This window comes from Klebsiella sp. WP4-W18-ESBL-05, from assembly GCF_014169075.1.
Classification (GTDB): domain Bacteria; phylum Pseudomonadota; class Gammaproteobacteria; order Enterobacterales; family Enterobacteriaceae; genus Kluyvera; species Kluyvera ascorbata_B.
In genome coordinates, this window is sequence record NZ_AP022057.1 from 3,714,956 (window position 1) to 3,830,298 (window position 115,343).

The 115,343-nt window shown below is 53.0% G+C and carries 105 protein-coding genes and 2 pseudogenes (2 of these 107 running past the window's edge); 49 read left to right on the forward strand and 58 right to left on the reverse strand.

What is annotated here, in order from left to right; all coding sequences use genetic code 11:
- The 6 genes from H7R58_RS17700 to hycA all read right to left on the reverse strand — a co-directional run.
- Positions 1-321: the 5' portion of a formate hydrogenlyase complex iron-sulfur subunit gene (locus H7R58_RS17700; RefSeq protein WP_106928267.1), read on the reverse strand. The gene continues 222 nt to the left of window position 1, outside the view; the window shows 321 of its 543 coding nt (coding positions 1-321); the start codon lies at positions 319-321; its stop codon lies off the left edge, out of view.
- A gap of 164 nt (positions 322-485) precedes the next feature.
- Complete coding sequence (gene hycE, locus H7R58_RS17705) at positions 486-2,195, reverse strand: formate hydrogenlyase subunit HycE (protein WP_182930134.1); 1,710 nt, start codon at positions 2,193-2,195, stop codon at positions 486-488.
- Positions 2,196-2,211: 16 nt separating this feature from the next.
- A complete protein-coding gene (locus tag H7R58_RS17710; RefSeq protein ID WP_106928263.1) occupies positions 2,212-3,135 on the reverse strand; it encodes a respiratory chain complex I subunit 1 family protein in 924 nt (307 codons plus the stop codon).
- Positions 3,136-3,137: 2 nt separating this feature from the next.
- Positions 3,138-4,964 carry a formate hydrogenlyase subunit 3 gene (gene hycC, locus H7R58_RS17715; RefSeq protein ID WP_182930133.1) on the reverse strand — a complete coding sequence of 609 codons (1,827 nt, stop codon included), beginning with the start codon at positions 4,962-4,964 and terminating at the stop codon, positions 3,138-3,140.
- On the reverse strand, positions 4,961-5,569 hold the full coding sequence (locus H7R58_RS17720) for a 4Fe-4S dicluster domain-containing protein (RefSeq protein ID WP_106928259.1): 609 nt from the start codon (positions 5,567-5,569) through the stop codon (positions 4,961-4,963). Before H7R58_RS17720 ends, hycC begins: the two co-directional genes overlap by 4 nt.
- A gap of 83 nt (positions 5,570-5,652) precedes the next feature.
- Positions 5,653-6,120, reverse strand: a complete 468-nt coding sequence (gene hycA / locus H7R58_RS17725; RefSeq protein WP_106928257.1) for a formate hydrogenlyase regulator HycA — start codon at positions 6,118-6,120, stop codon at positions 5,653-5,655.
- Between the two features lie 215 nt (positions 6,121-6,335).
- Between hycA and hypA the strand changes: the two genes are divergently transcribed.
- The 10 genes from hypA (at position 6,336) to H7R58_RS17775 (ending at position 17,083) form a co-directional block, all read left to right on the forward strand.
- The gene (gene hypA / locus H7R58_RS17730; RefSeq protein WP_106928255.1) at positions 6,336-6,686 is read left to right on the forward strand and encodes a hydrogenase maturation nickel metallochaperone HypA; all 351 of its coding nucleotides are present in this window, start codon (positions 6,336-6,338) and stop codon (positions 6,684-6,686) included.
- 3 nt (positions 6,687-6,689) lie between these two features.
- On the forward strand, positions 6,690-7,562 hold the full coding sequence (gene hypB, locus H7R58_RS17735) for a hydrogenase nickel incorporation protein HypB (RefSeq protein WP_182934442.1): 873 nt from the start codon (positions 6,690-6,692) through the stop codon (positions 7,560-7,562).
- Entirely contained in the window at positions 7,553-7,825 is a 273-nt protein-coding gene (locus tag H7R58_RS17740; RefSeq protein WP_106928251.1) for a HypC/HybG/HupF family hydrogenase formation chaperone, read from the forward strand. The genes hypB and H7R58_RS17740 overlap by 10 nt, the downstream gene beginning before the upstream one ends.
- Positions 7,825-8,946: a hydrogenase formation protein HypD gene (hypD, locus tag H7R58_RS17745; protein WP_182930132.1), complete on the forward strand. Its 1,122-nt coding sequence runs from the start codon at positions 7,825-7,827 to the stop codon at positions 8,944-8,946. The genes H7R58_RS17740 and hypD overlap by 1 nt, the downstream gene beginning before the upstream one ends.
- Entirely contained in the window at positions 8,943-9,953 is a 1,011-nt protein-coding gene (gene hypE / locus H7R58_RS17750) for a hydrogenase expression/formation protein HypE (protein ID WP_182930131.1), read from the forward strand. The genes hypD and hypE overlap by 4 nt, the downstream gene beginning before the upstream one ends.
- Before the next feature lie 76 nt (positions 9,954-10,029).
- Positions 10,030-12,111, forward strand: a complete 2,082-nt coding sequence (gene flhA, locus H7R58_RS17755) for a formate hydrogenlyase transcriptional activator FlhA (protein ID WP_182934443.1) — start codon at positions 10,030-10,032, stop codon at positions 12,109-12,111.
- Positions 12,112-12,167: 56 nt separating this feature from the next.
- Entirely contained in the window at positions 12,168-12,596 is a 429-nt protein-coding gene (locus H7R58_RS17760) for a TOBE domain-containing protein (protein WP_106928242.1), read from the forward strand.
- Positions 12,597-12,763: 167 nt separating this feature from the next.
- Positions 12,764-13,696 (forward strand): alpha/beta hydrolase, encoded by a 933-nt coding sequence (locus tag H7R58_RS17765; protein WP_182930129.1) that lies wholly within the window; start codon positions 12,764-12,766, stop codon positions 13,694-13,696.
- Between the two features lie 248 nt (positions 13,697-13,944).
- Entirely contained in the window at positions 13,945-16,242 is a 2,298-nt protein-coding gene (locus tag H7R58_RS17770) for a formate C-acetyltransferase (RefSeq protein WP_182930128.1), read from the forward strand.
- The gene (locus tag H7R58_RS17775) at positions 16,208-17,083 is read left to right on the forward strand and encodes a [formate-C-acetyltransferase]-activating enzyme (protein WP_182930127.1); all 876 of its coding nucleotides are present in this window, start codon (positions 16,208-16,210) and stop codon (positions 17,081-17,083) included. Before H7R58_RS17770 ends, H7R58_RS17775 begins: the two co-directional genes overlap by 35 nt.
- A gap of 116 nt (positions 17,084-17,199) precedes the next feature.
- On the opposite strand, the gene H7R58_RS17780 is transcribed toward H7R58_RS17775, so the two are convergent.
- The gene (locus tag H7R58_RS17780) at positions 17,200-17,967 is read right to left on the reverse strand and encodes a phytanoyl-CoA dioxygenase family protein (RefSeq protein ID WP_106928234.1); all 768 of its coding nucleotides are present in this window, start codon (positions 17,965-17,967) and stop codon (positions 17,200-17,202) included.
- A gap of 160 nt (positions 17,968-18,127) precedes the next feature.
- On the opposite strand from H7R58_RS17780, the gene H7R58_RS17785 reads away from it, so the two are divergent.
- The gene (locus H7R58_RS17785) at positions 18,128-18,949 is read left to right on the forward strand and encodes a helix-turn-helix transcriptional regulator (protein ID WP_182930126.1); all 822 of its coding nucleotides are present in this window, start codon (positions 18,128-18,130) and stop codon (positions 18,947-18,949) included.
- 3 nt (positions 18,950-18,952) lie between these two features.
- Here the strand turns inward: H7R58_RS17785 and H7R58_RS17790 are convergent, their stop codons facing one another.
- Entirely contained in the window at positions 18,953-19,297 is a 345-nt protein-coding gene (locus H7R58_RS17790) for a nitrous oxide-stimulated promoter family protein (protein WP_106928230.1), read from the reverse strand.
- Positions 19,298-19,361: 64 nt separating this feature from the next.
- On the reverse strand, positions 19,362-19,649 hold the full coding sequence (locus H7R58_RS17795; protein ID WP_106928228.1) for an Rdx family protein: 288 nt from the start codon (positions 19,647-19,649) through the stop codon (positions 19,362-19,364).
- 205 nt (positions 19,650-19,854) lie between these two features.
- Between H7R58_RS17795 and H7R58_RS17800 the strand changes: the two genes are divergently transcribed.
- The 9 genes from H7R58_RS17800 (at position 19,855) to H7R58_RS17840 (ending at position 30,141) form a co-directional block, all read left to right on the forward strand.
- A complete protein-coding gene (locus tag H7R58_RS17800) occupies positions 19,855-22,212 on the forward strand; it encodes a TonB-dependent receptor domain-containing protein (protein WP_182934444.1) in 2,358 nt (785 codons plus the stop codon).
- Positions 22,213-22,274: 62 nt separating this feature from the next.
- The gene (locus tag H7R58_RS17805) at positions 22,275-23,306 is read left to right on the forward strand and encodes a hemin-degrading factor (RefSeq protein WP_106928224.1); all 1,032 of its coding nucleotides are present in this window, start codon (positions 22,275-22,277) and stop codon (positions 23,304-23,306) included.
- Positions 23,303-24,118 (forward strand): heme/hemin ABC transporter substrate-binding protein, encoded by an 816-nt coding sequence (locus H7R58_RS17810; RefSeq protein WP_106928222.1) that lies wholly within the window; start codon positions 23,303-23,305, stop codon positions 24,116-24,118. Before H7R58_RS17805 ends, H7R58_RS17810 begins: the two co-directional genes overlap by 4 nt.
- Positions 24,118-25,113 carry a FecCD family ABC transporter permease gene (locus H7R58_RS17815; RefSeq protein WP_182930124.1) on the forward strand — a complete coding sequence of 332 codons (996 nt, stop codon included), beginning with the start codon at positions 24,118-24,120 and terminating at the stop codon, positions 25,111-25,113. The genes H7R58_RS17810 and H7R58_RS17815 overlap by 1 nt, the downstream gene beginning before the upstream one ends.
- The gene (locus H7R58_RS17820; protein WP_182930123.1) at positions 25,106-25,885 is read left to right on the forward strand and encodes a heme ABC transporter ATP-binding protein; all 780 of its coding nucleotides are present in this window, start codon (positions 25,106-25,108) and stop codon (positions 25,883-25,885) included. Before H7R58_RS17815 ends, H7R58_RS17820 begins: the two co-directional genes overlap by 8 nt.
- A 119-nt stretch (positions 25,886-26,004) precedes the next feature.
- Entirely contained in the window at positions 26,005-26,082 is a 78-nt protein-coding gene (gene tnaC, locus H7R58_RS25635; protein WP_106928434.1) for a tryptophanase leader peptide, read from the forward strand.
- A gap of 248 nt (positions 26,083-26,330) precedes the next feature.
- Entirely contained in the window at positions 26,331-27,746 is a 1,416-nt protein-coding gene (gene tnaA, locus H7R58_RS17830; RefSeq protein WP_182930122.1) for a tryptophanase, read from the forward strand.
- Positions 27,747-27,863: 117 nt separating this feature from the next.
- Positions 27,864-29,111, forward strand: a complete 1,248-nt coding sequence (gene tnaB / locus H7R58_RS17835) for a low affinity tryptophan permease TnaB (protein ID WP_182934445.1) — start codon at positions 27,864-27,866, stop codon at positions 29,109-29,111.
- Positions 29,112-29,523: 412 nt separating this feature from the next.
- Positions 29,524-30,141: a Fic/DOC family protein gene (locus H7R58_RS17840; protein ID WP_160955477.1), complete on the forward strand. Its 618-nt coding sequence runs from the start codon at positions 29,524-29,526 to the stop codon at positions 30,139-30,141.
- Here the strand turns inward: H7R58_RS17840 and H7R58_RS17845 are convergent.
- A complete protein-coding gene (locus H7R58_RS17845; protein WP_162865967.1) occupies positions 30,138-30,308 on the reverse strand; it encodes a hypothetical protein in 171 nt (56 codons plus the stop codon). The two genes, H7R58_RS17840 and H7R58_RS17845, sit on opposite strands and share 4 nt — an antisense overlap.
- A 533-nt stretch (positions 30,309-30,841) precedes the next feature.
- Between H7R58_RS17845 and H7R58_RS17850 the strand changes: the two genes are divergently transcribed.
- Positions 30,842-31,087, forward strand: coding sequence for a hypothetical protein (locus tag H7R58_RS17850; RefSeq protein WP_182934446.1), 246 nt, complete (start codon positions 30,842-30,844; stop codon positions 31,085-31,087).
- Between the two features lie 5 nt (positions 31,088-31,092).
- Here the strand turns inward: H7R58_RS17850 and H7R58_RS17855 are convergent, their stop codons facing one another.
- A complete protein-coding gene (locus H7R58_RS17855; RefSeq protein WP_001395480.1) occupies positions 31,093-32,124 on the reverse strand; it encodes an IS630-like element ISEc33 family transposase in 1,032 nt (343 codons plus the stop codon).
- A gap of 163 nt (positions 32,125-32,287) precedes the next feature.
- Here H7R58_RS17855 and H7R58_RS17860 point away from each other — a divergent pair, with 163 nt between their 5' ends.
- The 4 genes from H7R58_RS17860 to H7R58_RS17875 all read left to right on the forward strand — a co-directional run bounded on the left by H7R58_RS17860 (position 32,288) and on the right by H7R58_RS17875 (position 40,294).
- On the forward strand, positions 32,288-35,656 hold the full coding sequence (locus H7R58_RS17860) for an AAA domain-containing protein (RefSeq protein WP_227674925.1): 3,369 nt from the start codon (positions 32,288-32,290) through the stop codon (positions 35,654-35,656).
- Between the two features lie 4 nt (positions 35,657-35,660).
- On the forward strand, positions 35,661-37,478 hold the full coding sequence (locus tag H7R58_RS17865; RefSeq protein WP_182934447.1) for a phospholipase D-like domain-containing protein: 1,818 nt from the start codon (positions 35,661-35,663) through the stop codon (positions 37,476-37,478).
- Positions 37,479-37,659: 181 nt separating this feature from the next.
- Positions 37,660-38,694, forward strand: a complete 1,035-nt coding sequence (locus H7R58_RS17870) for a hypothetical protein (RefSeq protein ID WP_182934448.1) — start codon at positions 37,660-37,662, stop codon at positions 38,692-38,694.
- A 631-nt stretch (positions 38,695-39,325) separates the two neighbouring features.
- Positions 39,326-40,294: an IS5-like element IS903B family transposase gene (locus H7R58_RS17875; protein WP_077255787.1), complete on the forward strand. Its 969-nt coding sequence runs from the start codon at positions 39,326-39,328 to the stop codon at positions 40,292-40,294.
- A gap of 41 nt (positions 40,295-40,335) precedes the next feature.
- Here the strand turns inward: H7R58_RS17875 and H7R58_RS17880 are convergent, their stop codons facing one another.
- Positions 40,336-41,595 (reverse strand): hypothetical protein, encoded by a 1,260-nt coding sequence (locus H7R58_RS17880; protein ID WP_182934449.1) that lies wholly within the window; start codon positions 41,593-41,595, stop codon positions 40,336-40,338.
- Positions 41,596-42,540: 945 nt separating this feature from the next.
- Between H7R58_RS17880 and H7R58_RS17885 the strand changes: the two genes are divergently transcribed.
- Complete coding sequence (locus H7R58_RS17885; protein WP_160956564.1) at positions 42,541-43,098, forward strand: hypothetical protein; 558 nt, start codon at positions 42,541-42,543, stop codon at positions 43,096-43,098.
- A 142-nt stretch (positions 43,099-43,240) separates the two neighbouring features.
- Here H7R58_RS17885 and H7R58_RS17890 read toward each other — a convergent pair whose 3' ends face one another.
- From H7R58_RS17890 to H7R58_RS17905, 4 genes are all read right to left on the reverse strand, one after another.
- Positions 43,241-43,819 (reverse strand): hypothetical protein, encoded by a 579-nt coding sequence (locus tag H7R58_RS17890; RefSeq protein ID WP_227674926.1) that lies wholly within the window; start codon positions 43,817-43,819, stop codon positions 43,241-43,243.
- An 84-nt stretch (positions 43,820-43,903) separates the two neighbouring features.
- A protein-coding gene (locus H7R58_RS17895; protein WP_094333936.1) for an IS3 family transposase occupies positions 43,904-45,132 on the reverse strand; the annotation gives its coding sequence in 2 pieces (ribosomal slippage) (positions 43,904-44,817 and positions 44,817-45,132; 1,230 coding nt in all).
- 43 nt (positions 45,133-45,175) lie between these two features.
- On the reverse strand, positions 45,176-45,787 hold the full coding sequence (locus H7R58_RS17900; protein WP_227674927.1) for a hypothetical protein: 612 nt from the start codon (positions 45,785-45,787) through the stop codon (positions 45,176-45,178).
- 178 nt (positions 45,788-45,965) lie between these two features.
- Positions 45,966-46,151 carry a helix-turn-helix transcriptional regulator gene (locus H7R58_RS17905; RefSeq protein WP_032160635.1) on the reverse strand — a complete coding sequence of 62 codons (186 nt, stop codon included), beginning with the start codon at positions 46,149-46,151 and terminating at the stop codon, positions 45,966-45,968.
- 263 nt (positions 46,152-46,414) lie between these two features.
- On the opposite strand from H7R58_RS17905, the gene H7R58_RS17910 reads away from it, so the two are divergent.
- Positions 46,415-46,915: a hypothetical protein gene (locus H7R58_RS17910; RefSeq protein ID WP_182934450.1), complete on the forward strand. Its 501-nt coding sequence runs from the start codon at positions 46,415-46,417 to the stop codon at positions 46,913-46,915.
- A 46-nt stretch (positions 46,916-46,961) separates the two neighbouring features.
- Here the strand turns inward: H7R58_RS17910 and H7R58_RS17915 are convergent, their stop codons facing one another.
- The 5 genes from H7R58_RS17915 to H7R58_RS17935 all read right to left on the reverse strand — a co-directional run bounded on the left by H7R58_RS17915 (position 46,962) and on the right by H7R58_RS17935 (position 50,208).
- Complete coding sequence (locus tag H7R58_RS17915; RefSeq protein ID WP_182934451.1) at positions 46,962-47,891, reverse strand: tyrosine-type recombinase/integrase; 930 nt, start codon at positions 47,889-47,891, stop codon at positions 46,962-46,964.
- A 46-nt stretch (positions 47,892-47,937) separates the two neighbouring features.
- On the reverse strand, positions 47,938-48,390 hold the full coding sequence (gene radC / locus H7R58_RS17920) for a RadC family protein (protein ID WP_079937436.1): 453 nt from the start codon (positions 48,388-48,390) through the stop codon (positions 47,938-47,940).
- Position 48,391: 1 nt separating this feature from the next.
- Positions 48,392-48,853, reverse strand: a complete 462-nt coding sequence (locus H7R58_RS17925) for a hypothetical protein (protein WP_182934807.1) — start codon at positions 48,851-48,853, stop codon at positions 48,392-48,394.
- A gap of 119 nt (positions 48,854-48,972) precedes the next feature.
- The gene (locus tag H7R58_RS17930) at positions 48,973-49,365 is read right to left on the reverse strand and encodes a DUF2787 family protein (protein ID WP_182934808.1); all 393 of its coding nucleotides are present in this window, start codon (positions 49,363-49,365) and stop codon (positions 48,973-48,975) included.
- Between the two features lie 354 nt (positions 49,366-49,719).
- Positions 49,720-50,208 carry a hypothetical protein gene (locus tag H7R58_RS17935; protein ID WP_045911233.1) on the reverse strand — a complete coding sequence of 163 codons (489 nt, stop codon included), beginning with the start codon at positions 50,206-50,208 and terminating at the stop codon, positions 49,720-49,722.
- Positions 50,209-50,329: 121 nt separating this feature from the next.
- On the opposite strand from H7R58_RS17935, the gene H7R58_RS17940 reads away from it, so the two are divergent.
- The 6 genes and pseudogenes from H7R58_RS17940 to H7R58_RS17965 all read left to right on the forward strand — a co-directional run.
- Positions 50,330-50,599, forward strand: coding sequence for a helix-turn-helix domain-containing protein (locus H7R58_RS17940; RefSeq protein ID WP_024154144.1), 270 nt, complete (start codon positions 50,330-50,332; stop codon positions 50,597-50,599).
- 11 nt (positions 50,600-50,610) lie between these two features.
- On the forward strand, positions 50,611-51,138 hold the full coding sequence (locus tag H7R58_RS17945; protein WP_045911232.1) for a hypothetical protein: 528 nt from the start codon (positions 50,611-50,613) through the stop codon (positions 51,136-51,138).
- A 14-nt stretch (positions 51,139-51,152) separates the two neighbouring features.
- Positions 51,153-51,512 carry an acyl-CoA dehydrogenase gene (locus H7R58_RS17950; RefSeq protein ID WP_182934452.1) on the forward strand — a complete coding sequence of 120 codons (360 nt, stop codon included), beginning with the start codon at positions 51,153-51,155 and terminating at the stop codon, positions 51,510-51,512.
- A gap of 112 nt (positions 51,513-51,624) precedes the next feature.
- A protein-coding gene (locus tag H7R58_RS17955) for an IS3 family transposase (protein WP_089617520.1) occupies positions 51,625-52,832 on the forward strand; the annotation gives its coding sequence in 2 pieces (ribosomal slippage) (positions 51,625-51,946 and positions 51,946-52,832; 1,209 coding nt in all).
- 61 nt (positions 52,833-52,893) lie between these two features.
- Entirely contained in the window at positions 52,894-53,229 is a 336-nt protein-coding gene (locus H7R58_RS17960; protein ID WP_182934453.1) for a lipoprotein, read from the forward strand.
- Positions 53,230-53,912: 683 nt separating this feature from the next.
- Positions 53,913-54,224, forward strand: a pseudogene (locus tag H7R58_RS17965) (TA system toxin CbtA family protein); the annotation flags it as partial.
- 107 nt (positions 54,225-54,331) lie between these two features.
- Here the strand turns inward: H7R58_RS17965 and H7R58_RS17970 are convergent.
- Positions 54,332-54,754 (reverse strand): hypothetical protein, encoded by a 423-nt coding sequence (locus H7R58_RS17970; protein WP_182934454.1) that lies wholly within the window; start codon positions 54,752-54,754, stop codon positions 54,332-54,334.
- Here H7R58_RS17970 and H7R58_RS17975 point away from each other — a divergent pair.
- Entirely contained in the window at positions 54,734-58,744 is a 4,011-nt protein-coding gene (locus tag H7R58_RS17975; RefSeq protein WP_182930119.1) for a tetratricopeptide repeat protein, read from the forward strand. The genes H7R58_RS17970 and H7R58_RS17975 overlap by 21 nt on opposite strands.
- A gap of 166 nt (positions 58,745-58,910) precedes the next feature.
- Positions 58,911-59,240: pseudogene (locus tag H7R58_RS17980) on the forward strand (integrase core domain-containing protein); the annotation flags it as partial.
- A gap of 239 nt (positions 59,241-59,479) precedes the next feature.
- Here the strand turns inward: H7R58_RS17980 and H7R58_RS17985 are convergent.
- The gene (locus H7R58_RS17985) at positions 59,480-59,998 is read right to left on the reverse strand and encodes a hypothetical protein (RefSeq protein WP_182930118.1); all 519 of its coding nucleotides are present in this window, start codon (positions 59,996-59,998) and stop codon (positions 59,480-59,482) included.
- Positions 59,999-60,049: 51 nt separating this feature from the next.
- Positions 60,050-61,333: a tyrosine-type recombinase/integrase gene (locus H7R58_RS17990; protein WP_182930117.1), complete on the reverse strand. Its 1,284-nt coding sequence runs from the start codon at positions 61,331-61,333 to the stop codon at positions 60,050-60,052.
- 217 nt (positions 61,334-61,550) lie between these two features.
- Here H7R58_RS17990 and mutS point away from each other — a divergent pair, with 217 nt between their 5' ends.
- The gene (mutS, locus tag H7R58_RS17995) at positions 61,551-64,112 is read left to right on the forward strand and encodes a DNA mismatch repair protein MutS (protein WP_182930116.1); all 2,562 of its coding nucleotides are present in this window, start codon (positions 61,551-61,553) and stop codon (positions 64,110-64,112) included.
- A 119-nt stretch (positions 64,113-64,231) separates the two neighbouring features.
- Here the strand turns inward: mutS and H7R58_RS18000 are convergent, their stop codons facing one another.
- The 4 genes from H7R58_RS18000 to H7R58_RS18015 form a co-directional block, all read right to left on the reverse strand.
- Complete coding sequence (locus H7R58_RS18000) at positions 64,232-64,384, reverse strand: Hok/Gef family protein (RefSeq protein ID WP_106926090.1); 153 nt, start codon at positions 64,382-64,384, stop codon at positions 64,232-64,234.
- A 307-nt stretch (positions 64,385-64,691) separates the two neighbouring features.
- Positions 64,692-64,928 carry a non-oxidative hydroxyarylic acid decarboxylases subunit D gene (locus H7R58_RS18005; RefSeq protein WP_106926088.1) on the reverse strand — a complete coding sequence of 79 codons (237 nt, stop codon included), beginning with the start codon at positions 64,926-64,928 and terminating at the stop codon, positions 64,692-64,694.
- 10 nt (positions 64,929-64,938) lie between these two features.
- A complete protein-coding gene (locus tag H7R58_RS18010; protein WP_106926086.1) occupies positions 64,939-66,366 on the reverse strand; it encodes a non-oxidative hydroxyarylic acid decarboxylases subunit C in 1,428 nt (475 codons plus the stop codon).
- The gene (locus H7R58_RS18015) at positions 66,366-66,959 is read right to left on the reverse strand and encodes a non-oxidative hydroxyarylic acid decarboxylases subunit B (RefSeq protein WP_106926084.1); all 594 of its coding nucleotides are present in this window, start codon (positions 66,957-66,959) and stop codon (positions 66,366-66,368) included. Before H7R58_RS18015 ends, H7R58_RS18010 begins: the two co-directional genes overlap by 1 nt.
- 141 nt (positions 66,960-67,100) lie before the next feature.
- On the opposite strand from H7R58_RS18015, the gene H7R58_RS18020 reads away from it, so the two are divergent.
- Positions 67,101-67,505 carry a MarR family winged helix-turn-helix transcriptional regulator gene (locus tag H7R58_RS18020; RefSeq protein WP_106926082.1) on the forward strand — a complete coding sequence of 135 codons (405 nt, stop codon included), beginning with the start codon at positions 67,101-67,103 and terminating at the stop codon, positions 67,503-67,505.
- Positions 67,506-67,566: 61 nt separating this feature from the next.
- On the opposite strand, the gene rpoS is transcribed toward H7R58_RS18020, so the two are convergent.
- The 12 genes from rpoS to cysD form a co-directional block, all read right to left on the reverse strand.
- Positions 67,567-68,559 carry an RNA polymerase sigma factor RpoS gene (gene rpoS, locus H7R58_RS18025; protein ID WP_106926080.1) on the reverse strand — a complete coding sequence of 331 codons (993 nt, stop codon included), beginning with the start codon at positions 68,557-68,559 and terminating at the stop codon, positions 67,567-67,569.
- Positions 68,560-68,676: 117 nt separating this feature from the next.
- Complete coding sequence (nlpD, locus tag H7R58_RS18030; RefSeq protein WP_106926078.1) at positions 68,677-69,822, reverse strand: murein hydrolase activator NlpD; 1,146 nt, start codon at positions 69,820-69,822, stop codon at positions 68,677-68,679.
- Between the two features lie 122 nt (positions 69,823-69,944).
- Positions 69,945-70,574, reverse strand: a complete 630-nt coding sequence (locus H7R58_RS18035) for a protein-L-isoaspartate(D-aspartate) O-methyltransferase (protein WP_106926076.1) — start codon at positions 70,572-70,574, stop codon at positions 69,945-69,947.
- Positions 70,568-71,329, reverse strand: coding sequence for a 5'/3'-nucleotidase SurE (gene surE, locus H7R58_RS18040; protein WP_182930115.1), 762 nt, complete (start codon positions 71,327-71,329; stop codon positions 70,568-70,570). The genes H7R58_RS18035 and surE overlap by 7 nt, the downstream gene beginning before the upstream one ends.
- Positions 71,310-72,359 (reverse strand): tRNA pseudouridine(13) synthase TruD, encoded by a 1,050-nt coding sequence (gene truD / locus H7R58_RS18045; RefSeq protein ID WP_182930114.1) that lies wholly within the window; start codon positions 72,357-72,359, stop codon positions 71,310-71,312. Before truD ends, surE begins: the two co-directional genes overlap by 20 nt.
- Complete coding sequence (ispF, locus tag H7R58_RS18050; protein WP_106926070.1) at positions 72,356-72,835, reverse strand: 2-C-methyl-D-erythritol 2,4-cyclodiphosphate synthase; 480 nt, start codon at positions 72,833-72,835, stop codon at positions 72,356-72,358. Before ispF ends, truD begins: the two co-directional genes overlap by 4 nt.
- Positions 72,835-73,545 carry a 2-C-methyl-D-erythritol 4-phosphate cytidylyltransferase gene (ispD, locus tag H7R58_RS18055; RefSeq protein ID WP_106926068.1) on the reverse strand — a complete coding sequence of 237 codons (711 nt, stop codon included), beginning with the start codon at positions 73,543-73,545 and terminating at the stop codon, positions 72,835-72,837. Before ispD ends, ispF begins: the two co-directional genes overlap by 1 nt.
- Before the next feature lie 19 nt (positions 73,546-73,564).
- Positions 73,565-73,882, reverse strand: coding sequence for a cell division protein FtsB (gene ftsB / locus H7R58_RS18060; protein ID WP_106926066.1), 318 nt, complete (start codon positions 73,880-73,882; stop codon positions 73,565-73,567).
- A 151-nt stretch (positions 73,883-74,033) separates the two neighbouring features.
- A complete protein-coding gene (locus H7R58_RS18065; protein WP_106926064.1) occupies positions 74,034-74,360 on the reverse strand; it encodes a DUF3561 family protein in 327 nt (108 codons plus the stop codon).
- Positions 74,361-74,403: 43 nt separating this feature from the next.
- Entirely contained in the window at positions 74,404-75,009 is a 606-nt protein-coding gene (gene cysC / locus H7R58_RS18070; protein WP_106926062.1) for an adenylyl-sulfate kinase, read from the reverse strand.
- Complete coding sequence (gene cysN, locus H7R58_RS18075; RefSeq protein WP_106926059.1) at positions 75,009-76,436, reverse strand: sulfate adenylyltransferase subunit CysN; 1,428 nt, start codon at positions 76,434-76,436, stop codon at positions 75,009-75,011. The genes cysC and cysN overlap by 1 nt, the downstream gene beginning before the upstream one ends.
- Positions 76,437-76,445: 9 nt before the next feature.
- Positions 76,446-77,354, reverse strand: a complete 909-nt coding sequence (gene cysD / locus H7R58_RS18080) for a sulfate adenylyltransferase subunit CysD (RefSeq protein ID WP_106926057.1) — start codon at positions 77,352-77,354, stop codon at positions 76,446-76,448.
- A 312-nt stretch (positions 77,355-77,666) separates the two neighbouring features.
- Here cysD and H7R58_RS18085 point away from each other — a divergent pair, with 312 nt between their 5' ends.
- A complete protein-coding gene (locus H7R58_RS18085; RefSeq protein ID WP_182930113.1) occupies positions 77,667-78,713 on the forward strand; it encodes an aminopeptidase in 1,047 nt (348 codons plus the stop codon).
- Between the two features lie 63 nt (positions 78,714-78,776).
- Here the strand turns inward: H7R58_RS18085 and cysH are convergent, their stop codons facing one another.
- The 3 genes from cysH to cysJ form a co-directional block, all read right to left on the reverse strand.
- The gene (gene cysH / locus H7R58_RS18090) at positions 78,777-79,511 is read right to left on the reverse strand and encodes a phosphoadenosine phosphosulfate reductase (RefSeq protein ID WP_106926053.1); all 735 of its coding nucleotides are present in this window, start codon (positions 79,509-79,511) and stop codon (positions 78,777-78,779) included.
- Between the two features lie 101 nt (positions 79,512-79,612).
- On the reverse strand, positions 79,613-81,325 hold the full coding sequence (gene cysI / locus H7R58_RS18095; protein WP_106926051.1) for an assimilatory sulfite reductase (NADPH) hemoprotein subunit: 1,713 nt from the start codon (positions 81,323-81,325) through the stop codon (positions 79,613-79,615).
- The gene (gene cysJ / locus H7R58_RS18100) at positions 81,325-83,127 is read right to left on the reverse strand and encodes an NADPH-dependent assimilatory sulfite reductase flavoprotein subunit (RefSeq protein WP_182930112.1); all 1,803 of its coding nucleotides are present in this window, start codon (positions 83,125-83,127) and stop codon (positions 81,325-81,327) included. Before cysJ ends, cysI begins: the two co-directional genes overlap by 1 nt.
- Positions 83,128-83,432: 305 nt before the next feature.
- Between cysJ and queD the strand changes: the two genes are divergently transcribed.
- Both queD and agp read left to right on the forward strand, forming a co-directional pair.
- A complete protein-coding gene (gene queD / locus H7R58_RS18105) occupies positions 83,433-83,798 on the forward strand; it encodes a 6-carboxytetrahydropterin synthase QueD (RefSeq protein WP_181357981.1) in 366 nt (121 codons plus the stop codon).
- Between the two features lie 165 nt (positions 83,799-83,963).
- Complete coding sequence (gene agp / locus H7R58_RS18110) at positions 83,964-85,205, forward strand: bifunctional glucose-1-phosphatase/inositol phosphatase (protein ID WP_182930111.1); 1,242 nt, start codon at positions 83,964-83,966, stop codon at positions 85,203-85,205.
- A 137-nt stretch (positions 85,206-85,342) separates the two neighbouring features.
- Here agp and queE read toward each other — a convergent pair whose 3' ends face one another.
- The gene (gene queE / locus H7R58_RS18115) at positions 85,343-86,014 is read right to left on the reverse strand and encodes a 7-carboxy-7-deazaguanine synthase QueE (RefSeq protein ID WP_106926045.1); all 672 of its coding nucleotides are present in this window, start codon (positions 86,012-86,014) and stop codon (positions 85,343-85,345) included.
- A gap of 528 nt (positions 86,015-86,542) precedes the next feature.
- Between queE and H7R58_RS18120 the strand changes: the two genes are divergently transcribed.
- Complete coding sequence (locus tag H7R58_RS18120; RefSeq protein WP_106926043.1) at positions 86,543-87,652, forward strand: SDR family oxidoreductase; 1,110 nt, start codon at positions 86,543-86,545, stop codon at positions 87,650-87,652.
- 50 nt (positions 87,653-87,702) lie between these two features.
- Here the strand turns inward: H7R58_RS18120 and eno are convergent, their stop codons facing one another.
- The 5 genes from eno to rlmD form a co-directional block, all read right to left on the reverse strand.
- Positions 87,703-89,001 carry a phosphopyruvate hydratase gene (gene eno / locus H7R58_RS18125; RefSeq protein WP_106926041.1) on the reverse strand — a complete coding sequence of 433 codons (1,299 nt, stop codon included), beginning with the start codon at positions 88,999-89,001 and terminating at the stop codon, positions 87,703-87,705.
- A gap of 79 nt (positions 89,002-89,080) precedes the next feature.
- Entirely contained in the window at positions 89,081-90,718 is a 1,638-nt protein-coding gene (gene pyrG / locus H7R58_RS18130) for a glutamine hydrolyzing CTP synthase (RefSeq protein ID WP_106926039.1), read from the reverse strand.
- A gap of 223 nt (positions 90,719-90,941) precedes the next feature.
- Positions 90,942-91,733 carry a nucleoside triphosphate pyrophosphohydrolase gene (gene mazG / locus H7R58_RS18135; RefSeq protein WP_182930110.1) on the reverse strand — a complete coding sequence of 264 codons (792 nt, stop codon included), beginning with the start codon at positions 91,731-91,733 and terminating at the stop codon, positions 90,942-90,944.
- Positions 91,734-91,844: 111 nt separating this feature from the next.
- Positions 91,845-94,076, reverse strand: a complete 2,232-nt coding sequence (gene relA, locus H7R58_RS18140) for a GTP diphosphokinase (protein WP_106926035.1) — start codon at positions 94,074-94,076, stop codon at positions 91,845-91,847.
- A gap of 50 nt (positions 94,077-94,126) precedes the next feature.
- The gene (gene rlmD / locus H7R58_RS18145; protein WP_182930109.1) at positions 94,127-95,425 is read right to left on the reverse strand and encodes a 23S rRNA (uracil(1939)-C(5))-methyltransferase RlmD; all 1,299 of its coding nucleotides are present in this window, start codon (positions 95,423-95,425) and stop codon (positions 94,127-94,129) included.
- A gap of 56 nt (positions 95,426-95,481) precedes the next feature.
- Here rlmD and barA point away from each other — a divergent pair, with 56 nt between their 5' ends.
- The gene (barA, locus tag H7R58_RS18150) at positions 95,482-98,235 is read left to right on the forward strand and encodes a two-component sensor histidine kinase BarA (protein ID WP_182930108.1); all 2,754 of its coding nucleotides are present in this window, start codon (positions 95,482-95,484) and stop codon (positions 98,233-98,235) included.
- 82 nt (positions 98,236-98,317) lie between these two features.
- On the opposite strand, the gene H7R58_RS18155 is transcribed toward barA, so the two are convergent.
- The 6 genes from H7R58_RS18155 to syd all read right to left on the reverse strand — a co-directional run bounded on the left by H7R58_RS18155 (position 98,318) and on the right by syd (position 103,819).
- A complete protein-coding gene (locus tag H7R58_RS18155; RefSeq protein ID WP_182930107.1) occupies positions 98,318-99,457 on the reverse strand; it encodes a glycerate kinase in 1,140 nt (379 codons plus the stop codon).
- A gap of 33 nt (positions 99,458-99,490) precedes the next feature.
- A complete protein-coding gene (gene gudD / locus H7R58_RS18160; RefSeq protein ID WP_182934455.1) occupies positions 99,491-100,831 on the reverse strand; it encodes a glucarate dehydratase in 1,341 nt (446 codons plus the stop codon).
- Between the two features lie 237 nt (positions 100,832-101,068).
- The gene (locus H7R58_RS18165) at positions 101,069-101,512 is read right to left on the reverse strand and encodes a flavodoxin (protein WP_106926025.1); all 444 of its coding nucleotides are present in this window, start codon (positions 101,510-101,512) and stop codon (positions 101,069-101,071) included.
- 15 nt (positions 101,513-101,527) lie between these two features.
- Positions 101,528-102,310, reverse strand: coding sequence for a tRNA pseudouridine(65) synthase TruC (truC, locus tag H7R58_RS18170; RefSeq protein ID WP_106926023.1), 783 nt, complete (start codon positions 102,308-102,310; stop codon positions 101,528-101,530).
- Entirely contained in the window at positions 102,310-102,639 is a 330-nt protein-coding gene (locus H7R58_RS18175) for a YqcC family protein (protein WP_182934456.1), read from the reverse strand. The genes truC and H7R58_RS18175 overlap by 1 nt, the downstream gene beginning before the upstream one ends.
- A 634-nt stretch (positions 102,640-103,273) precedes the next feature.
- Positions 103,274-103,819: a SecY-interacting protein gene (gene syd / locus H7R58_RS18180; RefSeq protein WP_106926019.1), complete on the reverse strand. Its 546-nt coding sequence runs from the start codon at positions 103,817-103,819 to the stop codon at positions 103,274-103,276.
- Between the two features lie 69 nt (positions 103,820-103,888).
- On the opposite strand from syd, the gene queF reads away from it, so the two are divergent.
- The 5 genes from queF to xni all read left to right on the forward strand — a co-directional run bounded on the left by queF (position 103,889) and on the right by xni (position 110,302).
- Entirely contained in the window at positions 103,889-104,734 is an 846-nt protein-coding gene (gene queF / locus H7R58_RS18185; RefSeq protein WP_182930105.1) for an NADPH-dependent 7-cyano-7-deazaguanine reductase QueF, read from the forward strand.
- Positions 104,735-104,851: 117 nt separating this feature from the next.
- Positions 104,852-106,216, forward strand: a complete 1,365-nt coding sequence (ppnN, locus tag H7R58_RS18190) for a nucleotide 5'-monophosphate nucleosidase PpnN (protein WP_106926014.1) — start codon at positions 104,852-104,854, stop codon at positions 106,214-106,216.
- A gap of 501 nt (positions 106,217-106,717) precedes the next feature.
- On the forward strand, positions 106,718-108,007 hold the full coding sequence (locus H7R58_RS18195) for an HAAAP family serine/threonine permease (RefSeq protein ID WP_106926012.1): 1,290 nt from the start codon (positions 106,718-106,720) through the stop codon (positions 108,005-108,007).
- Between the two features lie 53 nt (positions 108,008-108,060).
- Positions 108,061-109,428 carry an L-serine ammonia-lyase gene (locus tag H7R58_RS18200; RefSeq protein WP_106926010.1) on the forward strand — a complete coding sequence of 456 codons (1,368 nt, stop codon included), beginning with the start codon at positions 108,061-108,063 and terminating at the stop codon, positions 109,426-109,428.
- Between the two features lie 118 nt (positions 109,429-109,546).
- Complete coding sequence (xni, locus tag H7R58_RS18205; RefSeq protein ID WP_106926008.1) at positions 109,547-110,302, forward strand: flap endonuclease Xni; 756 nt, start codon at positions 109,547-109,549, stop codon at positions 110,300-110,302.
- A gap of 91 nt (positions 110,303-110,393) precedes the next feature.
- Here the strand turns inward: xni and fucO are convergent, their stop codons facing one another.
- From fucO to H7R58_RS18220, 3 genes are all read right to left on the reverse strand, one after another.
- Positions 110,394-111,542: a lactaldehyde reductase gene (fucO, locus tag H7R58_RS18210; protein WP_182930104.1), complete on the reverse strand. Its 1,149-nt coding sequence runs from the start codon at positions 111,540-111,542 to the stop codon at positions 110,394-110,396.
- Between the two features lie 27 nt (positions 111,543-111,569).
- The gene (fucA, locus tag H7R58_RS18215; protein ID WP_106926004.1) at positions 111,570-112,217 is read right to left on the reverse strand and encodes an L-fuculose-phosphate aldolase; all 648 of its coding nucleotides are present in this window, start codon (positions 112,215-112,217) and stop codon (positions 111,570-111,572) included.
- Positions 112,218-112,603: 386 nt separating this feature from the next.
- A protein-coding gene (locus H7R58_RS18220) for an IS1 family transposase (RefSeq protein WP_223335778.1) occupies positions 112,604-113,301 on the reverse strand; the annotation gives its coding sequence in 2 pieces (ribosomal slippage) (positions 112,604-113,052 and positions 113,052-113,301; 699 coding nt in all).
- Between the two features lie 239 nt (positions 113,302-113,540).
- Between H7R58_RS18220 and fucP the strand changes: the two genes are divergently transcribed.
- Positions 113,541-114,851, forward strand: a complete 1,311-nt coding sequence (fucP, locus tag H7R58_RS18225) for an L-fucose:H+ symporter permease (RefSeq protein WP_182930103.1) — start codon at positions 113,541-113,543, stop codon at positions 114,849-114,851.
- A 31-nt stretch (positions 114,852-114,882) separates the two neighbouring features.
- A protein-coding gene (fucI, locus tag H7R58_RS18230) for an L-fucose isomerase (RefSeq protein ID WP_182930102.1) crosses the window boundary here: on the forward strand, positions 114,883-115,343 show its start. 1,315 nt of this gene lie beyond the right edge of the window; 461 of the gene's 1,776 nt are visible here — the first part of the coding sequence; its start codon is at positions 114,883-114,885; the stop codon falls past the right edge of the window.

Consider the following 115,343-nt stretch of genomic DNA (forward strand, 5'->3'; position numbering starts at 1 on the left):
GAGGAAATCTTCTTTTTTCCACACCGCCAGCTCATATTCCTGAGACAGCTTGATCGCCGCGGTCGGGCACACTTCTTCACAGCGACCGCAGAAAATGCAGCGACCGAGGTTGAACTGCCACGCCAGCTGATTGGCGGCGAGATCGGTTTCCACCGTCAGCGCGTTCGACGGGCAGGCGTTGACGCATGCCGCGCAGCCGACGCACTGCTGCGGGTTGTGTTCCGGTTTGCCGCGGAAGTTTTTATCCACCGGCATCGCTTCCAGCGGATAAGACGAGGTGGTCACGCCGGTTTTAATGGCTTTTTTAATAAAGGTAAACATAGTTGCTCCCGGATGCGTGCGGGGTTTTACCCTCACCCTAGCCCTCTCCCTGAAAGGGAGAGGGAACAGATCGGCGTTGTCAGTGAATACGCACGCGATCTGCCCTTCCCCCTCGCCCCTTTGGGGAGAGGGTCGGGGTGAGGGACCCCCACGCAATGCCCCAATTATTTCAGCGGCGAGTTCTTACGCTCGATGCTGTAGCGCTCAAGCTCTTTATACGGCACGACCTTGCTTTTCTTCTTACGCACGTCGACCACGGTCATGCGGTCGGTACAGGAGTAGCAAGGATCGAGGCTACCGATAATCAGCGGCGCATCGGAAACGGTGTTACCACGCAGCATATAGCGCAGGGTCGGCCAGTTGGCGTAGGTCGCCGCACGGCAGCGCCAGCGGTACAGCTTCTGGTTGTCGCCGGTCATGCTCCAGTGGATATCATCGCCGCGCGGCGCTTCCGAGAAGCCCAGCGCAAAGCGATGCGGAATGTAGGTGAAACCTTCCACCGCCAGCGGGCCGCCCGGCAGGTTATCAAGGCCGTAGTCAATCATGTTCAGCGCGGTGAACACTTCGTTGATACGCACTTTCAGACGGGAAATCACGTCGCAGCCCTGTTCGCTGTGCACTTCCATCGGCAGCAGACCGTAACCGACAAACGGGTGATCGGCGCGGGTGTCGCGGGCGTGGCCGCTGGCGCGGACCATCGGGCCGACGTTACTGAAGTCACGGGCGATTTCCGGGTCCAGACGACCGATACCGACGGTACGCTGTTCCATGTTCGGCGTGCTCAGCAGAATATCCACCAGATCCTGCACGTCGCGGCGCATCTGCTGCGCCAGCTGACGGGTCTGGATCATGTCGTCTTTCAGGAAGTCACGACGAATACCGCCAATCAGGTTCAGGCCGTAGGTTTTACGCGCGCCGGTGAGGATTTCTGCCATTTTCATAGAGGCTTCACGCACGCGGAAGAACTGCATAAAGCCAGAGTCAAAGCCGGTGAAGTGACACGCCAGGCCGAGGTTCAGCAGGTGCGAGTGCAGGCGCTCAACTTCCAGCAGGATGGCGCGAATCATCTGTGCGCGTTCCGGTACCACGATGCCCATCGCATTCTCGACGGAGGTGGTGTAGGCGGTGCTGTGGGCAAAGCCACAGATGCCGCACACGCGGTCAGACAAGAAGGTGACTTCGTTGTAGCCCATACGGGTTTCCGCCAGTTTCTCCATGCCGCGGTGGACATAGAACAGACGGTAGTCGGCGTCGATAATGTTCTCGCCGTCAACGAACAGACGGAAGTGTCCCGGTTCGTCGGACGTCACGTGCAGCGGGCCAATCGGCACCACGTTGTTTTTCTTGGTGCCCAGCTCGTTGATGAACTCGTAGGTTTCCGCATCGGTGGTCGGTGCCGGGCGCTGGCGGTAGTCCATGCTGTCTTTACGCAACGGGTACAGCTCGTCCGGCCAATCGTCCGGCAGCACCAGACGACGCTCGTCCGGCAGGCCGACCGGGCGCAGACCGTACATGTCACGCACTTCGCGTTCGCCCCATACGGCGGCAGGTACGCGCGGCGTAACGGACGGATACTCCAGGGTGTTGGCGTCCACTTCGACGCGCACGGTGATCCAGCACTTAGTGCCCTTCTCCATCGACAACACGTAGTAAACGGCGTAATGACCGTTCAGCTTACGTTCATCGTTGCCAAACAGCACCGACAGCCAGCCGCCCTGCTGGTAGTAAAGAAACTCGACGACTTCCGGCAGGTAGTTCACCTTCACGGTAATCGTTAACTGGTCTTTGGTCTGCCAGGCTTCGTCCAGCACCACGCCCGGGTAGGCCTGGTGCAGCGCGGCGAGGTAGTGTTGACCCACTTTTTCTTCAGACATGCTCACAACTCTCTTATCACGCCACCAGCAAGGAGACGAAGGCTAAAAAGGCTAAACCGAACCCGGTCCAGGTAATGCGGCCGGTGATATCCAGACGCAGACGCGCCATGCTGTTTTCGAACAGGGCAATAATCAGCACCCCGACCACCAGCTTGACGATGGCGGCAATCACCGCAAGAACCAGGCCGCCGACGCTAAAGCTGGTCATCTGTCCCCACGGGATGAAGACGCCAACAAACATCTGCAGCACCACCAGCTGTTTGAGGCTGATGCCCCACTTCAGCACGCCAAAGCCGCTACCGCTGTACTCGGACAGCGGGCCTTCCTGCAACTCTTGCTCTGCTTCCGCGAGATCGAACGGCAGTTTGCCCATTTCGATAAAGGTGGCGAAGGCGCAGGCGCAGAAGGCCAGCACCAGCGGAATGCTGCGGCTGACCGGCCAGTGGTACAGGGTGTTGGTGATATTGCTGATATGAGTAGAGCCCGCAACCAGCGCGGCGACCCACAGTCCGAGCAGCAGGATAGGTTCCACCAGCACGCCGAGCATCGCTTCACGGCTGGCGCCGATGGCGGTGAACGGGCTACCGGTGTCCAGACCGGCAATGGCGAAGAAGAAACGCGCCACGGCGAACAGGTAAATAAGGGTGATAAGGTCGCCCAGACCCGGCATCGGGGAAGCTACCGTCACCACCGGCAGCGCGGTCGCGATCGTCAGCATCACGCCGACCATCACAAACGGCGTCAGGCGGAACACCCAGCCGGAGGCATCCGGGCCAACGCTCTGACGGCCCAGCAGTTTGATGATGTCGCGATACTCCTGCATCACGCCCGGGCCGCGACGGTTATGCAACCGTGCGCGCAGCACGCGGGTGATACCGGAAAGCAGCGGCGCGACGGCGAATAGCACCAGCGCCTGCAGTACAGCAAATAGGAACGTCATGTTCAGGCTCCTCGAGAGATGACAATCACGACCAGCACCGCCAGTTCAACCAGCGCCAGACGTTGCAGCAGCAGCGGCGCCGCCGCGTTCTGCCAGCCCGGAACCCACGACACCGGATTCAGCCATTGACGCAGCTTCAGCACCGGTGCAAACGCCTGTTTCACCGGCATCGCGAAGCCGTGTGCGGTAATGACCATTGATTTTTCATGGTCGTAGCCGCACACCCACGCCGCGCCGCGCGAACGGCTCGGCAGACGGTTGCCTTTAAACAGCGCCAGAATAATGAACGGCAGCAGTGGGCAAGCAATCAGCAGCAGGGTAATCATCGGCTGGGAGACCACGGTATGTGCGGTTGCCATCGGCAGCGGCACGGCGGTACTCAGCATGGGCAACAGCCACGGTGCAGCAACACCGCCGACGATACACAGCAGCGCCATCGCGACGGTGCTCGCCGACATCAGCAGCGGCGCGCAGCAGGCGTTTTCCGCTTCTTGCGTCCGCGGCGCGCCCAGGAAGGTGACGCCGTAGACTTTCGCCATACACATCACCGCCAGCGCACCGGTGATCGCCAGGCCAACCGCCAGCAGCGGGCCAAGCAGACGGCCGATAAACGCGCCGCTGGTGCTCAGTTTGAAGAACGACTGATAGATAACCCACTCACCGGCAAAACCGTTCAGCGGCGGCAGCGCGGCCATCGCCATCAGCCCTACCAGCATCGCCAGCGAAATCATCGGCATACGCTTGCCGATGCCGCCCAGTTTTTCGATATCGCGGTGGCCGGTACGGAACCAGACCGCACCCGCGCCGAGGAACAGCGTGGTTTTAAACAGACTGTGATTGAGCAGATGGTACAGGCCACCGACCAGCCCCAGCGCCACCATCACCGGCTGTTGCAGCGCCAGGCCGGTGATGCCCACACCTAAACCGAGCAGAATAATGCCGATATTTTCCAGCGTGTGGTACGCCAGCAGACGCTGGATATTGTGTTCCATTAACGCGTACAGGCCGCCCACGAAGGCGGTGATCATCCCCAGCACCAGCAGGGCTATCCCCCACCACAACGGCTGTGCGTTACCCAGCAAAGACACGGTGAGAATGCCGAGCAGTCCCACTTTCATCACCACGGTAGAGAACAGCGCGGCGGCCGGTGCGCTGGCGTTGGCATGCGCCTGTGGCACCCAGCCGTGCAGCGGGATAATCCCGGCCAGCAGGCCAAAGCCGATAACGCACAGCAGCCAGATGTCGGAGCCAATGGGCAGCTGCTGCGCGCGTTCATTCAGCAACAGCAGGTCCAGCGTGCCGTAGCGCTGCCACAGCAGCAGGCAGGCAATCGCCAGCAGAATCGTGCCCAGTCGACCTAGCGCGAACCACAGCTTGCCGGATGAAGCACAGCCGGTAAGAAATGCGCCGCACAGCGCCATAATTTCGGCCATCACCACCAGTGAGCCTACGCTGCTGGCGACAATCGCGCACACGGCGGCGGCCAGCAGGACGTTAATCAGCAGGCCGTTATTACGCACCTTCGGATGACGATGCCAGTCAATGTTGTACAGGCTGACAAACAGACCACACAGGCCCAGCGCTATCAGCCAGACCGCATTCAGCGGGGTGACCAGTACGCTGTAGTGCACCAGCCGTAGGCTGCCCATCGCCGGGAAGCCACGAACCAGCACCTGCACGCCAGCCAGCAGCGCGCACAGGCTACCCAGTGCGCCACCGATACCGGCAATCACACCGCTCAGCGATTTTTTCAGCGACAGTAAAAAGGCGAATACCGCGGCAAAAGCAAACCACGCCACCGCGCTATTAATTAAGGTCATCACGCTCATTTCACCTCTCCTTGTTGCGCCTGAAACAGCGAAAGATCGCCCAAATCAGTGTGGAAGGTCAGCTCACGCTTGCGTTTGCTGGCGCGGGCGATGTCCATGTTATTGACCAGATGCAGCGCTTTCGTTGGGCAGGTGCGTACGCAGGCCGGGCCCTGTTCATCGAACTGGCACAGATCGCACTTCACCGCGATGGCGCGAACGCCCGGCACCCAGTCCAGTAACGTACTGACGCGAGCCGGCGCCGGCGGAGCCGGTAGCGCTTTTGGCGTATTGGCGTTGGCCGGGATATCCAGCGGACGGCTGCCGGAAAATTCAATGGCGCCAAACGGGCAGGCAATACCACACAGTTTGCAGCTCACGCAGAGGCTTTCATTCAGCTGAACGGCTCCGTCTACGCGGGTAATAGCATTCACCGGACAAACGCCAGCGCACGGCGCGTCTTCGCAGTGGTGACACATCTGCGGCGCGGATTCTTTTTCATTGAGCATGACTCTGAGCCGCGGCATGGATTGCAGGCCGTGCTGGCGGTGCGTTTCCGCACAGGCCGCTTCACAGGTGCGGCAACCAATACAAACGGTAGAGTCAGCAATTACAAAACGATTCACCAGGTCTTCCTCAGGTGACAGTCATTTTTGACGAAATCATGCAGAGCAGGTGTCATTTCGACACCCGTCGACACACCAAATATTCAGGCGATGGATGCCCGATGAGGGTCCTGCGCCAGTTTGTCGAAACTCACCGGGCTGTCGCTCTCCAGCGCGGCATACAGGGTGTCGTATACCGGCGAGATTTTGTCCAGATAGTGTTCCAGCACCTGCTCGCGATCGCGGATGTTGACCGTACCGTCGATAAAGCCGCTGTCGCTCAGCTCAGCGCGCGCAACGCATTCTTTATTCAGGCCATCTCGCGTTTCCACGTAGTACTCAACGGTGTGGCTGTTAAAGTTGTCAGCCAGCGTAACGGAGACGATGAAATGCTCGAACAGCACGAAGCTCAGCTCTTTATCCGGTGCGCAGTTCATTGCATGATGCAGACGCGCTTTTGACAACGTGATCCCTTGAACCAGAGCGTTACAGTACACACGCCATTGATCCTGATGGCGGCGGTGACGATCGGCGATGTAATCGGCCTTCTCGCTAATTTCCCAAATAGTCATGTCGGTTACCCGGTTAATAGAAACAAGCCTCCTAAGCAGATTTCATGCCATGTTTTTAACCAATTGATTTTTATTATATTTATATAAATGACATGCCGTAGACGACATGTCATTTCGTCAGCATGACATCGTCATCGACAGTCTTTTACGACGCCATTCCATCTCTGGCATCGTTATTGCATTACATCTGCGAGTCATCAAAAACGAGAGGCGATATGCACGAAATCACGCTCTGCCAGCGCGCGCTGGAAATTGTCGAACAGCAGGCGAGACAGAACGGCGCTAAGCGCGTGACTGGCGTTTGGATCAAGGTCGGGGCGTTTTCTTGCGTAGAGACCAGCGCGATGACCTTTTGTTTTGATCTGGTGTGCCGCGGCACGCTGGCTGAAGGCTGTACACTCCACGTCGAAGAGCAGGAGGCAGAATGCTGGTGTGAAGCCTGCCAGCAGTATGTCCAGCTCGTGTCGGTACACGTCCGCCGCTGCCCACAGTGCAACAGCGACAACCTGCGTATCGTCGCCGACGACGGTTTACAGATTCAGCGAATTGAAATTGATCAGGAGTAATGTATGTGTAGCACCTGTGGTTGTGCTGAAGGCAACCTCTATATAGAGGGCGATGAACGTAACCCGCATTCGCTGTTCCGCAGCGCCCCCTTCGCACCGGCGGGCCGTCCGGCTCTGTCGATTACCGGCGTCAGAACACAAGAATTTCAGCCGCAGTCCGCGGACAACGGCGACCTGCACTATGGCCACGGCGAGGCGGGCACCCACGCGCCGGGCATGAGCCAGCGCCGGATGCTGGAAGTGGAAATTGACGTGCTGGATAAAAACAATCAGATTGCCGCACGTAACCGCGCGCGTTTTGCCGCCCGCGAACAGCTGGTGCTGAATCTGGTTTCCAGCCCGGGATCCGGTAAAACCACCCTGCTCACCGAAACCCTGATGCGCCTGAAAGACCGCGTCTCCTGCGCCGTCATCGAAGGCGACCAGCAAACGGTTAACGATGCCGCGCGCATTCGCGCAACCGGTACGCCGGCCATTCAGGTCAACACCGGTAAAGGCTGTCACCTTGATGCGCAGATGATTGCCGATGCCGCCCCGCGCCTGCCGCTCGAGAGCAACGGGATTCTGTTTATCGAAAACGTCGGCAACCTGGTTTGCCCGGCGAGCTTTGATTTAGGCGAACGACACAAAGTCGCCGTGCTGTCGGTCACCGAAGGTGAAGACAAGCCCCTCAAGTACCCGCATATGTTTGCCGCCGCGTCGGTCATGCTGCTCAACAAAGTTGACCTGCTGCCGTACCTCAATTTCGACGTTGAGAAGTGCCTCGCCTGCGCGCGTGAAGTGAACCCGAATATTGAAATCATCCTGCTCTCCGCTACCAGCGGTGAAGGCATGGAGACCTGGTTAAACTGGCTGGAGGCGCAGCGATGTGCATAGGCATTCCAGGACAAATTGCCGCCATTGACGGCGTGCAGGCGAAGGTTGACGTTTGTGGTATCAAGCGTGATGTCGACCTGACGCTGGTCGGCGCAACCGATGAACACGGCCAGCCGCGTATCGGTCAGTGGGTACTGGTGCACGTAGGCTTTGCTATGAGCATTATTAACGAAGACGAGGCTCGCGATACCCTCGCGGCGCTGGAAAACATGTTTGAAGTCGAGCCGGACGTCGGCGCCCTGCTCTTTGGCGAGGAACGGTAATGCGCTTTGTTGATGAGTACCGTGCGCCGGAACAGGTGATGCAGCTCATCGCCCACCTGAAAAACCGGGCACAGCGTCTGGCCTACACCGCCGAACGCCCGCTGCGTATTATGGAAGTGTGCGGCGGCCACACGCACGCGATTTTTAAATTCGGTCTCGACCAACTCCTGCCAGAGAATATCGAATTTATTCACGGACCAGGCTGCCCGGTATGCGTGCTGCCTATGGGGCGAATTGACGCCTGCATCGAGATTGCCAGCCACCCCGACGTCATTTTCTGTACCTTCGGCGATGCCATGCGCGTGCCGGGGAAAAACGGCTCGCTGATGCAGGCGAAATCACGCGGCGCGGATATCCGCATCGTGTATTCGCCAATGGACGCCCTCAAACTGGCGCAGCACAATCCGGATCGTAAAGTGGTGTTTTTCGGCCTCGGTTTTGAAACCACCATGCCGACAACGGCAATTACCCTCCAGCAGGCCAAAGCGCAGAACGTGGGTAACTTCTTCTTTTTCTGTCAGCACATTACGCTGATTCCAACCCTGCGCAGCCTGCTCGATCAGCCGGACAACGGCATCGATGCTTTTCTCGCACCGGGCCACGTCAGCATGGTGATAGGCACTCACGCCTACGGTTTTATCGCCAGCGACTACCATCGCCCGCTGGTGGTCGCCGGGTTTGAACCGGTCGATCTGCTCCAGGGGGTGAACATGCTGGTGGAGCAGAAGATTGCCGAAGCGCCTTGCGTGGAAAATCAGTATCGCCGCGTGGTGCCGGACGACGGTAATCGGCTTGCGCAAGAGGCCATTGCTGCCGTGTTTGCCGTGAAAGGCGACAGCGAATGGCGCGGCCTGGGGTTAATTAACGACTCTGGCGTGCAGCTGACGCCCGACTATCAGCGCTTCGACGCCGAAGCCCACTTTAAGCCACAGCCGCAGCGCGTCTGCGACGACCCGCGCGCCCGCTGTGGCGACGTATTGACCGGCCGCTGTAAGCCGCATCAATGCCCGCTGTTCGGTGCCACCTGTAACCCACAGAGCGCGTTCGGCGCGCTGATGGTGTCATCCGAAGGGGCGTGTGCCGCCTGGTATCAATATCGCAGTCAGGAGTCCGAAGCATGAAGACAATCCAGTTAGCCCACGGCAGCGGCGGCCTGGCGATGCAGCAGCTGATCGACAGTCTGTTTATGAAGGCGTTCGCCAACCCCTGGCTGGCGGAGCAGGAGGACCAGGCGCGTCTGTCGCTGGCTTCTCTGACCGCCCACGGTGACCGTCTGGCCTTTTCTACCGACAGCTACGTGATAGACCCCCTGTTCTTCCCCGGAGGCAATATCGGCAAGCTGGCGGTCTGCGGCACGGCGAACGACGTGGCGGTCAGCGGTGCGGTACCGCGCTATCTTTCCTGCGGTTTTATTATTGAGGAAGGGCTAGCGATGGAGACGCTGGAGGCCGTGGTCAACAGCATGGCGGCGACCGCCCAGGCGGCGGAAATCGCCATCGTCACCGGCGACACCAAAGTGGTCGGTCGCGGCGCGGCGGACAAGCTTTTTATCAACACCGCCGGAATGGGCGCCATTCCGGCGGATATCCACTGGGGCGCGGCAACGCTGGCGCCAGGTGACGTGCTCATCGTCAGCGGTACGCTAGGCGATCACGGTGCGACCATTCTCAACCTGCGTGAACAGCTCGGCCTCGACGGTGAACTGCAAAGCGACTGCGCGGTATTAACGCCGCTGATTCAAAGCCTGCGGCCCATCGACGGCGTCAAAGCGCTGCGTGATGCCACTCGCGGCGGGGTCAATGCGGTCGCCCACGAGTTTGCCGCGACCTGCGGCTACGGCGTTGAAATCCAGGAACAATACCTGCCGTTAAAAGATGCCGTACGCGGCGTGTGCGAATTATTGGGGCTGGACGCGCTTAACTTTGCTAATGAAGGTAAACTGGTTATCGGCGTCAGCCGGGAGGCCGCCGATACGGTACTCGCCGCACTGCGCGCGCACCCACTGGGCGCGGATGCCGCCATCATCGGCGAAGTGACCGAACGTCGAGGCGTTCGCGTGGCCGGGCTCTACGGCGTGAAGCGCACGCTGGATCTCCCCCACGCCGAACCGCTGCCGCGAATTTGTTAACCGGCCGCTCAAGGTCAGCATTTTATTATTATTATTATTTATCGCACCCAACGCGGTGCATTTATGGGCAAGTTACATGTCGTATACACCGATGGGCGATCTCGGGCAGCAAGGGCTGTTCGATATTACCCGGACTCTTCTTCAACAGCCGGATCTGGCTGCGCTAAGCGAAACGCTGGCGCATCTGGCTAAACAGGCGGCGCTGGCCGACAGCGCAGCAATTATCCTGCTCCAGCCGGGCAACCTGCGTGCGGGCTATCATACCTCGCGCGGCGCGGGCCAACCGCTGGCCTACGAGGACGATAATATCCTGGCCAACGGCCCGGTCAGACGTCTGCTCTCGCGCCCCGACGCGCTGCACTGCAGCTACAGCGAGTTCAACGAAGCCTGGCCACAGCTGGCCGCCAGCGAGCTGTATTCGCCTTTCGGTCACTACTGCCTGCTGCCGCTGGCGGCGGAAGGGCGCATTTTCGGCGGCTGCGAGTTTATCCGTAAAGACGATAGCCCGTGGACGGAAAAAGAGTACCAGCGTCTGCATACCTTTACGCAGATCGTCGCCGTGGTCACCGAGCAGATCCAAAGCCGGGTCACCAACAACGTTGATTACGATCTGCTGTGCCGCGAGCGCGATAACTTCCGTATTCTGGTGGCTATCACCAACGCCGTGCTATCGCGTCTGGATATGGATGAGTTAGTCAGCGCGGTCGCCAAAGAGATCCACTACTACTTCAATATTGACGCCATTAGCGTGGTGCTGCGCGGCAACCGCAAAGGCAAACTGAATATCTATTCGACGCACTACATCGACGTTAACGATCCGGTGCACGATCAAAGCGAAGTTAACGAGTCCGGCACGCTGACGGAGCAGGTATTTAAGAGCAAGGAGATGCTCAAGCTCAACCTCGACGAGCGCGATAAGCTGGCGCCGTACGAGCGCCATCTGTTTGAAATGTGGGACGACAAAATCCAGACGCTGTGCCTGCTGCCGCTGATGTCGGGCGACAAAATGCTCGGCGTGCTTAAGCTTGCCCAGTGCGACGAAAAGGTCTTTTGTGCCGCCAACCTGAAGCTGCTCAAGCAGATAGCGGAGCGCGTCTCCATCGCCGTTGATAACGCCCTCGCCTATCAGGAAATCCACCGTCTGAAAGAGCGCCTGGTGGATGAAAACCTGGCGTTGACCGAACAGCTGAACAACGTCGACGGCGAATTTGGCGAAATCATCGGCCGCAGCGAAGCGATGTTCAACGTGCTTAAGCAGGTTGAGATGGTTGCCCCAAGCGACAGCACGGTGCTGATCCTCGGGGAAACCGGCACCGGGAAAGAGCTGATCGCCCGCGCCATCCATAATCTCAGCGGCCGCAACACCCGCCGAATGGTGAAAATGAACTGTGCCGCGATGCCAGCCGGCCTGCTGGAAAGCGACCTGTTTGGCCACGAGCGCGGCGCGTTTACCGGCGCCAGCACCCAGCGAATCGGCCGCTTTGAGCTGGCGGATAAAAGCTCGCTGTTCCTCGACGAAGTGGGCGATATGCCGCTGGAGCTACAGCCTAAGCTGCTGCGCGTACTACAAGAACAGGAGTTTGAACGCCTGGGCAGCAATAAGCTGATCCAGACCGACGTACGCCTGATCGCCGCCACCAACCGCGATCTCAAGCAAATGGTGCTCGATCGCGAGTTCCGTAGCGATCTTTACTATCGTCTTAATGTGTTCCCGATCCACCTGCCACCGCTGCGCGAACGCCCGGAAGATATTCCGCTACTGGTGAAGGCGTTTACCTTCAAAATCGCCCGTCGGCTGGGCCGCAATATCGACAGTATTCCAGCGGAAACGCTGCGCATCCTTAGCCAGATGGAAGGGCCAGGCAACGTGCGCGAGCTGGAAAACGTGATTGAACGCGCGGTGCTGCTGACGCGCGGCAGCGTGCTGCAGCTGTCCATGCCGGAGCTGGCGTTTGCCTCAGATGACGCGGAGCCCGTTCCGGCCGCCGAAGCGCCGAAAGAAGGCGAAGACGAATATCAGCTGATCGTTCGGGTACTGAAAGAGACTAACGGCGTGGTCGCCGGGGCGAAAGGCGCGGCGCAGCGTCTGGGGCTTAAGCGCACCACATTGCTCTCAAGAATGAAACGTCTGGGTATTGATAAAGATTCGTTAATGTAAAAACTGTGGCTATACTGACCTCTGATTCGATAACAAGTGAATGGAGGCAGTATCGTATGGCAGTTTCAGCACGTAACCAATTAACAGGCACCATCAGCGCAGTCTCAACCGGCGCGGTCAACGACGAAATCGAACTGACCCTGCCGGGCGGCGCAAAGCTGGTGGCTATCGTCACCCACAGCAGCAAAGAAGCGCTGGGCCTGGTCAATGGGAAGGAAGCCATTGCCCTGATTAAAGCCCCGTGGGTAACGCTGGCAACCGAAGACTGCGGTCTGAAGTTCTCTGCCCGCAACCAGTTTGCCGGTGAAGTGACCCAGGTCACCGAAGGCGCGGTAAACGCGACCGTGCATATCAAAACCGACGCAGGCTTTGAGATTGTTGCGGTCATCACCAACGAAAGTCAGAGCGAGATGAAGCTGGCGAAAGGCAGCCGCGCTATTGCGCTGATCAAGGCTTCTGCAATCCTTATCGCCACACGCGCGTAAGTTTTCCCCGGCGTCGCGCTGCTCAGTTGGGCTACGCGACGCCGGGAATAACACCCACCTCACACCTTCTTGTTTCTCTATTTATGAAACACCATTTTGTGAATGCATTCCCGTTCTCACAATTTAATGGATGATAAATAAGCGTTTTCCCCGTGGAGACGTTTACGATGCGCTTACCTCTGTCTGCTGCTCTTGTTCTGGCATTTTCCGCGCAGGCGGCTTTTGCCGCCCTGCCTGTCCTTTCCGTCTGGCCCAATGGCGAAGCGCCGGGGGCTAAAAACAGCCCGGTAACCTACGCGCTGGTGGAACGTAGCAAAGATCCCAAACTGCCGGATCGCGCCGTGACCGGCATCCGCGCGCCACAAATCACCGTCTACGCTCCGGCACATCCGAACGGCGTGGCGCTGCTGGTGACGCCGGGGGGCTCCTATCAGCGGGTGGTGCTGGATAAAGAAGGCAGCGATTTAGCCGCGCCGTTTAACGCCAAAGGCTACACGCTGTTTGTGATGACCTACCGCATGCCCGCCGACGGTCATGCCGAAGGGGCCAATGCGCCACTGGCTGACGCCCAGCGAGCGCTGCGCACCGTGCGCGCTAATGCCACAAAGTGGCATATTAACCCGCAAAAAATCGGCGTGATGGGCTTCTCTGCGGGCGGGCACGTGGCGGCAAGCCTTGAGACGCGCTACGACGAAGCGGTTTACTCGCCGCTCGACGATGTCGATAAACAGAGCGCACGTCCTGATTTTGTGGTGCTCGGCTACCCGGTTATTTCGATGGATAAAGCCATTGCTCACCCCGGTTCACGCACCGCATTAATTGGCGACACGCCATCCGCCGAGCAGATTAAGCGCTACTCTCCTGAGCTGAATATCACCGCTCAAACACCGCCAACCTTCCTGATGCACGCGGTGGATGACCCGTCAGTACCAGTCGAAAATTCGCTGGTGATGTTCAACGCCCTGCGCGCGCATAACGTGCCGACGGAGTTGCATCTGTTTGCCGAAGGTAAACACGGGTTTGGCATTCGCGGAACCAAAGGCCTGCCCGCCGCCGCATGGCCGGAGCTGGCGATGAATTGGGTTGCTTCGCTGCATTAGTCGCGCCTGATGGCGCTGCGCTTATCAGGCCTACAAACCCAATAACGGCACGGATCTGTAGGCCGGATAAGGCGAAGCCGCCATCCGGCAATCTGGTTTACCACCCAGACAAAATTGAGATCTCATTTTTCCCTTTCGATCACAATAATCCAGTAAATCACCTCATTCTCTTCTGTCTCCCAGCCCTGCATTTGCCTAACGTAGAAGCCATAAGAAACGTCAGGTTAATCTCCCGAGGAGCCCGCAAAATGACTAATCGTATCCAGCGCCTGAAAGACGCCCTCTTTGCCAACCCGCGCGAAATCTCCCTTGAGCGCGCCGTCCTCTACACTGAAAGTCACCGTCAGACCGACGGCGAGCCGGTCATCATTCGCCGCGCCAAAGCCACCGCTCATATTCTCGATAACGTCGCCATCAGCATTCGCGACGATGAACTGATTGCCGGCAACCGCACCATCAAACCGCGCGCCGGGATTATGTCGCCGGAGATGGACCCGTACTGGCTGCTAAAAGAGCTGGACCAGTTCCCAACCCGCCCGCAGGACCGTTTCAATATCAGCGACGACGACAAGCGCCTGTACCGCGACGAGCTGTTCCCGTACTGGGAAAAGCGCTCGATGAAGGACTTCATCAACGCGCAGATGACCGACGAAGTGAAAGCTGCCGTCAGCACGCAGATATTCAGCGTCAACCAGACCGACAAAGGCCAGGGCCATATCATCATCGACTATCCGCGCCTGCTGAATAACGGCCTGGACGCGCTGGTTAATGAGATGCACGCCCATCTGCGCGAACAGCCGGATAACGCCTTTTACCAGGCGGTGCTGATTCTGCTGGAAGCCTCCCAGCGCCACATCCTGCGCTACGCCGCGCTGGCCAATGAGATGGCGAGCCGTTGCCCTGACCCGCAGCGTCGTCAGGAACTGGAGACCATCGCTAGCGTCTCGCGCCATAACGCCGGGCAGAAGCCGGAAAACTTCTGGCAGGCCTGCCAGCTGTTCTGGTACATGAACATCATTTTGCAGTATGAGTCGAACGCCAGCTCCATCTCGCTCGGCCGCTTTGACCAGTACATGCTGCCGTTCTGGCAGGCATCGCTGAACCACGGCGAGGACCCGGCGTTCATGCAGGAGCTGCTGGAGTCATTGTGGGTGAAATGCAACGACATCGTGCTGCTGCGATCCACCAGCAGTGCCCGCTATTTCGCCGGTTTCCCGACCGGCTACACCGCCCTGCTCGGCGGCCTGACCGAAAACGGCCGCAGCGCGGTGAATATCCTCTCCTTTACCTGCCTGGATGCCTACCAGAACGTGCGTCTGCCGCAGCCGAACCTCGGCGTGCGGGTCAACGAACTGATCGACCGCCCGTTCCTGCGCAAAACCGCCGAAACCGTGCGCCTCGGCACCGGCATTCCGCAAATCTTCAACGATGAGGTCGTGGTGCCCGCGTTCCTCAACCGTGGCGTGTCGCTGGAAGATGCCCGCGACTACGCGGTGGTGGGCTGCGTCGAGCTATCGATTCCTGGTCGCACCTACGGTTTGCACGACATCGCGATGTTCAACCTGCTGAAGGTCATGGAGATCGTTATGCTGGAGCACGAAGGCGATGAGCACCTTACCTACGACGGCCTGCTGGCCAGCATTCGCGATAAAATTCGCCACTACATCAAGCTGATGGTGGAAGGGAGCAATATTTGCGATATCGGCCACCGCGACTGGGCGCCGGTGCCGCTGCTCTCTTCGTTTGTTGAAGACTGTATCGCCAACGGCAAAGACATTACCGACGGTGGCGCGCGCTATAACTTCTCCGGCGTGCAGGGCATCGGTATCGCCAATCTGAGCGACTCGCTGCATGCGTTGAAAGGCATGGTGTTCGATCAGCAGCGCATGAGCTTCGATGAGCTGCTGACGGTGCTGAAGGCCAACTTCGCCACGCCGGAGGGGGAAAAAGTCCGCGCGCGGCTGATTAACCGCTTTGAGAAGTACGGTAACGACATCGATGATGTTGATAACATCAGCGCCGATTTGCTGCGTTTTTACTGTAAAGAGGTCGAAAAATACCGTAACCCGCGCGGCGGTCAGTTTACCCCTGGATCTTATACCGTTTCCGCGCACGTGCCGCTTGGTTCGGTCGTCGGCGCGACGCCAGATGGTCGTCTGGCCGGCGAACAGTTGGCGGACGGCGGGCTGTCACCAATGGTCGGCCAGGACGGTCAGGGACCCACGGCGGTGCTGAAGTCGGTGAGCAAGCTGGATAACTATCTGCTTTCAAACGGTACGCTGCTGAACGTTAAGTTCACCCCGGCGACGCTGGAAGGGGAAAGCGGGCTCAACAAGCTGGCGGATTTCCTGCACGCCTTTACCAAGCTCAAGCTCCAGCATATTCAGTTCAACGTGGTAAACGCCGAGACCCTGCGCGAAGCCCAGCAACGACCGCAGGATTTCGCCGGTCTGGTGGTGCGCGTCGCGGGCTACAGCGCCTTCTTTGTTGAGCTGTCGAAGGAGATTCAGGATGACATTATCCGCCGCACCGCGCATCAGCTGTGAGGTGATTGAGCCGCGCGCCGACACGGCGCGCATTTTCAATATCCAGCGCTATTCGTTAAACGATGGTCAGGGCATCCGCACCGTGGTGTTCTTCAAAGGCTGCCCACATACCTGCCCGTGGTGCGCCAACCCGGAGTCGATGTCGCCAAAAATTGAGACCGTCCGCCGGGAAAGCAAGTGTCTGCACTGCGCCACCTGTTTGCAGGATGCCGACGAATGTCCGTCGGGCGCGTGGGAGCATATTGGCCGCGACGTGACGCTGGAGTCTCTCGAACGGGAAGTGCTCAAAGATGAGGTGTTCTTCCGCGCGTCCGGCGGCGGGGTGACACTCTCCGGCGGCGAAGTGCTGATGCAGGCCGAGTTCGCCACCCGCTTTTTGCAGCGCCTCAAACAGTGGGGTATTCGCACCGCCATTGAAACTGCGGGCGATACCTCCCCTCGCCGCCTGCTGCCGCTGGCACAGGCCTGCGATGAAGTGCTGTTTGATCTCAAAATCATGGACTGCGCGCAGGCGCGCCAGGTGCTGAGCATGAACCAGCCGCGGGTGCTGGAGAACTTTCGCCTGCTGGTCGCGGAAGGTATTAAGGTGATTCCACGGCTGCCGCTGATCCCCGGTTACACCCTCAGCACCGATAACGTCGCACAGATTCTGGCGTTTCTGGCACCGCTACCGGTTGAGGAAGTGCATCTTCTGCCGTTCCATCAGTACGGCGAGCCGAAGTATTCCCTGCTGGCGCGTGAGTGGGCAATGGCGGGGATAAAAGCGCCGCAGGCCGACGAGATTGCGCCAATTCGGGCGAGGGTGGAACAGGCGGGGTATCGGGTGGTGATGGGGGGCTAGTCCTGCACAAAACCTGGAGGCCGGATACGGCGTTTACGCCGCCATCCGGCACGGCACAACAAATTGCCCGATGGCGCTACGCTTATCGGGCCTATAAAAAACGCTAATGCATGGCGTTATTCCACATCCAACAGCCACTTCTGCGCCGGGGTTAACCGGCTCGCCGTTTCCGGCGTTAACCAGCGGCGCTGATCCTGCTGCGCGGTATCCGCCCGGTCGATATACAGCCCGTGCAGCACGCGGCGGCGCGAGCCTTCGCGGTTCGTGGTGCCACCGTGCCACGCGTGGGCGTTGTAAATCATCACGCTGCCCGCTGGCGCAGCAAAAATCACCTCATCCGGATGCGGTGCTCCTACGTCTTTCAATACATCTTCCGGCAGCTCCGGGCGCAGGTGCGTAGCGGGGATGATACGCGGCGCGCCGTTGGCGGCGTACAGGTCATCAATCGCCCAGATAGTATTCACCAGATGCACCTTCGGGAAGTCGGGACGCGGTTTTTTCCAGTCGGCATGCAGCGGCTGATGACCGCCGTTATACAGCGCCTCACGGGCGTTGAGGCTGGACACTTTAAATCCTCCGTCAAAGATATAGCGACACGCTGACAGAATCAGCGGATGCGACCAGACCTTTTCCCAAACCACGCCCTTGTTAATCAGATTCGCCACGCGCGTCGCCGTCTCTTCCTGATGGTGTTCCACCGCCAGGTTCTCGCCTTCCAGCTCCACCAGATAATCAATACGCTCGCGCATCGCATGTAGCCAGTCGGCATCCGCCACGCCGTGCACAATCGTATAGCCCTGGGTATCCAGCTCATGTTTCATCGTGGCCGACAGTTCGCCGTTGGCGCCCAGTGCGTCCAGCCAGAATGCCGCTTGCTTGTCCATATCGCCTCTCTTTTGTTAACCATTTCACAACATGTATGAAAAGTTACTGCACGAGCGGTCGGCATTCTGTATGAGATAGCTACACAACGCTGGATTTTTGTGTACAGCAAAATAAAGTGTGATGAGATTCAAAATCCAGAATAATAACCAGGACATGAGCATGTCAGAGCAATCCCTCGTCCCCGTGCTGGAGCAGCTGCTTGCCCGCCAGGGTGAACTGGTCGTGCGTTTTCCGCAAACGTTGCAGCCCGCACCGGAGCTGGCCATGAGCGTATCATTCCCGCGGCTGGAGATCGTATTGGACGGTGAACTGGTAGACGGCTGCCTACAGGAACCGCTTGGCCCGATGCAGGCACTGTATATACCAGGCAATCGCTGGAATGCCCCGCGGTGGCACGGCCCTGCCACCACGCTGAGCGTTCTGTTCAGTAAGCAGAAGCTGGGCTTTAGCCTGCAACGCTTCGACGGCAAAAAATTCGTTGAGATTCGCAAACAGCACGTCGCCAGGCTAGGCCCGCGAGTGGGGTCGTACCTGCTACTGGCGTTAAACGAGTTGGCCATTCGGCCGGTGATGCCAACGGCACAGATTGTCCTCAGCGGGCTGCTGAGCCACTGTATCGATCAGCTTACGCATCTGGCCGATACGGTCAGTAAAAGCAAAGAGCTGTTTCTGGCGATTCAGGAGTACATCGACGAACACGCCGCCGAAGCACTCAGCCGTGAAACCGTCGCGCGGAAGTTCCACATTACGCCAAACTACCTGTCGCACCTGTTCCAGAAATCCAGCACCGTTGGTTTTAATGAATACCTCACCGCCGTACGTCTGGAGCTGGCGAAGAAATTACTGCGCGGGTATGAACTGAAAATTAAAGAGATTGCCCACCACTGCGGCTTTGAGGACAGCAACTATTTCTGCCGGATTTTTCGCAAGCACACGGCGCGATCGCCGACGGAGTATCGCCGTCACTGCCGCACCCTGTGAGGGCTATTTTTTCGGCCGGTATTTCTCCGGCAGTTCGGGCACCGGACGCCGGTCATCAAGCAGATGAAGAATCGTGAGGATCGGATGGCGCCAGAGCATGCGCGGCCCGGCCCAGCGCATAATCTGCTTCATCTCTTCACGCTTGGCCGGCTGATAGCAGTGCACCGGACACTGTTTACAAGCCGGTTTCTCCTCGCCGAACACGCACTTATCCAGCCGCTTATCGGCATAATCGTTGAGCGCCTGATAGTGCCCGGCGTCATCCAGCGCCTGCGGGCAGCGGCGCTGATACAGCGTAATCATGCTGCTGATGGTCTGTTTTTCACGACGAATGCGATTGCCTGGCATAGTCCGTTCCTCACCATTAAAGATGCATTAATAATACACATTTAGTGATGCGTTGGCAGCCGCTTTATCCGTCGTGCTTGTCCACGTGGCCCAGCGGTTTCTCCGGGAAGCAGACGTCGCGTACCCGGCGCTTAAGCTCGGCGGCATCCGGGAAGCCCTCGTCCCGCTTGCGATCCCACACCAGCATCTCGTTCACGGTAATCGTAAAAATTCCGCCGGTTCCCGGCACCAGCGTAACGGCGGCGATATCGGTACTGAAGGTGTGCAGCAACTCCTGCGCCATCCAGCTGGCGCGCAGCATCCAGTTGCACTGAGAGCAGTAGGTAATCGTAATGGCGGCTTTCTGCGTCATAACGTTCTCACAAAAGATTAAAGCTTAAAGTGTAAATAAATTGTTGCATAGAGACAGAATTATTTGCAAACATTATTGCAAATGATAATACCTATCATTACTATTCGCGTTGATAAAAATGGGACAACGTCATAACGCTTAAGGAAAAGCCGACGCTGGGAGCGTCGCGTGAGCCAATACTAATAACGATGAAGGCATGGCAACTATGTACAAATCTATTCAATCAGAGGCGTGGCACAAGAAAAGCCTACTGGTGACCTCATTGCTCGCAGCACTCTATCAGACGTCCGCGGGCGCGGCTGAAACACAGGATAAAACCGCCGCCGTAGATAGCGCGGAACAGATGACCGTTACCGCGCCCGCGCCGCTTCTCAAACCGGGTAGCCAACATGCGGTCAGCGCGCAGGAGCTGCAGGATAAAGGGGCCAACGATTTTGGTTCTATCATGCGTTACGAACCGCTGATCGGCGCAACCGGCGCCAGCGGCGGTTCAGGTAACGGCAAGAGCGGTTTCGACCGCGGCGGCTACACGGGTTATAACATCCGCGGTCTGGAGAGCAACCGCGTCGGCATCGATGTTGACGGTATCGCCCAACCGAACGCAACCGGACGCAGCTATGTCAGCCGCGCCGGGCTGAATACTTTTGGCATCGGTCGTGACTACATCGATCCGTATATGTACGGCAGCGTGGATATTCAGTCCGGCGCAACCGACACCGAAACCGCCAACACGTCCATCGGCGGTAACGTCTCCTTCAAGCCAAAATCGGCAGATGACTACCTGCATCCCGGCAAAACCAGCGCCTTCAGCTACCGCAGTGAGTATGACTCTTCGGACCGCAGCTGGCACAACGGCCTGACCGCCGCAGGCGGCGACGATACCCTGCGCGGGATTTTCGTCTACAGCCGTCGTGACGGCCAGCAGACAACCACCAACAGCACCCGTGTTGATGCTTATCCGGCAAACTGGCACTCCGACGCCTTTATGACTTCCGGGATCTGGCAACCGAACGATGAACACAAGCTGACCGGTACCCTCGACTACTACCATAAAACGAATCACACCCATTACGATGTGTGGAACGACAGCGGCAGCAAAACTATCGGCGATGCGCAGCAGACCAGCCAGACCCGCCGCTGGGGCCTGAGCCTCAAAGACGACTGGACGCCGATGAATGACGTTATCGACAGCGTCTCAACCAAAGTGTACTACCAGCACACCGAGGCACATGACCGCACCTGGATGCCAGACAGCAGCAGCGGAACGATGGAGACGGTGTACCCCAACTACGACACCGATACCTGGGGTATGCAGACGGCGCTGGCGAAAACCCTTGGCCGCCATGACCTGAGCGCGGGCTTCAATGCCAGCACCACGAAAACTCAGCGTCCGTTCAGCCAGTCGCCGATCCCGAGCGTCTACAGTGAGATCATGCAGCCGGAAGCGGACAGCCGCGATTACACGATCGCCGGTTTCTTACAGGATCAGATCAACTTCGATCTCGACAGTCACAACTTTGCGGTGATCCCCGGCATTCGCGTCGTGCATCAGTCAACCAAGCCGGAGAATCTCTCCAGCCTGACCACCAACAGCACGGTGCTGACCGAATCCTCGGTTGCCACGCTGTACGGGAAAAATGCGGATACCCAGGCGCTGCCGTCGCTGACCTTCCAGTACGACATCACGCCGCGCATGATGACCTACCTGCAGTACAAACGCGGCGCGGAATTCCCGAACACCAGCCAGTTGTACGGTTCATGGAATCTCGGTTCCAGCTATGCGGGCCGCGGCCAGTATGCGCTGATCGGCAATACCGATCTGAAAACCGAGACCAGCGACAACCTCGAATGGGGAATGAAGGGCGAAGTCACTGAAGGGATCACCCTGCGTACCGCCCTGTTCTACAACAGCTATAAAAACTTTATTGCCTACACCCGCTACACCCGCTCGAATAACCCGAGTCAGTTCACTAACGTACCGTCAAACATTTACACCATTTATCAGGCGGAAAACCGCGATAAAGCCTATATCTACGGCGGGGAGATCAGCACGAAGTTCAACTTCGGCACCTGGTTTGAACAGGTCGACGGGCTGAGCGCAACGCTGGCCTACGGCTACAGCGAAGGGAAATCGAAGTCCAGCTACTACGGCGATAAGTACGTTGATCTCGACAGCGTAGCGCCAATGAAGGCCATCGTTGGCGTCGCGTGGGATGACCCGGCGAAACGCTACGGTACTGCCCTGACCGCCACCTTTGTGAAGGGTAAGCGTGCGACTGCCACCAACCGCGAAACCTATACCAATACCGGCAGCGCAATCACCGATTCCACCAGCCAATACATGCGCGTACCGGGTTACGGCATGCTCGACTGGACGGCCTACTGGCGCGTGGCGAAGAACGTCCGTATCAACGGCGGCGTGTATAACCTGACCGACCGGAAATACTGGGACTATCTGAGCAGCCGCAATATTGAAACGTCAACAAATCAGGATGCCAACGATAAGTCGCTGGCGGTCATGCCGGGCCGCACCTGGCAGCTGGGCGTTAACGTCGACTTCTGATAACAACATTCCCTAAACCTGCACCCCGGCCGCTGGCCGGGGAAATTATAAGGAAGAGAGCCATGCAAAACACACCCGCCGAACTGTGGCAGCGCTATCAGGCCGTGAAAGCCAACGGCACCGCCAAATACGCCCGCGACATCGCCGCGGAAATGGGTATCAGCGAAGCCGAGCTAACCGCAGCCCGTGTCGGCCACGACGCCGTACGCCTGCACGATAACGCCCGCGCGCTCCTCGCCGCGCTGGAGAGCGTCGGCGAAACAAAATGCATCTGCCGTAATGAGTATGCGGTCCACGAGCAGGTGGGAGCCTTTACCCACCAGCATCTCGACGGCCACGCGGGCCTGGTGCTGAACCCGCGCGCGCTCGATCTGCGTCTGTTCCTGAGCCAATGGGCCAGCGCGTTTTACCTCAACGAGGCGGGACGAGAGAGCATCCAGTTCTTCGATCCGCACGGTGATGCCGTACTGAAGGTTTACACCACCGATGCCACGGACCACACAGCCTGGCAGGCGCTGATTGCCGAGCATACCCAGAATACCCCAACGCCGCTGGCTATCCGCCCTGCGGAAAGCGCCCGCTACGCCGACACAGCCGACGGCGCGGCGCTGGAAAAAGCGTGGCGCGCGATGACCGACGTTCATCAGTTCTTCGTGCTGCTGCGCAAATACAACCTCTCGCGCCAGCAGGCCTTCCGCCTGGTAAGTGACGATCTCGCCTGCCGTATTGATACGGATGCACTGCCCCGCCTGCTGGAGACCCTTCAACAGGACGGCAACGAATTTATGATCTTCGTCGGCAACCGCGGCTGCGTACAGATCTTCACCGGCACTCTGGAAAAGCTGACGCCAATGCGTGGCTGGATCAACATCTTCAACCGTACGTTTACGCTGCATCTGCGCGAAGAAACGATTGACGAAATCTGGGTGACACGTAAACCGACCGTCGACGGCCACGTCACCAGCGTGGAGCTGTTTGCTAAAGACGGCACACAGATTGCTCAACTGTACGGCCAGCGCAGCGAAGGTCATCCGGAACAGGCACAGTGGCGCGCGCAGGTCGACAGTCTGACCGCGGAAGGCCAGACCGTATGAAACGGCTAGTGATTCTGCTGGCGGCCCTGCCGCTGTTCGCCAACGCCGCCGAGCGCATTATCACCCTCGGCGGCGACGTCACGGAAATCGTCTATGCGCTGGATGCACAGCCTCAGTTGGTGGCGCGCGACAGCACCAGCACCTGGCCCACGGCAGCACAATCGCTGCCGGACGTAGGATACCTACGCCAGCTCAACGCGGAAGGTATTCTCTCGCTGCGCCCGACATTAGTTCTGGCAAGCAGCCAGGCGCAGCCGTCGCTGGTACTGCAAAAGGTAGAAGGCAGCAAGGTGAAGGTGGTTAACGTGCCTGGCGGCTACGACACCGCGGCGATGGAACGCAAAATCAGCGTTATCGCCGACGCGCTCGACAAACGGCCGCAGGGCGAGGCGCTGCGTAAAACGCTCGATGAGCAGATGGCAAAAATCTCGCCTCAGGCGCTGAACAAACGGGTGCTATTCATCCTCAGCCACGGTGGTTCCGGGGCGCTGGTCGCCGGCCAGCAAACGGCCGCAGACGGAGCGATAAAACTCGCCGGTTTGCAAAACGCCATGCAGGGCTTTGACCACTATCGCACGATGTCGCAGGAGGGGGTGATTGCCAGCCGTCCGGATCTGGTGGTGATTTCCGCCGATGGGCTGAAGGGCATGGGCGGCGAAGCCTCGTTGTGGAAGCTGCCGGGCCTGGCGCAAACGCCCGCCGGTCGTCATCAGCAGGTGCTGGTGATTGACGACATGGCGCTGCTGGGCTTCGGCCCCCGTACGCCGCAGGCGCTGCAACAGCTGCGGCAAAAAGCGGAGCAGCTGCCCTGATGCGCATCACCGTCTCCCGCCAGCTGTGGCTCATGGTACTGCTATTGCTGGCCCTGACGATGCTGGCTACCACGCTTGGTGCCATGCGGCTGCCGTTAACCAGCCTGTGGCCGTCCGGCGATGAAGTGCTGCGTCATATCTGGCTCACCATCCGTCTGCCGCGGGTGCTGCTGGCGCTGGTAGTGGGCAGCGCGCTGGCGCTCTCTGGCTGCGTGATGCAGGGCCTCTTTCGCAACCCGTTAGCCGACCCGGGGTTACTCGGTATCAGCAGCGGCGCGGCGCTAGCGGTTGCCTTCTGGCTGATACTGCCGATTTCAGTCCCGATGCTGGTGGCGCTGTATGCCCCGATGCTGGCAGCGTTTATCGGCAGCCTGGCGGTGATGGCGGTGATTTTTATCCTCAGTAAAACCGGCGGCGGTTCGCTCTCCCGGCTACTGTTGGTTGGCATTGCCATCAACGCGCTATGCGGCGCACTGGTTGGCATGCTGTCGTGGATCAGCAACGACACGCAGCTGCGCCAGCTTTCACTCTGGGGAATGGGCAGCCTCGGGCAGGCCGAGTGGCCGACGCTGCTGGTCGCCGCGACGCTGATTATTCCGTCATCCCTCGCGGTGTGGTGGATGGCCTCGCGCCTCAACCTGCTGCAATTGGGTGATGAAGAGGCCCACTACCTCGGCGTTAACGTCCGCATGGTGCAGCGTCTGATGCTGCTGTGCAGCGCCGTGCTGGTCGCCGCCTCGGTCGCCATCAGCGGCGTGATTGGATTTATCGGTCTGGTGGTTCCGCACCTGATGCGTATGTGGCTGGGGCCAGATCACCGCGGTCTGGTGCCAGGCTCGCTGCTGGCGGGCGCTATCCTGCTGCTGATTGCCGATACGCTGGCCCGCACCGTCGCCGCGCCCGCCGAAATGCCGGTGGGACTCCTCACCAGCCTGCTTGGCGCGCCGTGGTTCCTATGGCTGATATTCCGCCAGGAGAGATCCGCTCATGGATAAACACTATATTGCCCGCGCGCTGTCGCTACGCCTGGGGAAACGGCGGGTGATTGATAGCGTTTCACTCACGCTGCGGCCCGGTGAAGTCACCGCGCTGATCGGCCCTAATGGCGCAGGAAAATCGACTCTGCTGCGGCTGCTGACCGGTTTTTTAGCCGCCGACAGCGGCGAACAGCGCATAGAAGGCAAGCCGCTTAGCGAATGGTCCGCTGCCGCCCTCTCCCGCCGTCGCGCGGTGATGTTGCAACGCACTCAGCTGAACGCCAACTGGCCGGTTGAAACGGTCATCGCCATGGGGCGCACACCGTGGGGGGCGCAGGACGATCCCACGCTCATTCAACGCGTCATGGCGGAAACAGGCTGCACTCATCTGGCGGGACGCCCTTACCCGGCGCTTTCCGGCGGCGAGCAGCAGCGCGTTCAGCTGGCACGCAGCCTGGCACAGCTGTGGCACGGCGATGGGCCAAAGGGCTGGCTGTTTCTCGACGAGCCCACCTCAGCGCTGGATCTCTTTTATCAACAGCATTTGCTGCGGCTGCTAAAAAGACTTACCCGTCGCAACGAGCTGCACGTCTGTGTTGTGCTTCACGACCTCAACCTTGCCGCACTGTGGGCCGATACCATTCTCTTACTGCATCAGGGTAAGCTGGTGGCGCAAGGCACGCCGCATGAGGTCATCCAGCAGTCGATCATCCATCGCTGGTACGGGGCGGATATCAGCATGAATACGCATCCGGACGCGGCGGTTCCGCAGGTTTATCTGGCGCCCTGACGGGCGTTAGATTCATCTACTGAATCAATCGTGACCAGATTCACAATTGAATAGGTTGGGAATAGACAAAAATATTAAATCTAATAATGTATGCCTGTGTCTAATGGAGAACATACATTATGAACATCCGCACGCTAACCTATAACACGTCAAAGTGGTTTAATATTGACAGCATTATTGTCAATCACCGTCCTTAACGCCTCTCACGCCTCCCGATAAATATTTCTGACAACAGATTTATCATTATCTGTTTCGGATACCTATACCTATTTCATGATTTCTGATTAAGGTCAGCAATATTGTTGCGCCGGTTATTATACGCGCCGTATTTATTGCAACCAAAATACAGAAAGCGGAAGCGGGCATGCTTATTACGTTAAAAATGACGTATTGATTTTTATCGACGTCAGCGGAATACGCTTGCCAAAAAATTGAGGATAACACCATGAATAACTTTAAACATCTGCCAGAGCCTTTCCGTATTCGCGTTATTGAGCCGGTAAAACGCACCACCCGTGAGCACCGCGACAACGCCATTATTCAGGCTGGAATGAACCCGTTCCTGCTCGATAGTGAAGACGTCTTTATTGACCTGCTGACCGACAGCGGCACCGGTGCGGTGACGCAAAATATGCAGGCGGCAATGTTACGCGGCGATGAAGCCTACAGCGGCAGCCGCAGCTACTATGCGTTATGCAACGCGGTAAAAGAGATTTTTGGTTACCAGCACACTATCCCCACCCACCAGGGGCGCGGCGCCGAGCAAATTTATATTCCGGTACTGATTAAAAAACGCGAGCAGGAAAAAGGCCTCGACCGCAGCAAAATGGTGGCGTTCTCCAACTATTTCTTCGACACCACCCAGGGCCACAGCCAGATTAACGGCTGTACCGTACGCAACGTGTATACCAAAGAAGCGTTCGACACCGCCGTACGTAATGATTTTAAAGGCGATTTTGACCTTCAGGGCTTAGAGCACGGCATTGAAGCCGTTGGCCCGAATAACGTGCCGTATATTGTTGCCACCATTACCTGTAACTCTGCGGGCGGCCAGCCGGTTTCACTGGCAAACCTCAAGGCAATGTACGCGATTGCTAAAAAATACGATATTCCGGTGGTGATGGACTCCGCGCGCTTTGCGGAAAACGCCTACTTTATTCAACAGCGCGAGCCGGGCTATCAGGACTGGAGCATTGAAGAGATTACCCGCGAGACGTACAAATATGCGGATATGCTGGCCATGTCGGCGAAGAAAGACGCCATGGTGCCCATGGGCGGCCTGCTGTGTATTAAAGACGACAGCTTCTTCGATGTTTATACCGAATGCCGAACCCTTTGCGTCGTACAGGAAGGCTTCCCGACTTACGGCGGTCTGGAAGGCGGTGCGATGGAGCGTCTGGCCGTAGGCCTGTACGACGGTATGAATCAGGACTGGCTGGCCTATCGTATTGCGCAGATTCAGTACCTGGTCGACGGCCTGGAGGCGATTGGCGTGACCTGCCAGCAGGCGGGCGGCCACGCGGCGTTTGTCGATGCGGGCAAGCTGCTGCCGCACATCCCGGCCGAGCAGTTCCCGGCCCAGGCGCTGGCCTGCGAGCTGTATAAAGTGGCGGGGATTCGCGCCGTCGAAATCGGCTCTTTCCTGCTGGGCCGCGACCCGAAAACCGGCAAACAGCTGCCGTGTCCGGCTGAGCTGCTGCGCTTAACTATTCCGCGCGCCACCTACACCCAAACGCATATGGACTTTATTATCGAAGCGTTCGGCCACGTTAAAGAGAATGCGGCCAATATTAAAGGTTTAACCTTCACCTACGAGCCGAAAGTACTGCGTCACTTTACGGCAAAATTAAAAGAAGTCTAATTAACCACTGACCCGAATGGCCCTGCTGATAGCGGGTCATTCGGGTTCTTGTTACCTGGCGTCATAGTTTGTTCCTGACGAAAGCATTGACTTAAACGTTATCAACAAGGGAAAGCCATGGACGAAGATTCAAATACAAAACATTCCTCATTCTGGGGAATTATGGTCATTGCCGGCACCGTCATCGGCGGCGGAATGTTTGCTTTACCGGTTGACCTTGCCGGAGCCTGGTTTTTTTGGGGCGCATTTATTTTAATTATTGCCTGGTTTTCAATGCTTCATTCCGGCCTGCTTTTATTAGAAGCTAATCTTAATTACCCCGTTGGCTCAAGCTTTAATACCATAACGAAAGATCTGATTGGCAATAAATGGAATGTGCTTAGCGGTATTACCGTGGCCTTTGTGCTGTATATATTGACCTACGCCTATATTTCAGCCAACGGCGCGATTATCAGTGAAACCATCGCCATCAACGCCGGGACGCACGTCAACCCGCGTATTGTCGGCATCGGCAGCGCCATTTTTGTCGCGGCAGTACTGTGGTTCAGCTCGCTCGCCGCCAGCCGCATTACCTCTTTTTTCCTCGGCATCAAAATTATCGCCTTTATCGTGGTATTTGGTTCGTTTTTCTTCCAGGTCGACTACTCCATTCTGCGGGACATTGCCGCGCCGGAAGGCCATAGCAGCTACTTCCCGTACATACTCATGGCGGTGCCGGTTTGCCTTGCCTCGTTTGGCTTCCATGGCAACATTCCCAGCCTGATCATCTGTTACGGCAAGCGCAAAGATAAGCTAATCAAAAGTATCGTATTCGGTTCGCTGCTGGCGCTGGTGATTTATCTGTTCTGGCTATACTGCACCATGGGCAATATCCACCGCAGCAACTTTAAGGAAATTATTGCCTCGGGTGGCAACGTTGACTCGCTGGTGAAATCGTTTTTAGGCACCAATCAGCGCGGCGTCATCGAATTCTTCCTGCTGATATTCTCTAACCTGGCGGTTGCCAGCTCGTTCTTTGGCGTCACGCTGGGGCTGTTTGACTATCTGGCAGACCTGTTCAAAATGGACAACACCCCCGTCGGCCGCTTCAAAACGCTGCTACTAACCTTTTTACCGCCCGCCGCACTGTACCTGATTTTCCCCAACGGCTTTATTTACGCCATCGGCGGCGCCGGGCTGTGCGCGACAATCTGGGCAGTCATCGTCCCGGCATTCCTCGCCCTGAAATCGCGCGAGCGTTTTCCGGATAAAATATTTACCGTCTGGGGCGGTAAAGCGATTCCTGCCGTGGTGATTCTGTTTGGTGTGACGGTCATTCTGTGCTGGTTTGGCAGCACTTTTAACCTGCTTCCGCGCTTTGGCTAACACCATCCGGCGGCGCGCCGTTTTGGCGCGTCGCCGGACATATGCCCAGGGGCGCATCCCCGTTAAACGGCGATCCCGACTTTCGATTTCGCCGCTTTCCCTGAAATAGCTATCTCCGTTATCATAGCCACCCCTTGCGACAAAAACGAAAATGAAAAAGTTCGCTTTACACTATTAATCAGGGATCTGGATAACACCCCATGAGTAAAATCGACAATCTCGACGCCCACACCCCCATGATGCATTGGTGTGTTAATGCTGATTATTAAAGATTATTTTCCACCAGAGAATAAAAACCACATTTTAACCTGCACTTTTGTAACTATCTGATTTTAAGAATATTGTTTGCTGTACTCATCCAGCGTTATACTCCCTCTGTTTTCCCATCCTTCGAATAACACAGGGCATCTCCATGAGCCGATACCATGTATCCAGCAGTGAAGGCCAGTATGAGAAAGACTCTGGCGAGCAGATTTTGGCTAATAAGCTGGGGATCGCGACTTCTGATGAGATGGATGAGGCTGAACTTGTCCTGTTAGAACAACTCTACCAGTCTGTTTTTGAAGAGCAGTTCCCGGAAGGACAGCTCAGCGTAGCCATGCTAAAAAGCTGGCATCGCCGCTGGTTAGGTAACATCTACGAGTGGGCTGGACAAGAAAGAGCAGTTAATATCAGCAAAGGCGGCTTTATGTTTGCCCCCTCAGCGCAGTTGCCAAAACTGCTGAACGAATTTGATAACAAGTATCTGGCTCAATACACACCGTGTAGCGGCATGGACGAAGAACAGCTCATCACCGCTATCGCCATCACCCATGTCGAGCTGATACTTATCCATCCATTCAGAGAGGGAAACGGGCGCCTGTCGCGACTGCTAGCCGACGTGATGGCCGTTCAGGGAGGATACAAACCGCTGGATTATCAAAGCTGGGAGGAAAACAAAACCCAGTATATCTCGGCTATTCATGCAGGTGTATCAATGGACTATGAGCCGATGAAACACTGGGTCAGTGAAGCATTAAGAAAGATCTAAGCGAGGCGAAGATGCGCGAATTTCTTGCGTGCAGCTTCAAGTGAAGCTTCAACGCTAGCTGACGGCTGGCCGGTTTCGACGGCCGTTGATGTCGCCACAGAACGCATAATGTCCGAGCGAGAAGGTTTAGCATAAGTTGCATGCTCTTTTTTTCTGTTATTGCTCATTAAGCCTCCTCTACATCCAACGATGTTACGCATGAAGCTATGCGAAAGAGTATTATACCAAAACTTTTAAACGACGCCACCTCTACAACCTCAGACGAACAATGCCCTTATCAAACCTGCTTGATAAGCGGGGAATCAACAAAAAATTCGCAATCAATAAATTGACATAAAGCATCTCAAGGATGAGGAAAGGTTTGCTACTAAAGAAAGAAATAAATTCCTTTTAATTCATGATGTTGTTAGCTAAAGTGTTTTTATTAGCTTGAGGGTAGAATTCCTTAGGGCGGTAGCGTTCCTATAACAGAATTAACGTGATCTGATTCACAAGTTTACAAAATGACAGAAGGACACGTCTATTCAAAATAACAGCGTATATTTTCAAGATAGTAAACATAATCATCACAACTCTTTTAATAAGTCATTAATAATTTCAAACTGTCATACTCTCAAGCTTTGAAAACAAATAATATCTTTATAACCACTTCAAAACGACTATAGATATGAGCTAGCGAAACTAATCATCTGGAGCATAAATGGAAACTTATCTCACCGGAAACTTCCTCAATCAATATGAGGATATTAATACTCTGAATGAATATGATAGAGAAAATGGCAAACCATGCTTATTAGAGGCTTCGCAAAATGCCAAGCGAGTGCTAATAAAATTTTGGCCTAAAGATGAATCAAAAAACAACGATATAATTGAAGATTTGTGGCGATATGAAATAAGACAACTCCATAGGCTGAAAGGTTTGCCCGGTCTAAATAGCTGCGCCTAATACCGCTACACTTTTGCCTGACCATGTTTTCCTCCGGGGAATGGGCTGGCGGTTTCCATAAAATGGCGGACCTTTTTCAGTAACTGCCACATTGAGCGGCACTGATGATTACGGGTTATCGTGTCATGAAGTGCCTGCCATAGCCGTTCCACATGATTCACCCACGGCGAGTAAACCGGCTGGTAAATTACCCTGAACTTGGGATTTGCTTTCAACCAGCGCTGTGTTTCGCGGCTTTTATGGATAATGTAGTTATCAACGATCAGCGTGATTGTTTTCGCCCGCCGGTAAGTGGCTTTCAGGTGCTTCAGCAGAGCGATAAACAGCGCTGAACTTTTGCTGTTGCCGCCCACGTAGCTGACTTTACCCGTGCCACTGTGCAGTGCGCCGGCCAGATAGTATTTTTCGTTCTGCCCCGGCGTCACTACCCGTTTCTGCTGTCCGCGCAACTGCCAGTCCGCACCGATTTTAGGATTAAGGTGGATATCCACTTCATCTTCATAAAATACCGGATGCTCTGCGCTGCATTCATCCAGCGCTTTGTGGATTACCGCCATCTTTTCATCTTTATGTGGGTCACGGATACGCAGAGTTGGCGCGGCCCTGCGCCATACAAGCCCCGCAGATGGCAACCAGCGGCGAACGGTTCCTGCATGTAACTGGCAACCGGTTATCTCATTGATTTTTATTGCCAGTAATTCGGTGCTCCAGCGTGAACGTTGATAACCAAAATCGCCGGGAGAATGCTTTATCAGCTCACGTAACAGGGTGCAGATATGTTCAAAAGGCCAGCGTCGGGAGCGCCCTGCGGGTAAGGATTTCAGGCCTTCAATACCTGAGTGCGTAAACCAGTTAATCCAGCGACCAACGGATGAACGGGCACAACAGAGAGTTCTGGCAACATCGCTGACCCGTTCACCCCGATGAAGCATCAGCATGGCCGTGAGTCTGCGGGCATGATTTTTATCACGCGTTTTATGAATAGCTTTCTGCATCAGGCGTCGTTCGCCACGGGGTATTGGTACTATGATCGGCATCGCTCAGTCCGGTTGGTGATTTTGGTTGGTTTGGCGATTGATCAGATCGCACAATCCGGGCTGAGTTCCCTTTCAGTGATCTACTATTCCGCGCAGCTATTTAGGAGACTATATATCTTCTATAGTTGACTCAGGAAAAGATGAAAGGGGATTTTACTTAGTATTGGATGCAGACTTCAGAGTTCCTCTGTCATATATATTTAAAGAAAAAAAGACACTAAGCTTAAATAAAGAATGGATCAGGAATAGTAGAAAAATTGAGAATAGAATCAAACTTTGGCATAATTTTATAAGAATTATTAAAGCCATCGAACTATTGCATTCCCAAGGTCTGCTTCATAGGCATCTGGATAAAGATTCTATACTAACTGATCCTAGATCACTTGACTTTGACTTCCAATTAACCGGCTTCGAATGGTCACTACGCGTCCACGCTGTTTCAGATAAACATAACGAATATACATCTAGAGATTTGAAGATTAATAAGCAGTATTCTTTTTTATCTGATTGGGCTGATTTAGGTTTTCTAATAGCCGAATTACTTAACATAAGCTCAGATAGATTAATAAATCTTCAAGTCACAATTAATGATTTAGTAGATGAAACCGATCTAATTCTTGATGAATTAATTTTAATTCGCGGATTGATTGGTGTTATGAAATTAGAAACCAACTTATCGAGGGAGGCCATAAATGGCTCTATAATAATAGAAAAAGCAAACACTATATTGAAGTCATTAGAATCTCTAATTTCAAAAGAAAATTCAACTAGGCATATTGAATTTCTTTTTTCGGCAAAAGCAAACTCGGAAGTAACACCAGACAAAATAACATCTGTTTTTAATGCCATACAATATACCATAAATAGAGATCATGGAATCACAATTTCAGATAAAGATATTGATGAATGCTTAGACTTTATAACAAGGGATCTATCAGGGAAAATATACCTATCTATAAATAAAAATAGAAGTAATAAAGAAGAAATACTTCTTTACGGAGAAAAACTCACTTATGTACTAGAGAAAAAACGCAACGGTAAAACAGAGGACTCTGATTGGAACATTGCATTCTGCCATGCTGCTTATGTTGAGCCTCCAAAACAAATAAAATTCAAAGCTAAAAGAATAGCTTTAGAAAGAGACGTATTAAAATGTATTCAGTTTAAATCTAACAATCGTTCTCAAGGTATATATAACTCTTGGGATGATCTAATCCTTGAACTTGAACGAGATGATAATAATATTCTTCCCAATAGAGTTATTGTCGAAGGGTTTGCTATATATCACCTAACAGAAATAGCTTTCGCAAAATCAGAAATTTACCCTGTAACATTAATTAGTTATGATAAGGGCAAAACAGAGTCAAAGTTTTTTACAGTAAGAATACAATGCAGACAAGATGATGACCATATATCGACATCATTAGGTATTAAACCACCTGCGATTCGATTACATGACAACTTAGAGAATGATAGAATTAATTCAATAAGCTGGATTCTTACAGAAAACAACAATTTCTATGATGGTGATAATGAAGTAACATTGGATTTTATAAAGACAGAAAGAAACCATGAAGGGGTTTACGAATATATATTCACAACAAATACACTAAACCCAGGTTTCAAAAAATGCTTCCTTATACCTTCATCAGTACAGGGAACTATTAAGCAATTAAGTAGAAGAGCATCATCTATAGATGAATTAAGTAACCACGCAGAGCTAAGGAGTATGTTAGATGATCCTTACAATAACACTATTATATCTGAAATAAATAACAACCTTCATAGTTCTTTTTATTCACTGGATGAATCTAAAAAAGATGCATTTGAAAAAATAAATAAGACTTTGCCTATATTCTTAGTCCAAGGACCTCCTGGTGTTGGGAAAACATATCTGATAACGACTCTTGTAAATCAAATATTCTCTAATGAAAGTGAGAGTCGAATAGTTCTAACGGCACAAAGTCATTCTACTGTCCAGCATTTATACCAAGAAGTGACTTCATCCTTAGATATAACGAACTCCAAACCATTAATTGTTAGTTGTATAAAAAAAGATTCGGATGATGATAGCGATGACATATCAATAAACCAATTAGACTCCCTTGCGCTAGAATATATTAAAAAATTTATTGATAGTGATATTTTTGATGAGTGTACATCAACTATAAGTAAAAATTCAATTATATCAGCCAGTCGTAAATCATCCAAATCAGACAGATATTCTCTTATCAAACAGATATTGAAATCTGCAAATATGGTTTTTGCTACAACTAACTCCAGACAAGTAGAAGAACTAATTAGTGAGAAATCACAATTTGACTGGTCAATAATGGAAGAAACAGGAAAAGTCACAGGCGTAGAACTTCTTAGCCCGATGTTACTTTCATATAGAAGACTGATGATAGGTGATCATAAGCAGTTACCCCCTTATGCAACAGAAAAAATGAGAGAGATCCTCACTGACATTAATAAATTGAAGAACGCAATAATTATTGCAACTGATATAAATAATCAACAAATAAAAGGTGATTGGATAAAAGAGCGTTTTACTGAAAATTTTATCTCAACAATTGATAAGGAAACACTTGAAAAATTGAGTTCTAGTGCAGTCAGGCTTCATCTCTTATTTGAAAGTCTTGTGCTTGAAGAAAAAGTGAAATCACAAAAATATATAGATCGTTACGGTGATGATAGAAAGCATAGAAAAATTGCGAGCATGCTTAATTTCCAACATCGTATGCATCCAGATATCGCAAATTTGATCTCTAGCGTATTTTACGATAAAAAGCTTAAAACAGAACCTTCAAAAGAAAAATTCTATAGAGATGCAAATACTATTACCCCTTTTACATTTAAACCTAACTCACCATTACTTAACTCCCCGGCAATTATATGGATTGATACCCCCGATGTTCAACAAACTAAAAACAATTATGCTGCAGAATCTCTTCCTGTTTGGACAAATAACTTAGAAAAAAATACTCTTTTATCCGTTCTTGAACATTTGAGGGTGAATTCAAAAGCAGAAAAAACACCAAAACTAGCAATCATGTCACCTTATGCAAAGCAGGTAGATTTAATTAAGAGAAGTCTGGATAAAAAACTGCATAAAGAACCAAATTCGTTACAAATAGAGTATTTTCAAAAACCAGATGATCATTCTTCATTTTGTAGCACTGTTGATGGTTTTCAAGGGGCTGAGGCTGACATAGTTATTGTATCTATGGTTAGAAATAATCATCATTCTTATGTTAGAGCATCTCTAGGATTTCTCCTTGATAGTAGGCGCATGAATGTCCTACTAAGTAGAGCAAAATATAAGATGATAATTATTGGTTCATTCGAATTCCTTAAATATTGGTCTGATTTAATCGACAAAAAAGAAATTAAAAAAGGTGATTTAAGCAATCAATTTTTAGTCGATCTTGTCAATAAACTCATCGAATATGAGCGTGAAGGATTATTAAAGAAGATTGGCTCTAGAGAATTCAAACACGTAAAACAAGATAAGAATAAGAAAAGGACTTAATATCATGTCACTAACTACATACGTAATAGTACCTTTTGGATACGGCATGCATCGTTTTAGTTTAGCGAAAGCCAAACCTTGGGGGCCAATTGAAAAAATATTGTTAGGGTATATTGCTAAAACACCTTGTACCTCAACTTTTTTAGCTAAGACATCAAATCTCCCCAGGCAACTCATCGTGGAAATGCTAATCCCTCTGATGAAAGCTGGATGGATCGAAATAAAACCAATCAATGATGAATATTTTTTTGTAACAACGAACAGGGGGGCAGAAGTAGCCTTATATGAAGAACTACCTACTGATAGCATCCCTTATTCAAGAGTTAGAAGTTTTATGGTGGACCCTTTGACTCGTGAGTGTTACCGATACGAGAAAAGAAAAAAGAAACAAAGTTTTCAACTATACTCTAAACATAATATTTTAGATGCTACAAAGTCATTCCGTGGTTTATGCTCTGAATTAAATATCATCTCTAGCTACACTACTACCTTATCTAGAATTTATGAAAAAATCACAAATTACGATGAAGAGGTTATTGATATAGAAGATGACATAATAGATACAAATTATTCTAAAAATATACATTTTGCTCTTGCCGCCATAGACGACATGGGGAATATTACAGGAGTGCCCGAAATATCAGATGAATTAAAGTGTGAGATACTTAAAAGAGATAAGAAGATTCGTGAGCGCGCAGAGATATTAGATATAAGTAAATCTGATATCTATATTGGAGAAAATATTAATGAAACTGTTAAAACGTTACCAAAACGTTTAATTAACAAAGAGCAAGTTAGACTGATTGCAGGCCCCGAAGAACATCGGATGCATCTTTTCAATTCAATAATCAATGCAAAAAGTAGATTAATTATACATTCTACATTTATCAATGAAGAATGTATTGCTGATGTGTTTGATAATTTAATAGATGCGGCACAACGATCAGTCCAAATTGATATTCTATGGGGCCAAACAGAACCAGAGGAACAAAATAAACTTGAATCTTATAAAAATGTCATAGCCAAATTTGACGAATTAAATAACAAAATAGTACAAAAAGGATTATCTACACAAATAAAATTCCATAGAGCCCCCACTCTATCTCATGCAAAATTCATAATCCATGATGAAATACAGGGTATTTACAGCGCTACATTAGGTTCGTGCAATTGGCTATCGAGCAGATTTAATAGATTTGAAGTATCTGCCTGTATAACCGACGATTTAATCGTAGCAGATTTAACTGATATATGCTCCCATCTATCAATGGGTGGAACTGGATTAGCAAATAACCTGAGCAGAGAACTAGCTGTTTTCTCTGCAAGCTTATATAAAAATGTTAGTATACGCAAAGAATCAGATGGTAATACTAGCGTTCAAATAATTTCTGCACCTGAGCATCACCCTATAGTAAAACAAGCTTGCAATGTAGTTAAAAACAATATATTTATTTGTAGTCATAGAGTTAGCTATGCGGGTGATAGACCTATAATATTACCGCTGAAAACCGTGAAAGCGCACGATAAGAATATATCTATTGATATTGCTTATGGAAGATCAAGTGGGGATCTAAAATCAGCCGAGCTTAAGGAATTAAAACAAAATCTTCAGTCTTTAGGTTTCAATATTACAACTGCAGATAATCCTCAAGTACATGCTAAGTTTTTCTCTTGGGACAATAACAATATTGTAGTCACAAGTCTTAACTGGTTGTCATCTTCTTCTAAGGGCGATATTTACAATGAACTAGGTTTCCTTATTACACTTCCTGGCATTGGAAATGAAGTGAAGGAAAAATTCCATGAAATGTATCCAGAATAATATTTATTATATGCCATCCTATAATGATGGCATATACCTCCCTAATAACTACATAACAGAGCCCCCTTTACCAATAACCTTCTGTAAAGTTACATCTCTTAATGATGAAAATGTCATATATATTATTAGTTACACAAGTATATTCATCTCAGCACACATTAAAATATAAGGAGAGGTTTTGATGGCAAGAAAGAAAATTTGGGCATACGCCATCGATAACAAAGAGGAATACATTAAAAATAAAGAAACAAATAAAGAGCGATTATTCTTTATTTGGGAGGTTATTAAGATGCGAAAAGAAAACCCTAAAGAGCTTTCTTTGCTAACCTTTATGAGCACACAATCTAACAAGGATAAACGAGCAGAATTAACACCAGTTAAAAAAACAAAAACCGCCTTTTTCAGATATAAATCTGATTCAACAACATTTACCGAAAGCCATGATTCTGATTCAGAATACATATCTCATGAAACTGCAATTCTAGTTTTATCGGAAATGAAAAAAATAAATTTTCAAGATAAAGATAAAAATTATGAAATTGAATTCGACAATATAAAAAAAGACGACTTACAAATCAAATTCGAAGATGGATCAATTTATTATCCTGATCTAGTAGGTTTTTTTAGCAAACCAATAGAATTAGCCAGGAAATGGGGGGGGAAAGTAGCCATTGAAGTTAAAGTAACTCACAAATGCAGTTATGAAAAAATAAAAGATTTTCAAGACCATAACATACCCATAATTGAAGTTTCATTATCGGATAAGATGAGGCTCAATTCAGAATTAAACAATACTGATATCGATGAAGATGAAATGGAACGATATTATAACTTTTTAAAGAGCAAATTTAATAACATTGTTTATATGAAAATATTATCTGACCCTATAATGTTAAATGAGCATAAATTTATAATTAACAAAAAAAATGAAACGATTATTAAGGCTATAAAAGAGATTGAATCATTTAAAGGCCAGCTGGCAAAAGAAACTGAAAAAAAAGAATCATTTGAATCAACAATAAAAGAAATGAAACAGGAAATATTTAAGCTAAAAGAATCAATCGATAATACAAAACATCTTAATAATTCTTTGCTAACGCAATTAGATAATGAAAAAAACAGAGGTAATTCATTCAATGAAAAAATTAATGAATTAAAACTCAAGGATTATGAAAGCATGAACTTTCTAGAGCGTTTTAAACGACTTTTCAGGTAAATTTTTGAATAAAGAATTAAGAAAACAACAAGATGCAACAGAAGATATATATGTATAAAACTCTCCAACTAGAAATTATTTACGAATATATAATACCTTAGGAGTTAAATTTTATCTATTGCTTCCGCTAAATCGAAAGATATGGATGGGACCATTCAGTAACCTCCTCATATGAAACAAACCCATCGTGCTCCAGTGCGCAAACGCCCTTATGGCTGGCAACATAATCGTATACAGACTGACTTTCCAGCCCCTTTAGCATGCGCGACAGCAGCTTCCGGCGCATCACATCTGACTTCCTGCGTTTACGCGCTGCCACATCTTTATAGATAATGTTGTATGAAGGTGGCGGGTCAAGATTAGATTAATGTTTAATGTTTAATGTTTAATGTTTAATGTTTTGTCTTCAATTCAAGATAAGGGTGATTCCAGCATATCTCACAGTTACTCACCATCCCATCATGCTCAATCGAGCCGCATCCCCCTGGATTAGCCAGCACTGCTTCATACACCGCCTTACTCTCAATACCTTGGAGCATATGCGAAAGAACACACCGACGAACACTCGCGGTGATCTTGTCAGGTTTAACCATCAAAGAGGCTTTGTTGAATAAATCGAACTTTTGCTGAGTTGAAGGATCAGATCACGCATCTTCCCGACAACGCAGACCGTTCCGTGGCAAAGCAAAAGTTCAAAATCACCAACTGGCCCACCTACAATAAAGCCCTCATCAACCGTGGCTCCATAACTTTCTGGCTGGATGATGAAGCTATTCAGGCCTGGTATGAGTCAGCAACACCTTCTTCACGAGGCAGACCTCAGCGCTATTCTGACCTTGCCATCACGACTGTGCTGGTCATTAAACGCGTATTCAGGCTGACCCTGCGCGCTGCGCAGGGCTTTATTGATTCCATTTTTTCTCTGATGAACGTTCCGCTACGCTGCCCGGATTACAGCTGTGTCAGCAGGCGGGCAAAGTCGGTTAATGTCAGTTTCAAAACGCCCACCCGGGGTGAAATCGCACACCTGGTAATTGATTCCACCGGGCTGAAGGTCTTCGGTGAAGGCGAGTGGAAAGTCAAAAAGCATGGCCAGGAACGCCGCCGTATCTGGCGTAAGCTGCATCTCGCCGTTGACAGTAAAACACATGAAATCATCTGCGCTGACCTGTCGCTGAACAATGTGACGGACTCAGAGGCCTTCCCGGGTCTTATCCGGCAGACTCACAGAAAAATCAGGGCAGCATCGGCAGACGGCGCTTACGACACCCGGCTCTGTCACGATGAACTGCGCCGCAAAAAAATCAGCGCGCTTATCCCGCCCCGAAAAGGCGCGGGTTACTGGCCCGGTGAATATGCAGACCGTAACCGTGCTGTTGCGAATCAGCGGCTGACCGGGAGTAATGCGCGGTGGAAATGGACAACAGACTACAACCGTCGCTCGATAGCGGAAACGGCGATGTACCGGGTAAAACAGCTGTTCGGGGGTTCACTGACGCTGCGTGACTACGATGGTCAGGTTGCGGAGGCTATGGCCCTGGTACGAGCGCTGAACAAAATGACGAAAGCAGGTATGCCTGAAAGCGTGCGTATTGCCTGAAAACACAACCCGCTACGGGGGAGACTTACCCGAAATCTGATTTATTCAACAAAGCCCATCAAAGACTGACGGACAGCATTGCGTATGGCCCAACCGCGACCGGGGCAATTAACATGCTCATCAAGATAACGCGCCACCAACGCGTTAAGTGCCCTTCTCACGGGCCGAACAAACTCAATCCACTCATCAGCCACACACACCGCTTCATTGTAGCCATACAAATCACAAAGCTTACGAAACGCAGCGCTGTCCTTATGCTTACGAAACTCTCCGAGTGAATAAATCAGAGTATAGATAAGCAACTTAGCAGCCTTTTGATCAACGTTGAACCGACGCATAACCTTCTTCTTGGTGATCTTTGCCAACCGCTTACATTTGATGCCGTATCTCTCCAGTTCATGTTTCAGAATAGTCAGTTGGCTGCTTTTGATATCGTAGTTATGGCCTTCAACTACCGACCATTTGATAGCTGCCTTTAGCGCCTGAAAGCCACCATTCTTCTCAAATGAACGCGTTCCCCGCTCTGCCAGTTTGTATTCAGGAAAATATTCAACCACCAAAGGAACGCTTGAAACCATCCTGCAACCACGTTCAGCCAGATGCTGGAGGAAGTGAGACTTCAGAGCAGCCTCCCTTTCGTCTTCAGGAACGTAGGCCTGTAGCTTATCAAGGTTGATACGCAACGCCCCCATGTTGAGATACACCTGACGCATATATTGCTGGGTTTCACGGGATACGTGACGCGTAGCATGGCGGGGCTTATTGAAGTGCGATAACGCTTTGTGGATCAATTGCTCTTCTGTCATGATCTTTTGGTTATGAACACGCTTACCCACAGACAGATAAATGTAACGGTCATCGCGCTGCTTGTAGTCATCAGGCGAGACTTCAAACCAGCGTTTTAGGTATGCCTTGGACAAAGCAAAAGTACGACTTTTCCCATTCCCCCATGAATGAATTTTAATATCTATAATCCCTGCATCTTTCAGCAACTCTAACGCCCGGTCACAACACAGGTATTTATTCTGTTTAAAGACAAACGGTAATTCCTTTTTACCCAGCTCATTATATATTGGCGAGTATTGCGTCCATGGATTATCCTCCGGGGTGTCTTTAGCATAAAGGAAGTTATTACAAATCAGATGCTGCAAAAACCGTTGAATATCCAGATAGTATGACGGAGACTGGCGACCATCTTTCCCAATGAAAGGTATGTTATGTACATCCTCAATGAACTTATTATAAGTATCAAGTGTAACCAGAATGCCACGTTTAATAATATAACCCACAGAATATTTCACAGAATACCTCGTAATTGAAAGTTGCATAACACAAAAAACACAGTTGTTTTTTACAACGCTGAAATTTACAACATCAATTACGAATACCTTAATGAAGGCCAATTTTTTTCATATCACTCACACTCACATATTACCACGCTCCCACCGCTATATATCTCTGCTGCTCATTATCACTATTAATATGGCAGTGACATATACATACTATATAGTGAGTAATATAGAGTTATACCTGATAACTATCTTGAGGAGTGCATTGACCAGTATAATTAACAAAAATACAGAATCGTAAATACAAACAGGGATCCTGTGCTATGGGTTGAATCGTTAATCCCTGCGGTTAATACCAGAGTACTAAGGTCAATGTTCGGAATAAAAAGCCATCGCCGGTTTACCCCTACTATTGTACGAGGTGCAGATCTGACACAAAACTACACCGGTAGTTAACCGGTCTAACACGCCAAAACCCTGCAACGGTGGGCGGTTTAAAGCGGTGCTTTTTCACAAATAATGTATCTCTCCTCCGCTTCTGGCTGACCAATCAGTGAAGTAACTGACCTGTGACTCTGCCGGACTGGTCGCCATACAACAGACTGATGACGAAGCGGAATACAGCCCCTTGCTTATGGCCGAATTACTGATGAAGAACCGCAACCCTGCTCAGCGCTGAATGCAGAATTGCACAGTCAGAGACCAGGCTCGCCTACAAAGCCGCAATCACTAAATCACTTTTTTCAAAGCGCCAAATGTTTTCATCATGGTTAGCCTGCCAGTGCTGAATAGTGTTGATCGCCCATTTTTAGCAACTAGGCGAGTTAACGCATCTACATACCCTCCCGATATCCTCTTTGAACGATTTCAGCGAAAAGCTAATCAACAAATCTATGTTGCGTGACAACTCTGTTATGGCAAGATAGTAAATAAAAATTTCCTAAGGGAAGGAACAAAGTGGCAGCTAAAGAGCGTTACTGTTATCAAATCTTAAAGATCCACTCGGTAATTGTTGATTTTGATGGAAAACCGCATCTTTCCAAAGTCCCTGGGGTTGTTCAGGGAGAAACATTCAATCAGTGGAAGAGGAGAGTTCTAGGCCCAGAAGTGGATAACGTAGTTGTCTATTGCCCACAAGAGCCCAGCCCTCAAACTCGGATGCATAATCTGAGAGTAGCAAATTCTGCTAGACATGTTGAACGCATGTTCAGAGAATTTGGAAAAACTAAAGATAACAAAAAGCAGAAAGCCGTTGATGATGCTATTGCCGACACAACGGCCAAATTTTCCAATGTCCCTTGGGAAACGCTAGAAGATTTGCTGGCTGAAAAACAGCATAGTCTGGAACCTTCCATTCAAGATTTTTTTCAGAGAATTATCGAATCCAGCAGGAAAAGCGAAGAAGATATTAGCATCGAAAAACTATTAAATGAACTTATCGACAGCTATAACAGTGCAGCCAGAATGTTCAGAGAAAAAGTTAATAAGAGCTGCGATTGCAAGCTTGAAGTTTAGCTAGCATAAACAACTCCCGGATATGTTGATGCAGCCTACGTATTGCCTTGTGTTAGTAATGCAGCACACCCGCCCACTAGAGATGATCTTATCCCACTACCCAATTAGCAGATGGCGGTCTTATGACCGCCATCACGCCAGTTTAATCCCGATGTTTACGCTTCGGGTGCGCCTGTTCGCGCCTTGTTAATCGCCGGGGATTACTCTTTTTACTCGGCTTCGACTCGATGAACTGGCTTACAGCCATCTCTTTCTTCGTTGCATTCACTGGCTTTAACTCTGCGATTATTGTACCCAGCGCAGCAACACAAGAATGCCAGTAAGCCCAAACTTCACTCTTGTTGAATAGCTCCGTTTCATGCGTTACCAGCGCCCTTTTTAACCTTCGTGACATACGGCTGTTTACATCACCCATGGCGTGCTTGGCCCAGGCTTTGGCGCTGTTACTCTTTGGCCGCGATGACTCAATGAAGTCATTAACAAGAACGGATTTAAGCTTTCCTTCATAAACCACAATGTGCCCGAACGGGTTTTTAAGCTCAGTGAGTTCCGCAAGGGTGACAGACCATGAACCAGAACGACGACCAGGCATAATACGAGCTTCTATGCGTAGAAATTTTTCAAACTCCTCCTGATTGATCTCAATGAACTGTTCCTGCCTAGCCTTGCCATCTTTTAATACAACCTCACTACATTGGTTAAAACCCAGCGAGTTCAGCACACCTGCATATACCTTCTCATAAAGGTTAAACCGTAGCTCGCTCTTCCCGCCTAAGTTCAGCCCAGGCAGCCCCTGGATTGGCCCCTATATTTCCAGACACTTTTTATCGCTTAACCCATTACTGGTTCGCCGCCGCAGATATTCCCGTGGCGAACGATATCCCAGTGCACTGTGCGGATGCCATTCGTTGTAATGTTCGAAGGCCTCCGCAAGGTTCTTTGCCGCTGTTAACCCGTCAGGTTTTGGCATGATGCTGATGTAGTCGCGCTTCATCGTTTTCACGAAGCTCTCCGCCATTCCGTTGCTTTCTGGACTACGTACCGCCGTATGTTTTGGCTCCAGTCCTACCATTCTGGCGAACTGACGCGTCTGATGAGAACGGTAGGCTGAACCGTTGTCTGTCAGCCACTCAACGGGGGATGTCGGCAGCCTGTTACCGAAGCGACGCTCTACTGCACCCAGCATGACGTCCTGCACGGTTTCACTGTCATATCCACCGGTACTTGCCGCCCAGTGAAGTGCCTCGCGATCGCAACAGTCCAGCGCGAACGTGACCCGCAGTTTTTCACCGTTATCACAGCTGAACTCGAAGCCGTCGGAGCACCACCGCTGGTTACTTTCTCCAACGGCCACTTTCCCTCTATGCGCCCGCTTCGAGGGCGGTATTGCCGGTTTACGCTCAAGCAGCAGCGCATTCTGACGCATGATGCGGTATACGCGTTTGGCATTGATCACCGCCATGTCGTCAGTTTCTGATTGTCTGCGCAGCAGTGCCCATACACGACGATAACCATAGGTGGGCAGATCGTCGATAACGGTATGGATACGAGCCAGCGCTTCAGTATCATCAGGCTTGCGCTTGCACCGACGATCCTGCCAGCCCTTCGACCGACGGGCCATGGCATGCAGTTGCGCACGTGAGACCCGGAGGCAACGACTGACAAGGCTTATTCGCCATCCTCCGGCAACAAGGGCACGTGCGCTATCCACTTTTTTTGTCGGCCATATTCAACGGCTTCTTTCAGCAGCTCGTTTTCCATGGTTTTTTTGCCCAGCAGGCGCTGTAACTCTTTAATTTGCTTCATTGCAGATGCCAGCTCCGACGCGGGTACAACCTGTTCACCTGCGGCAACCGCAGTGAGACTGCCTTCCTGATATTGCTTACGCCACAGGAACAGCTGACTGGCAGCAACGCCATGCTGACGGGCGACCAGCGACACGGTCATGCCGGGCTCAAAGCTCTGCTGAACAATGGCGATTTTTTCCTGAACGCTGCGCCGTCTGCGCTTCTCTGGACCTAGAACATCAATCATTCGGACTCCAACGACTAGTCTAAAACTAGTATTAAGACTATCACTAATTTAAGTGATACCAACTGTCTGGAGATTCATGGGGCCAGTCTAGCCCCTTAAAATTCACGTGGTCCTTGAAGACAGATATTCCCTTTAGATCCCAGACATAGTCATTGAGCTTGCAACCATACACATCCAGAGCGACATCAATACGAGTTACCCAAGATCTCGCTAACAGACGGTAGAAAATGGCACCGAGCCGATCGCTCAGCCATTCCAGCATGTGATCCATCGCTTTTGCATCCATGTGTTGCGGCCGGAACTCGAAGCGTATCCCACCTGTCTTGACGTGACGAGGTCCCCAGTTGATGTGCAGAAGCATGGGTGAGTCATCACCCTTCCGGTACACTGACAGTCCATATTTATAGGGATGAGGCTTACCCGCTTTATTCTGCGTCGATTTACGTTCAATACGATACTGTTTCCAGCGCCTCCCAAGCACATACTCAAGCTTCTGCAAGAACTCCTCTTTCTCTTCTTCACTATGGAAGCTAGAAACTGATGTAATACCATCAGCTCGCATTGTCATTCGGTGCCCATAGCTACTACAGCAGATTTCATTTGATATGTTGAGCTCAATATTCTTCCTGTTAAGCCAGTTACTATTCTTAGTCATTGTTGTTCCTCTCAGGTATTAACCCAGTGGGGAACAGAGAGCAATAGCTTCCCGTACAGTTATTATTAGTAACTGCTCTTCACCGTTGGCTTAATTAACCCAGCGTCAGCTTTGACTAATATGTTCTCTGTTCATGTTTTTAAGTGCGCTAATAACGTGCTGTTAGACGTTCATGCACTTACTGAACACGCTGGCGGTCAGCCAGCCACTGGTTAACTTCATGCTCGTAGAAACCTACCGAACGAATACCTATACGGACCTGCCGCGGAAATTCATTACGCTGGAGCATTCTGTAGAGCGAAGCCCTGCTCATGGCACAACGCTCAAGAACTTCCGGGACTTTGATGATACGAATTGTGGTCATAACGCACCTGTTTAAGTTACGCATCGGCTGATGCGAACAGGCTTTTACAACCATCATTTCCCCCCCTATTTGGGTCAAAAATACCAAAAGCAACAGTTGCATAGTCGAGAAATCAAAATTGCAACAGTTGCTTTTGTGGGTCAGTTCAGGCTTAATCGTTTCATGAAGCAACTGTTGCTCTTTCGAATCAGTTCAGGTTTTATACTTCCACGAAGCAACGGTTGCTTTTTCATGTGATGGTTGACTACAACATTGGAGGCTTAATGAAAAAGCAGAAAACAAGTGATGCCGTGATCCGGGTTATAGCCAGCCGGGAAAAACTCGAAGAGGAGATTGGAAGTGCTTTCTCAATCAATATGAATGCACAGGTTAAGGCGAGATTACGGGAGTTATGCGTGTTCTATGGTCATGAGGGCATGCTTACAAGGAAATCAGGGACAGGTCGGCGTTTTAGCGAGGTACTGGCCACACTGATTGATGCTCATTACATTGTTTATGTATTCAATCCCCGAACTGCTTCAGCTAAGGAGCTGATTCGAGTTTTCAAACATGTTCATCGTTTGAAAATGAGAGGCAAGGATAACGAAACCATCAGGGAGACCATGATCAACAGAGGGTTTGACAGGCCTGGCGCTATTGCTGACGTCCTGACAGACAAAAAAATGGCCCCTAAAGCATGGACAGAGAAGGACGTAGAAAAGATGCTAAACCCGGAGAAAGTACTAAAGCTTTTGATGAAAATCGAAAATAAACAAAATGGGTGAAATTGCTCGTAGCGACATACTCTCACCATACAGGTAAATGATACCGTCACCAGCATTTGAGCCGTCTGCTGGCACTGATTTTCATCCCCTCACCACGACAGTCATAGCGCGTCGTAGTGGATACGTCGCTGTGGCCTGCCAGCTGGCGGGCGGTGTTGATATCCACGCTCTGCTCCAGCAACCGGGTGATGAAAGTACGGCGCATGTCATGTGGGGTAAAACGTGCTATGCCTGACGTTTGCTGTAATTCAGCCAAGATACCCGTTAACCCGGTTGTTGTCAGAGGCTGGCTGGCGACCTTACCATTGCGCTGGATACGGCTGAACAGTGCGCTTTCAGCCTCCTCTGCGCCAACTTTCAGCCACGCGCGGATAGCCTTATCCACTGCATCCGCCACGTGAATTTCGCGGTATTTACGCCCCTTCCCTTGCCTCACTGTCAGGATGCCGTTGTCATAGTCCCGGCGCTCAAGTTTAACCAGTTCCCCGGCCCGCAGGCCCGTTCCGCAAAGCATCAGCACAATAGCGGCATCACGGTAGCGCCGTACCGGTTGCGGATGCTGTTTTGCAGCCTGAATCAGTGCCCGGATTTCCTGCTTGTCCAGCGCCCTTCCCTTACGCTGGATATCGCCGCTCACACGCTTCACTGACCGGATACGTGCCAGCGCTTCGGCATCCATACAATTGAGGTTAAAGGCCGTCTGTGCCACGCCCCGCAGTGCTGACAGCGCCATGTTCACCGACGACACGGCGTAACCGTCATCCAGCAGTGCCGCACGTACTTTAGCGACGGCGGCGTAGTTAAGTTGTTCCCACGGGTAGTTATCTGCACACGCACCGCGTTTAAGTATGCCGGCACTGCGGTTTAACAGGCTGGTGATACCTCTCCGCCCCGAGGGAGCCAGACCGCCAATATACGCATCAAACACGGTTGTTTGTACCATAGACACGACCTGACGTAACGCAGTCCTGCTCATGCGCCTAACCCGCAATAACGTACATTAAACCAGGTAACTTTCAGCATCACACCAGTCCTCGCTCAGCCATCGACACCGTTTCAGTTCCTGCCACGATAAAGTGATCAAGTAACCGCACATCCAGCATTTCCAGCAGCTCCTGAAGCTTTTTGGTCAACTGGATGTCACAACGGCTGGGTTCAGGCTCGCCGCTGGGGTGGTTGTGGACAAGGATGACTGCGGCGGCGTTATGTTTCAGCACACGCTTAATAACTTCACGGGGGTGAACGCTGACCGAGTTTAACGTACCCCTGAACATGATTTCCTTGTGCAGCAGCTGATTCTGATTATCGAGCAGGATGATGCCAAACTCTTCATGTTCAAGCGGTGCCAGCTCAACCATTACGCACCGCCGTACGTCATCAGGGGAACAGAGCTGAACCCCACGCTGGTAATACCGGCTGATAATGTCACGCGCCTGGTCAAGGATACGGGTTTCACGTTGGGTAAATAGGGTCATTTCAGAACTCCCGTTCAATGAAGTAAATGGCGTCAGGAAACAGCTGGCGGCGGGTTACGCCAGTACGCAGGGAGAATGTTTTGCGGGGCATGGTGGTTCGCCCGTTGCTGTCAAAGAAGCAGAGCGTTTCTTCATCTATTTTGACCAGAAGGGACCAGTGAAACTGGTCGCTGAGCATAATCAGGCGGGAGTGGTCAGTGACGTCAAGAAACCGCTGCATTTCCCTGAAAAGTCGCCCGTCCGATAACCCTCGCTTCCCTGCAAAGGGTCTGGTAATTTGAACCGGGAACTGGCGGCTGTAATACCCTTTCTGCAATACCTGAGCTATCAACCAGTACAGACGGTCCTCTTCAATCCCTTCAGTCAGCCATTCATGCAAAGGCCAGCGCTGCTGATAGGTCTGAATAAGCCGGTTCATTAACGGGCGTCGTTTCACCCTGCCGTCAAACAGCCAGCTCAGCATGTTAACCACACAGTAAGCACCGCAAAGACAGTCCAGTTCGCCCTGTTGAGACGCACGTATCCCTCTGCTATCAGTCACAGACAATTTCCCATAAAGTAGTGATAATTAGTGTGGCGGGATTAGCTTTCCCACAGGACAGTAATGGTGTAGACGTTCATGGCGTGATACTGAATAAAGTTGGATTGCCAGAGTTCAAATAACTCCCTTCCGGCGTTAACAGGCAGGTCACCAGCATGAGCCAGAAAGACATATTGCTGACTCCAGCTAAAATCAATTTCCTTTTCCAGTTCGGGATATACCGTCCCCATATAACTGAAGTCGGTAATGTAATCGAAATACCATTCATAATTGCGTGAAATAAGCCGTATTTCGACGGGATGGTAACCGCCCTTTCCAGCGCTGTAACCCAGGTCTTTAAATAACAGACTGACGGCTGTAATTTTGGCTTTATGCGGCGGTGGATTTCCCGCTTCATTTAATATGATATTGATTAATTCCTGATCGACGGGCATAGCCAGCCCTTCCTGATGGACAATATTCATCAGTGATTTTCCTGTTCAACATATTCTGATAAGACGTTATGTCTGCACCAGCACAGGTGGGGTTTAATCACCGAATAAATGGTAAGTGCATGACAACGTACTGACTGGGTAAAATATAGTTCATCAGCAATAGTATTATATCAAAAATATGCTTTCAATGCAAATAGTAACAACGAGAAACTAATATGTAGTTCAGAAATGAAATAACTGACAATAGGTTTTTATTCATTATTAAGTGATGGCATACTTTCCATTCTGCCATGTCAGACAGGTCAGGATTCCGGGGTGGTTCCTTCTGTCTGGCATGGCGGAAAACTGACGTTATCACACCTTCCCATTCAGCTTTTCAAAGAGGCTCTTACGCTTATCTTCGGGCAGCTTCATGATTTGTACCGCCAGCTCAGAAACTTCAGGCCCCTTAGACATCAGATCATCTTTTACCAGCCTAAGGGCCTGCTCCATCAGTTGCGCCCGCGAAGCTGGCGACATATTGCGATACAACTGTATCCAGAGGCTAAGCTGGCGATCGCTGTCGGTGAGAGTAAACGCTTCACCCTTAGCCCTGTTTCTCTCATCATCAAGCGACATTGTGGCTGCGCTGATATGGTAAACCACGCCTTTCCCGGCAGTCCTTTTACGACGTATTTCCGGGTGCAGAGATGCCAGCTTCTCCAGGCGCATCCTGGCGCCACGCGCAGTGCCCGGCATCCCCTCAATATGAGTGAATTCCTCTGCTGTCAGCCAGTCTTTTCCCTCTTCAACAGAAGCTTCAGGATGGGTCGGTATAGACGATACTGCTTTCTTGCTGCTCATATAAATTTCACCAGATATCAATGCGTTAATATGAAAACCCATAAATAGATACCAAAAGAACTTGAAAGGTATCTTTTATTCGCATTTAATATCCATGTACTGATTCCATGGAGTTAATACTGTGCGTAACTCAACAGCATCGCAGAAAAAGCAAAGCAAAGGAAGTTCAGGGAACTGGCATCGTGCCGATATTGTGGCAGCACTTCACAAGCGAGGGTTAACGCTGGCGTCACTGTCACGCAGTCACGGCCTTGCGCCACGGACATTAAATAACGCCTTAGAGCGTCATTATCCCAGAGCTGAGCGCATTATTGCCGGGGCTCTGGATACCACACCGGAAACATTATGGCCGGAAAGGTATGCCCTTAAAACTGGACCTAAAAGCAGGTAAAGGATGCAGTCATGGCAACCACCATCACTGAAATAACGGAATGCTTTGAGTATTTTTTCAGTTCTCTTTATCGCAGGGAGTTCGTCAAAACACTGCGTCTGAACGAATGTAGCGAGCGGGAATTACTGCCTCTGGTACGTTGCTATTTGCTGGGTTGGTTTGCAGATAACGTCTCACCGGAAGTAAAAAGCAAACTGCCAGGAACTGTATCCGGGCACGGTTACATTGATTTTGTCATTGACGATGTGGCCGTTGAGTTTGCAGTACGTAAACCAACTGCGTCACGTTCCAATGTCTCCGCGACCGTCAACAGTACAGAAGTAAAGAAATTGATGAAGCACAATGGCAAAGCCTTGCTTGTGCTGTTTGACTTCTCTGACACGCCTTATTCAGAAGAACAGATTGAATCCTTCCGCAACTGGCCCTCTCTCGGTCGAGGGAATCACCGTAAATCAGCTTTCAATGTGGTCTATTTCTTTGTGGAAAAACGCAGACCGCTGGCACTGGGGAAAATCACCAAAAACATCCGTATCACTTAGCAGGGAATTAATTAATGAACAGAAAACTGTTGGCCTTATTGATGACAGCCATAACGCTACCTGTCGCAGCAGCGCAATATGTAAAACCCGGAGCGGTTCTAACCCTGAATCTGGGAAAGGGCAATGCTGAATTCAACATTAATGCCTCAACGGGGAATGGTTCGGGCGTATGCAATATGGAGGGTACAGCACAACAAATAGCTGCCGGAGAAAGCCAGAAGCGTCGCTGGGTCTGGAATGACAATACCAGCCAGTGTGTTGCAGTAATTAGTGAACTGAAAAACGGGAAGACCAGCATTATGACTCGTGGTTGCGATGGATACTGCGGGGCTTCTGCGGCAGGCGCAATGGATGGTCTATTTAATAAGAAATAAAAGTATCATTAATTAACCAAGTGATGTAGCCCCCTGAAACACCGGACAGTAGCTGTATCTCCAGATAAGAGATAGGCTTGAATATATGTCTAACACTAACGCCAATTTTGAGATGACCGGGATCCTGTTAGGGCAAGAAGTCCGTAAACGTAAAACTCCTCAGGAGAAGATCGCCATTATCCAGCAGACGATGGAGCCGGGTATGAATGTCTCCCATGTCGCCCGCCTGCATGGTATCCAGCCCAGCCTGCTGTTTAAGTGGAAGAAGCAATATCAGGAAGGCAGCCTCACCGCCGTTGCGGCTGGAGAGGAAGTCGTTCCTGCTTCTGAGCTTACTGCTGCTCTGAAGCAGGTCCGGGAGCTTCAGCGCCTTCTGGGCAAGAAAACGATGGAAGTTGAGATCCTGAAAGAAGCCGTGGAGTACGGTCAGTCGCGAAAATGGATAGCGCACGCGCCCTTGTTGCCAAAGGACGGGGAATAGCCATGGTCAGCCGGACCATGGGCGTGTCGCGTGCGCAACTGTCACTGCGGATTAACCGTTCTGCCGACTGGCAGGACAGGCGCTGTAACCGGCGTAATGAAGAAGCAGACGCAGAAATACTGTCGGCTATCCTCAACATTATCAGCGATATGCCGAGTTATGGTTATCGACGCGTGTGGGGCATCCTGCGCAAGCAACGTCGCACAGAGGGACAGCCACCTGTGAATGCCAAACGGCTTTACAGGATAATGAGCGAGCATAACCTGTTGTTGTTGCATCACAAACCAGAGCGACCGAAGCGTGAACATAAGGGCAAGATAGCGGTGGCAGAAAGCGATATGCGCTGGTGTTCAGATGGCTTCGAGTTCGGCTGCGACAACGGCGAAAAACTGCGGGTAACGTTCGCGCTGGACTGCTGCGACCGTGAGGCCATAGACTGGGCAGCAAGCACGGGAGGCTATGACAGTTCGACCGTGCAGGATGTGATGCTGAGGTCGGTGGAAAAGCGCTTCGGCGACAGGTTGCCCGACACAGCGGTGCAGTGGCTGACGGATAACGGTTCAGCGTATACCGCGTATGAAACGCGGAGGTTCGCGAGAGAGCTGAATCTGGAGCCCTGCACAACAGCGGTGAGCAGCCCGCAGAGTAATGGCATGGCCGAACGGTTCGTGAAAACGATGAAAGAAGACTATATCGCGTTCATGCCAAAACCGGATGTGAGAACAGCACTGCGAAACCTTGCAGTAGCGTTCACGCATTACAATGAAAACCACCCGCACAGCGCGCTGGGATATCACTCCCCGAGGGAATACCGGCGGCAGCGGACATCGTTAACTTAAGATACAAAAGCTGTTCGGAGATGGAGGGTCAAGATCACATTAATTAACCAAGGAACTATAAATGAAAAGAGCAATACTTCTGGTATTAATTGCTGCTGGTTTGCTGGCTGGCTGCGGCGAGAAAACGCCAAAATGCAGTAGTGATGATGCAAAAAATCTGGTCGTGGATATTGCCAAAAAGACAATAGAGAAAGGCATGACACTGGATAAGGATGTGCGGATTACAGTGGAAAATGTCAGAACAATAAGCCATGAATCAGGCCTTGATGTTTATCAGTGTGCGGCTGATTTAACGTTCACAAAACCAGACTTGCAAAATTCTCTTCCAATAACTTACCGGATACAGAAAACTGATGATAATAACGGTCATTTCTATATAAACGTATCTGGATTATAATAGCCTTTAACTAGCAGATACTAGGGTTCCTTTTGGGTGAAGTAATTCATATTTTACTCCAAAAGGAAACCTCATGAATAAGAACATCACATTTACCATTGTAGCTATGCTCGTATTTAGTTTGTTAGTCACACACAATACAACTAAGCCAGAAAAAGATCCTCCTGCTAATGCGCCGTTCATTATTAAATCTAACCTACCTGGTACATGCAGAGTCAGTACCATGACAGCTTCTACAGATACCAAACAGAATATACCTGTCGTAGCGTGCAAAATCAGCATTACGACTGCAATCACTACCAGTACTACAAGTTACTGATCACTGTGTTTACTTTCCCAACAGGCTTGGATACAAAAACGTCAAACGCCTTCTCAATCAGTCTTATACCAAAAGCAATGCCGGGTGTGTCGGGCTCTGACGGTTGATTAAGTCCACAGGTATATGAAGACTAAATCCTGCCATCCTCATACCTGCTGAGCCGATCAGTTGAATATCTTCACCGCCTCCAGTGGAGGCCAATAAAGACTATCGCCGCCCGTCTTGTAGGTTGGGGCTCACCAAATACGATGTCAGTGGAAAGCTCTTTTGGCGTCGCGTAATGCCATTTATAGCCCAATTATGACCTGCCGATATTCACCGCGCTAACTACACTGACTTGCCTAAACCCTGCTGCCTCTAGCGGCAGAGCCTCCTTAGCTACCTGCTGAACCGCCACTACGGCCTTACGCTGAACGACACGCCGTTTGGCAACGATGGCGTGATCCAAGAGCATATCAACGCCGGGATCACACTGTGCGACGCGGTGAATTTTATTGTGGAGAAATACGACCTGGTGCGAATTGACCGTCGCGGTTTTAATGCAGAAACTCAGCCGCCGCTTCTCACCAGTATCAATATTCTCCGCCCCCGCCAAGCCATTGGGCTAACGACCCGCAACAATTACAAAGTGGTGACCGATATCACCACAGGTAAATACCGCGAGGTGCAGCCATGAAATTATACCTGATGGTGGAAGCCGATGGCATCAATGTACTGGTCCTCAACATGGGCCGGATAAGCATGGATAGCTGCCCCCACAGGCACACAACGCCCAGCCCGCACTTATCGCGGGCCTTTTTTATGGGGATTCAGCATGCAGGCTGAAGCCGAAGTTTTAACCGGCATCCCCGTACTGAGCATAAACAGAAACGCGAAGCCGTCAAATTGAACGGCGTAAACAGCCATGCCCGCCGTCAGCAACAGAGCAAGGAAAAATGGACTTCTGAAACAGAAAGAGCAAGAACAGATACGCGTATGTTTGACCGCAGAAAAGTTCAACATCCCGACAGTCAAAACCAATATAGGATCGCGGGCTACGAACAATGTGCACAGGTTGGCATTCTGGGGCGATGGTGGTAAAGCTTTATGGCTTTGCTTCAGCCTGAACAAGTTGATGACTAACAAGAAGAATTGCACAATCAGCTGGAGTATACTTTTGGCATAGGGATAATTGATGGTGCCTAAATGACTGCGACGCCAAGCCATAAAACCGATGCAAAGCGCGATGCTACTGACAGTATTCGCGGATACGTTTACCAGATTTATCAGAGTGTCCTTGCATGGATCAATCTCAATGAAAGCGAAATTTTGTTCCTTGAATGCGCGGAAGACTTTGATATCTGTTCAGGGCAGTCCGTTATTGGCACTCAAGTCAAAGACTTATCCGGCAATCTAACGCTTCGTTCGCCTGAAATTGTCGAGACGCTTAACAACTTCTGGTCTTTGCAGCAGAACAATCCCCATCACGATGTTACCTTACGATTTTTGACGACAGCCTCAGCTGTCGATGAAAAAGGCGCCCCCTTTGGGAAAAATCAAAAAGGGCTTGAATACTGGCAGAAGTGCCGCCCAAACACTGAGCAGGTTGAGCCATTGCGTTCATTTCTTTTAACGCTCCCGTTGAACCCCGCGCTTATGGAATTCGTGAAGTCTGCGCCCGTGGATATTCTCTGCCACAAACTCATCAATAGAATTGAGTGGGATTTGGGAAATAAGAAAAAAGATGCTTTGCAGTTGGTCATTGAAGATAAGCTCAAATTGCATGGTTCAAAACTCGGCATTAATACGCATTATTCACGTCAAGTGCTACCGCATCTCCTTAAACACGTCGCAGATTTACTTTCTACAAAAGGTTCAAAACCACTTTTTCAAACAGGTTTTTGGGATGCATTCGAGTCGGCTACCATGGAGTCTGTCCCTAAAAATGAGCTGGATAGTCTGCGAAGGAACAGCGGCTTGCAGCAGTTCATGGATAATGCAGAAGTTAGCGAAATATCAAGACTGCTTGCGCGCGTGCCTACGATTGGGAGGCCACTGCCGGTTGTAGAGGGTGCAGTGCGTCGAACTGTCCTTGTCGAAAAGTTAGAACGACAGCTTTTGTCTTCTCAAGTGCTTTTTTTACACGGCAGCAGCGGAACGGGTAAAACAAACCTTGCGGCCTTGCTTTCTGACAAAATAGGTGGGCGTTGGGGATGGGGGAGTTTTCGGGGACGGTCCACTGATCAAATAAGGGAAATGCTTTCCCGTGCAGCAATAGAAGTCAATACATCCACCCTGCCAATCCAGTTGGTGCTGGACGATCTGGATTTGAGTGACATTGCAGACTTTGAGAGTGAACTTATCACGCTGATTTTCACTGCTATGCAAAATAAAGGCAGGGTTGTCGTGACAGGTCAGAAGCAGCCCCCCATGCCGTTATTCCCTAAGCTGTGGCTTTCTCAGGAGAGCGAACAAGCCATTCCCTATTTTGACGAGCAGGAGATTGGAGCGTTAATTAAAATACACGGGCTCCATGATCCGAAAAAAATTTCTCAAACTGGGCGGGGGATTTATTACTCCACCCGAGGACACCCACAACTAGTGCACGCCAGGGTCAGAACATTAAGCAGTCGAGGGTGGTCTACAACGATTGATGACATCTTACGACCTGAGGATGTAGAGCGTATAAAAGAAGAAGCCCGCAGCCGTCTTGTCAGGGAGTTCCCTTCTGATGCTGCCAGGGTTTTGGCTTATAGGCTTAGTCTCGTTTCAGGATCTTTCCGGCGTAATATTGTTACCACCATTGCGGGAGCACCGCCTCCCATTCGATTGCCTGGTGAGATTTTTGATACACTCGTCGGTCCCTGGATTGAAAAGGAAGGTAGCGACCTTTATCGAGTATCCCCGTTGTTGGCCGGAGCAGCCAACGATACTTTGCCTGAAGACGAGATTAACGCCGTTCATATAAAAATTGCGCACAGTATTGTTAATGAAAAAGAACTCAACCAGTACGATGTGGCGAATGCATTCCTGCACGCATTCTTGGCGAAAGAAAAAACGATACTTATTTCTCTAGCGAGTCAGCTTATTCGAGAGAGCGATAAACATTTGAGTTACCTTCGTGATTCAATGTCCTGGTTTGCAGAGGTAGACTTGAATCCGGGCCAAACGATTATTGATGATGAAGCAATGCCTGAATTGCTACTTCGTTTACTTCAATTCAAGCTTCTTGTGTCTTCGTCACAAGAAGCGAAGGTATTGACGAGTATTCTTAAAATAGAAGGAATCGTTGCTTCAATTACGCCTGAAGAGCAGAAGAATCTCTCAACCTTAATGGCCTATGGTATTATATTAGCTAATATAAGTGTACATATTCCGTCATTAACTGTGGTCAGATTACTAAGTTCTATGATGGATGCCCTGGACAGTGGTGTCGTAGATAATGTGTCTTTTTCTCCTTATCCCGGAGAATATTCTATTGATACAAACGATCCGGTAACACTTCTGTTTTCTCATCAGGCAGTTAGAATAAATGGGCTGGATGATCTCCTTGAGCTTATTACTTCGCTTGACCTCCTTGAGGAAGATAAAAGAAATAGGCTGCTTGCTGTTTGTGACATTGATACTGATTTTTCGAATGTTTTAATTAACCAATCTTGCTGGAAAGAAGAAAAAGGCAGTTCACTGGATATTCAGAAAGCGCTGCATATACTCCGACTTACAGAAACAAAAGCCCGCGAGTGGGGGGCGAGAAGACTCTATAAAGCTTGTTTGTCCAATATTTCAGTCATTTATGATGAATATGAGCACTCAGTCGATGAGGCTTTATCTGTGCTGGACAAAGCGGATAAGGAATTTAAAGATGATGCAACTTTGAGCAACCAGCGTGCCAAGGTACTGTTTCATGCAGAGCGTTATTCAGATGCGATACACTCTTTCCAGAAAGCCTTGCTCTTGCCTGATTTTGGTAATGTGGATTATGTCTTTGCCTGCCGGTATATGGGCATTGCTTTTGCTAAATTGAACGACTGGTCAAAGTCAGCCGTTTTTTTCCAAAAAGGTGCGGAAATTACCGGAAAATCAAAGATACAAATAAGAATAAGAGTTGGTTTAATGGCGGATGCTGCTGTTTCCTTATGGCGTTCAGATAAGAAAAAAGAATCTCTGCTTCTCTTTTCTGACGTGTTGGACTGTCTGCCGTCTATTGAAACCAAGGATGATATACGAGCCCACCACTTACATGCCACGGTTAGGCACTGTATCGCATGGGTTCATTTTGAAACGATAGGATATTCTGAACATGACTTAGTAGTGCCCCTGCCAGGGATGTGCAGCAATCAGGAACCCCATGAAAAAATTATTGATCACCGACTCATTGATATTAGTGGTTCGTGGGGATTGTTGGCAGCGACCGAGGATTTTTTATCCTTGGGAGATAAAATTACTAAACGTGCTCATATGGCAACAAAAGGAAGGATGCCATTAAATTCGGTACTTTACGGTCGGATGTTGGCGCTGGAGTCACTGTTCAGAGAAAAAACATTTGATAAATTGATTCCAACTCTTATCGGGGTGCATGAAGGTATGTCCTACATGAAAACCGTTGAACAAAATAATATTGACACCCATGAGGTTGGGGAGATACCTCCAGTTCCAGGGGATTACTGGAAGGATGAAGCATCATGGGTGTTAAATAGCCAAATAGTTCTTGCCGCCTGTATAACAAGTTTTTCGGAAAGCTCTGTGTTGCCTTCGCTTTTAAATTCATGGAGCGATGCACTTGAGCATATCGCTGAACCTTCTACGAACTTCAAAGGACTTATTGCTGTTTTGCATGGAGAAGCGCCTGGGAATAACATATACCAACAGGCAGCATCTGCACTGCTGGCATTACAGAGCCATTCATTAACACCTGTTCAGCTATGGAAAAATTCATGCCGGTTATTAGAGGTGTCAAGGCTGGTGAAGAACTATACGGAGACAGCACTGGAAGCGTTGCTTGTAAAACGATGGCTTTTTGCTTCTCAGCAGCAGAAGTTCTTGTTCAGCGCACCAAGGATTTCAGCGACTCAAATTGAAAGGGCTTGTCTTGGCTGTGAGTATTCAGGATTAGAGAAAGTTGCCTCAATATTAATCATTGCTGAACCTTATCTGGATATCAGCGTATCGGGCGAATTAATGATGCTGCTTAAATGCATTAGAGATAAAAAACAATAGGCTTTTTATTGTAAGAACAACTTATGCAGTACCAGATTGTCTGGTGGCAGTCTGTTGTTGTAATTAGTGATAGAATTGAAGTCTTGTTGGATGAGATGCCTAAAGACGTGGACCTGCTGAACGCAGAAAGGTTTCGATGAACATACAGCAATAGGGCAGCATTATGTACCCGCTGAAGATGCGGATGGACAACGGGCAAGAACTGGTCTCACTGGCGCTGGCACAATAGGCCGAAGAACATGGCGTGCAGCTCGAATTTATCAAGCAGGGTAAAACAACACAGAATGCTTTTATCGAACGGTTCAACCGGGCATACCGGACAGAAATTCTGGATTTTTACCTGTTCAGAACACTGAATGAAACACAGGAAATTACCGAGCGCTGGCTGATGGCATATAACAACGAGCGGCCTCATTAGTCCCTGAACAACCTGACGCCGGAAGAGTACCGACTGATGGCCGAATACACGGAAATCTCAAAAAGTGTGTGGAACTAAAACGAGTGTGCTTACAGTTACACGAAAAAGAGTTAATAGTGTAATTGATAATTATGCTTGATGTAACTTATTGATCTTAATGGTGCTATAATAGAAGCCGAACCTACGACTTTCGCATTACAAATGCGAGCCAACTCCAAAATGAGTACAAATAAAAATATTAATTAAAAACATTATAGTCAACAAGTTAGAGTTCGAATAACGGTTCAACGTAAAAGGTAACTTCATTGCGTTTTCTCTTAATCATCTGGAATCATTCTTAATGCTGCATCAAGTTCATCATTTAACATGCTGCCTACAAACGAACTTTGTGAGGCAAAGTATTTTACTCCCGGACCAAGAGCACCAACACGCTTTAAAATACGTTGCTGCGCTGCATAAGCTGGCTTTATTCTACTATCAACATCTTTCCACCATTTGAGACCATACTTTTTAATTATCTTCCCTTTTATTCTTTTAAAATACGCCTTGCTATCTTCACCTTTATAAGAAACTAATACACTAGCCCAAATCATTTTCTTGTGAATAGATAATGGCCTATACTCCCGCTCAATTAAATCATTTCGAACATTAGGATGTAAAAGCAAACTACCATCAAGTATTTTACGTTTTATCCACAAACGTCTGGCACACTCATAGATGCTTTTCTTGACTTCTTTTTCAAGATGTCTGGTATAAGTTGCCCAAGTTTCTAGATCATCAACTAATGATAATTTCTCAATTAGAGTTTGCTGTTCGGTATTGAAATCGCTAAGCATGAATAATCCCTTCTATTGCAGCAACATAAATTAATAATACATCTGTATTTGTTATTTTATCAGGCCATCCAAGTAATCCGCCCATACCTGCAGCCATTTCCGGCACTCCGCATCATACTTATACAAATTATAAATCCCTTCAACGCCGCCACGTGTATGCCCCAATATGGCCTCTGCTACCTCATTTGGACACTGCAAACGAGATAGCCCAGTTCGTACTGTACGACGCAGATCGTGTGGCGTCCAATGAGGTATATCAAGCATCTGACCGTTTTCACGTAGACGCCATGAGTTTTCAGTTAGATACTTCTGCTGAATTGGCTTCTTTGTGGCTTGCGAAGGGAATAGATATTTATCAGAGGTAAGCCGTAGTACTTTGAGAAAGTCGATTGCCTGATCAGATAACTGTACGTAGCGCTCTATCCCTGTTTTAGTTTCTCGCAGATGAATAGTGCCTTTTTCAAGATCAACATCCTTCCATGCCATATTGCAGACTTCACCTGTACGACACCCGGTCCAGAGAGTCAGACGTAACACGTTTTTGATCGTTGGCGTATAAGCAGAACCCGGAAGCCACTTAAGGAATTTAGCAAGCTCGTCCTCACTCAGTACTCGTGTTCCACGTCCATTTGTGAGCTTGATTCTGGTCTGTCGTAAGCTGGATTTTGCTAACAACGCTGGATTCGCAAAGCTGTCATCAAAGCGCCCAAGGCCAATTGCAAATTCATAAGCGAGTGAAAGCTCCCTCAGAACATTACCAGCCTGTACGGTTGCACCTCGGGCTACAATGCCATTAATTAAATTGATGACATCCTGACGCGTAATCTCAGCAGCATTTCGGGTTCCTAAGCTTTTAACAGCGTCACCATAGAGAGTACGACGAACCTCAGCCTGCCCTTTCGGCTTTCTGGCACCGGGAATGACCTTCCCGTCCTTCGTTTTACGATCCTCGATACGTTCGGTAAGATACAGTTCAACTAATCCCTGTATGGTCAATTCAGGAATCTTAGCCTGTTCAGCTTCAATCGCACGCTGGAGCTTATCTTGTTTGAGTTCAGTCGCAGGACACCGACCTTCCTGTCGGAGAAGCTTTAATTCGTGGAGTTTAAGACGTGCAGCGGCGAGAGAAGTCTGCGGGAAGTTACCAATTTTAACCTGAGCAAGCTTGCCAGTCAGAGGACTTGTGTAACGGTAGAAAAAAGACTTAACCCCAGTTGCACCACAGGAGACACGTAAGCCTCGATTTTCGCCTACATCAGCCTTATCTTTATCGCCTGGCTTCATCATTTCTACCGCTTTAAACGAAAGTGGCTTTCCCTCTTGTTTTCCTGCCATAAAGACTCCGTTATCATGCACCTTATGCAGTCATGAACATAAATGTAGGTTGCGCTGTATGTGCCCATATTTTACCAGGCTATAGGTTGGCAAGCTACACTTTAACCTACATTTAAATGTAGGATTTCATGATATCCGATGAGACAACGTGAAACCTAATGATAATCATAAAAAACACTAACTCATTAAAAATTAATAGAATGGACATCACAAGCCGATGAGTACAATAGAAAATTTAGACTCACACACTCCAATGATGCAGCAGTATCTGAAGCTAAAAGCACAGCACCCGGAAATTCTGCTGTTCTACCGCATGGGCGACTTCTATGAACTGTTCTACGATGACGCAAAGCGCGCATCCCAGCTGCTGGACATCTCGCTGACCAAGCGCGGCGCCTCCGCCGGGGAGCCCATTCCAATGGCAGGTATTCCGCATCACGCGGTAGAAAACTACCTCGCCAAGCTGGTGAATCAGGGGGAGTCGGTCGCGATTTGTGAACAAATTGGCGACCCGGCCACCAGCAAAGGGCCGGTTGAACGTAAAGTGGTGCGTATCGTAACCCCCGGCACCATCAGCGATGAAGCGCTGTTGCAGGAGCGTCAGGACAATCTGCTGGCGGCTATCTGGCAGGATAACAAAGGCTACGGCTACGCGACGCTGGACATCAGCTCCGGGCGTTTCCGCCTGAGCGAACCCACCGACCGCGAAACCATGGCGGCAGAGCTGCAGCGTACCAATCCCGCCGAGCTGCTGTATGCCGAAGACTTCGCCGAGATGTCGCTGATTGAAGGCCGTCGCGGCCTGCGCCGCCGCCCGCTGTGGGAATTTGAAATCGACACCGCGCGCCAGCAGCTGAATATGCAGTTTGGCACTCGCGATCTGGTTGGCTTTGGCGTCGAAGGCGCGCCCCGGGGTCTGTGCGCCGCTGGCTGTCTGTTACAGTACGTAAAAGATACCCAGCGCACCTCGCTACCGCACATTCGATCCATCACCATGGACCGCCAGCAGGACAGCATTATTATGGACGCCGCCACCCGCCGGAATCTGGAAATTACCCAGAACCTGGCCGGGGGCGTAGAAAATACGCTGGCAGCCGTGCTGGACTGCACGGTAACCCCAATGGGCAGCCGCATGCTCAAACGCTGGCTGCATATGCCAGTACGCGACACAAAAATCCTTACCGAGCGTCAACAAACCATCGGCGCCCTGCAGGATGCCACCGCCGAGCTGCAGCCGGTGCTGCGCCAGGTAGGCGATCTGGAACGTATTCTCGCCCGTCTGGCGCTGCGTACCGCGCGCCCGCGCGACCTTGCCCGTATGCGCCATGCTTTTCAGCAGTTGCCAGAGCTGCGCGCTCAGTTGGCTAGCGTCGACAGCGCGCCGGTGCAGATGCTGCGTGAAAAAATGGGTGAATTTCGCGAACTGCGCGAGCTGCTGGAACGGGCGATCGTTGATGCGCCGCCGGTGCTGGTCCGCGACGGCGGGGTTATTGCCCCCGGCTATCACGCCGAACTGGACGAGTGGCGCGCGCTGGCCGATGGCGCGACCGACTACCTTGACCGCCTGGAAATTCGCGAGCGTGAACGTACCGGTCTGGACACGCTGAAGGTGGGCTATAACGCCGTCCACGGCTATTACATTCAGATCAGCCGCGGCCAAAGCCATCTGGCGCCCATCAACTACGTACGCCGCCAGACGCTGAAAAACGCCGAGCGCTATATCATCCCCGAGCTGAAAGAGTACGAGGACAAAGTGCTGACCTCAAAAGGCAAGGCGCTGGCGCTGGAAAAACAGCTGTATGACGAGCTGTTTGAGCTGCTGCTGCCGCATCTGGCCGATCTTCAGCAGAGTGCTAGCGCGTTAGCCGAGCTGGACGTGCTCATCAACCTCGCCGAGCGCGCATATACGCTGAACTACACCTGCCCTACCTTTACCGACAGGCCCGGCATTCGCATTACCGAAGGCCGCCATCCGGTAGTGGAACAGGTGCTTAACGAGCCGTTTATTGCCAACCCGCTAAACCTGTCGCCACAGCGCCGGATGTTAATCATCACCGGCCCCAATATGGGCGGTAAAAGTACCTATATGCGGCAAACGGCGCTGATTGCGCTGCTGGCCTATATCGGCAGCTACGTGCCGGCGCAAAGCGTCGAAATTGGCCCCATCGATCGTATTTTCACCCGCGTGGGCGCGGCGGACGATCTGGCATCCGGCCGCTCGACCTTTATGGTCGAGATGACTGAAACGGCCAACATTCTGCATAACGCCACCGAGCACAGCCTGGTCCTGATGGACGAAATTGGCCGCGGAACCTCAACCTATGACGGCCTGTCGCTGGCGTGGGCCTGCGCCGAGAGTCTGGCAAATAAAATCAAAGCGTTAACGCTGTTTGCCACCCATTACTTTGAGCTGACCCAACTGCCGGAAAAAATGGAAGGCGTAGCTAACGTGCACCTCGATGCGCTTGAGCACGGCGACACGATTGCCTTTATGCATAGCGTGCAGGACGGTGCGGCGAGTAAAAGCTACGGGCTGGCGGTCGCCCAGTTGGCTGGCGTGCCGAAAGACGTGATTAAGCGCGCGCGGCAGAAGCTGCGCGAGCTGGAAAGCCTCTCGCCAAATGCGGCTGCGACCCAGGTTGATGGTACGCAGATGTCGCTGCTGTCGGCACCAGAAGAGGTGTCGCCGGCGGTAGAAGCGCTGGAAGGTCTGGATCCGGATGCGTTAACCCCGCGGCAGGCGCTGGAGTGGATTTATCGGTTGAAAGGCATGGTGTAAATCGTTCCCGATGCCGCAGCGCGCGGCCGGGCTACGCCTGTAGCCCGGCAGGTGGAAATGAATGGGTGCTGGAGGGTAAACCCGGGCAGTCAATACGCGGGGTTGCCCCCGCGTCGTCGCTACTTCTTCGGTTCGTAAGCGAGAATAGCTTTAAACTCCATACCACGCTCCCGGATACTCAACTCACACAGCGAATCGCGCACCATTAGCGTGAACCCTAATGCTGTGGCACACAGCACGATGATTGCCACCAGGGCATACTTCGTCAGCATATCTTGCCTCCCTGCAAAGAAGAGACTAACATTCAAACTGTTCGGGTTTGTACGCTAGCCTCAGGTTGATAGAAATATCGTCTGGGGCTTTCGTCTTTCTGGAACCCTGAAAATGCTCAAAGCCCACAAAGCCTCAAGCACCCGCCGCTATTCTATGTCCGCTTGCCGCATCGCGAATAAATTCAGTCCGTTGCTACGAGGCTGCTCGCAAAATAAAAAAGCCCGGAGAGTCCGAGCTTTAGAGAGAGCGGGATGGCCTGATGGCGCTTCGCTTATCAGGCCTACCGACAGTTTGCCGACCCGTTTATCAGCGCTTATCTTCCGCCAGCAGCGGCGGAATGCTCGGCACCATCGGCGCGTCGTCGATATCCTTCTGCGTCATGCGGAACGCTTCCGGGTAATGTTCGCGATGGGTGCGGCGTAGCGGCTCGGTATCTCGCCAGGTGTACAGACAGTGCTGGCACTGGTATACGGTCCAGACATCTTTGACCGGCGATTTTGCCATGATTTCAATATGTTCATCGGCGCAACGTGGGCAAATCATCATTTTCTCCTTACTTGCGGTTAGCCAACATAGCGGTCAGTTTTTCAGCCCATGCTTTCGTTTCAGGCAGATCCTGTACGGGCTGGCTGTAGTGACCGCGGTTGTCCGGCGCAACCGGGGTCGTCGCGTCGATAATCAGTTTGTCGGTAATTCCCGCCGGGCTTGATCCCGGATCGAGTTCCAGTACCGACATGTTCGGCAGTTGCACCAGATCGCCCGCCGGATTGACCTTCGAGGAGAGCGCCCACATCACCTGCGGCAGGTTGAACGGGTCAACGTCTTCGTCAACCATAATCACCATCTTCACGTACCCCAGGCCGTGCGGCGTCGTCATTGCACGCAGCCCGACCGCGCGGGCGAAGCCGCCGTAGCGTTTTTTAGTGGAGATAATCGCCAGCAGGCCGTGGGTGTACATCGCATTCACCGCCTGCACTTCCGGGAATTCAGCCTTCAGCTGCTGGTACAGCGGCACGCAGGTCGCCGGCCCCATCAGGTAGTCGATTTCGGTCCACGGCATGCCGAGGTAGAGCGATTCAAAAATCGGTTTTGTACGGTAGGAAACTTTGTCGATGCGCACCACGGTCATGTTGCGACCGCCGGAGTAGTGACCGGTGAATTCACCAAACGGACCTTCAATTTCACGCTTACGGCCTTCGATTACCCCTTCGATAATCACTTCCGAGCCCCACGGTACGTCGAAACCGGTCAGCGGCGCGGTGGCAATGGGGTACGGGCTTTCACGCAGCGCGCCGGCCATTTCATATTCGGACTGATCGTACTTCAGCGGCGTGGCGCCCATCAGGGTGATGATCGGGTCGTTGCCCAGGGTAATGGCGATCGGTAAATCCTCACCGCGCTCTTCCGCTTTATGCAGGTGCAGCGCAATGTCGTGCATCGGCACCGGCTGCAGGCCAAGCTTGCGCTTGCCCTTCACTTCCATACGGTAAATACCGACGTTCTGCTTGCCGAAGTTATCCGGGTCCAACGGGTCACGCGAGACAACGCACGCTTTGTCGAGGTAGAAGCCCCCGTCGCCGTCATTCAGGCGGAACAGCGGCAGGATGTCGAACAGGTTAATGTCGTCACCGTCGACGGTGTTTTCCGCCCATGCCGGGTTAGCACGGCGTTCCGGGGCAATCGGAAAGTTGTCCCAACGGCGAATAAATTCATCAATCTGCTTTTTAACCGGCGTGTTGATTGGCAATCCCATCGAGATGGCATGGTTCTGCCATGAGCCAATCGTGTTCATCACCACACGCGCATCGGTAAAGCCGCGAATATTGTCAAACCACAGCGCAGGTGCGCCGTCGCCAATGCGCCCGGTCGCATTGGCCGCCGCCGCCAGATCCGGCTCGGCGTTAACCTCTTCGCTTATTTTGAGCAGCTGACCCTGGTCCTCCAGCGCCTGCAAGAACCCGCGTAAATCATCAAAAGCCATTATGCATTCTCCTGTGAAAGTGGTGTCGCCGTCGACAGCCCCTGCCAGCGGCGCGCCTTATCATGTTTGAGGCCGAACTGATCGAGCACGCGGGTCACCACGTGCTGCACGATGTCGTCCACCGTTTCCGGATGGTTATAAAACGCCGGCATAGGTGGCACCATGGCAACGCCCATGCGCGAGAGCGCCAGCATGTTTTCCAGATGAATGGTGCTAAGCGGCATTTCGCGCGGCACCAGCACCAGCTTGCGCCCTTCTTTCAATACGACGTCGGCCGCACGGCCAACGAGACCATCGGCATATCCCGCGCGAATACCGGCAAGCGTTTTCATACTGCAGGGGATCACAATCATGCCGTCGGTCTGGAATGAGCCGGAAGAGATGGTCGCAGCCTGATCGGCCGGGCTATGGCTGAAGTCGGCCATTGCCGCCACTTCGCGCACGGTCCACGGGGTTTCCAGTTCGATGGTGGTTTTGGCCCATTTCGACATCACCAGATGCGTTTCCACCTCCGGCATGTCGCGCAGCGCCTGCAGAAGCGCAACACCCAACGGTGCGCCGGTTGCGCCGGTCATGCCAATAATCAGTCTCATCGTTCACCTCAAATTTGTTCGTGTACGAACAATGTACTTAACCTACTCCTGTCGACGGTATCTGACAAGGTCGTTCGCATTTTTTGTTCAATGACACGTGAGCGGCTATCATAGTCGCAGGGTTATCGTCGGAGAGCGTTCGTGGAAATTAAAAATGAAGCCTTTCACCTGCTTCGCCATCTTTTTCAGCAACATACATCACGCTGGCAGCAAGAGCTGCCCGAGCTGACGAAACCGCAATACGCGGTGATGCGCTCCATTGCCGAATGCCCCGGTATTGAGCAGGTGGCGTTGACCAGCGTGGCGGTCAGCACGAAAGCCACGCTGGCTGAGATGTTGAGCAGGATGGAAACGCGCGGATGGGTCAAACGCGAGCACGATCCCGACGATAAGCGCCGTCGGTTCGTCTTTTTAACGCCGGAAGGTGAAGCGCTGCTGGCGGCCAGTCAGCCGGTGGGGAATCGCGTCGATAATGAATTTTTACAGCGCTTAACCGCCGAAGAGCAGCAGCAGTTTACGCAGTTGATTCGTAAAATGATGGACTAGCGCGGAAAAATGGCAAAGAAAAAGGCCAGTCTCTCGACTGACCTCTTTGAATAAAACAGGCTTATTCGCGGAACAGCGCTTCGATATTCAGCCCCTGCGTCTGCAGGATTTCACGCAGACGGCGCAGACCTTCAACCTGAATCTGACGCACGCGTTCGCGGGTCAGGCCAATCTCGCGGCCGACATCTTCCAGCGTCGCTGCTTCATACCCCAACAGACCAAAACGACGCGCCAGCACTTCTCGTTGTTTGGCGTTCAGTTCGAACAGCCATTTCACGATGCTTTGCTTCATGTCATCGTCCTGCGTGGTGTCTTCCGGACCGTTTTCATTTTCATCGGCCAGGATATCCAGCAGCGCTTTCTCAGAATCCCCCCCCAGAGGGGTATCAACTGAGGTGATGCGTTCATTGAGACGCAGCATACGGCTAACGTCATCAACCGGCTTATCCAGCTGTTCAGCTATCTCTTCTGCGCTCGGTTCATGGTCCAATTTATGGGACAGCTCGCGCGCGGTACGCAGATAGACGTTCAGCTCTTTAACGATATGGATAGGCAGACGGATGGTACGGGTTTGGTTCATGATAGCCCGTTCAATCGTCTGACGAATCCACCAGGTGGCATAGGTTGAGAAACGGAACCCACGCTCCGGGTCAAACTTCTCTACGGCACGAATCAACCCCAGGTTGCCCTCTTCGATCAGATCCAGCAGCGCCAGACCACGATTGCCATAACGGCGGGCAATTTTCACCACCAGACGGAGGTTGCTTTCAATCATCCGACGGCGTGAGGCCACATCGCCACGCAGAGCACGGCGTGCAAAATAGACTTCTTCTTCAGCGGTCAATAACGGAGAATAGCCGATCTCGCCTAAGTACAGCTGGGTCGCATCGAGTACACGTTGAGTAGCACCCTGCGATAAGAGCTCTTCTTCTGCGAGTTCGTTGTCACTGGGTTCCTCTTCATTTAAGGCCTTCTCATCGAACGCCTCTACTCCATTCTCATCAAATTCCGCGTCTTCATTTAAATCATGAACTTTCAGCGTATTCTGACTCATTTTAAGGTGGCACCTACCCGTGATCCCCAGGCAATGCACCTTATCATGTCACTCTTCAGGCGACCTCTGCGGCTGCCGATGCCGCCTGAAAGCGTTCATGTGAAGGACTTTGCCGACTTATCGCTGCGGTAAGTACTGCAGCGGGTTGACGGATTTCCCCTTGTAACGAATTTCAAAATGCAAACGTGTTGAACTGGTTCCGGTGCTACCCATGGTAGCGATTTTCTGCCCCGCCTTGACGTCCTGTTGTTCCCGGACCAGCATTGTATCGTTATGAGCGTAGGCACTCAGGTAATCATCGTTGTGTTTGATGATAATAAGATTACCGTAACCGCGCAGTGCGTTACCGGCATAGACGACGCGCCCATCGGCGGTTGCGACGATTGCCTGTCCTTTACTGCCCGCAATATCGATGCCTTTATTGCCACCGTCGGTGCCGCTAAAGTTTTCGATGATCTTGCCGTCAGTCGGCCAGCGCCATGAAGAAATTGGCGAACTGGTTGAAGTACTGCTGGCAGTCGGTACGGTCGTGCTCGCAGTCGGTGCCGTTACAGGCGCTGTGACAGTCGTCGCAGGCTTGTTGTTAGGCAACATTTTGTTAGCACTTTGTTCACCTGAATCCTCAGAATACGTAATTGTCGGAGTCGACGCAACAACCGCGGTTGATTTTTGTGCAGGTTTTGAGACTAATCCGGTATTTCCACCGCTGGCCTGCGCGCTGGCCACAGCGACCGGGTTATTGCCGGTAATCGGCTGGCCGGAAGCGTTGCCGACCTGCAGTACCTGACCCACGTTCAACGCGTACGGGGCCGCCACGTTATTACGCTGCGCCAGGTCACGGAAGTCGTTGCCGGTCACCCAGGCAATGTAGAACAGCGTGTCGCCGTGTTTGACCGTATAGGTGCTGCCACCGGTGTAGCTGCCTTTTGGAATATCGCCGTATTTACGGTTGTAGACGATATGGCCGTTCTGCATCTGCACCGGCTGCTCGGCAACGGGCTGAGACACGCGAGGCTGGGTTTGAACGGGCTGGGTCTGCACCGGCTGTACCGGCTGAATCTGAGGCGTTGACTGCGCCGTGCTGCCCATTTTTGGCGGCGGCGTAATCAGCATGCCGGAGTTGGTGCTGCTGGTGCCACCGCTGTTCACGGAGCTCACTGGCGCTGGCGCATTATTTGAAGAAGAACAGCCGGCCAGCCAAAGTGAAACCAGTGATAATGCCACAACACGATTGACGGTAAATTTAGGGCTTCCCGCGCTCATTTATCCCCCAGGAATAGGTTAACTGCCAGTGACTTAATACCGTGCAACGCAGGTGATGAACACTGGAAAATATGCTCACCATACGCTGAATTGGGCTGAAAACCCTCAGAAAAATCCGGGTCTCAGGCCAGTTCCCCCTTAACAAGAGGAACGAAGCGAACGGCCTCAACGGTATCAATAATAAATTCGTCTCCCCGCCGATGAACGCGCTTAAGATACTGCTGATCATCGCCCACGGGTAAAACGAGAATTCCGCCTTCATCCAGCTGCGACATCAGCGCAACCGGGATCTCCAGCGGAGCCGCCGTCACGATGATGGCGTCAAACGGGGCGCGTGCCTGCCACCCCTGCCAGCCATCACCGTGGCGGGTAGATACATTATGCAAATCAAGCTGCTTCAGGCGACGCCTGGCGTGCCATTGCAGACTTTTGATGCGCTCAACCGAGCAGACGTGATGCACCAGATGCGCCAGAATCGCCGTCTGATAGCCTGAACCGGTGCCGATTTCCAGCACCCGGGACTCCGGCGTCAGCTCCAGCAGCTCGGTCATCCGCGCCACCATATACGGCTGCGAAATCGTCTGCCCCTGACCTATCGGTAGCGCAACGTTCTCCCACGCATTGTGTTCGAACGCTTCATCAATAAATTTATCGCGCGGCACCTGCGCCATTGCCTCAAGCACGCGCTCATCGCGTATGCCCAGCTGACGAAGCTGATTAAGCAGGCTCTGGATACGTTTACTGACTACCATTGTGTATCGACCCTCGCCTGCTCAAGCCAGCCGGTGACCACGTCGTGGGCGCTGTGTGCCGTGAGATCGACATGCAGCGGCGTAACCGACACGTAGCCGGCATCAACGGCAGCAAAATCGGTATCCGGGCCGGCATCGCATTTGTCGCCCGGCGGGCCAATCCAGTAGAGCGTATTACCGCGCGGATCCTGCTGCGGGATGACTTTATCCGCCGGATGGCGGCTGCCACAGCGGGTAACGCGAATCCCTTTGATTTGATCGAGCGGCAGATCCGGAACGTTCACGTTCAGGATACGCCCGGTACGCAGCGGTTCGCGAGAAAGCGCCCGCAGCAGCGAGCAGGTCACGGCGGCAGCAGTATCGTAGTGCTGATGACCGTTCAACGACACCGCCAGCGCGGGAAAGCCTAAATGGCGGCCTTCCATCGCGGCCGCCACCGTGCCGGAGTAAATGACGTCATCGCCCAGATTGGGCCCGGCATTGATGCCGGAGACCACGATATCAGGGCGCGGGCGCATCAGCGCATTGACGCCCAGATAGACGCAGTCCGTCGGGGTGCCCATTTGTACGGCGATGTCGCCATTATCGAAAGTGAAGGTACGAAGCGAGGATTCCAGCGTCAGTGAGTTCGATGCGCCGCTGCGGTTACGATCGGGTGCAACTACCTGAACCTCGGCAAACTCCCGCAAGGCTCTGGCCAGCGTCTGAATACCTGGCGCATGGATCCCGTCATCGTTACTCAGCAATATTCGCATAATCACCTGTTGTATTGATAAGTTCCCTTACCACGCTGGTTGCAAAGCTGCCCGCCGGAAGCCAGAAACGCAGTTCGACGGTAACGTCGTCCCACCAGTTCCAGCTTAGCTGCTGTGGATACAGCAGCATCGCGCGACGCGCGGCCTCGACTTTTTCGCGCAGCAGCAGCGACTGCAACGCCGTCTCGTCGGCCAGCACGGTCTGTTCAAATTCCAGGGCGCTACGCTGTGGCCCCCAGTCGCCGCTCCCGGGCAGCGCTGCGGTAATCATCAATTCACGCGCGTCGACGCGAGCCTGCAATTCGGCCCGCTCTTCTTCGCTGGCAACAAACCAGCTGCCGCGTCCCGCTAATTGTAGCGCATCGCCGTCAACAACTTGATTAAAGTCCAGTTTTTTTAGGCGCTCGCTCACTAGCTGATTAAACAACGCGCTGCGGGCCGCCGACAACCAAAAACTGCGTTTATTCCGATCGCGTACCGGCGCGCCGCTTTCTGCCCAGCGCAGTGCGCCCTGCAGGTTGCTGCCGCCGATGCCGAAACGCTGGGCCCCGAAGTAATTTGGCACGCCGCGCTCGGCGATGGCCTGCAGGCGCGCCTCAACGTCGTCACGCCCGCGAACCTCGCGTAGCACCAGCGTAAACTGGTTGCCCTTCAGCGCCCCTAAACGCAGCTTACGCTTATGGCGGGCATATTCCAGCACCTGACAACCTTCAAGCTGAAACTGGCTTAAATCCGGCATGGTATTGCCCGGCACGCGTGCGCATAGCCACTGTTCGGTCACCGCATGCTTATCTTTCTGCCCGGCAAAGCTCACTTCGCGGGCGTGGATTTTCAAAAACTTCGCCAGCGCGTCGGCCACAAATCGGGTGTTGCAGCCATTTTTCAGGATGCGTACCAGAATATGCTCGCCTTCGCCGTCAGGCTCAAAGCCTAAATCTTCGACCACCAGAAAATCTTCCGGATTGGCCTTTAACTGCCCCGTCCCCTGCGGTTTACCGTGCAGCCAGGTGAGTTCATCAAACTGAATCATGACGTTGCCTTATGCAGCAGTGCGACCGCCTCACAGGCGATACCCTCGCCGCGCCCGGTAAAGCCGAGCTTCTCGGTGGTGGTCGCTTTGACGTTAACATCGTCCATATGACAGCCGAGGTCTTCGGCAATAAAAACGCGCATCTGCGGAATGTGCGGCAGCATTTTCGGCGCCTGGGCGATAATCGTGACGTCGACGTTTCCCAGCGTGTAGCCTTTGGCCTGAACCCGTTTCCACGCTTCGCGCAGCAGCGCGCGGCTGTCGGCGCCTTTAAACGCCGGATCGGTGTCCGGGAACAGCTTGCCAATATCACCCAGCGCCGCAGCGCCCAGCAGCGCGTCGGTCAGCGCGTGCAGCGCAACGTCGCCATCAGAGTGCGCCAGCAGCCCTTTTTCGTAAGGGATACGCACGCCGCCAATGATAATCGGGCCAACGCCCCCAAAGGCGTGTACGTCAAAACCGTGTCCAATTCGCATTATGCATTCTCCGGGTTACCCGAGCGGGTGAGGTAAAATTCAGCGAGCGCCAGGTCTTCCGGGCGAGTCACTTTAATATTATCAGCGCGTCCGGCGATCAACTCGGGGTGAAAGCCACAATATTCTAATGCCGATGCTTCATCGGTGATCGACGCACCGTCGTTCAGCGCGCGGGTCAGGCACGCTAACAGCAGCTCGCGCGGGAAAAATTGCGGCGTCAATGCGTGCCACAGATCGTTACGATCGACGGTATGCGCAATGGCCACTTTCCCCGGTTCGGCGCGCTTCATGGTATCGCGCACCGGTGCGGCCAGAATGCCGCCCACGCGGCTACGTTCGCTGAGCGCGAGCAGACGAGCAAGGTCGTCCTGATGCAGACACGGGCGTGCGGCATCATGCACCAGCACCCATTCGGCATCATCAATCGCACGCAGGCCCGCCAGCACGGAATCGGCACGTTCGGCACCGCCTTCTACGACGGTAATCTGAGGATGTTGCGCAAGAGGAAGCTGCGCGAAGCGTTCGTCTCCGGCAGAGACGGCGATAATCACCCGCTGGACGCGGGCGTTAGCCAGCAGCGCATCCACCGAGTGTTCAAGAATCGTTTTGTTACCGATTGAGAGATATTGCTTTGGGCAGTCCGTTTGCATGCGGCGGCCAAATCCGGCTGCCGGCACCACGGCGCATACGCCCGGAAAAGTCACGGCCATGTCGTCATCCTGGGACTGGTTATCGATTAGTTTGCGTTTGCCCCGCGCTCTGCGTGCGCTTAGACGCATCCGGAACCAGACGATAAAACGTTTCGCCCGGACGGGTCATGCTGAGTTCGTTACGCGCGCGTTCCTCGATCGCTTCCTGACCGCCGTTGAGATCGTCAATTTCAGCGAAAAGCTGATCGTTACGCGCTTTTAATTTTGCGTTCGTTGATTGTTGTACGGATACATCATCACGGACCCTGCTAAAGTCATGCAGGCCGTTTTTTCCAAACCACAACGAATATTGTAGCCAGACCAGCAAAGCCAGTAATAGCAGCGTTAATTTACCCATCCTGCCCCCTGAAAAACGGCACTATCATCCCATAACTCGCCGTCATACTCCACTCCGGCCGCGGGCAATACCGTATATCGCCGGAAATGTACCACATTTCACCCGCACAGGGGACCGGCTAACGCGCTGGACCAGGCCGACTGCGCAAGGATTAACTCATAATCCACATAAATAACAAGCTGCACAGCACGGCAACGGTCAGCAGCGTGGCAACAATAGTGTAGGCAAGTTTGCCTTTCATCAGCGAATGAAAAGCCACGCCAACGACAACCGATACCGGCATCAGGGCAAGGAAAAAAGGCCAGGTGTAGAGGAAGAAGAACAGCGTGTTATTGCCGTAGTGCAGGTAGGGAATTCCCAGCGCCATCAACCACGCCGCAAAGCCAACAAAGGCCCCTGACAAAGACCAGGTGGTTTCGTCATAAGCAGGGGCGAGTGACTCGGGCGGGGCCACGTTGATGTTCTGAGTATTACGCATAAATAATCCTGTTAGGTCGGAGCAGGCACACGCCGACACGTTTTCAGGATCTGATAATATCGCTCTGCCTCAGTAGATCTAATAATTGAGCCACCAAATTTGTTACTAATTGTTCACCGTCGAGATGGATTGCTGGTCGCTCGGGAGATTCATATGATGAATCAATCCCGGTAAAATTACGCAGCTCGCCGGCGCGCGCTTTTTTGTACAACCCTTTTGGGTCGCGCGCTTCGCAAATGGCCAGCGGCGTATCAACGAACACTTCAAAAAAGCGTCCCTCGCCGACGCGTTCACGCACCATCTGACGCTCAGCGCGGTGTGGCGAGATAAAGGCCGTTAATACCACCAGCCCGGCATCCACCATCAGCTTTGCCACTTCGCCAACGCGACGGATGTTCTCTTTACGAGAGTCATCAGTAAAGCCCAGATCGTTGCACAAGCCGTGACGTACGTTATCGCCGTCCAGCAAATAGGTGCTGACGCCCAGCTCGTGCAATGCCTCTTCCAGCGCTCCGGCTACGGTTGATTTGCCCGATCCCGACAGACCGGTAAACCACAGCACAACGCCACGGTGACCGTGGAGTTGTTCGCGCTGCTGGGCGGTGACGGGATGCGCGTGCCAGACCACGTTCTCGTCGTGTGCCGCCATTATTTGCCTCCCAGCAAATCGCGCGCGCCCCAGTGCGGGAAGTGCTTACGCACCAGCGCATTCAGCTCCAGCTCAAAGGCACTGTAGTCAGTATTGACCACCGCCTGCTGGGTATTGGGCTCGCGAACCATACCGGCACCCACGGTAACGTTGCTTAACCGATCGATAAAGATAAGCCCGCCGGTCACCGGGTTTTCCTGGTATTTATCCAGCACCAACGGCTCGTCAAAGGTCAGATCCACCAGACCTATCCCGTTCAGCGGCAGCGCTTCCACTTCACGCTGGGTCAGGTTGTTGATGTCCACCTGGTACTGAATGCCGTCGACACGTGCGCGCGTCTTCTTGCCGGCAACCTTAATGTCATAGCTCTGCCCCGCCGCAAGCGGCTGTTCGGCCATCCACACCACATCAACGCTGGCGCGCTGTACCGACGGCAGCGCGTCCTTCGCGTCAAGCAGCAGGTCACCGCGGCTGATGTCGATTTCATCTTTCAGCACCAGCGTAATGGCTTCACCGGCGGCCGCTTCCTGCAGGTCACCGTCGAAGGTGACGATACGCGCAACGGTTGACTCAACGCCTGACGGCAGCACCTTGATGCGCTGGCCGACCTTCACGGTGCCGGAAGCCAGCGTGCCGGAGAAGCCGCGGAAGTCCAGGTTCGGGCGGTTAACATACTGTACGGGGAAACGCATCGGCTGGCTGTCGACCGTGCGGCGAATCGCTACAGTTTCCAATACTTCCAGCAGCGTCGGGCCGCTGTACCACGGCAGCTTTTCGCTGCTGTTGGCCACGTTATCGCCTTCCAGCGCGGAGAGAGGCACAAAGCGAATATCCAGATTGCCCGGCAGCTGCTCAGCAAAGGTCAAATATTCTTCGCGAATGCGGTTAAAGGTCTCTTCGCTATAGTCGACGAGATCCATTTTGTTGACTGCCACGACCAGGTGTTTGATACCCAGCAGCGTTGAAATAAAGCTGTGACGACGAGTCTGATCGAGCACACCTTTACGCGCGTCAATCAGCAGGATCGCCAGGTCGCAGGTGGATGCACCGGTGGCCATATTTCGGGTGTACTGCTCGTGCCCCGGGGTGTCGGCGATGATGAATTTGCGCTTCTCAGTCGAAAAATAGCGGTAGGCCACGTCAATGGTGATGCCTTGCTCACGCTCGGCCTGCAGGCCATCCACCAGCAGCGCCAGATCAAGCTTCTCGCCCTGGGTACCGTGGCGTTTGCTGTCATTGTGCAGCGAGGACAGCTGGTCTTCGTAAATCTGGCGCGTGTCGTGCAGCAGGCGGCCAATCAGCGTACTTTTACCGTCATCCACGCTGCCGCAGGTCAGAAAGCGCAGCAGGCTTTTATGCTGCTGAGCGTGCAGGTATGCTTCCACGCCGCCTTCGTCGGCAATTTGTTGTGCAATAGTGGTGTTCATGGCGGCTCCTTAGAAATAACCCTGACGTTTTTTAAGCTCCATGGAGCCGGCCTGGTCGCGGTCAATCACGCGCCCCTGGCGTTCACTGGTGGTTGAGACCAGCATCTCTTCGATGATTTCCGGCAGCGACTGCGCGTCGGACTCTACCGCGCCGGTCAGCGGCCAGCATCCCAGGGTACGGAAACGCACCATGCGTTTTTTGATCACTTCGCCTGGCTGCAAATCAATCCTATCGTCGTCGATCATCATCAGCATGCCGTCACGCTCCAGCACCGGACGCTCGGCGGCCAGGTACAGCGGAACAATCTCGATGTTTTCCAGATAGATATACTGCCAGATATCCAGCTCGGTCCAGTTAGAGAGCGGGAACACGCGAATGCTTTCACCTTTGTTGATCTGGCCGTTGTAGTTGTGCCACAGCTCCGGGCGCTGATTTTTCGGGTCCCAGCGGTGGAAGCGGTCGCGGAAGGAGTAAATGCGCTCTTTAGCGCGCGACTTTTCTTCATCGCGACGCGCGCCGCCGAATGCGGCATCAAAGCCGTATTTATTCAGCGCCTGCTTAAGGCCTTCGGTTTTCATAATGTCAGTATGCTTGGCGCTACCGTGGACAAACGGGTTAATGCCCATAGCCACCCCTTCCGGGTTTTTATGCACCAGCAGCTCGCAGCCGTAGGCCTTGGCGGTACGATCGCGAAACTCGTACATTTCACGGAATTTCCAGCCGGTATCGACGTGCAGCAGCGGGAACGGCAGCGTACCGGGGTAAAACGCCTTGCGCGCCAGATGCAGCATCACGCTGGAATCTTTACCGATGGAGTACATCATCACCGGATTGGAAAATTCGGCGGCCACCTCACGGATGATATGGATGCTTTCCGCCTCCAGTTGCCGCAGGTGAGTAAGTCGTTTTTGGTCCATAACCGTTCCTTAAGCCTGATTCATTGCACGTCTGTTGTGTTGAGGGCCGATCTTGTCGTTGGCGCTTATTGGGTCGTGCTACAACTCGCTAACAATCAGCAATAGAGGGACTATAGGGGTAGGTTTAGACCAAATGAAATTACGAAAAGGAATGAGTAGTTACTCAAAGGAATAACGCCCTGGAAAAGCAAATATCAAAAAGTGCTTAACATGCTATTTTTCGGGCATTTAAGCGTATTGGAAATTGTGTAATGAAAACCTTGGTTTCATACTAGGCGCGTCTATTTTTTTGCACTGTTGTAAGGACGTCCTATGTTCTCCGCACTGCGCCACTGCATGGCAGCCCTGGCGCTCGGCGTATGTCTTACCCTCCCGGCGCACGCGGCATCCGCTTCGCTGGGCGCTATCGCCAATACGCAGGCTCGCTATATCGCCACTTATTTTCCCGGCCGCATTACCGGCACACCGGCGGAAATGCTCTCCGCAGACTACATTCGCCAGCAGTTTGCGCAAATGGGCTACCAGAGCGATATCCGCACGTTTCACAGCCGCTATATCTACACCAGCAAAGATAACCGTAAGAACTGGCATAACGTGGTCGGCAGCACCGTCATTGCCGCGCATGAAGGTCAATCCAGTCAGCAAATTATCATCATGGCACATCTGGATACCTACGCCCCGCGCAGCGACAGCGACGTTGAGCAGAATTTTGGCGGCCTGACGCTACAGGGCATTGATGATAACGCGCTGGGCCTGGGCGTGATGCTGGAGCTGGCTGAGCGCTTTAAAGATATTCCCACCCAGTACGGTATTCGTTTTATTGCCACCAGCGGCGAAGAGGAAGGCAAACTCGGCGCAGAGAATTTACTTAAACGCATGAGCAGCGCGGAGAAGAAAAATACTCTGCTGGTCATTAACCTCGATAACCTCGTCGTTGGCGATAAACTCTATTTTAACAGCGGCGTAAAAACGCCTGCCTCGGTGCGCAAACTCACCCGCGATCGCGCGCTGACGCTGGCCCGCAGCCACGGTATTGCCGCCGCGACGAATCCGGGCCTTAATCCTCAGTATCCGCAGGGCACCGGCTGCTGTAACGACGCAGAAGTGTTTGATAAAGCAGGTATTCCTGTCCTGTCTATTGAGGCGACTAACTGGTCGCTCGGCAAAAAAGACGGTTACCAGCAGCGCGCCAAAAGCGCCAGCTTCCCGGACGGCACCAGCTGGCATAATGCGCAGCTCGATAACCAGCAGCATATTGATAAAGCGCTACCGGGGCGCATTGAGCACCGCAGCCGCGATGTGGTGAAAGTGATGATGCCGCTGATGAAAGAGCTGGCGAAGGCGGGAAAGCACAGCTAACCCGTCTCCCTTAAAAAAGCCCCCGGTACGGAGCCGGGGGCGTGAAATGTGCAGAAAAAGACCTTAGCCTTCGTGCAGCCCGCACTCGCGCTTGAGCCCAAAGAATCGCGTCTCTTCTTCCGCCATCCCCGGTTCCCACTTACGGGTGGTATGCGTATCGCCCACCGACAGATAGCCCTGATCCCACAGCGGATGGTATTTCAGGCCGTGCTTTTGCAGGTACTGATACACCGTGCGGTTATCCCAGTCGATGATCGGCAGCACCTTAAAGACCCCGCGCTGAATCGCCAGCACCGGTAGCGTGGCGCGGCTACCGGACTGTTCGCGGCGCAGACCGGCAAACCAGGTTTGCGCGTTGAGCTCTTTCAGCGCCCGGTTCATCGGCTCAACCTTGTTGATGTCATTGTATTTCTCAATGCCTTCGACGCCCTGCTCCCACAGCTTACCGTAGCGTGCTTCCTGCCAGGCCGCGCTCTCTTTCGCGCGATAAACCTGCAGATTCAGCTTGAGTTTGTCCGTTAACTCATCAATAAACTGGTAGGTTTCCGGGAACAGGTAGCCGGTATCGGTCAGGATCACCGGGATATCCGGGCGAATCTGATTCACCAGATGCAGGCTTACTGCGGCCTGAATACCGAAGCTTGATGACAGCACATATTCACCTGGCAGGTTTTCCAGCGCCCACGCCACGCGTTCCTCGGCGCTCAGCTTTTCCAGTTCGGCGTTGGTTTCAGCCAGCGCCAGCACGCGATCGACTTTTGGCAGGTCGTTCAGCGCGTTGAGATCGAGTTTGGACATAAGTTCCTCGCTGTTTGCCTTGCCTGATGGCGCTGCGCTTATCAGGCCTACGCGGTTGGTAGGCCGGATAAAGCATTTATGCCGCCATCCGGCAGTTCAGGTTATTCCCAGAAATCACGCGCGGGATCGAGCACCGGGCGAATGATGCCCGCACGCACCGTAAAGTCACCGAAGCCTTCACCCGCTTCGCGCTCTTTCGCCCAGCGCCCGACCAGTTCGTCAACGGCGTCGAGAATTTCCGATTCCGTAATATTTTCGCGATACATACGCGGGATGCGCGTGCCCATGCGGTTACCGCCCAGATGTACGTTGTAGCGGCCCGGTGCTTTACCCACCAGCCCCAGTTCCGCCAGCATCGCGCGGCCACAGCCGTTCGGGCAGCCGGTGACGCGCATCACGATATGCTCGTCAGGAATGCCATGCTTTTCCAGGATCGCTTCCACTTTGTCAGTGAATGACGGCAGGAAACGTTCGGCTTCGGCCATCGCCAGCGGACAGGTCGGGAACGACACGCAGGCCATCGAGTTTTCACGCTGCGGCTTCACTGCATTCATCAGCCCATGATCGCGCGCCAGCTTCTCTACCTTCGCTTTCTGGCTTTCCGGTACACCGGCAATAATCAGGTTCTGGTTAGCGGTAATGCGGAAATCGCCTTTGTGGATCTTCGCGATCTCCAGCAGCCCGGTTTTCAGCGGACGGCCCGGATAATCCAGAATACGACCGTTTTCAATAAACAGCGTCAGGTGCCAGTTATTGTCGATCCCTTTCACCCAACCAATGCGATCGCCACGACCGGTGAACTCGTACGGGCGGATCGGCTCAAACTTGATCCCCGCACGGCGCTCCACTTCCTCTTTGAACGTGTCGATACCAACGCGTTCAAGGGTGTATTTGGTTTTGGCATTTTTACGATCGGTACGGTTACCCCAGTCGCGCTGGGTCGTGACCACCGCTTCCGCCACCGCCAGGGTGTGCTCCAGCGGCAGGAAGCCGAATTCGCTCGCGGTACGGGCATAGGTTTTCTTGTTGCCGTGTTCGATTGAGAGACCGCCGCCGACCAGCAGGTTAAAACCGACCAGCTTGCCGTTTTCGGCAATCGCCACGAAGTTCATGTCGTTGGCGTGCAGATCGATATCGTTCTGCGGCGGGATCACCACCGTAGTTTTAAACTTACGCGGCAGATAAGTTGAACCGAGGATCGGCTCTTCGTCCGTCGTCGCGACTTTTTCCTGATCGAGCCAGATCTCTGCATAGGCGCGAGTACGCGGCAGCAGATGTTCGGAGATCTTTTTCGCCCACTCATAGGCTTGCGCGTGCAGCTCGGACTCATATGGGTTCGAGGTGCACAGCACGTTACGGTTCATGTCGTTGGCGGTCGCCAGTGCGTCCAGGCCAACGGAGTGCAGCATCTGGTGCACCGGCTTCACGTTCTTCTTCAGAATACCGTGGAACTGGAAGGTCTGACGGTTAGTCAGACGGATGCTGCCGTAAATGGTGTTATCCGCGGCAAATTTGTCGATGGCCTTCCACTGGGTTGGGGTGATCACCCCGCCCGGCAAACGACAGCGCAGCAGCATGGCGTGACGCGGCTCCAGCTTCTGCTCGGCACGTTCGGCGCGGATATCGCGGTCGTCCTGCTGGTACATGCCGTGGAAACGGATCAGCAGGAAGTTATCGCCGTGGAAGCCGCCGGTCAGGCCGTCGTTCAGGTCTTCCGCGATGGTGCCACGCAGGAAATTACTTTCACGCTTCATGCGCTCGGCGTCAGTCAGTTTGCCTTCGACCACTAAAGGCCCTGGGTATTTTTCGCTCATTAGTAGACATCTCGCTGATAACGGCGCTCAACGCGCAGCTCACTTAAAAATTCATCCGCCGCTTCGATGTCCATTGCACCGAATTCAGCAATCACTTCCAGCAATGCCTGCTCAACGTCTTTCGCCATGCGATTAGCGTCGCCGCAGACATAAATGTGGGCACCGTCATTGATCCAGCGCCACAGCTCTGCGCCCTGTTCGCGCAGTTTGTCTTGGACGTAGATTTTTTCTTTTTGATCGCGAGACCAGGCCAGATCGATTCGGCTCAGCACGCCCTCTTTTACATAGCGCTGCCATTCCACCTGATACAGGAAATCTTCGGTGAAATGCGGGTTGCCGAAGAACAACCAGTTCTTGCCTTCGGCGCCATCGGCCGCACGCTGCTGCATAAAGGCGCGGAACGGGGCAATACCGGTGCCCGGGCCAATCATAATCACCGGCGTCTGCGGGTTTGCCGGCAGGCGGAAGTTATCGTTGTGTTCAATGAACACGCGAACTTCACCTTCTTCTTCCACGCGATCGGCGAGGAAGCTGGACGCGCCGCCTGCGCGGGCGCGCCCTTCAATGTCATAACGCACGACGCCGACGGTCACGTGCACTTCACTTTCGACTTCCGCCTGTGCCGAGGCGATGGAGTAAAGGCGCGGGGTCAGCGGACGCAGCAGGCCGATTAACGCTTCGGCGTCGAGCTGTGCCGGGGAGAAGCGCACCATATCGACGATTGGCGTGGTCGCCGCATATTGCTGAAGCTGGGCTTTATCACCGACCAGCGGCAGCAGCGATTCACTGCGCGTTAAGGTGGCATAGTTTTCCACGATATTGGCGGTGTTGACCGTCAGCTCAAAGTGCCACTGCAGGGCTTCCGCCAGCGGCAGCGTTTTGCCATTAACCGTGACCGGTTCATCGCCCTTCAGCCACAGCAGTTCAACCAGCTCTTTGACCAGCGAGGGATCGTTCTGATACCACACGCCCAGCGCGTCGCCCGGCTGATAGCGCAGGCCGGAGTCACCGAGATCGATTTCGATATGACGGACATCTTTTTGCGAATCACGGCCGGTGATTTTCTGGTTCACCGAGAGCGATGCCGATAGCGGCGCTTCTTTGGTGTACGGGCTGGAGTGAACCTCATTGACCGCACCGCTTGCCACGGCCGCGACGGAAGACGCTGCTGGCGCACGGGCTTTTAGCACCTCAACCAGACGCTCGCGCCACTGCGCAGCCGCGGTCTGGTATTCGACGTCGGCATCGACGCGATCGAGCAAACGCTCGCCGCCCAATTCAGCCAGCTTGCTGTCGAAGTCTTTCCCCGCCTGGCAGAAGAACTCATAAGAGGTATCGCCCAGACCCAGCACCGCAAAGGCGGTATCGGTCAGCTTCGGCGCTTTTTTCGAGAACAGGAACTTATGCAGCGCAACGGCCTCTTCCGGCGTTTCCCCTTCACCCTGCGTAGAGGTCACTATCACCAACAGCTTTTCTGACGCGATTTGTTTGAATTTATAATCCCCGGCGTTCACCAGGTTCACGTTCAGTTTGGCGGCCAGCAGATCGTCACGCAGCGCTTCGGCAACACGGCGCGCGTTGCCGGTTTGCGAGGCGGAAATCAGCGTGATGCTCGTGACTTCAGCGGCTACCGGCGCGGCTGTTGCGACCGCTGCGCCTGGCTGCTGGTTAAGCACGCCCCAAAAATAGCCGGAAACCCAGGCAAGCTGGGTCGGTGTTAAATCGGTAGTGGCGGCCTGTAAGCGCGCCAGCTGCTCCGGATTAAGCGGGAGCAAAGCTGAAGGGGGAGACTGTGTTGTCATGCGTCGTTATGTTCCAGTAGCAAAGCTGTTTCTAATCAGGAAAAACAAAACTGAATGTAAGGTTAACGACGACGATAATAACAATTAAAGAAGTGATAGAAATATCAAATAACCAAATGGACTAACCTGTTTTCCTGGTAGTTAATAGCGATAAAACAGATTTAATAACCAATTGATATAATTGAAAAATAATTATCACCATGACCAATATTTGCACGCATTGCCCGTTTAGCCGTTTTAGTTAATGCAGAAAAATGTGCATTCGGGTACTATGCGGCGTTTTTTTTCCGCAAGACTGAGAGTTCATGATGTCCACCACACTGTTTAAAGATTTCACCTTCGAAGCCGCCCACCACCTGCCACATGTGCCAAAAGGGCATAAGTGCGGTCGCCTGCACGGCCATTCGTTTATGGTGCGTCTTGAGATTACCGGTGAAGTCGATCCCCATACTGGTTGGATCATGGATTTTGCCGAACTGAAAGCGGCGTTCAAACCGACCTACGATCGTCTGGATCACTACTATCTGAACGATATCCCTGGCCTGGAGAACCCGACCAGTGAAGTGCTGTCCCGCTGGATCTGGGAACAGGTTAAACCGGTTGTGCCGCTGCTGAGCGCGGTCATGGTTAAAGAAACCTGCACCGCTGGCTGCGTTTATCGCGGCGAGTAATTTCTCCCGCACGCGGGGAGCCGGTACACGACTCCCCCGCCTCGTTCACCATTTCCGCTATCGTCCTCATTTCACTGATTTTTCATTCTGCGGCCTGCCGCGCGGAAAAATTGCCCGCATCTGCCAGACTCATTAGGTTGGTAAATACATAATGAGGAAATAGGGATGAAGAAAACGTTTCTTGCGGTAGCGCTCTCTGCGCTGTGCATTGCCTCTGGCGCGAGCGCCGCGACAACGACCGAGGATGGGTATCAGCTTCAACAGGTGCTGGTGATGAGCCGTCACAACCTTCGTGCACCGCTTGCCACTAACGGCAGCGTGCTACAACAGTCGACGCCAAACGCGTGGCCTACGTGGGAAGTTCCTGGCGGCCAGCTCACCACCAAGGGCGGCATTCTGGAGGTGTATATGGGGCACTATATGCGCGAGTGGCTGGCGCAGCAGGGTCTGGTCACCAGCGGAGAATGCCCGCCGCCGAACAGCGTTTACGCCTATGCCAATAGCCTGCAACGTACCGTCGCCACCGCTCAGTTCTTTATCAACGGCGCCTTCCCCGGCTGCGATATTGTGGTCCACCATCAAGAAAAAATGGGCACAATGGACCCTACGTTTAACCCAGTGATCACCAATGATTCTGACGCCTTCCGCGAAAAAGCGGTGCAGGCGATGGAAAAAGAGCGCCAGGGTAAACATCTGGACGAAAGCTTTAAACTGCTGTCGCAAATCATTCGCTATCAGGACTCTCCGTCCTGCAAAGAAAAACAGCAGTGCTCTCTGAGCGAAGCAAAAGACAGCTTTAGCGCTAACTACCAAAAAGAGCCGAGCGTGAAAGGCCCGCTGGCGGTGGGTAACTCGCTCGTCGATGCGTTTACGCTGCAATATTACGAAGGTTTCCCGCTGGATCAGGTGGCATGGGGTGAAATTAAAACGGATAAGCAGTGGCAACTGCTGTCGCAGCTGAAAAACGGCTACCAGGATAGCCTGTTTACCTCAACGGAAGTGGCGCAGAACGTCGCAAAACCGCTGGTAAAATATATCGATAATGCGCTGGTGACCGAGGCGGCAAAAGCGCCAAAAGTGACCGTATTAGTCGGCCATGATTCCAACATTGCTTCGCTGTTAACCGCGCTCGATTTCGACGCCTACACGCTTCCTGGCCAATATGAGCGTACGCCCATTGGCGGAAAAATCGTTTTCCAGCGCTGGCATGACGCAAAAGAAAATCGGGACTTAATGAAAATTGAGTACGTTTATCAGAGCACCGAACAGTTGCGTAATGCCGATAAGCTGACGCTGGAAACACCGCCACAGCGCGTCACGCTGGCGTTGAAAGGCTGCCCGGTGGATGCCAACGGTTTCTGTCCGATGGACCGTTTCTCGAAGCTGATGAATGAGGCCGCCAGGTAATAATCAGCAGGCCTGCTAAGCGCAGCGCCATCAGGCACTACGGTGCAAATTGACCAGTGCCGGCGTCGCCTTATCCAGCCGACGAAAAAACCACGGGCGAGGCGGATTGCCCCTCGCCCTGGGTTAAGAACAGCGTCTTAGGCGATATTCAGATACTTATGCGTCTGCATCGATAAACGCCAGTTACGTGCGATACAGGTTTCAATGCACAGGCGCGTAGCGTCTTCTTTCTGGCTGATAGGCTGCAGGGCAATAATGCGGGGCTTATCGTCGGAGAGCGTCTCAAGCAGTTCGTCCAGCGCTTCGATGTCGCGCACGCGGCCTACCGGGTGCTTGATTTCATCGGCGCGGGCCAGCGCCTGCGACAGCACGTCGAAGCCGCCGCGCATATTCACTTTTGGTGAGACGGTAACCCAGGTACTGTGTGAACAGCGCACTTCATGCGTGCCGCTGGTTTCAATCTGGCAGCTGAAGCCATTCTGCTCGAGCATTGTGGTAAGCGGGGTCAGATCGTGAATACACGGTTCACCGCCGGTAATAACCACGTGGCGCGCCGTCCAGCCCTGGCGGCCAATAATCGCCAGCAGGTCTTCGCTACTTGCCGCGCCCCATTTATCGCTCTCTTTGGTTTTTGCCAGGATACTGAACAGAGAAACTTCCCGATCCTCGAGCTTCTCCCAGGTATGTTTAGTGTCACACCAGGCACAGCCTACCGGGCATCCCTGTAAACGAATAAAAATGGCGGGAACGCCAGTAAAATAACCTTCGCCCTGCAGGGTCTGGAACATCTCGTTAATCGGGTACTGCATCGTCAACTCTTCAATAGTGGTAAACCGTTATTATTGCATACTTCGCCCCAACGATCCCGCGCACTTCTTGCGCAACCGCGAGTACACGCCGCACGCCGCGCTTCTGATTAAAGATATCTTTTAAAACGACACGCCGCGAAAATGAATTAACTCCGTTGTCGAAACGTTGATTGTATTATTATTCAATTTAACCATACCAACCATTATAAAACTTAGCCTGCAAACATTTCGCCACTAAAACCGGATAATTCATTTATTTCACAAAGAAAAAATGCCACTTTTGATGTAACAAATAATGTTTTAATTTACAACTCAGAAATAAATAAAATTACAATAAAATCAACAATATATAATTATAATTAATTTTTATTGAATTTTTACAAAGCGCGACTTGTCGAATGTAATCCACATTAATGCCGAGTCTTAAAATAAGCTTAAGACACGCCATAAAGAGGCCATTCTTTATTTAATCACCGTTTACTTTTCTCATCCTAGAATCCGCAAACCAACCCTGATGAGACAGTACTCATGAATACATTATTAGTGACGGGCGTTACCGGTTTTTTGGGTGGAGCGGCGCTGGAAGCGATCCTCAATGGCAATAACCATCCTCAATTACTGCTTTTAGTACGTGCTGAAAACGGTGCAGAGGCTGTCGCACGGGTGAAAGCAAACCTGCGCAAGTTCAATCTCAGCGAGGAGCAGCTCGCGGGTTTAAGCGAACGCAATATCCTGCTGGGCGATTTAGCCACACCGGAAGGGTTTCTTAATGACCCACGTCTGGCGCAGGTTACCCACGTGCTGAACTGTGCCGCCGTAGCGTCATTCGGTAACAACCCGCTGATCTGGAAGGTCAACGTGGAAGGTACGCTGAAGTTTGCCCAGCGCATGGCACAGGTAGAAGGCCTGCAGCGTTTTCTCCACGTTGGCACAGCGATGTCCTGCTCGCCGGAACCAGACTCTCTGGTAGCCGAGAGCGCCGCATTTCGCGAGCGCGCGGAACACCTCGTCGAGTACACCCATTCTAAATCGACCATTGAACAGCTGATGCAACAACAGTGCCCTGCGCTGCCGTTAGTTATTGCTCGCCCCTCAATCGTGGTGGGTCATACTCACCACGGCTGCCAGCCGTCCAGCAGCATCTTCTGGGTGTTTAGCATGGGGCTGATGCTGCAAAAATTTATGTGTTCAATGGAAGACCGCATCGACGTGATTCCGGTGGACTATTGCGCCAGCGCGCTGCTGATGCTGCTTCATTCACCGCTCGCACAGGGGGAAGTGGTGCACATCTCCGCCGGGGAAGAGAACAGCGTTCGTTTTGCCGACATTGACAGTGCGATGGCGACAGCGCTGGAGCAGGCACCGGTTGGCGACCGCTATGCGCAGGTAAGCTATGAGACGCTGGTGAAAATGCGCCGCGAGCTTAAAGGCATCTTCGGGCCCTGTAACGAGCGGCTGATGTTGAAAGCCATGCGGCTGTACGGCGCGTTCGCCACGCTGAACGTGCGCTTCAGCAACGATAAGCTGCTGAGCATGGGCATGCCCAAACCCCCTCGTTTTACCGACTATATCGATCGCTGCGTGCAGACAACCCGCGGGCTATCGATCCCTCAGCAGATGGCGGTCGATTTCAAATAAAAAAAATGCCAGCCCGAAGGCTGGCATTTTTATATCAGATAAAGACAGGATTACGCCTGGCCTTTGATCTCTTTACGACCGTTGTACGGAGCCTGTGCACCCAGCGCTTCTTCGATGCGAATCAGCTGGTTGTATTTAGCAACGCGGTCAGAACGGCTCATAGAACCCGTTTTGATCTGGCCAGCAGCGGTACCAACAGCCAGGTCAGCGATGGTAGCGTCTTCAGTTTCGCCAGAACGGTGAGAGATGACAGCGGTGTAGCCAGCGTCTTTCGCCATTTTGATCGCAGCCAGAGTTTCGGTCAGAGAACCGATCTGGTTGAATTTGATCAGGATGGAGTTAACGATGCCTTTTTCGATGCCTTCTTTCAGGATCTTGGTGTTGGTTACGAACAGGTCGTCACCAACCAGCTGGATTTTGTCGCCCAGTACTTTAGTCTGGTATGCGAAACCATCCCAGTCAGACTCGTCCAGACCATCTTCGATGGACACGATCGGGTACTGTTTGGTCAGTTCTTCCAGGAAGTGAGTGAATTCTTCGGAGGTGAATGCTTTGTTGCCTTCGCCAGCCAGAACGTATTTACCGTCTTTGTAGAATTCAGACGCTGCACAGTCCATCGCCAGAGTGATGTCTTTGCCCAGCTCGTAGCCAGCTGCTTTAACCGCTTCAGCGATAACAGCCAGAGCTTCAGCGTTGGAGCCCAGGTTAGGAGCGTAGCCGCCTTCGTCACCAACAGCAGTGTTCATACCTTTAGCTTTCAGAACTTTAGCCAGGTTGTGGAACACTTCGGAACCCATACGTACGGCTTCTTTCAGGGATTTCGCGCCAACTGGCTGAATCATGAATTCCTGAATGTCGACGTTGTTGTCAGCGTGCTCGCCGCCGTTGATGATGTTCATCATCGGAACCGGCATGGAGTATTTGCCCGGAGTACCGTTCAGCTCAGCGATGTGAGCGTACAGCGGCAGGCCTTTAGCGGCAGCTGCTGCTTTGGCGTTTGCCAGAGAAACGGCCAGGATTGCGTTCGCGCCAAAGTTGGATTTGTTTTCAGTACCGTCCAGATCGATCATGATCTTGTCGATGCCAGCCTGATCTTTAGCATCTTTACCCAGCAGAGCCTGAGCAATCGGACCGTTAACAGCGGCAACCGCTTTCAGTACGCCTTTACCCATGAAACGGGATTTGTCGCCATCGCGCAGTTCCAGCGCTTCGCGGGAACCAGTAGAAGCACCTGACGGGGCAGCTGCCATACCGACGAAACCACCTTCCAGGTGTACTTCTGCTTCAACAGTCGGGTTACCACGGGAGTCGATGATTTCACGACCGATGATTTTAACGATTTTGGACATTAGGTTTTCCTCAGTACAAGTTAAACTAAAACTCCAGACAAACAACGCCCCTCGTGGGGCGCTGCCGTTCTAACTTTTTTTACTTCGCCTGGCGCTTCTGGTACTCGCCTGCGGCTTTCACAAAGCCAGCAAACAGCGGGTGCCCATCACGCGGCGTGGAAGTAAACTCCGGATGGAACTGACAAGCAACGAACCACGGGTGATTCGGTACTTCGATGATCTCGACCAACTGATCATCACCGGAACGGCCCGCAACGCGCAGACCTGCAGCTTCAATCTGTTTCAACAACATGTTGTTGACTTCATAGCGGTGACGGTGACGTTCAACGATAGTGGGTTCGCCGTACATCTGACGTACCAGGCTGTCATCGCTAAGCTGGCACTGCTGCGCGCCAAGGCGCATGGTGCCGCCGAGGTCGCTCTTTTCAGTACGAACTTCGACATTGCCTTCTTCATCACGCCATTCGGTAATGAGCGCCACAACCGGGTACTTACAGTCTGGCACAAATTCCGTGGAGTTGGCGTTGTCCATCCCCGCAACGTTGCGCGCAAACTCAATCAGCGCAACCTGCATACCCAGGCAGATGCCCAGATAAGGAATATTATTTTCACGCGCATAGCGCGCGGTCGCGATCTTACCTTCTACACCACGGTAGCCGAAGCCGCCAGGGATCAGGATAGCATCCAAATCTTTCAGAATTTCGACGCCGCGCGTTTCCACATCCTGCGAGTCAATCAGCTTGATGTTGACGCTAACGCGGTTTTTAAGACCACCGTGCTTCAGCGCTTCAATCACGGATTTGTAGGCGTCCGGCAGTTCAATGTACTTGCCGACCATACCAATCGTGACTTCGCCTGCCGGGTTCGCTTCTTCGTAGATAACCTGTTCCCATTCGGCCAGGTTTGCTTCCGGGCAGTTTAAGCTGAATCGTTTACAAATATAATCGTCCAGCCCCTGAGATTTCAACAGGCCTGGAATTTTATAAATGGAATCGACGTCTTTCATCGAAATAACCGCTTTTTCTGGCACATTACAGAACAATGCAATTTTTGCACGTTCGTTGGCCGGAACCGCGCGATCGGAGCGGCAGATCAGAATATCTGGCTGAATACCGATAGAAAGCAGTTCTTTGACGGAGTGCTGAGTCGGTTTAGTTTTCACTTCACCGGCAGCCGCCAGGTAAGGCACCAGAGTCAGGTGCATGAACAGCGCGTGTTCACGACCAATATCAACCGCCAGCTGACGAATCGCTTCCAGGAACGGCAGGGATTCGATATCACCTACGGTACCGCCGATTTCGACCAGTACCACGTCGTGACCTTCGCCACCGGCAAGGACACGCTCTTTAATGGCGTTGGTAATGTGAGGAATGACCTGTACGGTCGCGCCCAGATAGTCACCGCGGCGTTCTTTACGCAGAACGTCGGAGTAGATACGACCGGTCGTGAAGTTATTGCGGCGCGTCATTTTGGTGCGGATGAAACGCTCGTAGTGACCCAGGTCCAGGTCGGTTTCAGCGCCGTCTTCGGTAACGAACACTTCCCCGTGTTGGATCGGGCTCATGGTGCCTGGATCGACGTTGATGTACGGATCCAATTTCATCATGGTCACGTTGAGGCCACGGGCTTCAAGAATGGCTGCCAGGGAGGCTGCGGCAATGCCTTTACCCAGAGAGGATACGACCCCGCCGGTCACAAAAATATAGTTCGTTGTCATGCTGAACCTGAGAAGTTAGGGTGAAACGATGGAATAACCAAGACGGGAAAGTAGTATACCCGAACATGGCGAGCGCCACAAACTTTCATTCTCGCTCCTCAATCGCCGCAGAAACAAACATGGGGAGTGAGAAAATAGCCCCTTTTGGGTAAATGTTTTTGACGCAAATCAAGCGCTTGTCATTTAAGATTTCGCACTTTTCGCCCTTCCCCGCAAAAATTCTTTAGAGATCATGTTCCTGCTGCTTTACCTGCTGCCAAACTTCTTCCATCACATCGAGGTCTACGCCGGTCATTTCCAGGCCGCGCGCCGCGACAATTCGCTCCACTTCGCGGAAACGGCGTTCAAATTTTTCGTTGGCTTTTTGAAGCGCGGTCTCGGCTTTTACCCCTAAATGGCGAGACAGATTAACGGTCGCGAACAGCAGATCGCCCATCTCCTCTTCCAGTTTAGCCTCATCAACCACCGCCTGCCTGGCTTCGTCCATGACTTCGTCGATCTCTTCGTACACTTTGTCCAGCACCGGGCCCAGCGTCGTCCAGTCAAAGCCGACAGCCGAGCAGCGCTTCTGGATTTTGTGCGCTCGCATCAGGGCCGGGAAAGCGCGTGGAATGTCGTCCAGCGCAGAATGCTGCGCCTTTTCCGCGCGTTCGGCGGTTTTGATTTGCTCCCAGCGGGCCAGCACTTCCTGGCTGTTGCTGGCGCGCGCGTCACCAAAAATATGCGGATGGCGGCGTTCCAGCTTGTCGCTGATGGCTGCGCAAATATCGTTGAAATCAAAGCGCCCTTCTTCCTGGGCCATCTGGGCGTAAAACACGACCTGGAATAGCAGGTCACCCAGCTCGCCGCGCAGGTCGTCAAAGTCTTCGCGCGCAATCGCATCGAGCACTTCGTATGTCTCTTCGAGGGTGTAAGGGGCAATAGAGCTGAACGTCTGCTCTTTGTCCCACGGGCAGCCGTTTTCCGGGTCGCGCAGGCGCTGCATGATGCCGAGCAGTCGGTCGATTTGAGTCATGTGACAATCCTGGAAATTTAAAAATAGCAGGCCGGATAAGGCATTTATGCCGCCATCCGGCGTGGTGAAATTGCCGGATGGCGGCTTCGCCTTATCCGGCCTACAGAAAGATTACCCGCCGTGCAGGCGGCGCGCGTCGATCACGTCCGGCACCTGATTGAGCTTGCCAAGCACGCGTCCCAACACCTGCAGGTTATAGATTTCAATCGTCATATCGATAGTTGCCATCTGCTGTTTGGTGTCGCTGCGGCTGGCAACGCCCAGCACGTTAACCTTCTCGTTGGCGAGAATCGTGGTGATATCACGCAGCAGGCCGCTGCGGTCGTTGGCCTGCACGCGAACCACCAGCGAGTAGCCCGCCGAGTAGCTTTCGCCCCAAACGGCATCAACGATACGCTCAGGGGCATGCGACTGCAGCTCCGCCAGCTGTTCACAGTCGGCGCGGTGTACGGAAATCCCGCGTCCCTGAGTAATAAAGCCAACAATCTCGTCGCCGGGAATCGGCTGGCAGCAGCGGGCAATGTGGTGCATCAGATTACCCACGCCTTCTACCACCACGCGGCCGTTATCTTTGCTGCGATTCTGCGGCGTGTAGGTTTTCTGCTGCAGCTGCTTGAGCGCTGCCGCGTCCTGCTCGGCGGCGCTTGGTTTATTGAACTGCGCCTGCAGGAAGTTGACCATCTGGTTGAGGCGAATGTCGCCGCCGCCAATGGCCGCCAGCAGCTCTTCAACGTCGTTAAAGTTGTAGCGCGGCAGCAGGTGTTTTTCGGCTTCCTTGAGGCTGATCCCCAGCTGCGCCAGCTCGTCGTCGAGGATTTGTCGACCGGCCAGCACGTTCTTGTCTTTGTCCTGTTTGCGGAACCAGGCGTGGATTTTTGAACGCCCGCGGCTGGTCGTTACGTAGCCCAGGTTCGGGTTCAGCCAGTCGCGGCTCGGGTTCGGCTGCTTCTGGGTGATGATTTCAATCTGATCGCCCATCTGTAGCTGGTAGGTAAACGGCACAATACGCCCGCCAATTTTCGCGCCAATGCAGCGGTGACCGACGTCGCTGTGAATGTGGTAGGCAAAGTCCAGCGGCGTTGATCCCGCCGGCAGATCCACCACGTCACCTTTTGGCGTAAACACGTAAACGCGGTCATCAAAGACCTGGCTGCGCACTTCGTCGAGCATTTCGCCCGAGTCAGCCATTTCTTCCTGCCACGCAATCAGCTTACGCAGCCAGGCAATACGATCTTCATGGCCGGAGCGTGGCCCGCTGGCAGTACCTTCTTTGTACTTCCAGTGCGCGGCGACACCCAGCTCGGCATCTTCATGCATCTGTTTAGTACGAATCTGGATCTCAACCGTTTTGCCACCCGGCCCCAGTACTACGGTATGGATAGACTGATAACCGTTGGGTTTTGGGTTAGCCACGTAGTCGTCGAACTCATCAGGGAGGTGGCGATAGTGAGTGTGCACTATCCCCAACGCGGCGTAGCAGTCCTGTAAACGCTCGGCGACGATGCGCACCGCGCGCACGTCAAACAGCTCGTCGAAGGCGAGGTGTTTTTTCTGCATTTTGCGCCAGATGCTGTAGATATGCTTCGGACGGCCATAAACCTCGGCCTTCACCCCTTCGGTTTTCATTTCGCTGCGCAGGTGGCCGACAAACTCATTGATGTAATGTTCGCGGTCGATGCGGCGCTCGTGCAGCAGTTTGGCAATGCGCTTGTACTCAGCCGGGTGCAGGTAGCGGAAGCAGTAATCCTCCAGCTCCCATTTCAGTTGGCCAATGCCGAGACGGTTGGCGAGCGGAGCGTAGATGTTGGTACACTCTTTCGCCGCCAGCACGCGTTCATCTTCCGGCGCGTCTTTCACTTCGCGCAGGTGGGCAATGCGCTCGGCGAGCTTAATCACCACGCAGCGGAAATCATCGACCATGGCCAGCAGCATGCGGCGCACGTTGTCGACCTGTTCGGAGGATACCGCGTCGGTATGCGTCGCCTTCAGCTGACGAATCGCCGCCATATCGCGCACGCCGTGAATCAGGGTAACGACCGATTTTCCGGCGCTCTCGCTGAGCACTTCTTCACTCACCACGTTAGCGTCGACTAACGGGAACAGCAGCGCCGCACGCAGCGTGTCGTTATCCATACTCAGCGTGGAGAGGATCTCGACCATCTCAACCCCGCGCCAAAGCATCAGCTCGGCGTCATCGCGCCCTACGGTCTGTCGGCGACAATAATCCCAGGTCTCGGCTAAGCGTTCACACGACTGCTGGCTGGAAATTCCCAGACTTGCGATCCATTTCTGTGGGTCAAACTCACCAGCTTTATTGAGATGTGCACTTCTTACCGCAACCATTGTCCTCTCCTTTCAGGGACCGGCCTGTCGAAGTCGACAAGCCACCGTTATTACCGACGCTCAAACAGCACCATAGATTCCTGGTGCCCAGTGTGCGGGAACATATCAAGCATTGCCAGACGCTGAATTTGGTAACCCGCACTCAGCAACGCCTCGCTATCGCGCGCAAGTGTAGCCGGGTTGCAGGACACGTACACCACCCGCGTCGGCGCTAATTTTATAACATGCTGCATCACGCCCGGTGCGCCAGCACGGGCAGGATCGAGTAAAACTTTGTCAAAACCATGCTTCGCCCAGCTCTGACGGGTGACGTCGTCCTCCAGATTCTCATGGAAGAAAGTGACATTTTCGAGATGATTCTGCGCGGCGTTCTCACGCCCCTTCGCCACCAGCGCCGGAACGCCTTCTACCCCGACGACGCTCGCCGCACGCTTCGCCAGCGGCAGCGTAAAGTTACCCATACCGCAGAACAGATCCAGCACTCGGTCTGTGGGCTGTACATCCAGCCATGCTAATGCCGTGGCCACCATCTGCTGGTTTACGCCGTCGTTCACCTGAATAAAATCACGCGGGCTGAAGGTTAAGCGTAGACCGTCTGAAGAATACCAGGGGGCTTCACCGGTAACGCGTTCAAGTATCTCGCTTTCCGGCGCCAGATACAGCGCCACGCCGGAAGAATGCGAAAAGCGTTCCAGTTTTTCTTTATCGTCGTCGCTCAGCGCCGCGGTGTGGCGCAGCACCATCAACGGGCCGTTGTCAGCGCCCACCAGCTCCACATGTCCGAGCTGACGTTGCCCCTTCAGGCTACTCAGGCATTCACGCACCGCCGGCAGCAGCGACTCAAGAGCGGGCACCAAAACGGGGCATTGCACCACATCGATAATATCGTTCGAATTCGCCTTGCGAAAACCCATCTGCAACTGTTGGGTCTTCGGCTGATAATTCAAGCTCAGACGCGCACGGCGGCGGTATCCCCAGGCGTCACCGGCGATAACCTCATCAACCTCATGCTTCATTAAACGATTAAGCGCCGCGCGCTTGCTGCGCTGTTGTAGTGCAACCGCAGCATGCTGCTGCTGGCAGCCGCCACAGACGCCAAAGTGCGGGCAGCGCGGCAAAACGCGCTCCGGGCTGTCGTTCAGACGACGTTTGACCTGGCCGCGCGCATACTGTTTTTTATCTTCCGTGAGGGTAATTTCAGCCCGTTCTTCTGGAAGTAAGCCATTGATGAATAATGCTTTACCGTTGTGGCGCGCCACACCTTGCCCAAAGGGATCAAGATCGCTGACTGTCACGGTTATGATCTGACGCGTCGTCACGCGCCGTTTTGCAGAGTAGAATTGCGCCATCGTAGAGATTTTTCTCAATCAAATATATTGCCCTGATTCTCCCACAACGGACCTCCATGACCAACTACAGCCTGCGTGCAAGAATGATGATTTTGATCCTGGCGCCGACCGTACTTATCGGTTTACTGCTCAGCATCTTCTTCGTCGTACACCGCTATAACGACCTGCAGCGTCAACTGGAAGACGCCGGCGCGAGTATTATCGAGCCGCTTGCCGTCTCCAGTGAATACGGTATGAACTTACAAAACCGTGAATCGATCGGTCAGTTGATAAGCGTACTTCACCGCCGCCATTCCGATATCGTGCGGGCCATTTCAGTTTATGATGAACACAACAAGCTGTTTGTCACCTCGAACTATCAGTTGGACCCCGGCGAGCTTCAGCTGCCGCGCGGTATGCCTTTCCCGCGAAGGCTAAGCGTGACGCGCCACGGCGATATCATGATTCTGCGAACGCCGATTATTTCCGAGCACTACTCGCCGGATGAGTCGCCGCAGTCAGATGCGAAAACCCCGGTCAATATGCTGGGCTACGTCGCGCTGGAGCTGGACCTCAAATCCGTGCGTCTCCAGCAGTACAAAGAGATCTTCATCTCCAGCGTGATGATGTTGTTCTGTATCGGCATTGCGTTAATCTTCGGCTGGCGATTGATGCAGGACGTGACCGGGCCGATTCGCAACATGGTGAATACCGTTGACCGTATCCGTCGTGGGCAGCTCGACAGCCGCGTTGAAGGCTTTATGCTCGGCGAACTGGATATGCTGAAAAACGGCATCAACTCGATGGCCATGTCGCTGGCGGCCTACCATGAGGAGATGCAGCACAACGTCGACCAGGCCACCTCGGACCTGCGCGAAACGCTGGAGCAGATGGAGATTCAGAACGTCGAGCTGGATCTGGCCAAGAAACGCGCCCAGGAAGCGGCGCGCATCAAGTCTGAATTCCTGGCGAACATGTCGCATGAGCTGCGCACGCCGCTGAACGGCGTGATTGGCTTTACTCGCCTGACGCTCAAAACCGAGCTGAACCCGACCCAGCGCGATCACCTCAATACCATTGAACGATCGGCCAACAACCTGCTGGCGATCATCAACGACGTGCTGGACTTCTCGAAGCTCGAGGCCGGTAAACTGCTGCTGGAAAGCATCCCGTTCCCGCTGCGCAATTCGCTGGATGAAGTGGTCACGCTGCTGGCGCACTCGGCGCACGATAAAGGTCTGGAGCTGACGCTAAACATTAAAAATGACGTGCCGGACAACGTCATCGGCGATCCGCTGCGTCTTCAGCAGGTGATCACCAACCTGGTCGGCAACGCCATCAAGTTCACCGAGAACGGCAATATTGACGTACTGGTCGAACAGCGCGCCGTCAGCAATAACAAAGTGCAGATTGAAGTCCAAATCCGCGATACCGGCATCGGCATTCCGGAGCGCGATCAATCGCGGCTGTTCCAGGCCTTCCGCCAGGCCGATGCCAGCATCTCCCGCCGCCACGGCGGCACCGGGCTGGGGCTGGTTATCACCCAGAAGCTGGTGCGCGAGATGGGCGGTGATATCTCCTTCCACAGCCAGCCAAACCGCGGTTCGACCTTCTGGTTTAACATCAATCTCGATCTCAATCCGAACGTGATCGCCGACGGGCCCGATACCCGCAGCCTGGCAGGCAAACGTATCGCCTACGTCGAGGCTAACGCCGCCGCCGCGCAGGCGACGCTGGATATTCTGGCCTCAACGCCGCTGGAGGTGGTGTACGCGGTGAGCATTGCCGCCCTGCCCGCCGAGTTCTACGATATTCTGCTGGTTGCCGTACCCGTGTCGGTACGCGACCTCGCAATCCACCGCGATAAGCTGAACGCCGCGCTGGGGATGACCGATCATCTGGTGCTGGCGCTACCGTGCCACGCACAGGTCGACGCTGAGTCGCTTAAACAGAACGGTGCGGCGGCCTGCCTGCTGAAACCGCTGACCTCAACCCGCCTGCTGCCGGTGCTGCTGGAGTTCAACCACGTCACGTCGTCAACGATAGCGCTGCCAACCAGCGAACATCGCCTGCCAATGACGGTGATGGCCGTAGACGATAACCCGGCGAACCTGAAGCTCATCGGCGCGCTGCTTGACGATCAGGTGCAGCACGTCGAGCTGTGTGAAAGCGGTCAGCAGGCGGTTGAGTGCGCCAGACAGATGAAGTTCGATCTGATTCTGATGGATATTCAGATGCCGGATATCGACGGTATTCGCGCCTGTGAGCTGATTCGCCAGCTTCCGCACCAGCAGCAGACGCCGGTGATTGCCGTCACCGCCCACGCGCTGGCTGGGCAAAAAGAGAAGCTCATGGCCGCCGGCATGAATGACTATCTGGCCAAACCGATTGAAGAAAACCGGCTGCACGACCTGCTGCTACGCTACAAACCCGGCCTGAACACTCCGCCGCGCCCGCTGCAAATGGAGCCGATAGAACCGCCGGTGGATCTTAACGCCACGCTGGACTGGCAGCTGGCGCTGCGTCAGGCAGCCTACAAGCCAGACCTGGCGCGCGAAATGCTGCACATGCTGATCACCTTCCTGCCGGAAGTCCGTAACAAAGTTGAGGAACAGCTGGTCGGTGAAGAGCCGGAAAATCTGGTCGATACCATTCATAAACTGCACGGCAGCTGCGGCTATAGCGGCGTGCCGCGTCTGAAGCATCTGTGTTATCTGATTGAAAGCCAGCTGCGCGGCGGCACCCCGGCAGAGGAGCTGGAGCCTGAACTGCTGGAGCTGCTTGATGAAATGGATAACGTCACGCGCGAAACAAAGAAAATGCTGGGTTAGCGCAAACAGGGCGGCCTGATAAGCACCGCGCCATCAGGCCGCCCGGCGCACATTGCCGGATGGCGGCGTTGCCTTATCCAGCCTACAGAGACTGCCCAATCTTGATGACTGCGGCAATATTCCTCGCCGCCATCCGTACGTTTGCTCCCGCTTCCGCCAGCGCGTCGTCCAGCGAACAAATGCGATACAGCGCGCTAAACACGGCATCAAGACCATGCTGATGTACCACGCCAACGTCTGCCGTCAGGCTGCCCGCAATACCAATCACCGGGATCCGGTGGCGCTTAGCCACCCGCGCAACCCCCACAGGGACTTTGCCGTGGATGGTCTGGCTGTCGATACGCCCTTCACCGGTAATGACCAGATCCGCATCCGCCAGCAGCGCATCAAGGTGCAGCGCTTCGGTGACAATATCAATCCCCGGACGCAGCTGTGCGCCGCAAAAAGCGTACAGCGCGGCGCCCATTCCCCCCGCGGCACCACCGCCTTCCAGAGTCAGCACGTCGAGCCCTAAGTCGTCGGCAATATGCCGGGCATAATGTGCCAGCGCGTGGTCAAGCTGGGCGACCATCTCCGGCGTGGCGCCCTTCTGTGGGCCAAAGATGGCCGATGCGCCTTCTTCACCAATCAGCGGGTTCGTCACATCACAGGCTACGTCAATCCGACAGCGCGCCAGGCGTTTATCCAGCCCGCTGATATCGATTTTCGCTAACGTCGCCAGCGCCGCGCCGCCGGGGGCGAGCGGCTGACCGTCGGCGGTCAACAGTTTCGCCCCCAGCGCCTGAACCATGCCAGCGCCACCGTCATTGGTCGCGCTACCGCCGATGCCGATAATGATCCACGTCACGCCAAGATCCAGCGCATGGCGGATCAGCTCACCGGTTCCCCATGAGGTGGTCTTAAGCGGATTACGTGCTGCGGGCGGAAGCAGCGCCAGCCCGCTGGCGGCGGCCATCTCGATAAATGCACAGCGCTCATCGCCGGAGATACCGTAAAAGCCCGCCACCGGCTCGCCAAGCGGGCCGGTCACCGTCACCTGCACCACGCGGCCTTGGGTGGCAGCCACCATCGCTTCCACCGTGCCTTCACCGCCGTCGGCAACCGGCACCTTGATATACTCGGCATCGGGGTATATCGCCCGAAATCCGTCCTCAATGGCGCTGGCCACCTCAAGGGCGCTCAGGCTTTCCTTGTACGAATCAGGGGCAATCACAATCTTCATAAGCAGTCCTTGTACGAAGTAGCGGCTGTAAGCTTAGCGCACCATGCAGGGACGTTTATTATCAAACGTCCAGTTTGGGATCAGATACTGCATGCCTATCGCATCGTCGCGAGCCCCCAGGCCGTGCTTTTGGTACAGCGCGTTGGCCTGCATCACCCGGTCCATGTCCAGCTCAACGCCCAGCCCTGGCTTATCGGGCACCTGCACTTTGCCGCCCGCAATGACCAGCGGCTGTTTCGTCAGACGCTGGTTGCCCTCTTGCCAGATCCAGTGAGTATCAATGGCGGTAATGTTTCCCGGCGCAGCGGCGGCCACGTGGGTGAACATCGCCAGAGAAATATCAAAGTGGTTGTTTGAGTGAGAACCCCAGGTAAGACCAAACTCATGGCACAGCTGCGCCACGCGCACCGAGCCCTGCATCGTCCAGAAGTGCGGGTCCGCCAGCGGGATATCGACCGACTGAAGTGCCAGCGTGTGCCCCATCTGCCGCCAGTCGGTGGCAATCATATTGGTGGCGGTCGGCAGGCCGGTTGCCCGACGGAACTCGGCCATCACCTCACGGCCGGAAAAACCCTGTTCAGCGCCGCACGGATCTTCCGCATACGCCAGCGTCCCCTTCAGATATTTGCCGATCCGAATCGCTTCATCCAGCGACCACGCGCCGTTCGGATCCAGCGTCACGCGCGCCTGCGGGAAACGCTTGGCCAGCGCCACGATAGACTCGGCCTCTTCCTCCCCGGCCATTACGCCACCCTTCAGCTTGAAGTCATTGAAACCGTATTTTTCATAGGCCGCTTCCGCCAGGCGCACCACCGCATCGGGAGTCATCGCCTCCTCATGACGCAGCCGGTACCACGCGCAGTCGTCGTCAGGTTGGCTCTGGTACGGCAGCGGCGTTGCCTTACGATCGCCGATAAAGAACAGGTAGCCCAACATCTGCACTTCGCTACGCTGCTGCCCGTCGCCCAATAGCGTCGCGACGTTCACGCCCAGATGCTGCCCAAGGAGGTCCAGCATGGCCGCTTCAATAGCGGTCACAACGTGGATCGTGGTGCGTAAATCAAAGGTTTGCAGGCCCCGACCGCTGGCATCACGGTCAGCAAAAACGGCGCGCACGCGGTTAAGGACGTTTTTGTATTCCCCGAGCGTCTTCCCGACCACCAGCGGCACGGCCTCTTCCAGCGTGGAGCGAATCTTCTCGCCGCCGGGAATTTCCCCCACGCCCGTATGCCCTGCGTTATCCTGAATAATCACAATATTGCGGGTAAAGAACGGCGCATGGGCGCCGCTCAGGTTCATCAGCATGCTGTCATGCCCGGCTACCGGAATGACCTGCATGGCCGTTACCACGGGCGTGGAAGAGTGAATCGTCATGGTTAAATCCTTGTCTACTGAAATGACGGCCGAAAGCAGGACATCGTCCGGCCCGACGCGTCGGAGCGAGAAATCTCGCGATCGTCAAAATGATGCTAAACGCAGTATAGGAACAGGCGAGCGACAGCTCATCGTGCATATGCACAATATTAGAGGGGAAATTTCTTCAATAGTGTGGCCGATCAACAAATAGCAACCGGTACGACGCCGTCGTACCGGTGTGGAAAGGAGAAAGGGCTATTTCAACAGCGCCGCCCACTGCGTGACCCACGGATTAGAGACGCTTTCCGGCTCCGGGTCTTCCGAGGCATCAATCATCAACATCTCGCCAATGCGCTGCGCGCCCTGCTCCTGCAACAGCGCGTCGAATCGCTTGCCGCCGCCGCAGAAGTTCGCATAGGTGCTATCGCCGAGGGCGATAATGCCGTAACGCAAATGAGGCTGGTACATATCCTGGAGATCGTTAAACAACGGCACGATACTGTCAGGCAGATCGCCCTGGCCGGTCGTCGACGTGACGACCAGCGCATATTTCCCGGTGTAGCTTTCCCAATCCGCGACCGTCGGATCTTCAAAGACCGCCGCCTGATGGCCCAGCCCTTCGAGAATCGTCTGCGCTTCTTCCGCCACCAACAGCGAATTGCCGTACATGGTGCCGACAAAAATCCCTACTTCAGCCATGATTTAACTCCCTGTTTACTTCTGGATAGCTTCATCCTGACCGCAGTCGGCAACAAACTCAACCCTTTCATTATCGGGGAGAAGCCCGCGCCAGCCGAAATGTGATAAAGCCTGCATCCAGACCTCGTCCAGCCCGGCGCGAAGGGTCAGCGGCTCGCCGGTGAACGGGTGCGTCAACGACAGCTGGCTGGCGTGCAGCATCAGGCGGTGACAGCCGAAGTGTTCAGCGGCGCTGCGATTCTGGCGCAGATCGCCGTGCTTGCTGTCGCCAATGATCGGGTGACGCAGGTGCGCCAGGTGACGGCGTAGCTGATGCTTACGGCCGGTCTGCGGGTCCAGCTCGACCAGCCCATAGCGGGTCGTTGGGTAGCGGCCGGTCGCGACCGGCATTTCCACCGTTGCCATACCGCGATAGTGCGTCACCGCAGGCTGCGGGTCTTTATTCTCGCGGGCAAACTTATCGGCGATTTTATCCAGCTCTTCTACCAGCGGGTAGTCCAGCGTCGCCTCATCGGTCAGCCAGCCGCGCACGATAGCGTGATAGCGCTTGCGAATTTGGTGCTGCTCAAACTGCTGGGACAGCAAACGCCCGGCTTCGCTGGAGAGCCCCATCAGCAATACGCCGGAGGTTGGGCGATCGAGGCGATGGGCGGTAAAGACGTGCTGGCCAATCTGGTCGCGTACCGTCTGCATCACCACCACCTTCTCGTCGCGATCGAGCCAGCTACGGTGCACCAGCCAGCCGGACGGTTTATTGACCGCCACCAGCCATTCATCCTGGTAGATAATTTCCAGCATCAGTGAGGGTCACTCGTAAAGAAGGCATCCAGCTGTTCAAGCGGCGGCAGAATGATGGCGCGCAGCGGGTGCGCGGCGTCAAGCGCCATCTCGTAGTAAGGCGCGATGGCGAAATCTTTTGGCAGCGGCATTCCGCTGTCCCGCAGCTGATGCATACGTGGAATCAACACCCATTGCAGCCACTCAAGCGGCTCCAGGGTATCCATGCAGAACGGCTGGTCGCTGGCAAAGGCGCTTTCGTGCGGCGCATCATCCTGCCAGTGCTGATGCTGGCGAAGCAGCGTTTCAATAAGCAGGAGTTGGTCGCGAAGGCTATCGTGGCGTGTCATGGAAAACCTCTGAGGAAACAAAATCGCGCGCAGGATACCACTAGTTGGTGGGAAACAAAAAAAAGGGAGCACTGTAAAAACAGTGCTCCCGGTTCGTTTCGCAGCAATCCAGCTACTTTTAGTGCTCCCTGCTCATCCGTGACAACTTTTCCTGTGGTCTCCTGACCAGTTCATCCTTAAACGGTTGCTTCCTGCATCACACCACCCCGATGTGATTTCACCCAATCCTTGAGTGTGTCCCGATCTTCCTGATCCACCAGATATCCTGTCTGGCTCTCATTCTCCGTCCTGGAGGTGTCCTTTAACGCGCTCCTGCGCTATCCTCTTGCTTCTTCCTGAAGCCTTTCCTTGAATCACCTTCCCGGTGTGTCCTATGAAGCGTCATCATCCTGATGTTCACTTCATTGTGCGACTCCCTGTCGACGTAGATAGAATCCGCTATTTCCCTTCGTCTTACAAGCGTCTTACAGGCAAATCCTTAAGGCTTACAGACGTAAAAATTGCCTGACGAAACTAATAACATGTTGAAATAAAAACGAATTACTAAAATGATGGGATAAGTGTCTTACTGATATTCTGGCGATCTCTCACAGAGCGTGTAAGAGATCTCTCACAAAGGGATGGGGACATTTTCCTACAGAATTGGCTCAAGTTGAGTCAGAAAGCTCGCAAGAGAGGAGGCAAGAGGCAGGCGATTGCGCGTTCCGAGCGTCTCTTTAACCACTTCACCGGTCACGTTGCAGACGGAAATCACGTCGAGCTCGCTGTCCAGCGTGGCAATAAATAGCGTCGGCGAAAGCTTCAGGCGCTTTTGCGTGACCAGGTGACCAATCAGGTTTTCCTGCACGCGCCGAAAGTCTTCGGGGCTCCACACCTGCAGCAGCATCAGGGGTTCCCCCATGAAAAGCGCTTGCATATCACCCGCATACTGAGTGGTATAATATGTGTGAATGGGTTGTTGTACCACAATATCCATAGCCCGTTCAACGCCATTTACATTCTGCTCGCCGTCAAACGCCTGCGGCTGCCAGTACACCGCCTCGCCGGTGGTAGACACCTGACACGGTGAGGGAATACCGTACAGCTCTTCGCTGCGCGGCAGGCTGCCATAGGTGCGCTGCCAGGCATCGCAATAGCGTTGGGTAAATGCGTGTAATGCGTCTGCGGTCTGCTGATCCACGAATTTCTCTCTTCAGGTTAGCCAGGGTACACTTAAAACCATAGTGTACCTGCTTTATAACGGTGAAACATGTCTTCTTATGATAACCATCAGGCGCTTGCCGGCCTGACGCTCGGTAAAACCACAGATTACCGTGATACCTACGACGCCACCCTGCTGCAGGGCGTCCCGCGTAGCCTGAACCGCGATCCGCTGGGGCTGCATGGCGATTCCCTGCCGTTTCATGGCGCGGACATCTGGACGTTGTACGAACTCTCCTGGCTCAATGCCAAAGGCTTGCCGCAGGTGGCCGTCGGCCACGTTGAGCTCAGCCATGAGACGGAGAATCTGGTCGAATCGAAAAGCTTTAAACTCTATTTGAACAGCTTTAACCAAACGCGTTTTGCCTGCTGGCAGGACGTGCAGGAAACGCTGGAGCGCGATCTGAGCGCCTGCGCGCAGGGTAAAGTCACCGTAGCCCTGTACCGCCTCGACGAAATCGAAGGTCAGCCTATCGCCCATTTCCACGGCAGCTGCATTGACGATCAGGATATTGAGATTGATAGCTACCAGTTTAACGCCGACTACCTCGACGGCGCCGCCGGTGAAAAGGTGGTGGAAGAAACGCTGGTCAGCCATCTGCTGAAATCAAACTGTCTGATTACCCATCAGCCAGACTGGGGCTCGGTGCAAATTCAGTATCGTGGCCCCAAAATCGACCGCGAAAAGCTGCTGCGCTATCTGGTCTCTTTCCGTCACCATAATGAATTCCACGAGCAGTGCGTCGAGCGTATCTTCAACGATATTCTCCGCTTCTGCGCGCCGGAAAGCCTGAGCGTTTATGCCCGCTACACCCGTCGCGGCGGGCTGGATATCAACCCATGGCGCTCAAATGCGGAATTCGTGCCGGCTATTGGCCGCCTGGTACGTCAGTAACGTGAACAATGTCTCAATGTGTTGCACATTGTTCCGCATCTAAGGTTGTCGTTCCCGCGCCAGCAAGGCTATTGTAATCACTAAGGAAGACGATTTTCGTCCCGTTAAGGAGTTCACTTGATTACACATATTAGCCCGCTTGGCGCAATGGATATGTTGTCGCAGCTGGAAGTCGACATGCTTAAACGCACGGCCAGCACCGACCTGTATCAATTGTTTCGCAACTGCTCATTGGCCGTACTGAACTCAGGCAGCCTGACCGATAACAGTAAAGAACTGCTGTCCCGCTTCGAAAGCTTTGACATCAACGTACTGCGCCGCGAACGCGGCGTGAAGCTGGAGCTTATTAATCCGCCGGAAGAGGCGTTCGTTGACGGGCGTATTATCCGCTCACTGCAGGCCAACCTGTTTGCGGTGCTGCGCGATATTCTGTTCGTCTACGGGCAGATCCATAACACCGTGCGTTTCCCGAATCTGGATCTGGAAAGCTCAACCCATATTACCAACCTGGTGTTCTCCATCCTGCGTAACGCGCGTGCGCTGCACGTCGGCGAAGCGCCAAGCATGGTGGTGTGCTGGGGCGGCCACTCTATCAATGAAAACGAGTACCTGTACGCGCGCCGCGTAGGTAACCAGCTTGGCCTGCGCGAGCTGAACATCTGCACCGGCTGTGGGCCAGGCGCAATGGAAGCGCCGATGAAAGGCGCCGCGGTCGGCCATGCGCAGCAGCGCTACAAAGAAGGCCGCTTTATCGGTATGACCGAACCGTCCATCATTGCCGCCGAGCCGCCTAACCCGCTGGTTAACGAGCTGATCATCATGCCCGATATCGAAAAACGCCTTGAGGCGTTTGTCCGTATCGCCCACGGCATCATTATCTTCCCGGGCGGCGTGGGAACGGCGGAAGAGCTGCTGTATCTGCTGGGTATTCTGATGAACCCGGCAAACAAAGACCAGGTGCTGCCGCTGATCCTGACCGGCCCGAAAGAGAGCGCTGACTACTTCCGCGTGCTCGACGAGTTCGTCGTGCACACGCTGGGTGAAGGCGCGCGTCGCCACTATAAGATCATCATCGACGATGAAGTCGAAGTGGCGCGTCAGATGAAAAAAGCGATGCCGCTGGTCAAAGAAAACCGCCGCGACACCGGCGATGCCTACAGCTTCAACTGGTCAATGCGCATTGCGCCCGATCTACAGATGCCGTTTGAGCCGTCGCACGAGAATATGGCTAACCTCAAGCTCTATCCGGACCAGCCGGTGGAAGTGCTGGCCGCCGACCTGCGCCGCGCCTTCTCTGGCATCGTTGCCGGAAACGTGAAGGAGGTGGGCATTCGGGCAATTGAAGAGTTCGGGCCGTACAAAATTCATGGCGATAAAGAAATGATGCGCCGTATGGACGAACTGCTACAGGGTTTTGTGGCGCAGCACCGTATGAAGCTTCCCGGCTCTGCCTATATTCCTTGCTACGAAATCTGCGCCTGACCGTCAGCCACAGCGCATTTCACTTCTCACCGGCGGATTTTCCGCCGGTTTTTTTTTCGCTAAAACATCGCTAAAACTGTGTTACAGCTCTCATGCCAATCGTTTGCGTGCAAATGCCAACCGCATTTTATTAGCAATAATTATGATTGGGCGCTAAAAAACGCCATTTTCATCATTTTTATCAGCAAAAACATCGTATTTACCCCTCTCCCCATTTACCACACATACTGCCAATGCTAGCCTTCGCGCCCATAAATATCCGCTTAAAGAGTTATCACAGGAAAATTACCTGCCATATCCCGCACTAAAAGTGGATTATTACATTTGAGATCATGATCACTGATACATTCACCAGTTAAATGTACATTTGCGCTCGTCAAAACGGCGTTGGGTAAAAATCACAAAAACACCGACACTTATAAAATTTAATATTACTTTTATCTTTTTTTTCACTTTATTTGACTAAAAAATTAGCATTTTTCCTTCCTCCAGGAGATACAGATGGAAAACACTCAAACCAGCACTATCGTCACAGCAGAATCTGCTAGCGGATGGCGCAAAACAGATACAATGTGGATGCTGGGTCTTTACGGCACCGCAATCGGTGCAGGCGTACTGTTCCTGCCAATCAACGCCGGCGTAGGCGGTATGATTCCGCTGATCATCATGGCAATCCTCGCCTTCCCAATGACCTTCTTCGCACACCGCGGCCTGACCCGCTTCGTGCTCTCCGGTAAAAATCCGGGTGAAGACATTACGGAAGTGGTTGAAGAACACTTCGGTGTCGGCGCAGGTAAACTGATTACCCTGCTCTACTTCTTCGCCATCTACCCTATCCTGCTGGTTTACAGCGTGGCTATCACCAACACCGTTGAGAGCTTCCTGGCTCACCAGCTGCACATGACGCCGCCGCCGCGCGCTATCCTGTCGCTGATTCTGATCGTCGGTATGATGACTATCGTTCGCTTCGGTGAGCAGATGATCGTTAAAGCGATGAGCATCCTGGTGTTCCCGTTCGTTGCGGCACTGATGGTGCTGGCTCTGTACCTGATTCCTCAGTGGAGCGGTGCGGCGCTGGAAACGCTGTCCTTTAGCAGCGCAGCTTCAACCGGTAACGGTCTGTGGATGACCCTGTGGCTGGCAATTCCGGTCATGGTGTTCTCCTTTAACCACTCACCGATCATCTCCTCCTTCGCGGTCGCGAAGCGTGAAGAGTACGGCCAGGGCGCAGAGAAAAAATGCTCCTCTATCCTGGCACGTGCCCACATCATGATGGTGCTGACCGTAATGTTCTTCGTCTTCAGCTGCGTACTGAGCCTGTCCCCGGCGGACCTGGCGGCGGCAAAAGAGCAGAACATCTCCATTCTGTCTTACCTGGCGAACCACTTTAACGCACCGGTTATCGCCTGGATGGCGCCGATCATCGCGATTATCGCTATCACCAAATCTTTCCTGGGCCACTATCTGGGCGCTCGTGAAGGTTTCAACGGGATGGTTATCAAGTCTCTGCGTAGCAAAGGCAAATCCATCGAAATCAACAAGCTGAACAAAATCACTGCGCTGTTCATGCTGGTCACCACCTGGATTGTGGCAACCCTGAACCCGAGCATCCTGGGTATGATTGAAACCCTGGGCGGCCCAATCATCGCGATGATTCTGTTCCTGATGCCGATGTATGCGATTCAGAAAGTACCGGCAATGCGTAAATATAGCGGTCACATCAGCAACGTCTTCGTTGTCCTGATGGGTCTGATTGCTATCTCCGCCATTTCCTACTCTCTGTTTAGTTAATCCCCCTGCGCCGCCTCTCGGGGCGGCGCACCTCGATACACAATGGACGCCTCATGATTAGCGTATTCGATATTTTCAAAATCGGCATTGGTCCTTCCAGCTCGCACACCGTCGGGCCAATGAAAGCAGGCAAACAATTCACGGACGACTTGATTGCGCGTGGGATCCTGACTGATATCACTCGCGTGGTCGTCGATGTTTACGGTTCACTTTCTCTGACCGGTAAAGGTCACCATACGGATATCGCCATTATTATGGGTCTGGCAGGAAATCTGCCGGATACGGTTGATATCGACGCCATTCCGGCGTTTATTCAGGACGTGAATACTCACGGCCGACTGATGCTGGCTAACGGCCAACACGAAGTGGAGTTCCCGGTTGACCAGTGCATGAACTTCCATGCGGACAATCTCTCTCTGCACGAAAACGGCATGCGCATTACCGCACTGGCGGGCGACAAAGCCGTGTACAGCAAAACCTACTACTCCATCGGCGGCGGTTTTATCGTCGACGAAGAACACTTTGGCCAGCAGTCCGAAGCGCCGGTCGCGGTGCCATACCCGTACAGCAGCGCCGCCGACCTGCAGCGTCACTGCAGCGAAACCGGCCTGTCGCTGTCCGGCCTGATGATGCAGAACGAACTCGCGCTGCACAGCAAAGAAGAGCTGGAAAAGCACTTCGCCGACGTCTGGGCAGTGATGAAGGGCGGCATCGAGCACGGCACCACCACCGAAGGCGTTCTGCCGGGTAAACTGCGCGTTCCGCGCCGCGCCGCCGCGCTGCGCCGCATGCTGGTCAGCCAGGATAAAATCAGCAGCGACCCGATGGCGGTGGTTGACTGGATTAACATGTTCGCGCTGGCGGTCAACGAAGAGAACGCTGCCGGTGGCCGCGTGGTCACCGCACCAACTAACGGCGCCTGCGGGATTGTCCCGGCGGTTCTGGCCTACTACGACAAGTTTATCCGCGAAGTGAATGCTAACTCGCTGGCACGCTATATGCTGGTTGCCAGCGCCATTGGTTCACTTTACAAGATGAATGCGTCCATCTCTGGTGCCGAAGTCGGCTGCCAGGGCGAAGTCGGCGTCGCCTGCTCCATGGCGGCCGCGGGTCTGGCCGAACTTCTGGGTGCCAGCCCGGCCCAGGTGTGCATTGCTGCGGAAATCGGCATGGAACACAACCTTGGCCTGACCTGTGACCCGGTAGCCGGTCAGGTACAGGTGCCGTGCATTGAGCGTAACGCCATTGCATCGGTGAAAGCGGTCAACGCCGCGCGTATGGCTCTGCGCCGTACCAGCGAGCCGCGCGTGTGCCTCGATAAAGTGATCGAGACCATGTACGAAACCGGCAAAGACATGAACGCGAAATACCGTGAAACTTCTCGCGGTGGCCTGGCAATGAAAGTGGTTGCCTGCGACTAACGTTTGTTCGCCACAGAGGCCTCGTTTTGCGAGGCCTCTTCCCGTTTTACCCCCCACCAATAGCCTCTCCTGCCCTTGAATGTTACCCTTAGCGCCCTGTCTGTTAGGGAGAACGCCCGTGGCCGTCCATTTGCTTATCGTTGACGCACTCAACTTAATTCGCCGTATTCATGCCGTTCAGGGTTCGCCCTGCGTCACGACCTGTCAGCACGCGCTGGACCAGCTGATTGCGCACAGCCAGCCCACTCATGCGGTGGCGGTATTTGACGATGAGGCCCGCAGCAGCGGCTGGCGGCACCAGCGCCTGCCGGATTACAAAGCCGGGCGCCCGCCAATGCCGGAAGATCTCCACGCCGAGATGCCCGCCCTGCGTGCCGCCTTTGAGCTGCGCGGCGTGCGCTGCTGGGAGTCGAGCGGCAACGAAGCCGACGATTTAGCGGCAACGCTGGCGGTTAAGGTCGCCGGTTCAGGGCATCAGGCCACTATCGTGTCGACCGATAAAGGCTACTGTCAGCTGCTCTCCCCGACGCTGCGCATCCGCGATTATTTCCAGAAGCGCTGGCTGGATGTCCCGTTTATCGAAAAGGAGTTTGGCGTCCAGCCGCAGCAGCTACCGGACTATTGGGGATTAGCCGGTATTAGCAGTTCGAAAGTCCCGGGCGTCGCCGGTATTGGTCCGAAAAGCGCCACGCAGCTGTTGACGCAGTTCCCTACCCTGGAGGCGCTGTATGCGCATCTCGATGAAGTGCCAGAGAAGTGGCGTAAGAAGTTGGTAGAGCACCAGGAAATGGCGTTTTTATGCCGCGATATCGCGCGGCTACACACGGATTTGCACATTGATGGCAATTTGCAGCAGCTGCGGCTGGCGCGTTAGTGGCGTTGCCGGATGACGGCGTGAACGCCTTATCCGGCCTACAGGATGGTGTAGCATGTAGGCCGGATAAGCGCAGCATCATCCGGCAGAATCACCATGCCGCCTGATACAACCCGACGATATCCGCAATACTCGCCTCGCGGGGGTTCCCTCCCGTACAGACATCGTCAAAGGCGGCTTGCGCCAGCGCCGGAATATCCTCTTTACGCACCCCAACATCGCGTAAATACAGCGGGATCCCAACATCGCGGTTAAGCGCAAATACCGCATCAACGGCAGCATTACGCGCCTGCGCCAGGTTCAGCGATTCAACCTTCTCCCCCATCGCTCGCGCAATATCACGAAACTTCTCGCCGGTATGCTCGGCGTTATAGCGCATGACATGGGGGAGCAAAATAGCATTGGCCACACCGTGCGGCGTGTTGTAGAAAGCCCCCAGCGGATGAGCCATCCCGTGAACCAGCCCCAGACCCACGTTGGAAAACCCCATTCCGGCTACGTACTGCCCCAGCGCCATCGTTTCCCCGGCGCTGCGTTCACCGGCAACAGAGCCCCGTAGCGCGCCCGCAATCATCTCGATGGCTTTAATATGCAGTGCATCGGTTAACGCCCACGCGCCGCGGGTGATATACCCCTCAATGGCATGCGTCAACGCATCAACGCCGGTTGCTGCCTTCAGCGCTGGCGGCATGCCGTCCATCATATCGGCATCAATAAACGCAACCTGCGGAATATCGTGCGGATCGACACAGACAAATTTCCGCCGTTTCTCCTCATCGGTGATGACGTAGTTAATGGTCACTTCCGCCGCCGTGCCTGCCGTCGTTGGAATGGCCATCACCGGAACGCTGGGCTGACGCGTTGGTGACAATCCTTCAAGGCTGCGAACATCCGCAAACTCCGGGTTATTGCTGATGATACCGATGGCTTTACAGGTGTCCTGAGGTGAGCCCCCGCCAATCGCAACCAGATAATCAGCCCCACTCTGTTCAAAGGCCTTCAGCCCCTCCTTTACGACGCGGATCGTCGGGTTAGGGATCACGCCATCGTATATTTCCCACGCCAGCCCCGCTGCCGTCATTTTGCCCGTCACATTTGCCACCACGCCGCATTCCACCAGCGTTTTGTCAGTGACAATCAATGCCTTATGATAGCCGCGACGCGCCACCTCATCGGTTAACGCCGCTACCGCGCCACGACCAAACCAGGCCGTTTCGTTCAAAATCATTCTGTTTGCCATTGCCCTTCTCCTGTTCGCGCGCCACGATCACTCTTCAATACGCAAGCCATAGGTTTTGAATTTTTCCAGCACAATGGCGATGGCTTCATCATCCAGCACCGGCACCGGATCGGTAATAGCCAGCGTGCTGAGGTAAAGCTGAGCCAGAACCTCAACCTCATGGGCCAGCCACAGCGCTTTTTCCAGATTCTCTTCGCAGGCGATCAGGCCATGATGCTGCAATAGCGTCGCTTTGCGATTTTTAAGCGCAACGGCCACATACTCGGACAGTTCACGCGTGCCAAACGTGGCATACGGCGCACAGGGAATAGAATTCCCCCCGGCAGCCGCAATCATGTAATGGATGGCCGGGATAGGACGGTTGAGGATAGAAACGGCGGTACAGTGCACCGCATGGTTATGGACCACCGCATGGGCATCCGGGCGCGTCTGATAGGCGGCCATATGAAAACGCCATTCGCTGGAGGGCAGTTTTCCCTGTTCATGCTGACCGTTGGCATCAATGTAAACAATGTGCGACTCGGTCAATTTTTCATAGGGAATTCCCGTTGGCGTAATCAGCATACCGCCCTGATAGCGGACGCTAACGTTGCCAGCCGTACCCTGATTCAACCCCAGGCGAGTCATTTCCAGGCAGGTATCAATAATCTGCCGTGCCAGTTTATTTCGTTCCATTTATTACCTCTCTTGATGATTCAAACCACCAACAGAACAATCATATTTATTCTGTTGCACTAACCGTGAATTTGTTCACCATCATCATATTGAAAAGCACCAATGGAATTTTCATGGCTTTATTTTGTGACCCCCATCAATTAACACCGTTAAAACCAGCCATTATTGACATAACATCAGCCATGTGAAATGACCGCAATTAATAATATTTATCAAAACGGGCATTTTATTTTTCCCGAAGGCAATAAATGCCCGTTTTTTGCGTAATAAAATAAATCGGTCATCCGCCCTGTGGTTTTTAAGATTTATTTTCTCAAACGGGCATTACTTTTAACAAATTAAAGTGACAACTATCACATAAAGACAGTGCAGGTAATGACTCCAACTTAATGATAGTGTTTTATGTTCAGATAATGCCCGATGACCTTGTCATGCAGCTCCACCGATTTTGAGAACGACAGTGACTTCCGTCCCAGCCTTGCCAGATGTTGTCTCAGATTCAGGTTATGTCGCTCAATGCGCTGAGTGTAACGCTTGCTGATAACGTGCAGCTTTCCCTTCAGGCGGGATTCATACAGCGGCCAGCCATCCGTCATCCATACCACGACCTCAAAGGCCGACAGCAGGCTCAGAAGACGCTCCAGTGTGGCCAGAGTGCGTTCACCGAATACGTGCGCCACAACCGTCTTCCGGAGCCTGTCATACGCGTAAAACAGCCAGCGCTGGCGCGATTTAGCCCCGACGTATCCCCACTGTTCGTCCATTTCCGCGCAGACGATGACGTCACTGCCCGGCTGTATGCGCGAGGTTACCGACTGCGGCCTGAGTTTTTTAAATGGCGGAAAATCGTGTTGAGGCCAACGCCCATAATGCGGGCGGTTGCCCGGCATCCAACGCCATTCATGGCCATATCAATGATTTTCTGGTGCGTACCGGGTTGAGAAGCGGTGTAAGTGAACTGCAGTTGCCATGTTTTACGGCAGTGAGAGCAGAGATAGCGCTGATGTCCGGCGGTGCTTTTGCCGTTACGCACCACCCCGTCAGTAGCTGAACAGGAGGGACAGCTGATAGAAACAGAAGCCACTGGAGCACCTCAAAAACACCATCATACACTAAATCAGTAAGTTGGCAGCATCACCGACAGTGCATTATCATTAAATGTGACCATCATCATATTAAACAACCTTTTTTACTCGAAAATGAATTCATGAGTTCACTCCTGGCAACCGTTTTATACCGGCGAGCAAAAAGAACTCTTCAGTTTTTACGGTCTGATAAGCAAGAACGACCACACTCTGACGCTTCTGAACCAATGAGGATGTTATGGGAAACACAACAATACAAACGCAGAGTTTTCGTGCGACTGATGCCGGACAAACTCAGCGCTACATTATTCCATTCGCTCTGCTTTGCTCACTCTTTTTTCTTTGGGCTGTCGCTAACAATCTGAATGACATTTTATTACCCCAGTTTCAGCAAGCCTTTACCCTAACCAATTTTCAAGCGGGGCTAATCCAATCCGCGTTCTATTTTGGCTATTTCGTCATTCCAATCCCGGCAGGGATACTGATGAAAAAACTGAGTTATAAAGCAGGTATTATTACCGGATTGTTCTTATATGCTTTCGGTGCCGCTTTATTCTGGCCTGCTGCTGAAATCATGAACTATACCTTATTCCTGATCGGCCTGTTTATTATTGCCGCTGGATTAGGTTGTCTTGAAACTGCGGCCAATCCATTTGTTACGGTATTAGGCCCGGAAAGCGGCGGTCATTTTCGCCTTAACCTGGCGCAAACATTTAACTCTTTCGGTGCCATTATTGCCGTTGTGTTTGGGCAAAGTCTTATTTTGTCTAACGTGCCACATCAATCTCAGGATGTGCTCGATAAAATGTCGCCCGAGCAGTTGAGCACCTACAAACACAGCCTGGTGTTATCCGTACAAACGCCTTACATGATCATCGTGGCCATTGTGTTACTGGTCGCCCTGCTGATCATGTTGACAAAATTTCCGGCCCTGCAGAGTGACGATCATACCGATACCACGCAGAGTTCATTCTCGGCCTCCCTTTCCCGTCTGGTACGCATTCGCCACTGGCGCTGGGCGGTGTTGGCGCAGTTCTGCTACGTCGGGGCGCAAACCGCCTGCTGGAGCTATTTGATTCGTTACGCTATTGAAGAAATCCCCGGTATGACGCCCGGTTTCGCCGCCAACTACCTGACCGGCACCATGGTGTGCTTCTTTATCGGCCGCTTTACCGGCACCTGGCTTATCAGCCGCATCGCGCCGCACAAAGTCCTGGCAGCCTATGCTCTGCTGGCGATGGTGCTGTGCCTGATATCCGCATTCAGCGGCGGTCATATTGGCCTGCTGGCGCTGACGCTGTGTAGCGCATTCATGTCCATTCAGTACCCAACCATCTTCTCTCTCGGGATCAAGAATCTGGGCCAGGACACAAAATACGGCTCGTCATTCATCGTCATGACCATTATTGGCGGCGGTATCGTCACCCCGGTCATGGGCTTCGTCAGCGATGCCGCAGGCAATATTCCGACAGCAGAGCTGGTTCCAGCGGTGTGCTTTGCCGTCATCTTTATCTTCGCTCGTTTCCGTTCACAAATGGCAACGCGCTGAGCATCTTTCCGAATAACGTGAGGAATCTGTCATGAAAAAAATCAGCTTACCGAAAATTGGTATCCGCCCAGTGATTGATGGTCGTCGCATGGGAGTGCGCGAGTCGCTGGAAGAACAAACCATGAATATGGCCCGCGCCACCGCCGCGCTGCTGACGGAAAAACTCCGCCACGCCTGCGGCGCGCAAATTGAATGCGTGATTGCCGACAGCTGCATTGCCGGAATGGCTGAATCAGCCGCCTGCGAAGAAAAATTCAGCAGCCAGAACGTGGGCGTCACCATTACCGTCACGCCGTGCTGGTGCTACGGCAGTGAAACCATCGATATGGACCCGATGCGTCCGAAGGCCATCTGGGGCTTTAACGGCACCGAACGCCCGGGGGCCGTTTATCTCGCCGCGGCGCTGGCCGCACACAGCCAGAAAGGCATTCCCGCCTTCTCCATTTACGGCCACGACGTGCAGGACGCCGACGATACGTCCATTCCTGCGGA

Coding starts and splice junctions, on each gene's coding strand:
- hycE (WP_182930134.1), bottom strand. CDS start 2,195: ATGTCTGAAGAAAAAGTGGGTCAACACTACCTCGCCGCGCTGCACCAG.
- H7R58_RS17710 (WP_106928263.1), bottom strand. CDS start 3,135: ATGACGTTCCTATTTGCTGTACTGCAGGCGCTGGTGCTATTCGCCGTC.
- hycC (WP_182930133.1), bottom strand. CDS start 4,964: ATGAGCGTGATGACCTTAATTAATAGCGCGGTGGCGTGGTTTGCTTTT.
- hycA (WP_106928257.1), bottom strand. CDS start 6,120: ATGACTATTTGGGAAATTAGCGAGAAGGCCGATTACATCGCCGATCGT.
- hypA (WP_106928255.1), top strand. CDS start 6,336: ATGCACGAAATCACGCTCTGCCAGCGCGCGCTGGAAATTGTCGAACAG.
- hypB (WP_182934442.1), top strand. CDS start 6,690: ATGTGTAGCACCTGTGGTTGTGCTGAAGGCAACCTCTATATAGAGGGC.
- H7R58_RS17740 (WP_106928251.1), top strand. CDS start 7,553: ATGTGCATAGGCATTCCAGGACAAATTGCCGCCATTGACGGCGTGCAG.
- hypD (WP_182930132.1), top strand. CDS start 7,825: ATGCGCTTTGTTGATGAGTACCGTGCGCCGGAACAGGTGATGCAGCTC.
- hypE (WP_182930131.1), top strand. CDS start 8,943: ATGAAGACAATCCAGTTAGCCCACGGCAGCGGCGGCCTGGCGATGCAG.
- flhA (WP_182934443.1), top strand. CDS start 10,030: ATGTCGTATACACCGATGGGCGATCTCGGGCAGCAAGGGCTGTTCGAT.
- H7R58_RS17760 (WP_106928242.1), top strand. CDS start 12,168: ATGGCAGTTTCAGCACGTAACCAATTAACAGGCACCATCAGCGCAGTC.
- H7R58_RS17765 (WP_182930129.1), top strand. CDS start 12,764: ATGCGCTTACCTCTGTCTGCTGCTCTTGTTCTGGCATTTTCCGCGCAG.
- H7R58_RS17770 (WP_182930128.1), top strand. CDS start 13,945: ATGACTAATCGTATCCAGCGCCTGAAAGACGCCCTCTTTGCCAACCCG.
- H7R58_RS17775 (WP_182930127.1), top strand. CDS start 16,208: ATGACATTATCCGCCGCACCGCGCATCAGCTGTGAGGTGATTGAGCCG.
- H7R58_RS17780 (WP_106928234.1), bottom strand. CDS start 17,967: ATGGACAAGCAAGCGGCATTCTGGCTGGACGCACTGGGCGCCAACGGC.
- H7R58_RS17785 (WP_182930126.1), top strand. CDS start 18,128: ATGTCAGAGCAATCCCTCGTCCCCGTGCTGGAGCAGCTGCTTGCCCGC.
- H7R58_RS17790 (WP_106928230.1), bottom strand. CDS start 19,297: ATGCCAGGCAATCGCATTCGTCGTGAAAAACAGACCATCAGCAGCATG.
- H7R58_RS17795 (WP_106928228.1), bottom strand. CDS start 19,649: ATGACGCAGAAAGCCGCCATTACGATTACCTACTGCTCTCAGTGCAAC.
- H7R58_RS17800 (WP_182934444.1), top strand. CDS start 19,855: ATGTACAAATCTATTCAATCAGAGGCGTGGCACAAGAAAAGCCTACTG.
- H7R58_RS17805 (WP_106928224.1), top strand. CDS start 22,275: ATGCAAAACACACCCGCCGAACTGTGGCAGCGCTATCAGGCCGTGAAA.
- H7R58_RS17810 (WP_106928222.1), top strand. CDS start 23,303: ATGAAACGGCTAGTGATTCTGCTGGCGGCCCTGCCGCTGTTCGCCAAC.
- H7R58_RS17815 (WP_182930124.1), top strand. CDS start 24,118: ATGCGCATCACCGTCTCCCGCCAGCTGTGGCTCATGGTACTGCTATTG.
- H7R58_RS17820 (WP_182930123.1), top strand. CDS start 25,106: ATGGATAAACACTATATTGCCCGCGCGCTGTCGCTACGCCTGGGGAAA.
- tnaC (WP_106928434.1), top strand. CDS start 26,005: ATGAACATCCGCACGCTAACCTATAACACGTCAAAGTGGTTTAATATT.
- tnaA (WP_182930122.1), top strand. CDS start 26,331: ATGAATAACTTTAAACATCTGCCAGAGCCTTTCCGTATTCGCGTTATT.
- tnaB (WP_182934445.1), top strand. CDS start 27,864: ATGGACGAAGATTCAAATACAAAACATTCCTCATTCTGGGGAATTATG.
- H7R58_RS17840 (WP_160955477.1), top strand. CDS start 29,524: ATGAGCCGATACCATGTATCCAGCAGTGAAGGCCAGTATGAGAAAGAC.
- H7R58_RS17845 (WP_162865967.1), bottom strand. CDS start 30,308: ATGAGCAATAACAGAAAAAAAGAGCATGCAACTTATGCTAAACCTTCT.
- H7R58_RS17850 (WP_182934446.1), top strand. CDS start 30,842: ATGGAAACTTATCTCACCGGAAACTTCCTCAATCAATATGAGGATATT.
- H7R58_RS17855 (WP_001395480.1), bottom strand. CDS start 32,124: ATGCCGATCATAGTACCAATACCCCGTGGCGAACGACGCCTGATGCAG.
- H7R58_RS17865 (WP_182934447.1), top strand. CDS start 35,661: ATGTCACTAACTACATACGTAATAGTACCTTTTGGATACGGCATGCAT.
- H7R58_RS17870 (WP_182934448.1), top strand. CDS start 37,660: ATGGCAAGAAAGAAAATTTGGGCATACGCCATCGATAACAAAGAGGAA.
- H7R58_RS17900 (WP_227674927.1), bottom strand. CDS start 45,787: ATGACTAAGAATAGTAACTGGCTTAACAGGAAGAATATTGAGCTCAAC.
- H7R58_RS17905 (WP_032160635.1), bottom strand. CDS start 46,151: ATGACCACAATTCGTATCATCAAAGTCCCGGAAGTTCTTGAGCGTTGT.
- H7R58_RS17910 (WP_182934450.1), top strand. CDS start 46,415: ATGAAAAAGCAGAAAACAAGTGATGCCGTGATCCGGGTTATAGCCAGC.
- H7R58_RS17915 (WP_182934451.1), bottom strand. CDS start 47,891: ATGAGCAGGACTGCGTTACGTCAGGTCGTGTCTATGGTACAAACAACC.
- radC (WP_079937436.1), bottom strand. CDS start 48,390: ATGACCCTATTTACCCAACGTGAAACCCGTATCCTTGACCAGGCGCGT.
- H7R58_RS17925 (WP_182934807.1), bottom strand. CDS start 48,853: ATGCTGAGCTGGCTGTTTGACGGCAGGGTGAAACGACGCCCGTTAATG.
- H7R58_RS17930 (WP_182934808.1), bottom strand. CDS start 49,365: ATGCCCGTCGATCAGGAATTAATCAATATCATATTAAATGAAGCGGGA.
- H7R58_RS17935 (WP_045911233.1), bottom strand. CDS start 50,208: ATGAGCAGCAAGAAAGCAGTATCGTCTATACCGACCCATCCTGAAGCT.
- H7R58_RS17945 (WP_045911232.1), top strand. CDS start 50,611: ATGGCAACCACCATCACTGAAATAACGGAATGCTTTGAGTATTTTTTC.
- H7R58_RS17950 (WP_182934452.1), top strand. CDS start 51,153: ATGAACAGAAAACTGTTGGCCTTATTGATGACAGCCATAACGCTACCT.
- H7R58_RS17960 (WP_182934453.1), top strand. CDS start 52,894: ATGAAAAGAGCAATACTTCTGGTATTAATTGCTGCTGGTTTGCTGGCT.
- H7R58_RS17975 (WP_182930119.1), top strand. CDS start 54,734: ATGACTGCGACGCCAAGCCATAAAACCGATGCAAAGCGCGATGCTACT.
- H7R58_RS17970 (WP_182934454.1), bottom strand. CDS start 54,754: ATGGCTTGGCGTCGCAGTCATTTAGGCACCATCAATTATCCCTATGCC.
- H7R58_RS17985 (WP_182930118.1), bottom strand. CDS start 59,998: ATGCTTAGCGATTTCAATACCGAACAGCAAACTCTAATTGAGAAATTA.
- H7R58_RS17990 (WP_182930117.1), bottom strand. CDS start 61,333: ATGGCAGGAAAACAAGAGGGAAAGCCACTTTCGTTTAAAGCGGTAGAA.
- mutS (WP_182930116.1), top strand. CDS start 61,551: ATGAGTACAATAGAAAATTTAGACTCACACACTCCAATGATGCAGCAG.
- H7R58_RS18000 (WP_106926090.1), bottom strand. CDS start 64,384: ATGCTGACGAAGTATGCCCTGGTGGCAATCATCGTGCTGTGTGCCACA.
- H7R58_RS18005 (WP_106926088.1), bottom strand. CDS start 64,928: ATGATTTGCCCACGTTGCGCCGATGAACATATTGAAATCATGGCAAAA.
- H7R58_RS18010 (WP_106926086.1), bottom strand. CDS start 66,366: ATGGCTTTTGATGATTTACGCGGGTTCTTGCAGGCGCTGGAGGACCAG.
- H7R58_RS18015 (WP_106926084.1), bottom strand. CDS start 66,959: ATGAGACTGATTATTGGCATGACCGGCGCAACCGGCGCACCGTTGGGT.
- rpoS (WP_106926080.1), bottom strand. CDS start 68,559: ATGAGTCAGAATACGCTGAAAGTTCATGATTTAAATGAAGACGCGGAA.
- nlpD (WP_106926078.1), bottom strand. CDS start 69,822: ATGAGCGCGGGAAGCCCTAAATTTACCGTCAATCGTGTTGTGGCATTA.
- H7R58_RS18035 (WP_106926076.1), bottom strand. CDS start 70,574: ATGGTAGTCAGTAAACGTATCCAGAGCCTGCTTAATCAGCTTCGTCAG.
- surE (WP_182930115.1), bottom strand. CDS start 71,329: ATGCGAATATTGCTGAGTAACGATGACGGGATCCATGCGCCAGGTATT.
- truD (WP_182930114.1), bottom strand. CDS start 72,359: ATGATTCAGTTTGATGAACTCACCTGGCTGCACGGTAAACCGCAGGGG.
- ispF (WP_106926070.1), bottom strand. CDS start 72,835: ATGCGAATTGGACACGGTTTTGACGTACACGCCTTTGGGGGCGTTGGC.
- ispD (WP_106926068.1), bottom strand. CDS start 73,545: ATGGCCGTGACTTTTCCGGGCGTATGCGCCGTGGTGCCGGCAGCCGGA.
- ftsB (WP_106926066.1), bottom strand. CDS start 73,882: ATGGGTAAATTAACGCTGCTATTACTGGCTTTGCTGGTCTGGCTACAA.
- H7R58_RS18065 (WP_106926064.1), bottom strand. CDS start 74,360: ATGCGTAATACTCAGAACATCAACGTGGCCCCGCCCGAGTCACTCGCC.
- cysC (WP_106926062.1), bottom strand. CDS start 75,009: ATGGCGGCACACGACGAGAACGTGGTCTGGCACGCGCATCCCGTCACC.
- cysN (WP_106926059.1), bottom strand. CDS start 76,436: ATGAACACCACTATTGCACAACAAATTGCCGACGAAGGCGGCGTGGAA.
- cysD (WP_106926057.1), bottom strand. CDS start 77,354: ATGGACCAAAAACGACTTACTCACCTGCGGCAACTGGAGGCGGAAAGC.
- H7R58_RS18085 (WP_182930113.1), top strand. CDS start 77,667: ATGTTCTCCGCACTGCGCCACTGCATGGCAGCCCTGGCGCTCGGCGTA.
- cysH (WP_106926053.1), bottom strand. CDS start 79,511: ATGTCCAAACTCGATCTCAACGCGCTGAACGACCTGCCAAAAGTCGAT.
- cysI (WP_106926051.1), bottom strand. CDS start 81,325: ATGAGCGAAAAATACCCAGGGCCTTTAGTGGTCGAAGGCAAACTGACT.
- cysJ (WP_182930112.1), bottom strand. CDS start 83,127: ATGACAACACAGTCTCCCCCTTCAGCTTTGCTCCCGCTTAATCCGGAG.
- queD (WP_181357981.1), top strand. CDS start 83,433: ATGATGTCCACCACACTGTTTAAAGATTTCACCTTCGAAGCCGCCCAC.
- agp (WP_182930111.1), top strand. CDS start 83,964: ATGAAGAAAACGTTTCTTGCGGTAGCGCTCTCTGCGCTGTGCATTGCC.
- queE (WP_106926045.1), bottom strand. CDS start 86,014: ATGCAGTACCCGATTAACGAGATGTTCCAGACCCTGCAGGGCGAAGGT.
- H7R58_RS18120 (WP_106926043.1), top strand. CDS start 86,543: ATGAATACATTATTAGTGACGGGCGTTACCGGTTTTTTGGGTGGAGCG.
- eno (WP_106926041.1), bottom strand. CDS start 89,001: ATGTCCAAAATCGTTAAAATCATCGGTCGTGAAATCATCGACTCCCGT.
- pyrG (WP_106926039.1), bottom strand. CDS start 90,718: ATGACAACGAACTATATTTTTGTGACCGGCGGGGTCGTATCCTCTCTG.
- mazG (WP_182930110.1), bottom strand. CDS start 91,733: ATGACTCAAATCGACCGACTGCTCGGCATCATGCAGCGCCTGCGCGAC.
- relA (WP_106926035.1), bottom strand. CDS start 94,076: ATGGTTGCGGTAAGAAGTGCACATCTCAATAAAGCTGGTGAGTTTGAC.
- rlmD (WP_182930109.1), bottom strand. CDS start 95,425: ATGGCGCAATTCTACTCTGCAAAACGGCGCGTGACGACGCGTCAGATC.
- barA (WP_182930108.1), top strand. CDS start 95,482: ATGACCAACTACAGCCTGCGTGCAAGAATGATGATTTTGATCCTGGCG.
- H7R58_RS18155 (WP_182930107.1), bottom strand. CDS start 99,457: ATGAAGATTGTGATTGCCCCTGATTCGTACAAGGAAAGCCTGAGCGCC.
- gudD (WP_182934455.1), bottom strand. CDS start 100,831: ATGACGATTCACTCTTCCACGCCCGTGGTAACGGCCATGCAGGTCATT.
- H7R58_RS18165 (WP_106926025.1), bottom strand. CDS start 101,512: ATGGCTGAAGTAGGGATTTTTGTCGGCACCATGTACGGCAATTCGCTG.
- truC (WP_106926023.1), bottom strand. CDS start 102,310: ATGCTGGAAATTATCTACCAGGATGAATGGCTGGTGGCGGTCAATAAA.
- H7R58_RS18175 (WP_182934456.1), bottom strand. CDS start 102,639: ATGACACGCCACGATAGCCTTCGCGACCAACTCCTGCTTATTGAAACG.
- queF (WP_182930105.1), top strand. CDS start 103,889: ATGTCTTCTTATGATAACCATCAGGCGCTTGCCGGCCTGACGCTCGGT.
- H7R58_RS18195 (WP_106926012.1), top strand. CDS start 106,718: ATGGAAAACACTCAAACCAGCACTATCGTCACAGCAGAATCTGCTAGC.
- H7R58_RS18200 (WP_106926010.1), top strand. CDS start 108,061: ATGATTAGCGTATTCGATATTTTCAAAATCGGCATTGGTCCTTCCAGC.
- fucO (WP_182930104.1), bottom strand. CDS start 111,542: ATGGCAAACAGAATGATTTTGAACGAAACGGCCTGGTTTGGTCGTGGC.
- fucA (WP_106926004.1), bottom strand. CDS start 112,217: ATGGAACGAAATAAACTGGCACGGCAGATTATTGATACCTGCCTGGAA.
- fucP (WP_182930103.1), top strand. CDS start 113,541: ATGGGAAACACAACAATACAAACGCAGAGTTTTCGTGCGACTGATGCC.